This window comes from Corynebacterium sp. CCM 9204, assembly GCF_041357695.1.
Taxonomy (GTDB): domain Bacteria; phylum Actinomycetota; class Actinomycetes; order Mycobacteriales; family Mycobacteriaceae; genus Corynebacterium.
In genome coordinates this window covers 57,672-173,014 of record NZ_JAUERX010000002.1, presented here as the reverse complement: position 1 = coordinate 173,014, position 115,343 = coordinate 57,672, and the positions used below count along the sequence as shown (strand labels likewise).

Genomic DNA, 115,343 nt, shown 5'->3' with positions numbered 1-115,343 from the left:
CATTCTCATTGCGGTTGGACTTGCGCCGCAGCATCTGGTTGAGCGACCACAGTGCACCCCGGTGGATCCGGCTGAGCTGCGAGTGGTTGAGCCGTCCAGGAAGGTAGAAACGGGTGACTTTGTCGGCGTTGTCACCGAGTACCTTCGCGGCGCCGTCCCGGGAACGGGCCCATGAGCTGACACTCATACCTACAACCACCAGTGCGGTGGGGCGACTGTCGAGATCCTTGTCCCGGAGCCATTTCGCTCCGCTGATCTGGCTGGCGTAGTTCGGGGAGAACACAACGAGTGGCCCGGTCCCCGGTATCTGGTCGATGGATGGCGGGGCATCCGACAGAACTACCGGAGCGACCCCAAGGTGTTGGGCGAAGGTCCGGGCGTAGTGTTCGGTGGATCCGTAGACGGTGTCGAAGATGACGGTTGGTTCGGGCGTACTCATCGATGGGTCCTCACTGAGGGCAGGTTATTTTCCGAAGCGTCTACTCCGGAAAGCGTAGGAGCGGAGCGCCCGGAGGAAATCGATCCTGCGGAACGCGGGCCAATAGGTGTCGGTGAACCAGATCTCGGAATACGCGGCCTGCCACAACAGAAATCCGGAGAGACGTTGTTCGCCTGATGTTCGGATGACCAGATCGGGATCGGGTTGTCCTGAGGTGTAGAGGTGCTTGGAGATCGAGTCCACGCTGATCTCCCCGACGATCTGCGCCGGAGTAAGCCCTTCGTCGGATTTTTCGGCCACAAGATCCCGCACCGCGTCGACAATTTCCTGACGCCCGCCATACCCGACAGCAACGTTGACCGTGACCCCGGTGTGTTCACCGGTCTTCAGTGCCGCAGCGCGCAAGCGGTCTGCGAAACAATCGGGAAGCAGATCCAGGTGCCCGACGAGACGAACCCTGCAATTTGTTTCCGGATCAGCGAGCTCATCAACAACGTCACCTATGATGTCGAACAACAGTTGCAGTTCGTCTTCCGCACGCCCGAGGTTCTCGGTCGACAGTAGATAAACCGTGACGAGCTCGACGCCGGTCTCATCACACCAACGAATCATCTCACCGATCTTCTTCGCCCCGACACGGTGCCCATGGCTCACATCGGCAAAACCCGCTTCACGAGCCCAGCGACGGTTCCCGTCACACATGACCGCAACATGCTTCGGTCGCCGACGGCCGCGAATCTCGCGGCGCAGCCGGTTCTCATAGACCGGATACAGCAGTTGAGGTAGAAGGTTCACACTGCCAATTCTAGTCACCCGCCGCCCCCGCCTGGGGCGGCGGGTGGAGCGTGGGAACTGTCACAGTACGCTCCAGCTCCCACCGGAGTTCCGTCAGAACCAGAAGCGCCTGCTCGGACTGAGTCCAGCTTTCTCCATCTCTACATTGATCGCCTCCTGATCAAAGGGATCAATGCCGTGTGCCTCAGCGAACTCCCTTCTGCGCGCCATCTGCCGAACCCTGCGACTTAACGCCCACCCTATGTAGAGGACTATGGCGCCGAGGAGCACCAGAACGAACAGCCCCACTGGAGACGCCTTACCGAACTCCGGCCCGAGCGGTCCCGACCGTTCAGCCTGCGCGAGAATGACACCCGCAACGCCATGGATGTCCATCTACTTCTCCTCTGTCCCGATACCCGCGAACAAATCCGTTTCCGGCAAGGTGGTCCGCACCCTGGTCCGCGCCAGCTCAAATTCTTCTGTCGGCCACAGTTTACGCTGCATGGCAACGGGAGCCGCGAAGAAAATACCCGCGGGATCAATCTGGGTCGCATGCGCACGAAGCGAATCATCCCGCCGGTCAAAGTAGGCGGCGCACTGTACCTGGGTAGTCACCCGAGCCATGATATCGGCACGATCGCCGTTCCAGCGTTCGAGCATAGGCCCGAAGGGGGTGGGCTTCCCCATGGCCATAAGTTCATCATGGAACATCTGCATCCGCTGCCTGATGAAACCGTGCGCGTAATAGAGCTTCAACGGTGTGTACGGCTCACCGATTTCAGGATGGTAATCAGGATCACCGGCGGCATCCCACGCAAGCATCGATACTTCGTGGACCTTGAGGTGGTCGGGATGTGGGTAGCCGCCGTTCTCGTCATAGGTGATGATGACCTGGGGACGGAAGTCCCGGATGATCCGGACGAGCTTCTGCACAATCAGGTCATTGTCCACCAGCGCGAAACATCCTTCGGGCAACGGTGGCAGCGGATCCCCTTCGGGGAGACCGGAATCGACGTACCCGAGCCACTTGTGTCGGCACCCCAGTGCGCGAGCAGATGCGGCCATCTCATCTCTCCGGATCCTGTCCATGTTCTCCAGTACCCCGGGACGATTCATTGCCGGATTGAGGATCGAGCCACGTTCACCGCCGGTGCACGTGACCACCATCGTCTCGGCGCCTTCTGCGGCGTAGCGGGCGAGTGTGGCCGCACCCTTGCTCGCTTCGTCATCGGGATGTGCGTGGATGGCCAGCAGGCGGTGGTGGCTCACAGTGTCATCGTCCTTCTTTCGGGGCCGGTTACGGTACACCGGGCACGGCTTCCGTGCAGCGGCGACGTTTTCCCGGAACCATCCTAGACAACCCCCAACCACCCTGCACCGGCGCCCCCACGCACGTCTATCATGGCGTTTGTACACCCTTATATGGTGTATCCGGCGTCCGGTGTCCACCGCCGCCGGGCATCCGGACAGACAGGAAACCGCCACCGTGGAGACCCCTCCCCACCGTCGACCACTTCCGACCGACCGCTACGCCGTCACCGCCGACGGCAGCCGCGGTAACCTCTCCGGCCGCATCATCGCGGTAGGCGCGATTCTCTTTCTCGTAGTGGCCGTGGTGGTCACGGTTCAGTACTTCCAGAAAACTGCCGCCGCCACGGTCAACGCGACGACATCGGGGTTTGAGCGAGCTGAGGATGAGTCGACGTTACGAGTGTTCGTTGACGTCACCCGGAAGAACACCGAAGCCGACAGTTACTGCATAATCCAGGCACTGGACTACGACAAGATCGAGGTAGGCCGTCGAGAGTTCATGATTCCGGCAGGAGGCGATGCGACGGAACGCTACACCGTCGACGTCCCGACGAGAGGTCTCCCCGTCGCAGGCAAGGTGTATGGCTGTCATGAGAAGGTACCCGCATATCTGACAGAGGCGGAACCTCGCTGAACCGGCCCCCGAACGCCACCCGTGTGTTAGAATCCATCGCGAAACAGCCCTGACGACACGCGTTTGTTCCGCGCTGTTCCCCGAGCATGTGTCCCGGTTACCGGATGCACATGCCAAGGCACCACAGTCACGCCCCGTGGGCCGTGCCCTGACGTTCAGCGTCCTCCGGGTACGGGCACTCGGGGCACTGTCAGTCGGGGAACACCCCGCGTCGGACGAGCGCACCGATGACCGCATCGGCGCAGGGACAGATCGGACGGTGCGCGACAGCCACCGGTCGACCTCGACGACGAACACTGGGAAGGCACCGACACCATGGCTGACATTCAGAAGCAGTACATCACCCCGGAAACGAAGAAGAAGCTCGAGACGGAGCTCAACGCGCTCATCGCGCACCGTCCGGTGGTCGCTGCGGAGATCAACGAGCGCCGCGAAGAGGGTGACCTCAAGGAGAACGCCGGTTACGACGCAGCTCGTGAGATGCAGGTGGAGGAAGAGGCCCGCATCCAGCAGATCTCCCAGATCCTGGCCAACTCCACAACCGAGCGGGCTGCCGTGGAAGAAGGTGTGGCCCATGTAGGTTCCGTCGTACATGTCTACTACGACGGCGACGAGTCCCAGAAAGAGACGTTCCTCATCGGAACCCGTGCAGCGGCCAGTGACAACAAGGATCTCGAGACTTACTCGGAGCAGGCTCCGCTGGGTGCCGCGGTTTTGGGTGCGCGTGAAGGTGAGACCCGTGAATACACGGCCCCGAATGGCCGAGTCATCAGTGTCACCATCGTCTCCGCTGAACCGTACAACTCCGAGAAGTACGCCACTCTGCGCTCCCAGAGCTAATCCAGCCCCACATGAAAGGCCCGGAAACGATCATGACCACCCGTACCCGTACCCTCGCAGCCGTCGCTGCAGCCACCCTGGCGCTTGCAGCCTGTTCTCCCCCCCATGAGGTTCCGACCGAAGACCGCGTCGTCACCGCAACCGAGCTGTCCTCTCCCGCAAGTATCGAGAAGGACTCGGCTACCCCTTCGTCCACCACAACAAAGCACGGTGACTCGAACACGTTGAGCAGTACGACGACGTCGACTTCCGACGCATCGACGTCAACAACCACATCGGATGCTAATGCAGATGATTCCCTTCCCGGAGTCATCAACTGTGTCAGTGCGCCCACCCAGCGCCCGACCACTCTGAATTTGGCTTGCTCCGGTAACGAGGACCGTCTCGTGGACATCGTCTGGCTCACATGGGGCACCGAAGAAGCGACCGGAACCGCAACCCGGATCACGAACACCTGTGACCCGACCTGTGTCGACGGCAAGAAGCGCACAACTCCGGACGTCGACGTGGTGTTGAACCTGCCGCGCAACACCCCACAGGGAATAGCATTCACCCAGATCATCGTCGACGGGGAAACTATAGCGCCGTAAGCGATATCTCTTCACGACAAGAACCCGGACACCGCGCAGACCCACGGTGTCCGGGTTCTCTTGTTAAGTCTTGTTCAGCGAGTTTTCTATCTCCCCGGATCTATCTCAGAACCGACAAATCCCGTCATCCTTCCGCGATTACAGCAGGGATAACGGGAAATTTGTCAGGTTTTCCGCAGTTTAAGAAGTCAGCCTGTCAGCGGTTGCTGAAGTAGCTCAACAGCCGAAGAATCTCGGTGTACAGCCACACCAAGGTAACCGCGAGTCCGAGGGCGACGCCCCACGCCATGTTCGCAGGTGCGCCCGCACGAACAAGCTTGTCCGCGGAGTCGAAGTCCACGAGGAAACTGAGAGCGGCGAGCACGATGCAAACCAGGGAGAAGATGATGGCGAGGGGTCCACCGTCACGCAGCACGTTGAAGGAGGTGAACATAGACATCAGGAAGTTACCCATGGCAAGCACCATCACACCGATCATGCAGCCGATCAGGATGCGCGTAAATTTCGGGGTGACCTTCACGGCGCCTGTCTTGTAGACGTACAACATACCGAGGAAGACGCCGACGGTACCGAGCACAGCCTGACCGATGAGCGCTCCGGCATTCGCTCCACCGACGAGAACACCGGAGAGCAGCAGGGAGATACCGCCAACAAACAACCCCTCAAAGGCGGCGTACGTCAAGGTGAGGGGTGCAGAACCGTACTTCTTACCGAACGTGCAGATCAGCACGGTGATCAGACCACCGATCATGCCAACAAAGGTGAGCCCGATCGCGAGGCCGGGATTGATCATCGTCCCTATGAAGAAGTTGACCACCGCGAGCACGATGATGATACCCAGGGTGATGCCCGTCTTGGTGACGATGTCATCCACGGTGATCGGGCGCTGTGCACCGGATGCGTCGCTCTGCTGGGCGAGGTACGGATCCTGGTAGCCGGCCTGCGGGTAGCCCGTCTGGTAGGGGTTCTGCTGAGGCTGGCGCGAGCCGCCCGTCAGTGAACTGAGAACAGGGTTACTACTACGCACGTCGTCCCTGGTCCTTTCTTGTGTTCGAGATTCGTCGTGAAGGTGTACATCCCTACAACGCCTGGACCCGCCACAAAGTTCCCGGACGTGCACAACTGGCCGATGAAACCCCGCAACAGGTTACCGACCTGTCACCGGGTTTCATCGTCAACAGATCACTGAGACGCGGAACGGACGGCAATCTCCGCAAACTGTTCGTTCTGGAAGTCCCGTGGCGATATACCGTGCATTCCCTTGAATGCCCGGGAAAAAGCGGCCGTAGAACGATATCCCACTGTCCGTGAGACATCTTTGGGGCGGAGACCTGCACGGAGAAGCTGCCGCGCTTCATCCATCTTCTGCGTGAAGGTGAACACGGACGGCGCCGAAGCGGTGTCACTCCGTGTGACCACTCCGAGAGCGCTCCGGTAGTAGTCAACGACATCCTCGAGGCGGGGCGCCTCGTCGAGATCGTCGGCGGCACTCATCGGCAGGGCGATCGATCCGGCGGCGATGTCGAGCCTGGTGTTGGTGCCCGCCGGGATCGTCGCACTATCTCCGTTTCCGAGGAAGCGGCAGTACCCGGGAGTGGTCAATGTCGCGGTACCACGATAGACCCAGAGAACGACATCTGATCCCGTCGAACGGTGCCAGGTACTCGATGAAGGAATCTGCGGCGGGGTGCCCGCCGGAGCCATCCCCACGGAACCGGGCGTGTAGGCAGACGGCGTACAACCAGTGTGCCTGCGGAACGCCCTGGTCAACGAAGAAGTCGCGGCAAACCCGACGAGATTAGCCGCGACGGCCACCGAGAAGTCCCTGGCGAGGAGTTCGGCGGCAGAGGAAACCCGGTACGCGGTACGCCATTCGGAGAATGTCAGACCCGTCGAGGCGAGGAACTGACGCTGGAGAGTCCTTGCGGAAACCCTGTACTGCTCCGCAAACTCTTCGAGAGATGTCTGGTCACCGGGATTGATACGCAGACGCTGGGCTACAGCGTTGGCTTCCTCGGCTTCTGGGGCAGGAGGTGGTGCGGCCGGGTCATCGAAGAGTCGCGAGATCTCCGGAGACAAGGTCCGTGTTCCACGAAGATAACCCAGCGAACGGGAGAACTCGTAGACCATGAAATCCCCCCAGTCCACGCCCAGGTGGACCCGACGCGAAGGCCCTGAAATACCCAGATTCGGAAAGACGATGGGAATGACCAGACCATCGCCGGACACCGTAGACGGACCTGCCGCATAGCAGAGCTCACCCGCAGGTAGTTCACATTCCCAGGCTCCGACGCTGATGGTCGCGGAACCCGAGTGACACCACAAAAGGGCCGGGTGGGGGTATGAGACAACCATGTCGTACCTCAATCATCTTTAGGCGACGCTAACCTAAATGATGTTAACGGCAAAGCGATATTAGAGCACGTTCTACACAGGTGACAATCGCTGCCGTTAGTTGGCGATTGGGCCATATTGTGAGGTCACCCTATCCTTCTTTCGTATACCCCCACGCAATTATTTACCCCCATCATGGGGTACCGTGCGAAAAATCACAGTTGCAAGCACCCAGTAAAGCACTCAGACACAGAAATCACACTCCATCTCGAATCCCCCGGTCACGTCATGTGATAAAAGCTTCTGTCCGGCTATGCCCTCCGGAGGATGCTGAGGCCCACCGCACATCCCCGATCACACGGCGCACCACCGAAAACACGAAAACACAGGGGGCCACAGTTGTTCACGTCCCCGATCTGATGAATCCTTGAGCAGGCCAGAACTGCCCTCTCCACCAAGCGGAGCAACAGTCCAAACCGGGCCAGACGATACGAACCATTCCACACGTCATCCCGATACTTTGGACACCTCGACCGCTTTTCGCTGGCGATCTAGGGTGTTTTCCCTGCTCATGGTGCCCCCAGTGGGACTCGAACCCACACTGCGCGGATTTTAAGTCCGCTGCCTCTGCCAATTGGGCTATAGGGGCGTACCGGCACAGTTTAGCGTATCCGTGCAATACACCGTGGATGGTGCTGCTACTCCAGTTCGTCGGCGAGCCCGGCGATGATTCCGTCGAGGATGTCCTTCTCGGAGATAACCATGTGGTCCGCTCCGGCGGACTCGCGGGCGAGATCCATGATCCCCTGGACAACCACGGAACCACCACCGAGAACATCCGCACGCCCGGGGTGAATGACCGGATTTGTGGCCCGTTGCTCCGAAGTCTCGGAGATGAGGTGGTCGGTGAGCACCTGGAGTGCCGCGAAGCGGAGGATGGAACCGTGAATGGCGCTGGCGTCATAGTGTTCCAGGCCTAGTGCGAGTGCTGAGAGCGTCGTGAAGGTCCCCGCGCAGCCGACGAAGGTACGGGCCTGGTCGACCGGAACGATGGCACGAACCTGCTCCAGGCGCTCGGCAACATACTCACGAGCGATCTCGACCTCGGTGTCGGTGGCCGGGTTTGAACGCATGATGCGTTCGGTGACCCGGACACAGCCCATCTGGGCGGAATGACTTCCGAGGATTCCCCCGTCTATGGTTCCGACGACAAATTCCGTGGATCCACCTCCGAGGTCGATGACGCAGAAAGGGCCAATCTCAGCCGGAAGGTCAGCCACCGCACCACGGAAACTGAGGGCGGCCTCTTCTTCTCCGGTAATAACCTCGGCGACCGCGCCGAACTTGATACGCCCGAGGAGTTGGCGGGTCATCCGGAAGAAGTCCTCCCGGTTATGGGCGTCACGGGTCGCAGAGGTGGCGACCATACGGACATCAGTGACACGTTCGATCTCCATGATCTCGACGTAGCGCTCGAGAGCTGCCCGGGTACGATCGAGCGCGGCCGACGAAATCTCGCCGTTCGCGTCCACTCCTTCACCCAGCCGAACGATTTCCATCGCTCGGTGAATCTCCCGGGTCTGTCCACCGCCGACCTCACAGATGAGCAGTCGAATGGAGTTGGTGCCGCAGTCGATTGCGGCGAGCCGCGTCATTTCCGCACCTCCGCGTTGCTGAAGTCGAACTGTCCGATGTCGATACCGAGGTCAGAACAGCTCGGCCAGTCTTCCGGGATAGCTGTTCCCCTCAACCCGGCGTGTTCGGCGGCGAGTGCCACGGCCTCATCACCGAGACGGAAGTGCCCCGCACCTTCTGCGAGAGCATAGGCAATGAGGACGTGGAGGCACTTCACCCGCTCCGGCATTCCGCCACCGGAGAAGTCGGTACCGAGATCCTCAAGGGCGTTACGACGTTCAAGGTAGTGGCGGTGTGCGGCGGCATAGTCCGATGCGAGTTCGGTGTCCTCGACGAGGCGGGTAGTCATCCATTTCATGACGTGGGCAACCTCAAGCCGTGAAGCTTCGGCGGTGAGCCTGGGGTCCGTGAGATAGTACAACGTGGGGAAAGGCGTTCCGTCGGGCAGCCGCGGTGACGTCGTGACCACACCAGGCGCCCCGTCCGGGCACCTGTAGGCGATGTCGACCACACCACGCGGAGTACGACCGAGCTGCTCAGTAACGTGCGCGATATCTGCGTCGGTGACGGTCATTGGCTTGTTCTCCTTGTCATCCCGCACTGCGGGAAAGTACGGGGTCAGTCTGCTGGGGCGGGATCAGTCTGCGCATCCGGTTGCGGTTGCACGATGCTCGGTGGAATACCGTCCCCGGGTTCTTCGGTGGAGCCGGGATCTGATTCCGATCCCGGAAAGCTCACGCCGCTATCCCTATTCGCCACGGAGTTCCACAGTACGGTCCACCAGTCGGTACTGACCGGTGCCGCAGTGTCTCGCTCTCCAGAACCGGTTGTTGTACTCGCGGTGATCTCCGGATCGATGACACGGAAAGGAGTTTCGCCCCGTTCTATGACCCCGAGCCGTTTCCGGGCCTGCTCACGGACGTAGGCATCAGAGCGATACTTGTCGATCTCCTCGATGAGCATCTCACGGCGTTCACTGCGTTCAACGATAGACGCATTAAGCCGGGAGATCTCCGCACGCTGCTGAAAATAGTTGCGCACCGGTACTGCGATCATGACCAGAACGAGAATGAGCACGCCAATCAGGATTCCGACCTGCAGTGCACTGAACCGCCCACCAGCCCCCTGTGCACGTGCAGACACCACCGTGTCGGGCCGCCGCCCGGATTTCGTACGGTTGGTCACGGGTACCCGGCCCCGCCGCTTGTGTGCTTTATTCACCATGGTGTGTTGATCGTACCGTGCCAGTGGGCGGACACGCGAGAACCGGCACACAAACGGGCCCGGAGCCTCCCTTCAGGGGAGACCCGGACCCGGTGCGTCCTGATCCAGGAGGGGTGTTACTTACCGAAACGGGGGAAGGCCGCGCGTCCGGCGTAACGTGCCGCCGGGCCGAGCAGTTCCTCGATACGAAGCAACTGATTGTACTTGGCAACGCGCTCGGAGCGGGCCGGTGCTCCAGTCTTGATCTGGCCGCAGGACAGTGCCACAGCCAGATCTGCGATGGTGGTGTCCTCGGTCTCACCCGAACGGTGGCTCATCATGCAGCGGTAACCGTTACGGTGGGCCATCTCGACTGCGTCGAAGGTCTCGGTCAGGGTACCGATCTGGTTGACCTTAACCAGCAGCGCATTAGCGACGTCGTTATCGATGCCCTGCTTGAGACGCTCCGGGTTGGTGACGAAGAGGTCATCGCCGACAATCTGAACCTTATCGCCGATTTCGGCGGTCAGAGCCTTCCAACCCTCCCAGTCGTCCTCGTTCAGCGGATCCTCGATGGAGACGATCGGGTACTTGGCGACGAGATCGCCATAGACCTTGCTCATCTCCTCAGCGGTGCGCTCGCCACCCTCGAAGTGATACTTGCCGTCCTTGTAGAACTCGGAGGCCGCGACGTCAAGGGCAAGAGCAACGTCCTCGCCCGGGGTGAAGCCAGCCTTCTCGATGGCCTCGACGATGAGGTCAATGGCCTCTGCAGTGGAACCGACCGAGGGAGCGAAGCCACCCTCATCACCCAGACCGGTGGACAGGCCCTTCTCCTTGATGACGCCCTTGAGGGTGTGGTAAACCTGCGCCCCCATGCGGAGTGCCTCACTGAAGCTGGTGGCACCGATCGGAGCGATCATGAACTCCTGGCAGTCGACACCGGAGTCGGCATGTGCGCCACCGTTGACGATATTCATCATCGGCACCGGGAGGAGATGAGCATTGGGGCCGCCGACGTAGCGGAAGAGCGGCAGGCCGGCGGAGTCGGCTGCGGCGTGGGCCACTGCCATCGAGACACCAAGGATGGCGTTCGCTCCGAGTTTGGACTTGTTCGGGGTACCGTCGGCGTCGATCATGACCTGATCGATCTCACGCTGGTCGTCAGCTTCCATGCCGGCGAGTTCGTCGACGATGGTCTCGTTGACGGCTTCAACAGCCTTGAGCACACCCTTACCCAGGTAACGGTCGCCGCCGTCACGCAGTTCATGTGCCTCATGTACGCCGGTGGAAGCGCCTGACGGAACAGCCGCTTTTCCTGCGGAACCGTCGGAGAGGACGACCTCACACTCGACGGTCGGGTTACCCCGGGAATCCAGAATCTCGCGGGCGAATACGTGCATGATCTCAGCCACAATGGCCTCCTATGCTTTTGGGTGTTCATACGGTTGTCGTTTTACGTGGCGCCGCACAAGGCCCTCAACCGGAACACACCACCCGGGCAATTCCCCAGGAAACCGGAAATAACCGGGCACTTTAGGGAGACATACCCCGGAGGAATCTGATGGTCGGCGACCATGCGGAACGCTCACCGTCAATTGTTCCATGAAATGTCCGGCCGTGCTGCCGAGACGTTCAACCGGGCAGAATGTCACACCGGTGGTTGGCGTAACGCATAGGCGGCCGCGGCATCCCTTACCTTGATCAGGTAATCGTTGGAGTTGTTGTAGGAACGCACCGCCTGCGACCACCCCTCCGGAGTTCCGAGATTTCTGTCATGGGCACAAAGCAGCCCCGCCGAGGAGAGAGCCGCATCATCGATCTGCTGGGGATCAGCCACGCCGTCCCCACTCGCATCACGCCCGTAGATCCGCCACGAGGACGGGATAAACTGCATCGGCCCGACTGCCCGGTCCACTTCCGTGTCCCCGTCCAATGCACCACCGTCGGTGTCCGCAATCCTGGCCAGCCCGGGACCACCGTCAAGCGGAACACCGATGATCGGTGGATTGACCACACCGTCCTCACCGATTCTCGCGGCCCCGAAGAGCTTCCCGGAATAGGTTCCGTGACGGGTTTCGACATAACCGATTCCCGCGAGGGTGTTCCAGGAGAGATTGCAGTTCGGCCAACTGTCCTGGGCAATGAGCACCGCATTTCCGTAGGCCTGCACCGCAGCCACGGGGATGCCTGTGTCCGCGGCGAGAGGTTCAGCCCAGAAACCGAGCTTGAGCGAGGTTCGTCCGGGGGCGTTGACGTCGATCCGGGGAACAGCCTCTCCCGTCGCGGGCGGAACATTATCGGGGACAGGCTGCAGTTGACGGATCGGGCTGGGGCCGTTGAGGAAAGACAGGACCCAACCGACGAAGGCGACGACCATCACCACGGCCAGAACCGAGGTGAGGCCGGCGACGAAGGGGCGGCGGACTCCAGAACTCATAGCGGCGCATTCTACCCACCAAGGGGTCACGACACCCCAATCCGTCGTTACCCGTGCACCCGCCACCACCAAAAAACACTTTCCGTCACTTCAGTTCCACCACGTGCCAGAGTTCCCCCGGGTGCCGGGGCCTGACAGCGCAGACTGATGAAATCCGTTCTTCTCGCGGCGATGAGCAGCTCGGATCTCTCCCGCCAGCTTCCCGCACAGAGTTCAGCGGTCACCCCGGCCCGCTACCCGGAGGATGAGATCGCAGCACCACGGCGGGAGCTGGATCAGTCTTTCGGATAGGGTGGCAGCAAACCACAGAATTGCCTCAAGAGGAGCACCATGTTTAACAAACGCTTGATCACCGCTACCACAACGATCTCACTTGCCGCTGCGGGGTTCGCTGCACCTGCATCCGCCTACCAGACCGAGTTCAACGGATTCCTCCTCGGAGACACCAAGGCATCGGCGATTTCCTGCGGAGATGTCGAGAGCGTTCTCACCGACGCCGGTCTCCTGAAGAAGAAAATGACCGAGAAAGGACTGCGCAAAGCGATCGACGATGACAACACAGCACTTATCCAGCAGCTTTACGGCAGCCCGGATGCAACGGAGCCAGTAACCACGGAGCAGGCAAAGGAACTAGCTGAACGCGCCGCGAAGTGTGACCTGGTGGAAAAAGAAAGCGACGCCACCATCGGTGATGGCTTCGGTAGCTCCGAGATCACCAAGATCATCGCTGCACTGGTAAAACTCCTGGATGCCCTCAATCCCGGTAAATTCCACCTGGACAAGATCGTCGGTCTCACCACGGGAGAAAAAGCCGTTCCCGCACCAGCCTTCCCTCCGGCACTGAGCTCCTGACCCCGTTTCCCAGCGCACTCCGCTGAAGAAAACCGGCGAAAAACTGTCACCCGCCCCGGTTCTTCGCGGCCTGCCAGATCCGTTCCTGTTCCTCCGCGGACACCATTGAGGTGGTTCCGTCAAAAAGATAGGGCGCCCTGCTGCGGAGTTTCGCGGTGAACGCATCAGCGACATCGGTGAAATCGAAATCTCCCCTGCACGCCGCAATCTCCGCGTGGAAGAGCACCTGCAGCAGCACATCCGCCAGTTCACCGAGAAGGGGTACCACGGCTTCGGGATGGCCCGCCGCGTGCGCCTGTACGGCTTCCGCGAATTCTTCGGTCTCCTCCCGTAAATAGGGCAGGAGACTGACGTGGTCCTGGTTTCTCTCCCACTCCCCGATCTCAAGGGCACGGGACATCGCGATCCGGGCTGCGCCGATACCGGATGCACCGGGTCCACCAACCCGTTCACCCGCCTCGACGCGGCGGCGCACCTCCGCTGACGCTGGGTCAGTGTCCACCCACAGAGTCGCACTCCGCACCCCTGACTGCCGTACCCCCAGAGCGCCGAAGAGCTCCCGCACCGTCGCTGGAACAACCTCACCAAAGGCGACGGAATCACCGGCCATTCGGGCAGCGGTGATTGTTTCAGCGGGAATCAATGTCGGAGACCCGGGATCAAGGATGAGAACCGTCATGCCGACATGGTAACGGCGATGTTCACCCCCGGATCGAGATGATCCCTGGATTTCTGGCTCCCGCTGTATCTCGACCTGCGGTGACATCCACGGCAGGGATATCGAACATCCCACTGAGGAAGTCCGCACACCACTGGATGAGAGCCACATCACGAAGCTGCGGGTCCGTGATCTTCCGGCCTGCCTTAGGGAAACTCAACTGGATGGCTTGCGCCGCCGCCCGGTAATTTGACGCCGGATAAAGCCGCTTCAACCGGACCTGCTTCGAATCGGGAAGTTCAACCGGGTGCACCTTGATCCGGGTACCCTGAACACCGATATCGGTGATCCCCGCGGCACGACACTGGTGACGCAGTCGTGCAACCGACAGGAGACGTTCCACTTCCAGTGGAACAGGCCCGTAGCGGTCCTCCATCTCTTCCACAACGAGCTTCAGATCCTGCTCCGACTGGGACTGCGCGAGTTTCCGGTAGACCTCGAGGCGCAGCCGCTCGGAATTGATGTAGTTCTCGGGGATGTGTGCGTCGACGGGGAGATCGACCCGGATCTCCTTCGGCGTCTTGTCCGTCGCATCCAGTGGTTTACCGTCAGCGATGGCGCGGTACATCTCGACAGCTTCGCCGACGAGCCGGATGTAGAGGTCGAATCCGACGCCCGCGATGTGTCCGGACTGTTCTGCACCCAGCACATTACCGGCACCACGCATCTCCAGGTCTTTCATCGCTACAGCCATGCCGGCTCCTAGATCGTTGTTTTGCGCGATCGTCGCCAGCCGATCATAGGAGGTCTCCGTGAGCATCTGTCCTTTCGGATAGAGAAAATACGCGTAACCGCGTTCCCTGGAGCGCCCTACCCGGCCACGCAACTGGTGCAACTGACTCAACCCCATGTGGTGGGCGTTCTCCACGATGAGGGTGTTGGCGTTGGCGATGTCCAGGCCCGTTTCGACGATGGTGGTGCACACGAGCACGTCATATTCACGGTCCCAGAATCCCTGGACCGTCTGTTCGAGCTGTTCCTCCCCCATCTGTCCGTGAGCGACGACAACCCTCGCTTCGGGGATCAGTTCGCGGAGCTGCGCTGCTCTCCTCTCGATGGTCTTGACCTTGTTGTGCACGTAGAATACCTGCCCGTCGCGTAGCAGTTCCCGCCGGATCGCCGCGGCGATCTGCTTGTCTTCCTGTGCACCGACGTAGGTGAGGACCGGATGCCGGTCCTCGGGTGGCGTGAGGATCGTCGACATCTCCCGGATGCCTGCCATCGACATCTCGAGGGTTCTCGGGATCGGTGTCGCAGACATGGTGAGCACATCGACGTGAGTACGCAGTGCCTTGATGTGCTCCTTATGCTCGACACCGAAGCGCTGTTCCTCGTCCACGATGACAAGTCCGAGATTCTTCCAGTTCACACCGGTCTGAAGCAGTCGGTGGGTACCGATAACAATATCGACGGCGCCGTCAGCCAACCCCGCGAGGATCCGCTTCGAATCTGCCGTCGAGGTGAATCGGGAGAGACTCTCGATACTGACGGGGAACCCGTCGATGCGCTCGGTGAAGGTGGACAAATGCTGCTGTGCGAGCAACGTCGTGGGAACGAGGACCGCGACCTGACGCCCATCCTGGACCGCTTTGAACGCGGCACGTACCGCAACCTCGGTCTTGCCGTAGCCGACATCGCCGACAACGACCCGGTCCATGGGCACGGGTTTCTCCATGTCCTCCTTCACGGCGTCGATCGCGAGCATCTGATCCTCGGTCTCGACGTAGGGGAAGTTCTCCTCCATCTCCCGCTGCCATGGAGTGTCCGGGGCAAACGGATGCCCGGGGGAACCCTGTCGTTTCGCATACAGTTCGATGAGTTCACCGGCGATCTCCCGGACTGCGGACCGGGCTTTCTTCTTGGTGTTCTTCCAGTCCGATCCCCCCATCTTCGATAGTGCAGGTTTCTCGCCTCCGACATAGCGGGAGAGCAGGTCGAGGGCGTCCATCGGGACGTAGAGTTGGTCGCCGGGGCCGCCACGTCTCGACGGTGCATACTCAATGACGAGGTATTCCCGGCGCGATGTGCCGTCGCCGGTGGTGATCGTCCGTTCAGTCATCTCCACGAATCGGCCGATACCGTGCGACTCGTGCACGACGAGATCCCCGGGCTTCAGGGCAAGCGGATCAACTTTGTTACGACGCTTCGCGGGCCGCCGCTTGGCTCCCGCGATGTCCCCGACCCGGTTGCCAGTCAGATCTGTCTCGGTGATGACGACCAGGGGCAGCGCCGCCGCATCCTTCAGCTTCCGGACCTTCGGGAACACCAGCCCCGCGTGGCTCAGCGCCCGGTAGAGGGTGACCTCACCCGGGCTCGGTTCCCAGCCCGGCGTCGCTGCGCGAACGGGAATTCCCTTCTCCCGGAAACGCTCCGTCATACGTTTGACCGGACCGGCACCCGGTGCGATGAACACTGCGCGCCCACCGGCTCGGGTGTGTTCCAGGAGCAGAGCCATCATGGCGTCGATCTCTTTCAGATCACCACGCGGGGTCGGTCCCGCAACAAATTCGAGTGGTAGTGTCTCCGATTCCGCGGCGTCACCGAGCATCCCGGATGGTCCAAACGTCCACCACGGGGACCCCACGTTCCGTGCGGACACCACGAGGGACTCCCACGACCGGTATGATCCCGCAGATAGATCCAGGCCCTCGGCCGCGACGGGACCGGATGCCCCCATCGCGGCAGCTTCCCAGCCGGCGGCGAGGAACTCGGCATCTGTGGTGACCAGATCCTCGATTCGGGTGCGGATCTTCTCAGGGGCACAGGCAAGGATGTGTGTGCCCTCTGGCATGAGTTCCGGAAGACTGACCAGCGGGGTGTCTGTGAGCACCGGGATCAGGGCCTCCATGCCGTCTGCCGGTTCACCTTCCCCCAACGTGGTCAGTAGCTCCACCAGGGTGGCGTTGCCAGGATGACTGACCGCGAGTTTCCGTGCCCGTCCGGCAACCGTGGCGTCGACGAGCAGTTCACGACAGGGGTAGATCTCCACCGCACCGACCTCGAGTTCGGAGATGGTGCGTTGATCCGCGACGGAGAACTGGCGAACCTCGGTGATCTCGTCCCCCCAGAATTCCACGCGCACCGGGTAGCTCAGGGTAGTGGGGAAGATGTCGATGATGCCGCCCCGGGTCGCAAACTCACCTCGCCGCGCGACCATGTCGACATGCTTGTACGCCCGGCTGACCAGTTCACGGACCAGGGAACCGAAATCATAATCCCGCCCCTCTTCGAGAACCACCGGTTTACGCCCGGGAGAGGTCTGGAGTACGGGCTGGCAGAAGCCTCGTGCAGCGGTTACCACGACACGCAGCCGCCCCGCTGACAGGTCATGGAGAACCTTCGCCCGACACCCAACGGTATCGACGCCTGGGCTCAGACGCTCGTGCGGAAGTGTCTCCCAGGCCGGGAACCATGCCACCTTCTCCCCAAGCATTGCCCCGAGTTCTGCAGTGAGGTCCTCCGCCTCCCTGCCCGTCGCGGTTACTACCAGCAGCGGGGTGTGCTGTGCGAGTGTGCCGATCATCCACGACCGGACCTGATCGATTCCCGTCACGTGTAGGCGCGGATCATCAACGTGGGCGACGAGCCCTTTCAGCTTCGGATCGGTGGCGGCGACCTTGAGCAGACCGGCGAGCGCGGGTGCCGACGCGGACGTTTTCTCGGGCAAGATGGCTCCTGAAGAGTGGTGTTCCGGGGCTCTGGCCCCAATACTGATGGTGTGGTGGGCGATCCGGGTGATTACCCGGGGACGCCGCCCCCGATGTCCTCGTTGTCCACGGGACTCGCACCGTCCACCGGATCCGGCATGGAACGCAGTCTCGGTGTTCCTTCCATCCCCGCCAAACCGTTCCAGCAAAGATTGACGATGTGGGCGGCAACCTCCTCCTTGGTCGGTTCTCGGACGTCCAGCCACCATTGGGCGGTCGTCGAGACCATACCCACCAGAGCCTGACCGTACAACACCGCATAATCCGGATTCAGTCCCGACCGAGTGAAGGCGTTGGCGAGGATGTGCGCAACCTGGCCGACCGCATCATTGAGCATCGTGGAGTAGCTCCGCTCCACTCCGGGGGTCAGGTCGCGTACGAGGATCTGAAAACCGTCGGTGTGCTCCTCCACATAACTGAACAGGGCGAGCACCACCCGCTCGATCCTTTCCCGCGACCGGCCGGTGGACAATGCGCCGGTGATCAGGGCTTCCAACCGCAGCATCTCTCTATCCACTACAACCGCGTAGAGTCCCTCCTTTCCCCCGAAGTGTTCATACACCACCGGCTTGGACACCGCGGCACGTGCAGCGATCTCCTCCACGCTGGTCGCTTCGAAGCCCCGCTCGGCGAAAACCTCCCGGCCGACGCTGATCAACTGTTCGCGTCTCTGTTTGCCGGTCATGCGCTGTCTCACCATGTAGATGATCCTACCGCCCCTCCCGAGTCGAAAGACCGCCCTCCCATACGGTAGAGTTCCAACTGCTGCGGATCTTTTCCGGGCGTTTCCCCGTGGTGTAATTGGCAACACTCTGGTTTTTGGTACCAGCTTTCCAGGTTCGAGTCCTGGCGGGGAAGCTTTTTTGACTGATGAATCCCGCTCGGGAGACAGCGCAGGAAACGGGGCTGCGGGCCTCGGCGAAACATCCGCCACACGAAGTGACCGGATGAGCCCCCGCTGGTCCGGTAGCGTGGGGTGGAGAGACAGCTTCCTCCTCATGATCGGAGACAAATGACCGAGACCCCCAATGATGGTGTCGCAGTCATCATCCTCGCCGCCGGAGCCGGCACCAGGATGAAGTCCGCAACGCCGAAGATGCTTCACCGAGTCGCTGGACGCACCATGCTCGCCCACGCCCTACATGCGGCGGCGGGCCTGCGACCGGCCGACATCATCACGGTCGTCGGACATCAACGGGACAAAGTGATTCCAGCGGTGTCGGAGGAGGTGCCCGCACTCCAAGCAAGATTCGGCACCACATCCGTCGGCATCGCGCACCAGGAAGAACAGAACGGCACGGGACACGCCGTCGCCTGCGGGCTCGAAGAGCTCTCCTCCAGTTTCACCGGCACCGTCGTCGTCACCACATCCGATGTGCCGATGATCAATTCAGTGACCCTGCGCGCACTCGTCGATGAGCACAACACCAAACCTAGGGCCGCAGTCACCGTCCTCACCGCCACCGTCGACGATCCGACGGGGTACGGCAGAATCGTGCGTACCCCGGATGGTGAGGTCACCCGGATCGTCGAGCAGAAGGACGCCACCGAAGACGAGCTTGAGATCACCGAGATCAACTCCGGCGTCTACGCATTCGACGCGGAGCTGCTGCGCACCGCTGTGACCCAGTTAGACACCGACAATGCGCAGGGGGAATTCTATCTCACCGATGTCATCGGTATCGCGCGGGACAATGACCGATCCGTTCGGGGACACCGTCTCGATGATCCGTCGATCATCGCCGGTGTCAATGACCGGGTGCAGCTCGCAGCCATCAGTGCCGAATTCAACCGTCGCCTTTGTGAGGAGGCGATGCGCGACGGCGCGACCATCGTCGATCCAGCCTCTACTTTCATTGACGTAGATGTTCAGATCGGCCGCGACGTCACCATCGAACCGGGCACACAGCTACGCGGTAAGACGGTCATCGGGGATAACTGCACCATAGGACCGGACACGACTCTCACCGACATGATCGTGGGCGAGGGGGCGTCCGTCATCCGCACCCACGGATCGGATTCCATCATCGGGCCACGCGCCGCCGTCGGCCCGTTCACCTACATTCGCCCCGGGACACACCTCGGTGAAGAGGGCAAGCTCGGAGGTTTCGTCGAAACCAAGAAGGCAACCATCGGGCGTGGTTCCAAAGTTCCGCACCTCACCTATGTGGGGGACGCGACGATAGGCGAGGAATCGAACATCGGTGCCTCCAGCGTCTTCGTCAACTACGACGGCGTGAACAAATACCACACCACCATCGGCAGTCACGTCCGCACCGGCAGTGACACGATGTTCATAGCCCCCGTGACCGTCGGTGACGGGGCATACTCCGGGGCAGGTACAGTAATCAAGGATGACGTCCCACCCGGGGCATTGGCCGTCTCCGGCGGGCGGCAACGCAACATCGAAGGTTGGGTGCAGCGCCGTCGGCCCGGTACTCCGGCCGCGGACGCCGCCGCACGCGCAGCAGCGCAGCCCAGGGTCAACAATCAGGAAGGCGAAGCAGAATAGACATGTCTGCCCAGTGGATCGACAACCAGAAGAACCTCATGCTGTTCAGCGGCCGGGGCAACCCGGCGCTCGGTGAGGCGGTGGCCCGGGAGCTGGGAGTCAAGCTCACCCCAACCACAGCGCGCGACTTCGCCAACGGAGAAATTTTCGTTCGCTTCGAAGAGTCTGTCCGAGGCTGTGACGCCTTCGTTTTGCAGTCACACACCCAACCGCTGAACAAGTGGCTGATGGAACAACTCATCATGATCGACGCGCTCAAGCGTGGCTCCGCGAAGCGCATCACCGCGATCCTGCCGTTCTACCCCTACGCCCGCCAGGACAAGAAGCACCGCGGTCGCGAGCCAATCTCCGCCCGGCTCGTAGCGGACATGCTCAAAACCGCCGGGGCGGACCGCATCGTTTCCGTGGACCTGCACACGGACCAGATCCAGGGTTTCTTCGATGGCCCCGTCGACCACATGCACGCCATGCCAATCCTCACCGAGCACATCAAGAAGAACTACAGCCTGGAGAACATCTGTGTCGTGTCCCCCGATGCCGGCCGAGTGAAGGTCGCCGAGAAATGGGCGAACACACTGGGCGGCGCACCGATGGCGTTCGTGCACAAGACTCGGAGCGTCGACGTGGCCAACCAGGTGACCGCGAATCGCGTCGTCGGCGACGTCGCTGGCCGCACTTGTGTGCTGCTGGACGACATGATCGACACCGGCGGCACCATATCCGGTGCCGTCGGGGTTCTGCGTGAGGCCGGTGCCGGCGACGTCATCATCGCCACCACGCACGGTGTGTTCTCCGGTCCCGCCCGCGAACGACTGTCCCGCTGTGGTGCCCGCGAAGTCATTGCGACTGACACACTTCCCCAGAACACGGATGGCTGGGACAACCTCACGGTTCTATCCATCGCCCCACTGCTGGCGAAGACGATCCACGAGATCTTCGAGAACGGATCAGTGACCACCCTCTTCGAGGGCCAGGCCTGATACCGCGAACGCGAACAGCCCCGCGCCGCGGCACATTGTGCCCGGTTCCTGGGGCGTGGTACTGTCATGAACGTCTCGGCGAGGGCTGATCCCCAGGATCGGCCGTTATCGACGCGATGTGACGCATGAAGCGCCCCCTCCGCATGCGGAGGACGGACAGCCTGCGATGACTCGACGAGAACCCGGGTCCCGCAGGCTTTTGTTGTGTCTACCCGGGACCAGACCTCACTGTCCAACCAACGCACCAGGAGAACATCATGGCCATCAACAAGGCTACCCCGCTCGAAGCTGCACCCCGTACCGAGTTCGGCAAGGGTGCAGCGCGTCGCGCCCGCCGCGACGGTCTGATCCCCGTCGTGATCTACAGCAAGACCCTCGATGAGCCCCTGCACGTCACCGTCGACCGCCTTGACTTCACCGCGATCATCCGTAACCACGGCGTCAACGCCGTCGTCGATGTCGACATCGAGGGCGAAAAGCAGCTCGCTATCGTCAAGCACCTCGACCAGAATGTCCTGACCTTCAACATCGACCACGTCGATCTCCTCGCAATTTCCCGCGGAGAGAAGATCGAGGTCGAAGTTCCGGTTGTCCACACCGGTGAGCCCGCTCCAGGAGCCATGGTTATCCAGGACGCCGATGTCCTCGCTGTCGAGGCTCCTGTGCTCTCCATTCCGGAAGAGTTCGAGATCGACATCGAGGGGCTGGAGATCGGTACTCAGATCACTGCCGCCGACGTCAAGCTGGACGAGGGCATCACCTTGGTCTCCGATCCCGAGATGCTCATCATCAACATCGTTGAACCCGAGGAAGAGGAACTGCCGGAGCCCGGTGAAGAAGGCGAAGGCGATGCTGAAGGCGAGTCCGTCGAAGCCACCGAAGAGGGCCCGACTAACGACAGCGAGTAATTCCTCGCGCTGTGGGTGGTATCCCCCGCCCAAGGAAGACACCCGTTCCGGACCCGGCCCGCTCATGTGGTGCGGGATCCGGAACGGGTGTCTTCGATTATGGGATTCTCCGTTCGGTCAGTGCCAGGGCAGTGTGCGACAATATTCGGCGTGAATTCACCTGACGCCGCTTCACAGAACACCGCGCCCTCCCCCACCGGGCCACTGCTTGTTGTCGGGTTGGGAAACCCCGGGCCAAAGTACGCGGCCACCCGGCACAATATCGGATTTATGGTTGTTGATGAGCTTGCAGAGCGGGTGACGCCCTCTCCCGCAAACTTCAGCGTGCACAAGCGCTCGAACGCCGAGATCGCTCAGATTCGCATCGGGGAGCGATCGGTGATCCTGGCGAAACCGCGCAGCTTCATGAATCTGTCGGGAGGTCCTGTCAAGGCTCTCGCCTCATACTTCGGGGTGTGCCCGGCCAATATCGTCATCATCCACGATGAACTGGACCTCGATCCCGGCGTCGTCCGGCTCAAACTCGGCGGTGGGGAGAACGGTCACAATGGTCTGAAGTCCACCAGTAAGTCATTGGGGACCAGGGACTATGTCCGGGTCCGTATGGGCATCGGGCGTCCCCCGGGGCGCATGGATCCAGCAGACTATGTTCTGCGGCCGATTCCACAGTCCGAGTGTGCGGCTCTTGCGATCCAGTGCGCGGACGCAGCCGACGCGGTGGAACTCATCGCAATCCGTGGCCTGGGGATCGCACAAAACGAGATCCACTCACGCTGATTCCCACGCGGGGCCGAGTGGATTACTGAGGCTCCCGACTCCCGCCACCATTCCCTTGGATCGTCGCACGAGAATCAACTTCAACGTCCTCGACCTCCGGCAGCGTGGTCAGCTCCAGGATAAGGGTGTCCATCGCATCCCGTGACAGTGGTTCAGTGGACCGGACCACCATCACCAGCTCTCCGACTCCGGACTGGGTGATCTCAGTTTCACCGATTCCTGCTCTCCTCGCCGCCGCAGCGATGAGAGCTCTGCGGGCGTCCTGATCAAGGGTGTCGGCGGACTCCGGGGAGAAGTAGACGATCACGCCGTCAGCGCTGGCGGGAGCTGGATCATTCTGGGTCGGTGCATCGGTCGGGGACATCTCCGCCTGCTTGCCTGTCGTCGGGATCGCAATTTCCGGGGACTGACCTGAACTGCAGCCGGCGCTGAGCGTCAACACAATTATCGCCGCTGCGACAGTGCCGAGACGATGGGCTGTGGCGGGGCACGGGAACATGGTTGTTACCTCCAGAAGTTACCTAGCCCGTAACGGTCGAGCCAGAGGATCATCCGTAACCATTCTTCATACGTCATTGGACGGCGGTTGTCCCGGTCCGGAGTCGGGGCGGGTTCCGGGGCGGTGGCTTCCACTTCCTCGGGTTCAACCGGTTCAACCGGTTCCTCAACCTCACCGATGACGGCCTCAGCATCAATTAGCCCGGCTCCACAGCCGAGGGGGCAGGAGCGCGGCATGGGACGGGCAGTGTCCTTGATACGCTCCTTGATCTCAGCGGGGGTGAGCTCGGGCTCGGATTTACGCAGTAGCGCGGCGACACCTGAAACCAGCGGAGTGGCCATCGAGGTCCCCTCGTAGAACGCGTAGTTGGGACGCCCCGGGGACCGTTTTCCGTTGTTCAGGGTGGATAGCACACCGGCACCGTTGGACATGTCTCCACCCGGTGCGGTGATGTCGATGGTCTCACCGTAGTTGGAGTAGACCGCCAGCGCCCCCTGATCACCCGACGCGGCAACGGTGATGACGTTGTCGCAGTTCGCAGGCTGCACCCGGCTGGCGTTGATCGCATCGTTTCCGGCAGCGACAACGACGGTGGCACCGTTATCGACTGCGGTGTTGATCGCACGCTGGTACGTACGTGAGCAGCGGCCCGCTCCACCGAGGGAGAGATTGATGACGTCAGCGGGGTTGGTGTTGGCCGGAACCCCCTTGACCTCTCCTCCAGACGCCCAAATGATGGCATCAGCGATATCTGAGGTGACACCACCGCATTTGCCTAGGGCACGGACTGGGAGCAACTGTACCCCGGGGGCTGTCCCCGCGATACCGATACCGTTGTTGGTCGCGGCTCCGATCGTTCCGGCGACGTGGGTGCCGTGCCATGATGAGTCCGCTCCCTGGGGATTGCCGCATTCGCCCCGGTTGAACCAGTCCCCGTTGTCGTAGGGGTCTGCGTCGCGTCCGTCTCCGTCTCGGGATACGGATGGAGAGGAAATGAAGTCGTATCCGTCGATGACCTGATCGTCCAGATCAGGGTGCGGAAGAATGCCCGAGTCCACGACCGCGACGACAATGTCTTCCGCATCGGGAGCGTTCTTCCAGGCACCGTCAATGCGGGCACCATTGGTGCCGTGGATCGGCCACTGGCGGTCATAGTATCTGTCGTTCGGGGTGGAGAAGATTGTCATCCGTGCGTCAGGTTCGACATATTCGACCTTGTCACTGGAGCGAATCGTCTCCATGAAGTCTTCGGCCTCCGCTTCAGTGAGCTTTCGCTCGGTGGAGACCACGACGGCGCCGGTGGCGGTCTCTGCGACTTCAGATGCCCCCGTGTCGACTACTGCCTGTGTATGTCCGAATGCGCCCACCCGGGCGGTGTCGGCGATCACCTCGTCGATGTCAGTGCGTTCTCCGTCGTGGAATCCGACGATGAAGCGGTCGAAACCTTCTGCATCGGGTTCCGCTTCGATGTGCGGGGCCAATCGAGACCCTGATCGCACACTGTTGATGGACGTATCCAGACCTGCGTCTTCCGCTCCCGCAGGAGCCACGGTGACGAGGCAGGCTGAGGCGACCACTGCAGTAGTTGCCAGTGCTGTACGCGATACCCGCCTGAGGGGTGAGCTGCCGGAAGCGCGGCGTTCCACGCTTCCGGGGATCTGAAGAACACTCATACGGTGGACCTTTCTGTCAGTTCGTGGCGAGGAGTCCCACGCCACGAAGGTGTACTGGGAATACCAAACGTACTCGGAGCACCCCCACCCCAAAAGGGGCTAAACCATAGATCCCCACATCTTTTTGACCACCCCCACTGCTGCACCCGAAAGTAACCCCCAGGTCTCCGCGCCACACAGATACTATCTTAAAGTTTCCTAATTTTATTTACGCGCGGACGGTGACTACACCTGCACCGATGGTGATGCTTCAACAAAAAAGAACCGAACACCGGACACCCGTTCTCAGGATTCCCACTGTGACAGCCACCCCTCAAAGACACCGACACCACCCCCGACGATCGCATCCGATCCCCGAAAAATCACCGCTGAGATTCCGGAGAGCAATCGCTGATGAAACAGCGCAACCCCCGTTCAGCACCACTTCCCCACCCCACGACACAAAACACCGCATCATGGCACGCCAAGCCTGCCAACAACCACCGGGAAGTCCAATCAGCGGACCCGAGCCTTGGCCCAGGCTTTCTCCAACGCCAAATCATCCAGGTCGAAGGCACACGTCTTCTCCAGGCGTTTGAGCACGACAGGACACAGCTTGCACCGCCGCCGGGAGCGGCAACATTTCTTCTTTCCGCCCTTGGCGGCCTTCCGCCGCATCTTCGCCATGTCCACATTTCCGAGCGTATAACCACCGGAGCCCTCTGACACCTCAAGCACCGGCTTCCGACAGAAGATCACCCCCATAAAAAGTCATGACCTACCCCAAGGCAGGCCACGACCAACGACAGCCTAGAGTTCGTCGATCTCCCGACGGCGTGGCAGAACGATCGGGCGGGCTTGGGCAATCTCCTCCACGATCCGGATGACCTGACTGGAGTATCCAAATTCGTTGTCGTACCAGACATAGAGAACCAGGTGATTTTCCTGCGCGATGGTAGCCAGACCATCAACGATGCCCGCCTGGGTCGTTCCGACAAAGTCCGTGGAGACGACTTCCGGGGACTTGATGTACCCGATCTGCTGGCGAAGCACCGATTTCAGGGAGACATCACGGAGATAGGCGTTCACCTCATCGACGGTCGTTTCCTTGTCCAGGGTCAGGTTGAGTACCGCCATAGACACATCCGGGGTGGGGACGCGGATCGCATTGCCGGTGAGCTTTCCCCCGAGTTCCGGCAATGCCTTAGCCACCGCTTTCGCGGCCCCGGTTTCCGTGAGCACCATATTCAGCGTCGCGGCCCGGCCACGTCGTTCACCCTTGTGAAAGTTGTCGATGAGGTTCTGGTCGTTGGTGAACGAGTGGACCGTCTCCACGTGGCCGAAACGCACTCCGTAGCGATCGTTGATGACTTTGAGCACAGGCGTGATCGCGTTGGTGGTGCAGCTCGCCGCAGACAGAATCCGGTCAGAATCCTCGATGTCGAAGTGATTGATCCCGTAGACGATATTTTTCAGCTCCCCCTTCCCCGGGGCGGTCAACAGAACACGGGACACCCCCTTCGACTTCAGGTGCTGTTCCAGCCCCGCACGGTCCCGCCAACGCCCGGTATTGTCCACGACGACAGCATCGTCAATGCCGTACTCGGTGTAGTCGATGCTCGCAGGATCTGAGGAGTAAATCACCTGGATCGGCGTACCATTCGCCCAGATGACGTTCTTTTCCCGGTCAATGCTGATGGTGCCATCGAACTGACCGTGAACGGAGTCACGCCGAAGCAGAGAGGCCCGCTTTTCAAGGTCGATGTCACCGTTCCTCCGGACGACCACTGCACGGAGTCGTACACCGAGACCACGGCCCTCACGGGCGATGAGAATGCGAGCCAGGAGACGTCCGATGCGGCCGAACCCGTAGAGTACGACATCGGTCTCGGGGGTCGCTTCTGCGGTGCCGATGACCTCAGCGAGCTCCTTCTCGAGGAATCCCCTGAGATCGTCGGACCTTTCCTCCCGAAAGCGGGTGGCCAGACGTCCGATGTCGATGGACGCTGTTCCAAGGTCCATCTCAACGAGCTCCCGCACGATGGGCAGGGTCGCGGAGAGCGACATCTCCCGCTCCGTGATCCGGCGTGCGAAGCGGTGCGACTTCACGATGTCGATGGCGGTGACGTTCTCCAAGAGCCGCCCGTAGATCGAAGTAACCACATTGCGCTCCCGGTGCAATTTCCCGAGGAGCGGAACCATCTCTTCCGCCAGTGCGAGACGCTCATGGAAATTACGGTGCGTAGCAATCGAATCCGTCATGGAAATGAAGTGTCCTCTTTCGGGTCGGACCTGAACCGGATAACCGGAAAGTTGATTGTTCAGGGGGTGAAAAACCTTCGGCCAAGCAAGATAACAACACCGTGCAGACCAAAGTTGTGGATCTACCTCCTACCCTAATGCCCCCGAGAAAATAGTCACCAGCCAACCATCCCCGGGAACATGGCAACCTCACACAAAAGCCCCTCACCCACCCCTGAATACCCCCACCCCCACCACACCCCATGAATGACTCCGAAGCGCCAGACGAGGAGAACACACTGTGACCAAGGCAATCGTCTAGCAATAATCCGAGTTCACAGGCCTGGAATTCATGAAAAAGGACACCCACAACATCCCCCCGGCCGTCCGTACATGCACCCCGGGAGCAAATTAAGGAAAGATAACCAAGGTTAGACTTCCCTTCCATACAGAGTGGGCATCACCTCCGGCTAGACCCCCGATGACCACCCCCTCACGTTTTCAAGGATGTGTTCCCTGGTGAGTAATTCACTACGTCGCTTCACGCGCCTGAGCCTGGCTGCGACTGTCTCCATATCGCTCATGATCCCTCTGTCCACGGCGGCGTACGCCGGCGTGGATTCGACACTCGGTATCACCGCCCGGGACGACGTCGACTCGACCTCGACAGCAGACACCTTCGCCCTGTCCTGGGCCATCCGGGATTCCTTCGACAACTATGTCAGCGGTGCCACCAACATCATCGACGGTGCACGGCAGGACGGTGAGACCTTCCTGTGGCCCTACCGTTCCACCACAACCACCCCAGAGGGAGCCGTCAGCATTCAGTACGGCGGAACCGTCAACTACATGCTCCACTGCAGTGGCGACACTCCCGTGCGCGGAGAATGCCAACTGGATGTCACCATCGCCGATCCCCGAGTCGTCATCGACCCAAATACCGGCAAGGGAACGCTGTACGCTCTGGTCAACTACGTCCGCTACAGTGACGGCTCATGGTCTGAAGAGAAGGAGGTCCCCTTCGGGAAGTTGGACGTCTCATCCGGCCGCTACAACACTGCCAACGGCGTGACCACCTGGAAGAACATCGGCGCCGAGCTCACTAAGTCGGGACACGACGTTTTCTCCAACTTCTACGACAACAACCCCTACCTGAACTCATTGACGTTCAGTTACCCCGGCGAATCCGGATTGTCAGGTTCTTCCGGTGATTCCGATGCGGACGGCTGGTACCAGCTCGCCGACGCACGGATCATCGACACAGAGCCTCGTATGCAGATGGGAGGGGCCGTCCGGCTGCACGAGATGTCGAACGGCGATCTTCTCTACATCAATCGCCCTTACGAGGGAAGCACTGTGGCGGTCGTACCGCGTTCGCTCCAGGGGGCTGTCGCGCTACCCCGGCTGAACATGCTCAACAGCGCCGAATCCTCATTCGATCCCACGACTGACACCCTGACATGGATCGAACCTCCGACCTCCGAGGGCGACTTCACCGTGAAGTCCGCACACGTGACCCGCGAGGGTTTTGATGGAGAAAAGATCCTGTTCACGGCGAACGGGGTCCCGACCGCCCTGACACGCTCCTTCGACGGCAGTCGGACTGCCCTGATCTACCTGGAGAATCCGCCGACCGGCGCCCCCTGGAACTATCTGCGTGGCGCCACGTTCGTGGAGATCACCCCGGACGGGGAATCGGCGAGCACCCCACTCCCGGCGACCTCGGACCTCTATCCCGATGTCCTGATCGATGAGGATCACCTGTCGAACGAAACTTTCGGAAATCCCTACGGTTTCAGCGACAATGACGGTCTCCGTGCTCTCTCCGACGGAACGTACATCTACGTCAACGACTACAACCTCACCGTCACAGGCGGGGAGCGTCGTCCTGCGCTCCCCGTACACATCACCCCAGCCGCCGATAAGAAGGCAACACTGATCGAGGCGTTCGCACCAGCGAACCCCCTTGCCGCCCACGGCTACCACGGAGTCGCTACCAACGGCTCACGTATAGCGATCTACAGTGACCGCCAGAACAATAACACCTACGCGTTCCTCGACTACACCGACGGCGAGTTCACACTGCTGTATTGGGCGGACCACCCCTACGAGGCACCCGGGCCGTACAGTGCCATCTCATCGGTCGTCTTCGACGATGACAGCAACGCCATCATCGCCACCGGTCTGAACAAACTCTTCCTCGTCGACCCGAACAACGGCGAAGTCATCAAGGAATCCACACTGGCCGGAAAGACGAAGGGAACGAACAGCCACTATCCGGAGCTGATGGTGCGCAGCGGCGATGAACTGTTCATCGCCGACCGCCGCGAGGTCGACTACGTCGACTACGCCGGCGTCCAGCGCCTGACGCTCCCCGATGGAGCGGGCCAGCGCGACGAAAGCATCCAGCCGGTCCGCATGGGCAAGTCGTCTGCAACGCCGACCGCTGACACCGTCGAGCTCACCTACCCGGCAACCACGGTGAAGGCCGGCGAAGAAGTGACCCTCACTCCGGCGGTCACCGGAGAAACGCCCACGAAGGTCACGTACTCACTGAAGCAGCCCGTAGCAGGGATGTCAGTGCACCCCTCGACGGGAATCGTCACCTACGCCGCCCCGGCGAACGCACCCGCAGGTACAGTCACTGCACAGGTCGTCGCGACGTACTCCGACGCCTCCATCGACACCGCACCTGTGACCATCACCGTCACCGCCGCAGAAAAGACCCCCGAAAGCAGCTCCGTGGGATCCGTGTTCACTACACAACTCACCCACATCCTGGCACTGTTCGCCGCACTCGCGGGCGGTATCGGGTGGCTCATCCACACTGGCGTCTTTGCGCCTCTTCAGCACATGCTCGCGAACGGTTTGTTCCACTTCAACCGCTAGCACACCAACCAATGCTGCGTTGCTGACAACAGGTCGGGTCGCCATGTGGCCCGACCTGTCACGCTCATGCGATACCTGCCAACCTGCGCAGAATGTCTGCCGCCGGACCGGAACAAATGTATGAGACGCCTGTACCCACCCACGCCGCCACAAGGTCGTGGTCTCCATGTCGCGCAGCGGCGGAGCGCACCGGGCCCATCACTGCATTGACGTACGGATACACGGCAGGGGCATCAACCTGCTCCGTCATGAATCTGGTACGCACACCCCGGGCAGGTCGTCCCGAGTAGGCCCGCGTCACAGCCGTGTCGAGGTTCCTCCCCTCACATCTGACGAGATGTCCCGGTGAGCCTGCGAGGTTCCGGCCTCATCCGCCAGGAGGAAAGCACTCCCACACGACGCTGCACAGACCCCCGGCCACCGTAACGCTGCGGCGATCTCGGCCGACGTCCCCAATCCCCCGGCGACGATGAGGGGGAGATCCACCGCAGCGCTGATCTCCAGAGAAAGAATCTCCAACGGAATCCCGGAGGGGTTCTCCCCCACGGTCTGAGTCGCCCGGTGTCCCCCGGCACCGGGTCCTTGGACCACGATGGCGTCAACGCCGACGGACGCCGCCAGGAGCGCAGCAGAAGTATCAGCGACCGTCGCCCACACCTCGATTCCGTGATCGTGGAGCCGTGTGACCTCCGAGTCATTCCAGACCCCGAACGTACACGAGACAACGGTCGGCCCGTACCCTCCGATCCGTGCCGCACAGATCGCGTCCAACTTGGCGGAGAAGGCATCAGTCGGGTCCACGCTGTCGAGCTGCTTGATGAGATCTGACGGCGCGATCTCGTACCTTTCGAGAGAAGGCGCCAACCGTTCCACATAAGCGCGCACGGCATCGAGTTCCGACGGTAACGCGGTTGGCTGCGGATAAAACAGGTTTACCCCGTACACCGTACCGCGCACATCACGCATCTGACCGTCAAGCTGCGCCGCACTAAGATAACCGCCAGCAAGAAAACCGAGGGACCCAACGGCAGACGCGGCGTCGACAAGCGCAGGGGTCGACGGGCCACCCGCCATAGGTGCGACAAGGACCGGTAGCGGGAGAGTACGGATGATACTCATTGCGCCGAGAATAACGGAGGCCGGAGCATGGCGTACCCTGACGGGAGTCAACAATTCCACCCCGTCCGGCCGTTTGTCTGAAAGTTGCACCGAAACATGAGCGAGAACACCCCCCACAACGATCCGGCGACCGAGGCAACCCGCCGCCGCACCTTTGCGGTAATCGCCCACCCAGACGCCGGTAAATCCACCCTGACAGAAGCCCTGGCACTGCACGCGCACGTCATCAGCGAGGCCGGTGCCGTCCACGGCAAGGCTGGACGGAAAGCCACCGTCTCGGACTGGATGGAGATGGAGAAGGACCGGGGCATCTCCATCGCATCCTCGGCGTTGCAGTTCGAATACGCTCCCGCCGGTCACGAAGGCGAGCCGTACATGATCAACCTCGTCGACACACCCGGCCACTCCGACTTCTCCGAGGACACCTATCGGGTGCTTACTGCCGTCGACGCCGCCGTCATGCTCATCGACGGCGCCAAGGGCCTCGAACCGCAGACGTTGAAGCTGTTCCGCGTGTGCAAGGCCCGCGGCCTGCCGATCGTCACGGTGGTCAACAAATGGGACCGGCCGGGTAAGTCGCCGCTGGAACTGATGGACGAGATCGTCTCCGAGATTGGGCTTCAGCCCACTCCCCTGTTCTGGCCCGTCGGTGAGGCCGGCGACTTCCGAGGACTCGCCCGGCTGGACACCGACGGAGAGATCGAGGAGTACATCCACTTCATTCGCACCGCTGGTGGTTCCACCATCGCCCCAGAGCAGCATTTCACCCCGGACGAGGCCGCCGAGAAGGAAGATACCGCCTGGGAGACCGCCGTCGAAGAGGTCGAGCTGATGACCGCAGACGGTGCGGTCCATGAGCAGGACATGTTCCTCGACTGCACCACTTCACCCGTGATCTTCGCCTCCGCGATGCTCAACTTCGGCGTCCACCAGATCCTCGACGCACTCTGCGAGCTGGCACCAGGCCCCGCCCCCAGGCACACCGATCCGAAGGTGCTGGAGGCCGCATCCGCCGCGATCGACGAGTCCCGGGCACCGGGCGACGAGTTCTCCGGTGTGGTGTTCAAGGTGCAGGCAGGCATGGACCGCAACCACCGCGACTCCCTGGCCTTCATGCGGGTCGTCTCGGGCGAATTCTCCCGTGGTATGCAGGTCACCCACGCGCAGAGCGGCCGCAGCTTCTCCACCAAGTACGCGCTCACCGTCTTCGGCCGGACCCGTTCCACTGTCGAGGCCGCCTACCCGGGCGACATCGTCGGTCTGGTCAATGCCGGATCGCTCGCCCCTGGTGACACCATCTATGCGGGCCGAAAGGTCCAGTTCCCACCAATGCCGCAGTTCGCTCCCGAGCACTTCCGTACACTGCGGGCGAAGTCGCTCGGCAAGTACAAGCAGTTCCGCAAGGCACTCGAACAGCTCGACTCAGAAGGGGTCGTGCAGGTGCTCAAGAACGATGCTCGTGGTGACGCCGCGCCGGTCATGGCGGCCGTCGGACCGATGCAGTTCGAGGTGATGCAGGCCCGGATGCTCGCCGAATACAACGTGGAAACTGTCACCGACGCCGTGCCCTACACGGTAGCCCGGCGCACCGATGCAGAAACCGTGCCCGCCCTGGCGAAACAGCGTGGCGTCGAGGTCTTCACCCGCACCGACGGCGAACTGATCGCCCTGTTCGGAGACAAGTGGCGGCTCCAGTTCATCGAGAAGGAACACCCCGAGTTCACGCTCGAAGCGCTCGTTGCGGATTGACCCTCCGTAGGGTCGTAGACTGGAAGCATGACCGGAATCCGTGAGGCGAAGAAGGCCGCCACCCGGGCGGCACTCGCCCGGTGCAGCGCCGAACTCGCCTACGAGCGCGGTGTGGAGGGGATGACTGTCGCGGCCATCACCGAGGCTGCGGGTGTCTCACAGCGGACGTTCCACAACTACTTCGATTCCCGTGATCACGCACTTCTCTCGTTCATCGAGTCCAGTATGGAGCAAGTGGGAGTCAGATTGGCGGCCCTCGCGGTGGACAGTGATCCGCTCACCGCGGTAGAGCAACTCATCACCGAGGAAGTGGCCTCCAGTGTGGCCGGGGTCGATTCGTTCTTCGCCCTCGACAGGCTGATCCGGGCGCTGTTGTCAACGGGCCCCCCGGAGCACGGTGAACACCAGCTTGCCGTGCTCCGGGACGCGGTGGACCGGATTCTCACCGATTACCTCGGCCTAACCGAATTCGAGGACATTGTGGCGGTTCAAGCGACCCTCCACTCCGGATTTGTCGCCCTGGTCTACCACGAGGTCGAGACACGGCACGGACGCGAGGTCGATGATCCGCTCACTCTCCTTCAGCGGGCCTTCGCCGTCGTTCGTGGCAGCGTTGACGGCGTGCACTAGCCGGAGGTCATCTGACGCTGGGGACGTTGAGTTCCTCCGTCACGAGCGCGACCACCGTTGCCCCCTCGATCCCCTGGCAGCGTGCACGGGCGATCAGAACCGCCAGTTCCTCAGCCAACTGTTTCTCCGCGCCGGGGACAGGTGTGCCCGGGCACAGAACGACGCTACCGAAGCGATGACTCGTCGCGATGATTCCCTCCTCCTGGAGCAGATCATAGGCTTTCTTCACCGTCGCGGGATTGATGTCCAGAGCAGCGGCGACCGCCCTCACAGAATCCAGGTGTTCCCCGGGAACGGTCTCACCCCTGGCGATAGACCGGACGATACCGTCATGGAGCTGCATGAAAATCGGGACTCTGGAGAGCGGGTCGAGACGGATATCCATCTGGGTGAGGTCCTCCACTGATACGGAAACAACTGCACGGGTCAGGGTAATACACCAGTGAATATCGAGGCACTCCGGGACAAGCCGTTAGAGTGGAACCACCCCTTGTCGAAGGAGCACGGACACCATGTCTCATCCCACGCCCCGGTCACTCGCGGAGATCGTCACCGACGGTGCCATCGCCCGAGCCGATGCTGATGCCGCGTTCGCAGCGTTCCTGGGGAGGTGCGAGGGAGTCGAGTTCAACCGTGACGGTGAACGAATGCAGGTGCGGTTCCACCGCCAGAGCCGGAGCGACGTAGACGCCTCGGGAGCCGTCGTCGCGGAGATCCATGCCGGGGAATGGACCTGGTGCAGTGACGTCGCAACCGACGCCGCAGCCCGGTTCGGTATCTCGGAATTGACTGGCACACAACCTGCCGGTGATTCTCTCTTCGCCGCAGCCCGCACGATCCACGGTTGCAGGCCCGGCTTCCTCGCACCGATGCCCGGAGGAGAAACCGCGGTCGTGTGCCTCGATCCACCGCTGCCCCTCGGGGACACCCGCACCGCACTGATCACCGCGGCCGCCACACCGGGAATCCTCGATGATCTCCCGCGCGCATTGTCTGGATTTGCCGCGATTCGGGGTCTGGATGTCCGGGTCGAGAGTGGGATATGGTCCTTCTCCGACGGTACCTCGGTGCGGGTGCGCAACGGGCGGCTGCACGACATCATCGGTGGCTTGGACATCGATCAGATTCGGTCAGATGCAGTCCTAACCTCCTCTGAATCACAGATGTACCTGGATGCTGTTCTACCCGGCGCGGTGTCCACCGCAGACCCCCTGCGGGGCCTCATCACCCTACGTACACCGGACGGCACCGAGACGAGTGTCAAGGGGGTCGTTCTGGCAACCATCACCAACGACACCTGGACCTGGGGGTGGGCGGACCCCTACATCAGCTCCGCACCGGGTACTGCCCCATGCCATCTAATCCGGGAGTTCGGCCGCAGGCAAGGCATCCCCGTATTCATCTCGCCCACGGTCCCACTGCCCCTCGCCCGGGACCTAGATCTCGTCTCTGCGTCGAAGCCTGTACTCGGTCGGTGGTACCACACCACCGTGAACCTCAACCCGGAGACCTGGGCGATCATGATCTTCGCTGATGATTCCCTCGTGCTTCCTCCTTCGACGATCCATACAGTGTCCGCTGTCATTGACACCATCATCGATGATCGGATGCCCGATCGGATCAGTGCCCAACGAGCGGTAGAGGCTTACTCGCGGTTCCGTGGCCTGGGCCATGAAATTCAGACAGGTCCCCCGCCCTCACTGGTGTTGAACACGGTTGACGGCACAGTGAACGTGCATTTCTCAACCGATGACCGGGTGGTGCGCATCGGCATCGACTGAGCCGCTAGGCTGTTGTTTGTTCTCAGGGCGGGGTGAAAGTCCCCACCGGCGGTGACACCTTCACGGTGCAGCCCGCGAGCGCCACCACACGGATCTTTCCGGGTAGTGGGTCAGCAGATCCGGCGTGATTCCGGAGCCGACGGTCATAGTCCGGATGAGAGAGAACCTGCACGTCCGGTGTACCCGGACGTCGGTGACCCGTTTCCACGGTGATCCCGGCGTGCACCGCACCGGAGCGGTCTTTCAGCCCCGAGGATCCATGTCCACACCCCTCTTTTACACCAGGGAGAACCATGAATCCTTTCACCAATCTACTCGACGCCACGATCTCCATTGGCGGCGTCCCCATCCTCTGGCGCGAGATCATCGGCAACGCCTTCGGTCTCGCCAGCGCGTACGGCGGGATGAAACGCGTCGTCTGGGCATGGCCCATTGGCATCGTCGGTAACCTGCTCCTGTTCACCGTGTTCCTTGGCGGGGTGTTCAACACCCCTCAGGCGCTGGACCTCTACGGTCAAGCCGGTCGCCAGGTAATGTTCCTCGTCGTCTCCGTCTACGGCTGGTACCAGTGGTCCCAGGCGCGGAAGCGGGGCCTACGGGAATCTGCGGAAACCGACCCATCCAGGTCCATCGTCACCGAGCCACACGAGGACACGGCAGCGGTCCAACCCCGCTGGGCCACAGGGCGGGAGCGCCTCGGGATGGTCGTCGCCGGCGTCGTCGGCACCATCGGTTTCGCGATGGTCTTCTCGGCGCTTGGATCCTGGGGGCCGTGGGCCGATGCCTGGATCTTCACCGGTTCCGTGCTCGCGACTTACGGGATGGCCCGAGGGTGGACCGAGTTCTGGCTCATCTGGATCGGCGTCGACATCGTCGGTGTCCCCCTGCTCCTCGCCGCCGGCTACTACCCCTCCGCAGTCTTGTACATCGTGTATGGGGTATTCGTGATCTGGGGATTCACCGTCTGGATGACGGTGCACAAGCAGTCGGAGATCGCCGCTGCCCCGGACCTGAGTCCCGCAACCGCCTGACCAGTACCCGGTCAATGGAGAATGTCCGAAAACCGCAGGTGCGCGGACACTCCGCACGGTCAGGGCAGTCTTCTCATTCCTGGCTACGTGTCAGGATCGTCCGGTAGAAGTCGACATCGACATCCCGCGTGTCGGACGGGTCGAAGGTTGGATTCCTGTCTTTATCCACCAATACAGCGCGGACTCCCTCTGCGAAATCGTGTTTCCTCCGGAGCACGCTCCCCACCGCATACTCGTTCTCGAGGGCGTGCGCGATGTCCCGTACCGTGCGGTTAGCCGCGTAGAGTTCGGCCGCCGCAACGACGGAAGTGGGGCTGGATTTAGCCATCAGTTCCCGGACCCGGGCCACGAAACCGGCATTGTGGTGGGAGTTCAGCGCTCGGTCGATGTCCGCCCAGGATTCATGTCCGAAGGTAGCCCGGATGTCGGGGAGCAGGCCCTCAAGTTCCCCGGCATCCACGGAGTCGACAGAGCGTGAGTACTGTTCGAGCGCATCATCGAGGGACTCGGCGATGACAGTGTCGATAAACCGGTCAACATCCTCCGATGCGATGAGATCCGTGGCGAGACCGGACCAGAGCATGTCTGCGGGTGTCAGACGCCATCCAGTGATCCCGAGGAATGTGGCGAGCTCCGGTATCGCCTCCCCAATCTCCCCGACCATGCGCTGCATCATCCAGGTTGTGCCGACATCGGGAATGAACCCGATGGCCATCTCCGGCATCGCGGCAAACGCCCTCTCGGTGATCACCCGGTGGGAACCGTGTACTGATACTCCGAGACCACCGCCCATAGCAACGCCGTCGATGACCGCGACAACGGTCTTCGGGAACTCATCGAGTTGCCGGTTCATCTCGTACTCGGCACGGAAGAACCGATCACCCGAGTCGAAGTCCTCCGTCAGCGCTTCCTCACGGCACGTACGGACGTCTCCCCCCGCACAGAAACCACGGTCGGAGGAAGAACAGATGACGACGCGGTGCACGGAATCATCGTTACGCCACGTCTCCAGGGCGTCCGAGATGATGTCCACCATCTCATGATTGAGGGAGTTCAGGGCCTTCGGCCGATTCAGTTCGAGCACACCGGTGGTGTGTCGGACGAAAGCGTTGACGAGGTTCTGTGTGGGACGCTCTTTCATGCCTGAAGTGTCCCACACCACCCCACCACTCCGCCACGGTTTCGGATCGAGATCGCGAAACAAATGCCCGGGAATCAGCCACACAAGGGGGTATTACGCCTTCTTACGCCCCGCCTTCTTGTTCCCCGTTTTGCCCTTCCGTCCGGTTTTCTTTCCCGACGTCCTGGAACCAACCCCGGCATTCCCTTTCTCCGTGAGTTCCAACTCCGCGGCCACATCGGGAACATAGCGGAAATCGCTCCGTGGCGGACGCTCATAATCGTTCGTGGACTGGGGACGCTTCGGGATCTCGGGAAGTTCACGGTCGATTTTCTCGTAGGGGATCGTCGACAGCAGGTGGCTGATGACGTTGATCCGAGACCGTTTCTTGTCCTCGCTCTCCACCGTGTACCAGGGAGCGGACGGGATGTCGGTATGGATGAACATCTCATCTTTCGCCCGGGAGTAGTCCTCCCATCGAGTGATCGACTGCAGATCCATCGGCGAGAGCTTCCAGCGGCGCAGCGGGTCCTCGCGGCGGGAGGTGAAGCGCTTCACCTGCTCCTCATCCGAGACACTGAACCAATACTTCCGCAACATGATCCCGTCCTCGACGAGCAGTCGCTCGAAAATGGGCGCCTGATGGAGGAACCGGCGATACTCCTGCGAAGTGCAGAACCCCATCACCCGCTCCACTCCCGCGCGGTTATACCAGGACCGGTCAAAGATCACGATTTCACCAGCGGTGGGCAACCGCTCGACGTACCTCTGGAAATACCACTGCCCCTGCTCCCGGGAGCTCGGTGCAGGGAGCGCCTCAATGCGGCAGGTACGGGGATTGAGATACTGGGTGATCCGCTTGATCGCGGAACCCTTTCCGGCGGCGTCGCGTCCCTCCATGATGACGACGACCCTGGCCCCGGTCTCCACCACCCACTGCTGCATATCGACGAGCTCCGCCTGAAGCCTCTTCAGCTCCGATTCGTAGTGCTTCTTGGACAGCTTCGGCGGTTTCTTGGATTCCTTTTTACCCATGTTGACCAGCCTACCCTCGACAGGTAGGCACGGTCAGAGGTTCGATGACCCACGGGTCAAACCCATGGCACAATCATCAGTCGACGCTGAACTCAGCCATCCGATCCCACTCGGTCTTCCCTTCAATGAGGGTGTTGATGATCCTCGGGGTCTCCGCGAGAATGGTCGGGAACAGTTCACATGCCTGTTTGAAGTGCTCAGAATTCACGTGCGCCTCAGCCGCGTCATCCTTAAACCCCTCCACGAGAACGTACTCGTTCGAGTCGTCGGTGGAACGGAACCAGTCGAAGAAGAGGCAACCGTCTTCAGCACGGGTCGCTTCAGTGAACGGTGCAACCTTTTCCCGGAACGACTCGGCGTGCTCAGGCTTAACGTTGAAACGGACGTTGATCAGAATCATGGCGTCGATTCTAGCGCAGCGTCATTGTCACATCAGTGTAGTTTCCGGAGTTCTCCGGGAAACCGTTCCCACGAACTCGTATTAATCTGAAACCTGCGGACAAAGGCTCTCGCTGGAGTGAGGTCGTTCATCAAGCAGGGTGGCACGAACTGGCAGATCTAGTCGTGCGCGCGTGCTTTCGAGCGCCTGACAGAGGTCCTCACGTCCGCCCAATACAGGGAGATAGACAACAAAGTACTCGGGCACCTCATCGTCACCCCCCAGAGACCCGCACGTGGTGGAAGAGGTGTAGGTCGCCCCAAGCATGCGGCTTGTCGCCATTCCGGCATCCTCGACAGTGGCATAGTCCCCGAGAAGCAGAACCCCCGATCCGTCGCAGTCAGGCGTCGAGTATGAGATTCGGCCTTCCTCCGACGATGGGAATACCTTCTCAGAGTCCGTTGCCGACACCCGCTGTTCGATCGATCTCCCCTCATGCACATCTGAGTTCATCATGTCGGTTCCTACGAAGACACCGAACGCGGCCAGTGACAGCAGAAGCATGAGGGAGCAGAGCGAGTACAGATTCCCCGGGCAGCTTTTCCCGTTCAAATCCGAGACATGGGGGGCATCCCGGATTTCCTCGGAGCTCACCCGGGCACCACCTTTCACCGCCTCCACATTTGCTAAAACCTTTCGGCTTTTAGCCTTCTCTTATGCAGGCGTCAGTTTATCGCATCCCGGCGCTGATGCAGAGTTTCGTTACACCTCCCCCCAATACGGGGGTAACGCCGTTAGCCCTCCAGTGCTTCCCCAAGCTCCATCCACATGCTCTCCAACTCCGAGATCTCCTCTTCAAGCGCCACCTGACGGGCGTTCAGCTCAACAAGACGTGGCTGGTCAAGCAGCTCCGCAGCCTCCGCCATCTCGATCGCCAACGAAGATTGCCTGGACTGGAGCTTGCCCATCTTCCGCTCGATCGCCCGCATCTCCTTCGTCAGACGCTGCTCCTCAGCCGCCGACAATTTCCGCTCCCCGGAGTCTCCACCAGAGCTCTCCATCTGTGAATCACCCAGGTTGTTGGCTGAACCGAGATCCAATACCCCACCACCGTTCCGGGCTTCCGACCGTGCACGGCGTTCGAGATACTCCTCGATCCCACCGGGTAAGTTCGTGAGTTGCCCGTCCCCGAACAATGCCCATGTGCTGTCACAGACCCGCTCGATCAGGTAACGGTCGTGAGAGATCACGACGAGGGTTCCGGGCCAGCCATCGAGAAGTGACTCCAGCTCCTGCAAGGTGTCGATGTCAAGATCGTTGGTGGGCTCATCCAACAGAAGTACGTTCGGCTCAGCCATGAGCACACGCGTCAACTGCAGACGGCGCCGTTCCCCACCCGACAGATCACCGACAGGGGTGCGCTGGCGTTTCGCCGAGAATCCGAGCCTTTCGGCGAGCTGTGAGGCACTCAGTTCACGTTTACCTAGTTGTACGTAACTCGCCACATCCTCCACAGCGTCAAGGAGTCGCTGCCTCGGATCAAGATCATCCAGTTCCTGGCGCAACCATCCGAGCCTAACCGTCTTTCCCTCGACACGTCGACCGGCTGCCAGTTCATGTTCTCCGGCGATGGTTCGGAGCAGGGTCGTCTTCCCGGAACCATTGACTCCGACCAAGCCGATACGTTCACCGGGATTTAACCGCCAGGTGAGATCACGAACCAACTCTCTTCCATCGGGGGTTGTGATGGTGGCATCCTCGAGTTCGATGACCACACGCCCCTGACGTTTCCGGGAGAAGGCCATGAGCTCGACGGTGTCCCGGGGAGCCGGAACGTTACTAATCAACGCTTCCGCAGCCTCGATCCGGTACCGGGGTTTCGAGGTCCGGGCCGGTGCCCCCCGCCGTAGCCAGGCCAATTCCTTGCGGGCGAGATTCTGCCGCCGCTGTTCGATCGCGTCGGCTTGCCGGGTTCGCTCGGCCCTCGCAAACATCCAGTCGTTGTAGCCACCCTCGTAGGCATCGACGACGCCGTCATGCACCTCCCAAGTTCGGGTCGCCACGGTGTCAAGGAACCACCGGTCGTGGGTCACCACAACGAGAGCACATCGGCGGGCAACGAGATGGGCAGCGAGCCACTGAACGCCTTCGATATCGAGATGGTTGGTCGGCTCGTCGAGAATCAGCAGATCCAGATCCCGGACCATAGCGGCCGCGAGATTCGTGCGACGCCGTTCACCCCCGGACAACTGGCCCACGGGTGTCTCCAGGCCAAGATCGACGATTCCCAGGCCCCCGAGCACTTCCCGGACCCGTGCCTGAGAGGCCCACTCGTAGGTGTCGAGGCCGAGAGGCCGCAGTACGACGTCCGCGACGGTGTCAGTGTCAGTCAGGTTCGCACGCTGAGTGACCACGGCCATCCGAAGATCACCCATGTGCGAGACTCTGCCGGTGTCCGGAGGTTCCACACCCGCGAGAATCTCGAGCAGTGTAGTCTTTCCCCCGCCGTTGAGACCGACGACGCCGATGCGGTCACCCGTCTGGACACCGATACTCACGGATTCGAGCAACGGTTTCAGACCGAAGGTCTTGGACACATTTTCCAGGTTGATCAGATTGGCCACAGCCATTTAACCTTTCATCGTCAAACGAGTTCGGCCCCGGGAGCGGGTCCGGTGGTAGTGACCGTTCGGATGACGGCACCCCCCTGAGCCGCCAAGTCTGCTGCAACACAGCGGGCCGATTCCGGATCCGCGCACAGGAAGACACAGGTCGGCCCGGAACCTGAAACCAGGCCCGCGAGTGCGCCGGATCGCACACCAGCCGCAAGGACCGACGCCAGCTCGGGTTTCAGCATAGTCGCGGCAAGCTGAAGATCGTTGACCAGGTGCGTAGCGACCTCTGTGACGTCACCGGCTGCAAGTGCCGACCGAAGTGCATCCGGGGCAAGCACCGTTCTCGGCGCAAACCCGTCTGCGCGCAATTGATCGAGGGTGGAGAATACACGCGGCGTCGGCAGCCCCCCACGGATGAATGCAAGCACCCAATTCACCCTCGCAGTGGTGCTCACCACCTCAAGTAGTTCCCCCCTACCGGTACCGATGCGAGTACCGCCAAGCAGGGTGAACGGCACATCCGAACCAAGTTGGGTTGCGAGATCCAGCAGCCTGTCAGCGCCCGGGGTCGGAAGACCATGCTCCCGCAGGACCGCAGCGGTACCGATCAACGCTGCGGCGGCGTCCGCGGAGCCACCCGCCATCCCGCCTGCCGTCGGAATACGCTTATCGATGTGTATCCGTATTCCCGGGAGTTCGGCGGCGGGATCCAGCGTCAGCACATCCGCAAAAACAGCCTGGGCAGCGCGCCAGGCAAGATTCCTCTCATCCCCGGGCACCTCTCCGGCGTCGAGTCCACTGACACTCAGCCCACACACCCCCGACACGCCTTCCACAGATTCGACGGTGACCAGGTCATGGAGAGCAAGGGACTGGAAGACGGTGGTGAGCTCGTGGTAACCATCGGCACGTAGATCCCCGACCCCGAGGTGCAGATTGATCTTGGCGTGACCCGCTACAACGACGCGAGTCACCCGCCCACTCCCGCGAGCCGTACGAAATCAGCGACACCGAGCCTCTCACCGCGGAGCCCCGGATCGATCCCCGCCGCAATCAACGCGGCCTCAGCATCAGGACCGGAACCATAGTACCCGGACAACGCAGCGCGAAGCGTCTTTCGCCGCTGTGCGAAAGCCGCGTCGACGAGCGGGAAAACCTCACGTCGAGCTTCTGCGGTGACCGGCCAAGGTTCAGCTCCCACCGGAAAACGATCAACACGGACGAGTCCTGAGTCGATCTTCGGAGCTGGCCAGAAAACATTGGTACCTATGGCCCCGGCTCGCCGTACCGAACCATAGAAGGATGCCTTGACGCTGGGGACACCGTAGATCTTCGATCCGGGCCCCGCCGCCAACCTGTCAGCAACCTCCGACTGGACCATCACAAGCACCCGGGTAATCGACGGGAACTCAGCGAGCAGATGCAGGAGCACCGGAACAGAGACGTTGTAGGGAAGGTTCGCCACGAGCGCTGTCGGCTCGGGAGCCCCCGCTCCCGACAGGTCCACTGGGCGCACGGTGAGCGCATCCTGCAGTAGCAGGACCAGCTTGCCCGAGTGCTCAGACGACCGCTCCCAAACAGTTCTCCGAAGGCGTCCCGCCAGTCGGGGGTCGATCTCAACTGCGGTCACGGATGCAACCGTGTCGAGAAGCGCGAGAGTGAGGGAACCGAGCCCTGGCCCCACCTCGATCACATGATCGGATTCAGTCACACCTGCGGCGGCAACGATACGGCGTACCGTGTTCGGATCATGAACGAAGTTCTGCCCAAGTTTCTTCGTGGGGGTCAGTCCCAGTTCATCAGCCAGTTGCCGAATCTCCGCCGGGCCGAGGAGCGAGGAGCGGCGGGGCGGGGCGGGATCATTGTCCGGGGATATATCCATCGTATTGCTCAATCTACCGCAGCTTGAGAGCGGGACCTACCACAGACCCCTGGTGTTTCGGTGGCGTTACCGGATTCCGAGTTGCCGGGTACACGCGGGCCATGCGCCCCACCCCTGACCGGCACGAACCTTCTCGCCGATTGCGATCTGCTGTTCCCGCGTTGCCATCCATGCCTCCGGTGCATACTGACCACCACCGAATCCGAGCCAGGTTGAGGGGGTGAACTGCAGACCACCGGAGAAACCGTTTCCGGTGTTGATGGACCAGTTGCCGCCGGCTTCACACTGCGCGAGTGTGTCCCACACCGATCCGTTGGACACCGCAGGCGCAGCAGGCTTGGTCCCCCGGGCGATGGTCGCCGGAACAGCCGGGGTGACATCCTTCTCCTCGATGACGTTGTTCGCCATTTCCTTGCCGTTGACATAGCGAATCTGACGTACGATACGACGGCCACCGGGCACCCCCTCCACCGTCACGGTCTCTGTACCGACAGTCGCCTCGGGATCATCGACATAGATCGGATCGACAGTGAACGGAACAATATCCGTCACCGTGTCCGTGTGAATCCGGTCGATGACGACGTTAACCCCGTCAACCAGGCGGGTATCCGCGGCGGGACTCAGCGTATCTTCTGCCCCCAATACCACCCCCTGCGCCTCAAGCAGATCCCCGACCGTCGCGACAGCCTCGGTGACGGTCGCCATCGAGCCACCGTCATAGAGATCCACGGTCTTCGGGGTAGTCACCTCCAACGTGAAACCGGAGGTCGGCAATGCCGTGGAACGCTGTGCGCTCAACACATCATCGGAACCGATGAACCCGAGCTCATCGACCAGCGCCCCGACCGTGAGGGCCGTGGTCTCCACCATGTGCTCAACACCGTCGACACTGACGGTGACAGGCCGGACGGTACGTACGACAATGCGTGAATCCTGACCGGTCAAACGCGCGTCAAGGTCGGGTGTCACAACAGTTTCGGTCGATCTAACATCAACCCCCACCTCATCCAGGACAGCATCGACGGTGGAAGACATCGTGGCCAGTCGGATGGTTTCACCATCCACATCAACGGCGACGTCCTTCTTCGCCACCACCGCCAGCCCGCCACCAACCATGAGCGTCGCGAGCATGCCCCCCGTTGCGACCCGTAGGGGGACGGAATGAGTGCCGTTGAGACGGTTGATGCGAGACTGTCGGTGCTGTGCTGTCATGACTGTGGAGTTGAAAACCTGTCTGCCTCGGATGACCAGTGGATGCCGGACCACACTTAACAACCGGGAAAAACACGGTTGTGATCCGACACAATCACCACCAAGTTACGGTAATCAACTCGCAGTTGTCGACCCTTCAGCAAACCTTAAGCAACATGAGTCACACCAGGTAACAGATGGTTTCTCGAGCACCGCCAGCACCACGACGGTACAGACCCCGGATGTCAGCCGAGAAGGAACAAACCCAGGACACTGGCTACGACGATGAGCACGGGAAGTACCCAGTGCACGGCACGGATGCCGACAGCATGGTGCAGTGTGCGGCGTCGATAAGCCCCGAATGCCCGACCGTCGACGGCGACGGCGAGCTGCTCGCCCTGCCGCATCGACGCAGCGAGGACCGGAACAGTCGCAAGGGCAAGCACCCTCGGACGAGCGCCTGCCCGACCCCGGGCACGCAACCCGGCCATCCGGGTGACAGTCACGATGTCACGACCGATGATCCGCAAATAGCGCATACCCAGACCCAACACGTCCACCACCCGGTAACTGACGGGAACATAACGCAGCACAGTGTCGGTGAGTTCACGCCAGGTCACCAACAACAGAAGCGGAGCCCCCGCCGTTCCGGCTGCCGTTGTCCGTAACCCGCCGGTCATCCCCTGGAGCACCTTCTCCCTGGGCGGATCCCCGGGCAGCCAGTTCACCGGCGGCGAGGGTACAGCCGGTTCAGGCAGCCAGAACAGAAAACTCAGCCCCACAACAACCACGAGAACAGGCACGCATACCGTGGCCGCAAGCCCCCATCTCGGGTTGAGAAGCCAGATGGCGAAGAGAGTCACCCCCAGGACCACCGCGGGCAGCGCAGGCCCCTGCGCCAACAGGGTCACCACCATCGGAACCGTGACCGCCACGGTGGTCAGCAACGGGTGCGCCCATCGACTCCGGTCACTGCAGCGGTCCCAGGCACATACCACCGCCGTACGCTCCTCGGGGGTCAAAGGGGTGCCGTGGTCCCCGGCAGGTACTTCCCGATCAGGAACTGATCTGGATTTCACCATGGTGTCACTCCTTCCGTAGACCCGGAAACCAGGTGCATCCGGTGTGTCGCCACGGCTGCCGCAAAGTCAGGGTCATGCGTGGCGATCAACGTCACCCGTTCCGCGGCATGGGTGTTGATGGCATCAGCAAGCTGGCGGGCGCCGGTTCCGTCCTGCGAACTCGTCGGTTCATCAAGCAGCACCAGGTCCGGATCGGAGATCAGGGCGACAAGGACGGCCAGTCGTTGACGCTGACCACCGGAAAGCTGCAGCGGATGCCTGGCTCCGGCGTCAGCAAGCCCGATCATCTCCCGCCACTGTGCAAGTTCCCCAGCACCCACAGCAAGACCGGCTGCTGTCGCAGCGGAGCGAAGTTCGCCGTCGACAGTGCCATTGAGGATGAGATCACCGCTACGCTGCGGCGCCCAACCAATTCCCCCACGGATGCGTTCCGCCCGTCCAGGAGTGATGCGCCCCTCCAATCCATGGTCGACCCCGGTGAGAGCACGAATCAACGTGGTCTTTCCGGCGCCGTTCGGACCTGTCAACGCGACCACTGCGCCAAGCGGGACAGCGGTGGTGACGTCGTGGAGAAGTTGTTTTCCATGTCCGTGCACTCCGACACGGTCCAGCTCCAGGGCGGTTCTCCCGGGCCCGGTCCCCGGCGTCCGACCACACCCGGAGCCCCGGAACACCGCCGTAGTATTCTCCGCCCACGGTTCAGGCACCCGCAGCCCGAATTCACGGCACTGCTCCGCATGCTCGGCATAAACTTCCTCAGGGGTTCCATCGACCGCGATCCCCCCGTCTGGGGAGACGATGATCACCCGATCAGCCAGACCCATGTGTGCCTCGGCACGGTGGTCAACAGCGAGAACCGTCATCCCCCTCTTCTCCCGTACCCGGTGCAATACCTCAGTGAACTGTGTCGTGGCCTCGTCATCGAGCTGGCTGGTGACCTCGTCAAGCACAAGCACGGGGGTATCCAGGACCAGTGCCGCGGCGAGCACGAGGCGCTGCTGCTCTCCGCCGGAAAGGGTCCAGGGGTCCCGCAACGGATGAATGTGGGTCAGACCGACGTCATCGAGTGCCGCCAATGAACGCCGAGTGCCTTCCTCCGCGGGGACACAGAGGTGGTCGAGACCACGCCGCACCTCATCAATGACCGTTGCCGCGAACAACTGACTCTCCGGATGCTGCCATACCGCCGAAACCCGACGGCTAACTTCAGCGACCGATGCCACGGTGCCGTCCGGACCCGCGACCACAATGCCGTCGATGGTGATCGTTCCACTGGTCTCTGCCGGGAAACCGGCCCCGAGTGCACCTGCAACGGACAGAGCGATCGTCGACTTGCCGGAGCCGGTCGGACCAGACACGAGCGTGTAGCTGCCTGCCGCGAGTGTGAGACTGACGTCACTGACTGCTGGAGCCGGAGCTCCCGGATAGGTGACCGTGACGTGATCCAGTACCACCTCCGCGGCCTCCGGCCGCACCTGTACACCCGGCTCCCGGGAAGGACGCGGAACATCCACGGACCGCGCGGTGTCCAGCGCGATACCACGGAGATCAAACCCGGCGCTGACCAACTTCCGCGCGAGAAGCCAGGCCAACCAGCCATAGATGAGGCCCAGACCGATTCGCACGACTCCAGCCATGATGATCCAGATGGTGTCCAGGAGCAGAAACTCACGGTAAAAGAACATGGAGATCCAGTTCACCGCACCCACTGCCGCGCTGGCGAGCATCGCAGCGAGCAACCACCCGCTGCTGGTGTCTCGGTTCCCACGCATCGTCCACGGTGCGAGCACCGCATCTATGATCAGACCCGATATCGGGGAGAACGGATTGAACCCCACGATGCCAGCCACCACCGAGGTCACCGTCGCCACCCCAGGACGCCGGAGCAGAAGCGCCGCCGTGATCATCGGGAGCATCCAGGGGAACGGCGTCGGGAACGCCAGCCAGGGAACCGTCGCCCGGAGCATCCATCCGATCGGTCGAACAACCTGGATGATCAGCCCTGACGCGGCTCCCAGAACACAACAGACGATGAGCGCCCGGGTGGTGAGGCTGGGGAGCCGTAGTCGGTTCCACCGCAGCCTGGTGTCCGGCTCCGTCCTCCCGTTCACAGCGGCGTCAGCGGGCATCAACCCACGCACCCCTCCCGGAGAAGTCGAAATGCAGCGGCTGGGACGAGTGCGGTAGTTGCGGTAACACAGAGGGATCCTCTCGGCGGGGTCGGACAGAGAGACACGAGCGCCGGACGGAGAACGGAGCCTCAGCTCCCCCGGTGGGCTCCGGCGGAATGACCATCAGGCACACCTTATCTCAACCATCTGCTTCATCTGCGCTCCCAGCCTTTCCGGGACGCTCAGCCCGGAAGGGTCAGTCCGTAGACCCGGTCGAACGTGGAATTAACCTCATCCGCGAGTTCCCTGACCTCCACGCCACGAACCTCGGCGATACAGGCGTAGGTGTGCCCTATGAGTGCCGGTTCGTTCTTCGATCCGCGGTACGGGACCGGCGTCATGTAGGGGGCGTCGGTTTCCACGAGTAACTGTCCTGCGGGGGCGATCCGCGCCGCCTCCCGCAGGTGGTCATTCGCATTGAAGGTGACATTGCCACTGAAGGAGAGGACATAGCCGCGTGACAGTGCCTCCTCCGCCACATCCAGTGGAGAGGAGAAGCAGTGCAGCATCACCTCACGAGGAGCCGGGGAATCGGCGAGTATCCGCAGGAGATCGGCGTCAGCCTCCCGGTTGTGGATCATCAGTGTGCGGCCCGAATTTACGGCTAGGTCGATGTGCCAGCGGAGCGCCTCCTCTTGGATATCCATCGGGGCGCAGGTCTCGGAGTGGTTGATCCAGTAGGCGTCCAGACCGGTCTCCCCGATCGCGACACAGCGCGGATCACGAGCCATTTCGGCGAGTCGGGTCCGGACTGTGTCATCCATCTGATCCGCTCTCGTGGGGTGCACCGCACACGCCGCGTAGACCCGCTCGTGACTGTTGGCCGCCGCGAGTGCGGCACACGCTTCCTCCAGCCCATCCCCCACGGTGCAGAGCTTCTCGACACCAGCGTCCACGGCACGGGCAACGAGAGCACCGATCTCCTCCGGGGTGCGGGCACCACAGCTCGCGAGGTGCGTGTGGGCATCCACCATCCCCGCAATTCGGTCAGCGGGGACAGGTGTGGGGCGGGGCTTTTTGTTCTTGGCCATGTCGCTCGATTCTAACGGCCCCGGGGCAGGTTCCCACGCCCATCCAAACACCCCTACCAACATGTGTAAGCCTATGCTATTACTGAATAGCAATCACCATTATGTGAAGTAGATCAGAAGCAGCCTTTCGTGCACTATGCGAAAGATCAAAAGACCAGGTAGTCGCTCCGCGACTCTCACCACTCCAAGGAGCACCGCGTGTCATCCCGCCTCGACACCAGAGATTTCATCAACGTCGGTATCTTCACCGTCATCTACTTCGTCGTTCTCTTCCTGACCGGAATGCTCGGGATCATCAGTCCGTTGAGCATGTTCATCGGATTCACCGTGGGGCTCCTGCTCAACGGCACCGTCGTCACCCTCTACCTCGCCCGTACCCCGAAGATGGGCGCCCTGACCCTCCTGAGCCTGCTCGTCGGCATACTTCTGTTCCTCACCGGCCATCCGTGGATCGCCCCGGTCGTGAGCACCATGGCAGGCTTCGCGGGAGACGTCGCTTTCGCCCGACTACGTGGCACCTGGCGGGTACCGGTGGCCTACGCGTTTCTCTCCCTGCTGTACCTGGCCCCGTGGATGCCGATGTTCTACAACTCGGAAGCCTACTTCGCGTACATCGCCGATGAAATGGGCCAGGACTACGCCGACACCCTGGCCAGTTTCCTACAACCGTGGACCCTGCTGTTGTGGGCCGGCATTCTCTTCGTTGTCGCTTTGATCGGAGGACGGATCGGGGTGCGCATCGGACGGCGTAGTTTCGCGCGGGCTGGGCTGGCGTGAAAAATCCTGACCCGCGCACCCTCCTTCTGTTGCTGCTCACCGTCAATGCACTGGTGATGGGGAACACCGACCAACTGGTGATCGCTGTAGCGGCACTGGTCACGAGCCTGGCACTGGTGGGTGCTGGTCGACTGCGGTGGGCGGTTCTGCTTCTACTCTCGTTCATTGCTCTGACCGCCGCCGCCCATGTGGTCCCCGACCTCTGGCAGAACCCTGTGACGGCACTGATCGGAGTGCTGGCCTATTGGATCGCCAGATTTACGGTCGCGTTCGGGGTCGCGGTCTACGTCCTCGTCCAGTTACGCCCGGCAGAACTGAATGCGGCACTCCGCAGGATGCACGCACCGAACTGGCTCATCATTCCGCTGGCCGTTGTCGTCAGGTTCCTCCCTGCACTGTTCACAGAGACCCGTGCGATCAACGAAGCGATGAGCCTGCGCGGTATCCGGCCCGGAGCCTTTGGGCTACTGTTCCACCCGCTGCGCTTCGGTCTGTACGTCGTCATACCCTTGTTGTCCTCGGCAGTCCGGATCAGCGATGAACTCGCGGCCGCAGCTCTGATTCGTGGTCTGGGTGCCACGAAGCATCCCGACGGATCCACCATTCGGCCGACCACGGTCACGAGGATCGGCTTCGGTGCTGCGGATCTCATCCTCCTCATCGCCATTGCTGCTCTCGTAGCACTGAACTTCAGCGGATGGAGGTTGCCGCGATGACGGACACCGGGCTAATCACCCTCGACGAAGCAAGTTTCAGCTATGGCAGCACACGCGCCCCCGGGGCCGAGGACATATTCGGTCCCGCCCCAGACGTGACTAGAACGGAACCCGAGCACGGGGTCGCCGATATCACCATGCACTGTGCACCGGGCAGTCTCACACTGCTGTGCGGGCCCTCCGGGTCGGGTAAATCGACCGTTCTGCGCCTCATCAACGGTTTGAACCCACATTTCCACTCCGGAGATGTGACAGGAACGATCCGCGTCAGCGGGGTCGACATGCCAACCACCCCACTGGTCCAGGTCGGTCGATTGAGCGCTACCGTGTTCCAGAATCCCCGTACACAGTTCTTCACGTCGACGGTCACAACCGAACTTGCCTTCACCCGGGAGAACTTCGGGCACGACCCCGAGTTGATCCGGCGGCAGATCGACAGTGCGGCCCTCCGCTGCAGGATCGACGAACTCCTCGGGCGACGCCTGTCGACGCTCTCCGGTGGACAGCTCCAGCGGGTCGCCTGCGCCTGCGCCGTCGTCGCCGGTGTACCTGTCCTCCTGCTCGACGAGGCGACTTCGAATCTCTCTCCGCAGGCGATCGATGAACTCAGTGATCTACTCGTGGAGCTCAAGTCGGAGGGAACGACGATCATCACCGCCGAACACCGGCTCCATCACCTGCGGGAGCTCACGGACGAGGTGTACTACCTCCGCGACGGGCGCATCAAGCACCACTTCACCGGGCAGGAGTTCTTCGATCTCGATGAGGGAACACGGCGAGCTCTGGGACTCAGGTCACTCACCCGCCCGACGCCGCCCAACCCCACCGCAGATTCGGGTTCTCCCGATACCACCGACGGACTGGAGCTGCGGGACATCCGCTTCTCCTACGGGAGGACCCCCGTGCTGAACATCGACCGAATGGTTTTCCCGGCGGGTGTCATCACGGGATTGATCGGACCCAACGGAGTGGGAAAGACCACTCTCGCACGACTGATCTGCGGACTCGAAAAACCTGTACGCGGTGGCCGTATCACCTTGGCAGGCAAAACTCTCTCCGCTCGGGCCCGGGCGGCGGCCGGGTACATCGTCATGCAGGACACCGGACGCCAACTGTTCGCGGACACCGTCCTCGACGAAGTCACCCTTGGCACCCCCGGAGACCACGACGCTGCCGAACTTCTAGCGGCGCTCGGATTGGCGGACACCGCCTCCCGGCATCCCCTGTCGCTGTCCGGTGGGCAGCGGCAACGGCTGGTCATCGCCACAGCATTGGCACAGAACAAGAAAGTTTACATCTTCGACGAGCCGACGTCCGGGGTGGACCTCGCACACCTGGAGGCGATCGCCGCCAAGCTACGGGAACTCGCCGACGCCGGTGCCGTGGTCATCGTCATCACCCACGACGCCGAGCTGATCTCCGCCTGCTGCGACCGCGTCATCGAGTTGTCCGGCCACCGGGAACGATCTTCGCACACGGTCCCCGCCCAACAACCAGAGTAAGGAGAATCACCCATGACAGCACCCCAGGTGAAACAGTCCACGACCGTGCAAACGGTGGAGGACCCCAAAGCCAGGTCAGCGGCGGAGAAAGCCGCCCTGAAGGAACTGCTCGCACCCGTGTCGAAAGCCCTGCTACTCGGACGGGTATTCGGAGTACTCTCCGGGATCACCGCCATCGCCCCCTACATCGCTCTCGTCCGACTGGGCACGATATTGCTCGATGCCCGGGCAGCCGGGGTGCCCCCGGACGGTGGAGATGTCCGTTCCGTCACCGCGTGGCTCATCGGCGCGTTCCTCCTCCAGGCGATGTTCATGTTCATCGGTCTAGGAATCACACACCACGCCGATCTCAGACTCGGGGCACTCGTGCGGCGCGCCCTGATCGCCAGAGTCGCCACCGCCCCGTTAGCGTGGTTCACGGACACCAACTCCGGACGGGTCCGCAAGGCGGTACAGGATGACATCCGCACACTGCACACACTTATCGCCCACGCCCCGGTGGAGACGGCGGCCGCTGTCTCAGCGCCAACGGCGCTCATCATCTACGCGTTCGTCGTCGACTGGCGGTTGGGCCTGCTCGCCATCGCGAATCTTCCCGTTTACATACTCATCATGGCCCTGTCCATGCGGGGCATGGCAGAGAAAACCGTGGAGATGGATGTCCTGCTCGGGGACGTCTCCGCAACCGCCGTGGAATTCGCCGAGGGTATCGAGGTGGTCAAGGCGTTCGGCCAGACCGGCCGTGCGCACCGACGCTTCGCCGATGCTGCGGACCGCTTCGCGAATTTCTTCTACGACTGGTGCGGCCCACAGATGCGCACGTCTTCGCTCGCTGAGTCGATGATCAGTGTCCCGCTGCTCATGCTCGTCAACGTCACCGGTGGTGCCTTCCTCGTCCGCAGTGGCGCAGTCACCGTCCCCGATGTCCTCGCAACCACACTCATCTCCCTGGTGATCCCAGCGGCGATCACCGTCGTCGCCACCTCGAGCTGGGCCTACATGACCGCCGGGGCATCAGCGATCCGGTTGCAGGAAACCCTCGACACTCCCTCCCTCAGAGCCGGTGCCGGAGCAGAACCTGACAGCCACACGATCCGGTTCGAGGACGTGAGCTTCGCCTACGGGGATACTCTCGCGGTGGATCACGTCACTATGACCTGCCCCGAGGGAACCATCACCGCTCTCGTCGGTCCCTCCGGATCCGGAAAGTCCACCCTCGCGACGATGCTCGCCCGGTTCACCGACCCCGATTCCGGACGCATCACCCTCGGTGGCGTCGACCTCAGGAACTTCACCACCAGACAGCTCTACCAGCACGTCAGTTTCGTACTTCAGAACCCGAAGCTGCTCCGCCTGTCTGTCCGCGAGAACATCCGGCTCGCCACACCCGGGGCGACGGACGAGGAGATCTGGGCCGCCGCCGAATCCGCCCACATCGCTGATGAGATCCGTGCTCTCCCAGAGGGGCTGGACACCGTCATCGGTGGGCCCGACGGCACCACCCTGTCAGGTGGGCAGTCTCAACGTATCGCCATCGCGCGCGCACTACTCGCCGACGCCCCCGTGCTCATCCTCGATGAGGCACTGGCCGCGACTGACCCCGACGCCGAATCCGCGATCCAGCAGGCACTGAACACACTGGTCATCGGCCGCACTGTCTTGGTCATTGCGCACCGGCCCGAATCCGTGTTCGGCGCAGATCAGGTCATCAGGCTCGCCGAGGGCCGTATCACCGACACACTCACCGGCGAGCAGGTCACCGATGACGCAATCGCCACCCTCATGGGACAACCCCGAAACAGGAAGTGACCATCATGGCTGCCACACGATTCGATCCACTCCAGCTCGCCGTCCTACGCAGGCAGATGAGCCCCGAGGGAAACCGGGAATTCACCGTCCATCTCACTGTGAGTGTCGCCAGCGGAATCTTCGAGGGGCTCGCACTACTGTCACTGCTTCCCGCCGCTGCGGCGCTCGCAACCGGCGAGACCGCAGCGGGGTTGCCGTTCGGTGCTTGGCTCGGAATCCTCGCGATTCTCGCTGTCGTTACCTTCTACAGTCGCTACCGCCAGGCGGTGACGGGTTACGGTGCCGTCACCGACTACATGCGCTGTACCCACCACGCCCTCGGAGACCATCTCGCGACCCTGCCCCTCGGATGGTTCAGTTCCGCCTCAACCGGGGGACTGTCGAGGTTGGTGTCCAGCGGCTTCATGCTCGTCTCGCAGATCCTCGCGCACATGCTCCACGCCGTAGTCACCCAGGTGAGTTCACTGGTCGTCGTCACCATCGGGGTGTGGATCTGGGACTGGCGGATCGGCTTGACCCTCACCCTCACCACGCCGTTGATCTTCGCCAGCCTGGCGTTGCTGAGAAGGTACAAGAATCTCAGTGATCAGAAGGTCGCCCGCACCGACCGCGAACTGTCCGACCGGCTGGTGGAGTTCGCGATCTGCCAACCCGAGCTCCGCGCGGCAGGCCACACAGATGACTTCGGTCCCCTTGTCCTGGCGGGCGAGCACAATGACTCCGAGAGAATGCGGGACTTGAAGCTCTCCGTCGTTCTCCTCGGAATCAACGGGCTTGTTCTTCAGATGGCCGTCGTCGCGCTCATCACCGCAGCCACACTCGTCGCCACCGCTGGTTCGATGAACCCGGTCGAAACCGTGGCTTTCATCGGGTTGATACTCCGGTACAGCCAGAATCTCCAGATACTCAGCGATTCCTTCACCGCAGTGACCGTCGCTCAGGCCCCCATCGCCCGCATGGGTGCCATCCTCGACACACCCGTCTTCGAAGAGCCCACACAGCCTGCCGTTCTCGACGCCCCCGGTCGTGTCGAGCTCCGGGACGTCAGCTTCGGTTATAGCGACGGGACCCCGGTTCTCCGGAGCATCTCCTTCACCGCGGAATCCGGCACCCTCACCGCGCTCGTCGGCCCCTCCGGTTCAGGAAAGACGACCATCGCCCGCCTGATCTGCCGCTTCTACGACACGGATGAAGGATCGGTGTGTGTGGGCGGGGCGGACGTACGTGACCAGTCCACAGAACAGTTGATGAAGCAGGTGTCGATGGTATTCCAGGACGTCTATCTCTTCGACGACACACTCGAAGCCAACATCCGGATCGGCCGACCTGACGCCACGGACGAGGAGGTGCGTGAAGCCGGACGCATGGCCGGTGTCGACGCCATCGCAGACCGTCTCGGGTGGGACGCGAAAGTCGGTGAGGGAGGCCGTTCGCTGTCCGGGGGTGAACGCCAACGAGTGTCCGTCGCCCGGGCGCTGCTGAAGAAGGCACCGATCGTGCTCCTCGATGAGGCGACCGCCGCCCTCGACGCGGAGAACGAGGCCAACATCGTCGCATCCGTCGCGGAGCTGGCCAGACATTCCACCGTCATCGCGATCGCCCACAAGCTGGACACCGTCAGGGCCGCTGACCAGATCATCGTTCTGGATGACGAAGGGCGCGCCGTACAGAAGGGAACCCATGCGGAGCTCATCTCCGGGGAAGGACCCTACAGGCGTTTCTGCAGGCGTCGCGAAGCTGCGGCAGGGTGGCGTCTGACACAATCCTGATAGCCTTTGCCCCATGGAACCATGTCAGCCCCCGCGCCGGAAGACTGGCCCCAAACCTGTGTTCACTCTCGATCAGGCGGTGGACGCCGCCATCGCGCAGGGAATCGACCGTTTCACACTCACCGGTGTGGCCAAGATCCTTGGGGTTGCAGCCCCCAGCCTCTACCGGGTCGTCGACTCCCGCGATGACCTGCTCATGCATTGTTTCCGCCGCGCCACTGAAGAGCTAGATCTGCCGGATCCCACGTCGAGCTGGCAGAACCAGTTGCGCGAATACACGGACGCAATCTGGAGAATGTGCAGGGCCTACCCCGGTATCGCACAATCACTGTTAACCTTCCCCGGGTCACACTTCGCCATCCAGGACTACCTGGACGACCTGACCCGGGGACTAGTCCACGGCGGTTTTCCCGGCGGGGATGATGACATGCACTTCATCGTTGACATGCTCGGAGACAATGTGCTCGTCGCAAGTATGGTCACCCAGTCACTACGCGACGGTGACGGATTCGAGTTGGCCAGGCAGCGTCTCGGCTCCGTCCGTAGCGAGGACAGGCAGCACTTCCCGATCCGGGAAGATCTGTGGGACTACAACTGGCTGCAACGCAAAACCGAATTCGCGATCCGGGGACTTGAACTCCAATTAGGCAACTGAACCGGACCGCACCGGCTCAGTTTTTCTTCGCGGATTCCTTCATAGGTTGCAGAAGCTGGTTGACGCCATCAAGAATCTCATTGGACTGGAACGGGAACTCACGGATCGATTCTTTTGAGGAAATCCCCGAGAGCACCAGGACGGTGTACAACCCGGCCTCCATGCCCGCGACGATATCTGTGTCCATCCGGTCTCCGATCATACCGGTGTGTTCACTGTGCGCACCGATCTTGTTCAACGCCGACCGGAACATCATCGGATTGGGTTTCCCGACCACATATGGTTCCTTCCTGGTTGCCTTCGTGATCAGCGCAGTGATGGCTCCCGTCGCGGGGAGTATCCCCTCCGCACTTGGCCCTGTGGCATCTGGATTCGTCGCGATGAACCTGGCCCCCTCGTCGATGAGGCGGATCGCCTTGGTGATTGCCTCAAACGAGTAGTTTCGGGTCTCCCCCACCACCACGAAGTCGGGTTCCCTATCCGTCAACACGAATCCGGCTTCATGCAGCGCCGTGATGATACCCGCCTCACCAATCACGTACGCGGTACCACCACGGGCCTGCTCCTTCAGGAACGTCGCCGTAGCAAGAGCGGAGGTCCAGATCCGCTCCTCGGGTACATCAAGCCCCGAATCCTGGAGTCGGGCGGCCAGATCACGCGGCGTGTAGATGGAATTATTTGTGAGTACCAGGAACGGCGTTTCATCCTTCTTCCAGGTCTCGATGAGATTCTGGGCACCGGGGAGTGCCTTGTTCTCATGAACGAGGACGCCGTCCATGTCCGTGAGCCAACTGGAAATATCTGATCTAGTACGCATGACCTCCACGGTAGCCCATCTGTACAGCGTCGAGGGACGGCTCATGTTTCCACGACTACTGGTAGCGCGTGGTCCCTTCGGGGCCGACATCATTCGACACAAGTCGCGCATAGCAGTCGTTCGGACCCCACCCCTCGTTCCGGCACCACTGTAGGGCCCCGTCAGCGGTCGGGAACCCCACACCGGACAGTGTGACCCACCATTCCTTACGGTCATAGTTCCGCCAGTCACCACTCCACACCAGCCGTGACGTGGGGTACCTATCCCGGAACTTCAAGTGCGTACGGAGGATGGAGTCACAGTCGTGCCCACCCGTACCTGGTTGCATGGACGCCAACTGGGGTTGCCAGAGACCGGCGAGTTCATCGGCGACGATGGGGCGGTCACGCCGCCGGATCTCCTCCAGTGCCCCGCACGCGGTGGATGATGCCTCCTCTGGCCCTAGTCCGCTACTTCGAGCGATCTCAACCGCTGGTTCATCGTCGATTCGTGAGTCCCCGGACCACTCACCGTCATCCCGCCCTTGTTTCTCACCACGTTCACACTCGACGAGAAGGAGTCCACCGGACAGTTCAAGCGTCCCCGACACCGTACCCGGAGATGCGGCCTTATCCCCCGCGAGACTTCCCGGGGCGATCCAATAGCTGCCCTCTGGGAAGCTGAATGTCACAGTCCGTCCCCCGGGCGGAATGACGATGGGCGACGCCGACAGGTCGAACACCCCACTCGCAACGGTGATCCCGCTCTGGGTTCTCAACCGAAGAACGAAATCCCGACCATGGAGTACATCTCCCTCCGGGCAGGCGGGTTTGACAAACATGTCAGCGGAGAGGATCCCCGAGTCCAGCGACAGAACATCGGCACGCAGTTCGGGGACTCGTCCACACGCGGTGAGTGCATGTGGGTCACTGCGGGACACATCCACCGACGATCCAGTATCGGAATCCCCCGCCCCGGCGACGGTGATGTTCTCCTGCCCGGGGAGCGAAGTGACGAGATCTCCCGTCGCACGGTAGAAATTCACACCGGCCCGGTCACTCACAATGAGACCGTCTGGTGCCGTAGCGACTCCGCCACCGGCTCCAGTGACGGATAGTGTCCACACCACATCACCCGTTGCGAGGTCGACCGCCTGACCGGTGGTAGTAAACAGTCGCTGGCCGTCTGTTCCCACCGGCTCCCCGGGATCCTCAACAGGCCCGCTCCAGAGGACATCCCCGGTTGCAATGTCAATACCGATACGGCCCCCCGACGCGGTGAACACAGCGGTGTCCCCCACCACGACGAGACTACGCACACTAGAGAAGGAAGTCGCCGCCCACAGAATCAGATCGACGATGACGTCACCGTTGTCGAGGTCCACCAGATCTCCACCGGCGATGGCGATGCCCCGTGGTGTCGTGCTCACCTGCCAGGACGGTAGAATTACCGACTCGTAGTCACCGATGATTGTCCCGTTCATGGCAGTCAGCGTTCCCCCTCCGGCGGGGCCGCCGCTGGCACCGGGGGCGGGGTTCGTGCAGGGCTGGGAGAACAACGGCCCGTCCGGCCCTGGGACCGCAGAGAATGTGGCGCCCATGGTGAGGATCTCGAGGGTGTCCGGATCGAACACGAAGGTTCCCGCACTGCCGGTGTCTAGCCCAATCGAACCGTTGAATGTCGCGGAGGGCACCGGATCACCGAGGATCGGGCACATCTGGGATGTGGCGATCGTTTTGATCGACCAATCGGTACCTTTGATGTCCCTTCTGGCCAGCAGATAACCGTCACCTCCATCGGGGTAACCATGGAGGTACACCGCGCCACGGTAGACGAAACCACCCACGAGCCTCCGCATGATGCCCGTCGCCACCGGATTCCCTACGAGCTCCTCTCCGCCACCGGTGACCGCATCAATCAAACGGGCTCCCGTACCGGCGGACCTACACACAAGCTGTCCGGAATGCGCGAAATCCGGAAAACACCCCAGTTCATCGTCCCTCCACATCTCGGTACCTGTACCGGTGTCGTACGCGACTACACCATCGCCGTCGGAGTCGAGCACCGCCACGCCCCGCTCGACGTAGAGCGGAGCCCTTGCTATGGGGTTTGATCCAGGTGCTCCGGATGCTCTCATCGATAGGGAGGGGGCGTGCCATTCAGCGACGGGAGTCGTGGGAAATGTGACCCGCGACAGGTACGGGGAACTGATGGTGTGCGTATCCGTCCCGGAAATATCCCCATCCGAGTCGGCTCCTGTGCCACCGGAAAACCCCGGAACCCGGCAGGCGACGACACCGAGAAGGAACACCGCAGCGAGGGTCCGGAGAATAACATTCCACGGCTTCACACCGGCATGGGACCGACCTGAACCATGAGGATAGAACACTGCTGCCAGCTCCCGGGGTAATAGGCCGTCGCCGAGAGCGAGCCCCCAATGGACTCCGGAAACCCTAGGCTACGTGCACGAACAACTAATTACCTGAGAGTACCGGAGTCGATGTAACGGGTGACCATGGAAAGGGGGAACGTGGCGCCGGTTCAACCCCTCAGTGCACCGGAGCCCACTCAGGGCCCGTCTCGCCGAGCTCGGGATCGAGCTTGGCGACGAGCGGTTTCGGTTTGGCGAGTACAGTCCCGGGCACAACGTCGATGCGCTCCCAACGTGCCTGTTGATTGACATAATCTCCCATGATGACGGGATAACTGCGCCCCTTATCAGGAACCCCAACACCGACCGGCTCGACGGGCATGTCATCCGTAACGTCGTGAATCTCAGGCATCGCCGCCCAGATTCCGTCGCGTCCCAGAGTCTCGTGCACCTTCTGTGCCGTATGTGGAAGATACGGGGTGAGCAGTGTGTTGCAGTCACTGACCACCTGCAGGGCGGTGTGTAGCACGGTGGCCAGCCGCTCGCTCTGCGACTCATCCTTGGCCAGCTTCCAGGGTTCCTGCTCCGCAATATAGGCGTTCGCCTCTCCCACCACGTGCATCGCATGGGTGATCCCGGCCTTGAACTTCGACTGCCCGAGTGCAGCTCCCACGACATCAAAAGCATCAGCCGACAGGGTGAGAATCCGGCGGTCGGAGTCAGTCAGCTCCCCGGGTACCGGAACCTCACCGAAATTCTTGTGTGCCATCGACACCGTCCTGTTGACCAGATTGCCCCAGCCATTAGCCAGCTCATTGTTCACCCGACGGACGAACTCGTCCCAGGTGAAGTCAGTGTCGGTGTTCTCAGGGCCCGCAACTGCGATGAAGTAGCGCAACGGGTCGGGGCCGAACTCCTTCAGGAAGTCCTTCACGTAAATGACCACGCCCTTGGAGGATGAAAACTTCGATCCTGACATCGTGAGGTACTCGGAGGACACAACCTCCGTGGGGAGTTGAAGCGCACCAAACTCGCCTTCTTCTCCTCCCCTGGCACCGAGGCCCCGGTATCCGAGGAGCTCACCGGGCCAGATCTGGGAGTGGAACGTGATGTTGTCCTTGCCCATGAAGTAATAGGACAGAGCATCCGGGTCGGTCCAGAACTTCCGCCAAGCCTCCGGCTGGCCGGTACGCCAGGCCCACTCAATGGACGATGAGAGATAGCCCACAACAGCGTCGAACCAGACATACAGTTTTTTCGCGCTGTTTTCGGACCAACCCTCGATGGGAACCGGGACACCCCAATCGATATCTCGGGTCATCGCACGCGGCCGAAGATCAGCCAGCAGATTCAACGAGAACTTCAGGACGTTCGGGCGCCAATCAGTACGCCCCTTCAACCATTCTTCCAATGCTCCGGCGAGTGCTGGGAGGTCGAGGAGGAAGTGTTCAGTCTCGACAAACTCAGGGGTTTCACCGTTGATCTTGCTCACCGGATCGATGAGATCGGCCGGGTCAAGTTGATTACCGCAGGCGTCGCACTGATCTCCCCGTGCCCCTGCAGCACCACAGAGTGGACAGGTACCTTCGATGTAGCGGTCGGGCAATGTCCGCCCCGTGGACGGACTGATCGCCCCCATGGTGGTTTCCGCGATCATGTACCCGTTGTCGTGGAGTCCCCGGAACAGTTCTTGGACGACGGCATAGTGGTTACGGGTCGTAGTCCGGGTGAACAGGTCGTAGGAGAGGCCCAGACCAGCAAGATCCTCGACAATCTGACGGTTGTATCTGTCAGCGAGCTCCTGCACACTGACGCCTTCCTTCTCCGCCTGGACGAGCAGTGGAGTGCCGTGCTCATCTGTTCCTGAGATCATCAGCACATCAGAACCCGACATTCGCTGGAAACGGGCGAACACGTCGGAAGGAACGCCGAACCCCGCCACGTGTCCGATGTGGCGAGGGCCGTTGGCGTAAGGCCAGGCAACAGCAGTGAGCACAGACTTCGTCATGTCGACAAGCCTAATTTATCGACTGCTCCAGTGCCGACGCCGGGTCCCCACGCCATCACAAAACCCCGTCGGCGGATGTTCCGTCGGCGGGGCCTCGCGAGTGAAACTCGGTACTGCTACTTCTTATTTACCTTCTTCATTGCCTTAGCAACGTTTTTGATCTTGGGGCTTTTCGATGCTCTGGCTGCTCTCTTAGCCTCACGCTTCTGGTGCTCAGCATGGATCCGAGCTTCACGAGCCAGGTTCATAGCGAACTCGCGCTGCGCCTTGTGGTCCAAATAGAGCTGATCGTTACGCAGATCCTTCACGATAGCGAACATCAGCACAAAGATGACCACCAGGAACGGACTGGCCACAATGATGGTCACGTTCTGCAGATTACCCAGGACATCCGCGCCACCGCTCAGCAGAAGGGTAAGACCAATGGCCGCAGTTCCAACACCCCATCCGGCGGTGACGAAACGATTAGCCTCGAGACGACCATTCTGGCTCATCGAGCCCATTACGGTGGAGGCAGAATCCGCCGAGGTGATGAAGAAAGTGGCGAGCAGCAGCATCGCGATGAATGCCGCGATCGACCCACCGGGAAGGGTGTAGAGGAGATCGAACAACTGACGCTTCGCATCACCATCGCCATAGATGGATTCACCGATCTGTTCGAGGTGTATCCCGGTGCCACCGAAGATGCAGAACCAGAGGACGGATACAGCCGCAGGAACGGCAATAACGCCGATGACGAATTCACGAATGGTACGACCGCGGGAAATACGCGCCAGGAACATGCCGACGAAAGGACTCCAGGAAATCCACCACGCCCAGTAGAAGATTGTCCAGCCGGAGAGCCATTCGCCGGCGGTGCCATCAGCGGAATCGGCGGTTCGGGCTGCCATCTCGAAGAATGCGAGCATATAGTTGCCCACCGCAGTCGGGACCATGTTCAGGATGTGGACCGTCGGACCTAGGATGAAGACGAACAGGGCGAGGCAACCCGCCAGAACCATGTTGACGTTTGAAATGTACTGGATACCCTTGCCCACACCGGACATCGCGGAGATAACGAAAGCCAGGGTCAACACGAGCACAATCATGAGGATCGTGGAGTCGGAGGCATCCGGAATCAGGCCGGTCTTGTCCAGCCCTGCGGAGATCTGGACGGCACCAATACCGAGTGATGCAGCCGTACCGAAAACTGTCGCGATAATGGCGAGAATATCGATGATTTTACCTGGTACACCTTCGGCACCCTTGACCCCGATCAGCGGGGTGAAAGCTGAACTGAGCAATTGCTTGCGCCCGACGCGGAAGGTCGAGTAGGCGATACCCAGTCCCACGATGGCGTAGACGGACCACGGGTGCAGAGTCCAGTGGAAGAGGGTTGTGGCGAAAGCGGTACCAACCTCCCGTTCACTATGCCCGGGAACACCGGAGCGGTAGTGCCCAAGGGGCTCTGCAGTTCCGTAGAACATCAGACCGATGCCCATACCCGCCGCGAACATCATCGCAATCCAGCTCGTCGTGGAGAACTCCGGGGCCTCATTGTCCCGCCCAAGCTTGATCTGGCCGAACTTGGTGAAGGCGATGAACACGATGAATGCTACGAACACTGTTCCGAACAGTGCGAAAGCCCAGCCAAAGTTATTCACCACGACCGCGAGCGTTTCCGAGGCGAAGTCGGAGAACCCCAGGGGACTGATGAGCCCCCATGCGACAACCGCAATGACGATCGCCATCGCGGGGAGGATTACGGGCCAGCAAAGTCTGTGGAACTCCGCATCGGCTTCAGAGACAATGGCGTCAGTGTCATCGTCATGGTGGAGCGGAGCCGGAGATTCCAGCATCGACGCCAGGGTCTGCGTCGCGGAACGGGGCTCGGGTTCAGTCAGACCGTCCTTCGGTCCGCGCTGATGGGTATGGTGCGCGTCTTGTTCATTCGGGTCAGAGTTGGTCATGCTTCCAACATGGTGCCAAACCGGTGATTAATCAAATGACCAGCATTTTTTATCGCGAACTTAAGGAATTTATAGCGCACTTACGCCCTTAGCGAACCCCCCATTGTCGCTGACCAGAGTAGCTTCCAACCGGTTTTGATAACAACTGTGCAACATTTTAGTCACGGATTCGAATAGCACCGTCGTAGATCTGCTTCTTGGAGACGCCATGCGCTGCGGCAAGATCCGCGCACACAGCCTTCAGACGCTCCCCGCCAGATGCCCGCCGAGCAGCCTCCACCACGAGATCAGCAACATCCCGAGTGTCAGGTCGTGCACCTTCAATAACCACGGATATTTCCCCCCTAACGCCCCCTTCTGCCCATTCCGCAAGGTCAGCGAGTCGCCCTCTCCTGACCTCTTCATATGTTTTGGTCAGTTCCCGGCACACCGCCGCACGGCGGTCACCACCGAGTACATCCGCAGCATCCGCCAGCGTCTGGGCCAACCGGTGCGGAGACTCAAAGAAACACACCGCCCGACGTTCGTTCCGTAGTTCCTCCAGCCAGGAAACCCGCGCCCCATGTTTCCGTGGTGCGAACCCATCGAAACAGAACCTACCAACGGGGAGCCCAGACAACGCAAGGGCCGTGGGCACAGCCGACGGCCCCGGGAAACAGGTCACCGATATACCGACTTCATGCGCCCTGTCAATGAGCAGAAAACCGGGGTCCGAAACGCTCGGCATCCCTGCGTCACTGACAATCACGACGGTGCCTGTACGGGCGAACTCAAGTAACTGCTCTACTCGCCCCGCCTCGTTGTGGTCGAAGTTGGAGATGATTTTTCCCCGCGGCCTGACACCGAGCGCGGCGGCAAGCATCAGAGTTCTTCGGGTATCCTCAGCCGCAATCACATCCGCAAACTCGAGGGCCGCCGCGAGACGCGGGGAAGCGTCCGAGACATTGCCCAACGGGGTTGCGGCGACGATCACGCCCACCGGTAACTGACGAGATTCGGACTGCATGGGGCCAGTGTCCCACATCCCACCCGCAGTACCCCACACGACAGCCCCGGACACCATGAAATGAGAGAGCAAGTAGCCAACCATCCCACACCCGCACCCGGGCCAATACACTTGGACGGGTGATCGCAGACATGCCCCCTACTCCCGCGACAAATCAGTCCTTGATGCAACCGGAGACCACCCCGGAACAACGTTTTCAGCCCCCTCCACCTATCGGTCCCCTGTCCCATCCCTGGACCCGCACGGATACCTGTGTGTTCCTGGTCATCGGCGCCCTCGCGGCGATCACCCGTTTCTTCAGGCTCCCCTTCGCCACGGGGAACGGAACCCCTGTCTTCGACGAGAAACACTACGTCCCCCAGGCATGGGAGATGGTCCGATCAGCAACAGATCCACTCACCGGTGGCATCGAAGCCAACCCCGGTTTCGGACTCGTCGTACACCCACCTCTGGCGAAACAGCTAATCGCCTATGGCGAGATGCTCTTCGGATACACACCTACAGGCTGGCGTCTCAGCACTGCGGTGTTTGGTGTCGGGACAATACTTCTCATCATGGCACTCACCCGTCGACTCACCGGTTCACCGTCCGCGACAGCCGTCGCCGGTCTCCTGGCGCTCGTCGAGGGTGTTCTCCTGATCTCTTCTCGATTCGGCATGCTGGATATCTTCCAGGCATTCTTTATCACAGCCGCCGCCTATTGCATCGCCAGGGATTTCACGCAGGTCCGGGATAGATACCACCGCGCCTGGAGCGAGGGGAAGCTGATACCGGGAGGATCCGTGTTCGGCCCCTCCGTCGGCTACCGGTGGTGGAGGTTCGGCTGTGGACTCATGCTCGGACTGGCGCTCTCGATCAAATGGTCGGGTTTGTACTACATCGCCTTTTTCGGCATTCTCACCGTCTGCCTGGACATCTGGTTACGGCACCACTATCGCATAGCCAAACCGTTCACGGGCATGCTCGTCCGCGACGCATTCCCTGCCTTCGCTTCTCTCGTCTTGCTCCCCGTCCTTGTCTACGCGTGGAGCTGGCGTGCCTGGTTCGCCTCAGAAACCGGTGTATACCGGCACTCTGCCACCAATGGGGACATCAACCCGGATTCTCTGCTGTCCAGACTCCCCGACGCGCTCGCAGGCTGGGTCTATTACCATCAGCAGGTCCTCCAGTTCCATGCTTCGTTAACCAGTTCGAGCGGACACAGCCATCCTTGGGACTCGAAACCCTGGTCCTGGTTGGCCGCGACCCGGCCGATCCTCTACTACTCATCGACCGGGTTGCCCTGCGGTGAGGACACCTGTCGACGGATGATCATGCTCTTCGGCAACCCCGCCGTCTGGTGGTTGACCGTTCCCGTCGTCCTTTGGGGGCTGTGGTGTCTGATCATCCGCAGCGACCTTCGCTTCGCGGTACCGGTGACAGGATTCATCGCGAGCTGGCTCCCGTGGATCATCACCTACGATCGCCAGATGTACTTCTTCTACGCCACCGCGATGGTGCCCTTCACCATTGTCCTTCTGGCGATCACGCTGGTTCAGATTTCTCGCACCGGGGGGCACATCAGTTCCCGAGTTCCCCAGGCGAGGATTCTCCCGAAGCTCACCTGGGGCGGGTTCGGGGTAATCGTCTACCTAGCTCTCACCGTGGCACTGTTCTTCTACTTCCTACCAATCCTCTACGGCTTCCGCATCACCGACGAGCAATTTGAATCAATGATGTGGCTGCGCAGTTGGAAATAACAGGACACATACCCGGGAACCTCACACGTCGAAACGGTAGATCTCCTCGCCCTCGCGGGTGATCCGCACCTCCGTGACGGGATCCGTGGACAGAGCGACCCGGAGGCGCTCACCGTCTCTGCCCACACAATCAAACGTGTACGCGGTATTCGCCAGGTCCACCGTCTCCACCCGGGCGTGAACCAACCACGGGTGGTTACGTCGCACAGAGATCAGATCATGGTGGATCCGACGCAACCACTCGCCCTGTTCCCCCAGTTCAGCGGGTGATCCCGGGAAGGCTGGGCGAACCTCGTCATCACCACCGACACGTTCGTACTTCTCCCCTTCCATCCCGAACTCATCCCCGTAGTAGACAGCCGGAACACCACCAACCGTGAAGAGGACCGCAGCAGCGACAGCCGCCTTCTGCGGGCCGATCTTCGTGGCGACACGAGTCACATCATGGTTGCCGACGAACGTGTAGGGAGTGAACGTCCCCAGCAACTCATTGTGGCGGCGCAGGCACCACTCAAGCTCGAAGAAATTGTCGTCCTTCAGGGAGCTCCACGTCGCCTTCCACAACTCATAGGCGGTGACGGAGTCCACCCCTGAGCGTTCGACGTAGTCCGCGTAATCACCGTGAATCATCTCCCCGTAGATATACGCCTCCGGGAATTCCTCACGCACACGTGGAAGGACGGACCTCCAGAATTCCGGGGGTACCGCGTACGCGGCATCCAGACGCCACCCTGCGACACCCCGACGCAACCAGTGAAGCATCACCTCGGCGACCAGATCCGCCACGCGCGGATCATCATGGTTGAACTCCACGAGCCCATCATGCCCCTCGAATGTCTCCGGACGCGCCGTCTCACCGTCAAAGGAGATCCGGAACATTCCCGCGTACTCCCCCTCCGGCCCCTCGGACAGCGCCCGCCGAACCAGAGGATGGTCACTGCTGACATGATTGAACACACCGTCGAGAAGAACCTTCACCCCACGTTCAGACGCAGCATCGATAAAACCGTCGAAGTCCCCGTCGTCACCAAGCCTGGGGTCAATTCGGTGAAAATCGAGGGTGTCATATCCGTGCGACGTCGAATCGAAGACCGGGCCGAGTTGAACCACATTGAATCCCAGACCGACCGCATAATCCAGCCAGTTGACCAAGGCAGGCAATCGATGCGTGAGTTCACGCTCCCCCGGGCCCGAGGGACGCACCGGGGCCGCGGTGAAACCCAGCGGATAGACGTGCCAGATGATGGCGTGATCGGCGAAGCTCATGCGAATTCAACTCCTGGAGATCGGTTCAGGTCGACGGGCATCACGGAAGAACGTCGACCCTGTCACCCCAAGTCTGCCACGGCCATCCGCCCGGCACACAGCCAGCAGGACACCCCTAATCAGGTTGTGCAGTGGCCGCACGCCACGCCCGCCCCATCGCCACCAGACCGAAACCAGACAACCACGTCCACAACAGAACCAGAGCGGAGACCAGCAGCAGCACCAGCCCGAAAATATCCGACGTACTGGCGTACCCGAGCACCACATCCCTGGCAGCAAAACCGAAACTAAACGCCCAGAGCGCCCCGTACACGGGTAGCATCCCCGAAACGCTCTGCGGCCTCCATGCCGCGAAGAACAGACCGAAGGCAAGCGAGAGCCGCACCGCCGCGGCATCGACGAGCAGACCCGCCACCACCGTCGCATCCGTCAACGGATCCACCGGCACCGCAGCCACTGACGCGGACGAACTCAACAACACGATCGCCCAAACCACATATGCCACACCAAGAAGCACCAGGATCAGCCTCGACACGACCAACCCGAATTCCCGAGCCGCGGCCCGTCGCCGCATCTCGGGTTCAATCCCCGCCAAAATGGACGCCGACAGATCAGGAGGAACCATCGGATCTGAGCCAGTTGCCGCAGCCAATTTCAAATGTCGATTCAGCGCCGCCGCAGAATTCAGAAACGCCCGGCATTCCCCACACGCAGCCACGTGGGCATCCACGACCTCGTCATCGATCCCGGCTGATTCCCCATCCAACCGCGAAGACAACGCCCGCTGAATCTCCACACAGTCGATCATTTACCCAGAACCCCGTCGATGCTCGCGCGCCCCGGCCCGAACACGACCACCATGAGAAGCGCAACGATAAGCACGACAACATACTCATAGCCACCGTCGGCGACGAACATCTCCGACCCGAGATGCACAAAGTAGAAGGCACACGCCATCAGAAGCGCCAGACCACCGGCAGCGAGCGTCGCCAGTAATCCCACAACCAGCATGCCCCCACCCGCCAGCTCCGCGACCGCAGCGATCCACGCCGAAATCTTAGGCTGTGGCACCCCAGCCGCGCTGAACCGCCCGGTGGTCTCGGTGATGCCCGTCAAATAAACCTTGTCCCAGCCATGGATGATGAACACCAGCCCGAGGACCAACCGAAACACCAGTAACATGCCGTCCCTGACAACCGGTTTATCCATGAGGACAGACTACCCGGTGGCATCCCCACCGATGTGACACTCCCCGCACACGCGCGGCGCGTGGCCTAGAACTCGTCGAGAACGGTTCCCCGGACCTCGAACCACCTCAAGGTATCCGCGATCCCCTCATCAAGGGAATACTCAGCCACCCAGCCCAGTTCATCCTTCGCCCGACTGGACCGGGTGAATGCACCCGCGACGTCGCCCGGGCGCGGCGGACCGGTCACAATCTCTAGCTTCTCACCGGAGACCCGGGAGAAGGCGTCGGCCAGCTCGAACACGGTGGTTCCGTCGCCGGTACCCAGGTTGATCACCCGGTAGGAGCTCTCAGCATCCGTGCCCGGGACCACGTCATCGAAGCGCTCCACAGCCCGACAGTGCGCCTGAGCGAGGTCCCAGACGTGGATGTAGTCACGGATACCGGACCCGTCCCGGGTGGGCCACTCGACACCGGTCACGGTGAACGGCTTACCCGCGTTCTTCGCCTCGATCATCTTGCCCATGGCGTGCGACGGGAACTCCAACTGGAGCCCGGTACGCATCTTCGGGTCGGCCCCAATCGGGTTGAAGTAGCGCAGGGACAGAACCTTCAGGTCCGTGCCGTGCGCGATGTCCCGCAGCATGCCCTCGACGTGGGCTTTCGTGCGTGCATAGGGGCTCGTCGGTGAGATGTCGCAGTCCTCGTCCACCGCGAAGTCCCCCCGAACCGCGTAGATCGACGCCGACGACGAGAAGATGATCCGCTGACAGCCATTGGCGAGCAACGCATCAACGAGTTCGAGTGTGCCCTCGACGTTGTTGCGGTAGTACCTGATCGGCTCCGCAACGGACTCGGGAACGACGATCGACGCCGCACAGTGGATCGTTACCGCGATATCCGGATGTTCGGTGAAGATCCGGTCCACCACGGACCGATCCGCGATATCCCCCTCGTACACGGTGCGATCCGTGACGAACTCCCGCCGACCGGTGGAGAAGTTGTCCAGCACGATGACGTTGTGGCCGAGCTCCATCAACGCGGAGCCGACCGTCGATCCGATGAAGCCTGCACCGCCGGTGATGAGAATGTCCATGTGGGTTCCTTGCCTGGGTTCGTCCGTCGCGCGACCGGAGTGATCGCCGCCGCCCTCTGTCGACGGGTAACGGAACGGTCTCGTTTCCACCGAACCTATCACTGCCAGGCTTGCATCAGTCGGGGCATCGCCGGGAAACCGGACGATTCACCGACCCCGCAGCTCCCCCTTCCTGCTCCCTGGCGATGGCGCGAGACATCCCGTTACCCTGAACATCAACGGGAATACCCTTACCCCCGACCGTCCGACAACGCGAAGGAACCGCTGACAGATGCTCGAACTACCACCGATCACCTGGCAAGCGGCACTGCTCGGACTCACCGTGGCACTGTGCGGCTATGTATTCTCCCGAGTCATGAACTGGGCGACCTCCCGATTCCTGCACTGGCGGGGCCGCAGCGACTCCTCCCGCCGGGTGTTCGCAGGCCTGGTCCAGGCAGCAGTGATCGTCATCTCCCTCGGCGCGGCCCTCACCATCGTCTTCCCCAGCGTCAAACCCGTCGATATCCTCGGCGGAATCGGACTCTTCTCCCTGGCGATCGGTATCGCCTTCCAGACGGTGCTGGGCAACATGTTCGCCGGAATGGTCATCCTCGCCCGTGACCGATTCCGCGTCGGCGACCAGATATCGCTGAAGGATCACGCGGGAACAGTAGTGGAGATGCAGTTGTCCCACACCGCGATCCGCACCTTCGACGGCCGATTGGTCCTCATCCCAAACTCCGCACTGCACTCCGAGATCGTCACCGTGCAGACGGGCTTCGAGTACGTCCGCTCCACCGTCGCCTTCAATCTCACCCTCGGCACCGATCTCACCGCAGCCCGAGAGGTCGCGCTGAATGCCATCCGCGAACTGCCCAGCGTGCTCTCCGATCCACCTGCCCAGGCGCTGTTCTCACAGGTAGACAGCACCGGAACAATACAACTGGACCTGAGATTCTGGACCAGCGCCCGACAACTCGACACCAAAGAAGCCCAAGACGCGGTGATCGAGCATGTCCTGGGCTCCTTCGCCGAGAACGGAATCACCATCGGGACACCGCCGTTGGTCGTACAGCTCACGGAGATACCGGGTTCGTACGATACGGGAGTAGCGGGAACACATGATCGCCTCTAGGCGGAGACATCTGGGCACAATACGATCGACGCCGCCTGCACAAGCCGATCATTGTCCCCATTCCGGAGCTGCTACCAGACCAGAGGAGTACATCGGACCCTATATCGGGTAACTGCAAAGATCCGACCGAAATCTCGGAATTGAACCAGCAACTTAAACGAGTTACAGAAAATCAATATCGAACGCCAAAGATAATTTCACCGACATCGGATGAATCATTCCAGAACTCAGTACATCCCATTAAAGAATGCCAGCCAAGGCCCCTCAAGGCGCTGAACAATAGCCTCGCTTCACTAGCCCCATCATTTGAAAACTAAGATGGCCAATTAACGGGCCCACGCAAAAAGCACCAAAATACCGGTTTACGACTCCAGAAAAACTAGTTAACAAACCATACAAATCCGCACAATTTAAACATGCAGAGAGTAGTTTCATCTACGACTCGAAATACACCTTATTCTTTACCAGATTCCTGAACAAATGCCCCCTTTTCGGAAGAGCCAGCCTCATAGCCAACACTGAATCTTAATACTTCCTCAACCCCTGACCTAGAGCCTCCCATATCCTTCCATTCAATTTTAACCACTTCAGACCGAACCATTGCCCGCATACCATACAACAGGAAAACAACAACTATAATCGAGGCCACCGTGAAAGCATTTCGAAACTCAAAACCATCAAACAATGAGGATACTGAATATGTGAATATACATAGCCAGAAGAGAACAACTGAAAGACTAAGCAAATGGTTAATTTTTGACACCAAATAGGGGTACGCTCGTAAGGGGTCAAGACACTTTCTTTTATTTGGCAGTTTTCTAACAGAGTGGATTGGAATTTCCGAAATCACCTCAAGCACAGTGACATGGTATTCCCAATTTTCCTGCCAATACTTACTCCCCAAACTTGACCAGTACCAGCCTACTGCAAATAGAACTCCGAGCAATGAAAACAGAACCTCGAGAACATCAGACCCGTCGCTTCCCCATTTGAGACCAGCGAAAATTGCAACCATGAAACCCCAGTAGTAAGTTGCCCTTCTCCAATAGAGTTCTATCTCAAAATTCCTTGTTTCGTGAGCGATTTTTAACAGATTTTTCAAACGATCATCCCGATTAACATCAATCTCACCTGTCTCCATACCCATGCATTTGATCGATCGCTCAGGCCAAGGATCTTTGTAATTCAGGAAAAAATCTTTGTACGCTTCTATTCCTTCAAGTTTTGTGATTCTATTTTTATCACTCATCAACCCCACATCCTTTCCACATGATTCACTTGACTCTAAAATGAATACTAGAAACAGTTTAATCAGCATCGACTGCTATAAATACATTTTACCCACATGATATAATGCAAAAACAACCTAATAACTGACGCTATTCAACCAGCAATTCCCGACCACACTCTATCTGAACTACACATTCTCCATAATAGATATGGACATAAAGAAACCCTATAGTAGTTGAGTGGCGGCAGTATTGCATAAAGTGTCGTCCACCAAATTTATGACGGGTGAAGTTTTCATCGAACAGTCGTCACGACATCCAACTTCCTATACTGCTTCATTTTCGACCGAACGTCCACAAATAACATCATACCCAGCCCTGTCAATACTGCTATCACGATCTTGCCACAGATAACATTGCCAGATACCCTCGGTGATACGTAACGAGAATGTTATTTTGTAGGTAAAATACTCTGATTGAAGATCCAACTGATCCCACCTGATGATGATGGGAGAAGTGGCCTCATCAGGACCGTTTCGACGACATCAGACAGGCCTGGGTAAACGTCGCCAGATTAGGTCGCGTTGCACGAGGATAAAACAGCTACCGCGGATACCAAAATAAGACAATGAGATCCAGCGCTACGCCTAGTCCACCTCTTCTATGCGAAGCTGTCAGGTGCTGAGCAAGCTTAGGCGTCGACGGCTACCTCTGACGATCAAAATATCCGGATGTTCGAACTCTCCGCACCACCGGCTTCCCTGCGACGATGACGCAAAACGGGAGAATCGACGTCCATTCTGATGATCCGGAGCGTAGCTGCATGTTCATACCCGGACAAGGCCATCCCACGCCGACAAGGTAGTCGTTGAACGAACTATGGGTCGGATCGGTTGGACGGAACAGTGATACTGAAAGTTCAGGAGATCGATGCAGGCAAGCACAAAACGCGTCCGTCACTCCGTTAAAAACGGACTGGGCGATTCAACAAATCAGTGGGGCGCCAAACCGGTTATGCCTCACCAACACTTCCGAACAAACGACCCCTGCAGACATTTTTACGTCTCTGTACGGTCAACAACCTCGGTTCAACACAGTCATCGGCGACTCATCTGGTTCCGGGATGTAAGCCAGGTTTGTGGTCATGTCTGCGGGCAATGGCGAGGAAAAATCAGTTAGGTTTCAACTACACTTTCGCGGTTCGCCAGGCCTAGCTCATCTCCAAGCTATGAAGTAAAAGAACGTGATCATCCCCACCGGGTCATCGGATAGGTCGGACAGATTGCGCAACAGATGACTCCCAGCGATAAAATCTTTTGAGCTGGTGCAAAACAATGGAATCGGCCGTCCCTCCCCTCCTTCCCACCGGTGGGCTACTCGAGGCCGGTTGCACAGTCATGATCGCAGCTTAACGCGAACTACCTACTATCACTATCGATGGCAGGATAGACTTGGGCGGTCGGCACCTGGGAACATTCGAGACGATCATCAAACAAGTAGTCGCCAGACTGTGCATAGCAACTGGCATCTGCCCGTGCAGTAGATCCGTGTTCCATAACGCGAGACCACCAACACGTCTCCAGACGAGCCGTTAAAGACCTCATAGGGCGTCACGACGGTGGTTTTCCGAAAGTCACGATCCACGGACATGCGCCATACCGCGGCATCCCTCGCGGTGTCCTCCGGGGCCAATGTGAAGGCGTTCAGCGGATGCTCGGGCACGCGAAGGCCTCGATGCCCCTGGACCGCTACGCGGATCTGTTCGACGACGATCTAGACCTCGTTGCGGTGTCGATGTCCAAGTTGATCCGGGACTCCGGGCACTGACCGAATCGTGAAGCGTACGGAGAGCGTACGCGCATGAAAGAAGCGGCACCTTCCGTTGTCTGGAAAGTGCCGCTTACCTTGTGTTTCTTGTGGTGGAGCTAAGGGGAATCGAACCCCTGACCTCCTCGATGCGAACGAGGCGCGCTACCAACTGCGCTATAGCCCCTTGCAGTGCGTCCTCATGGACTGACTAGGGAACCGGGGTCTGGATCAACCGGACCACGCGGTACTGGTGGACATGTTACGCCCACTGGCCCGATGACACAATTTGGCTTCGATGCACCGGAATCGGCGCCTGTGAGCTCGCCCAACCGATGTCGCCCGGTTAGCTGATCAACCCGCCCTGCGTGGGTGGTAGGCCGCTATATCGATGACGGTGTTCTCGTCCGTTCCGGTGCCCGCATAGCCTTCGTGAAGTTCAAGCTCATGGAAGTCGGGGCTCTCGTCGTCGATCTCCAGGACGATGGCGCCGGGGCGCCGGAGGCGTGCGGGGACTCCGAGTTCGGCGTCGGCGGCGTTCCGTACGCCGAGGCGTGCGCGGCGGATCTGGCGGATGCGGCGGGCGCGGAGCTCCTGTTCCGCCATGACCTGGGTGCGCAGCGCGTAAAGGTACATGCCGAGCAGTAGCCCCACTGCCGCTGGAACGAGCCACGACAGCCCACCGAACAGGAAACCGATCCCCAGCCCGGCGAGCAGGAGCACCGCGAGGATGATCAGGATGCGTTGACGCCGGTGGAACCGGGCTGCGGCGTAGGCGTCGTGGGTCTCGGGGTCGAATCCGCCGCGTCCACGTCTACGGGCGGCGAAGGCGATGTCTTCGTCGGTGAGTTCCGGGGTGTCGTCCTCATTCTCGGTGGGTTCCGTTCCCTGGGGTTCGTGGGTGTAGTCGTAGGCTTCACCGATGTCATCCGCAGGGCTGTAGTCTCCGGCAGGGTGCAGGAGGTCTGCCGGGTCAGTGTAAGCATCATCGTGGTGGAAGACTTCTTCGTCGTCGTAGTCGAGGTCTGCGGCCGGGATGACCACTGTGTCGGAACCGTCGGTCTTTCGGGGCAGCACCGTGAGTTCGGTGATGACCTCGCCTTCCAGGATCTCGATCGTCTCTTGTTCCGATGGATGCATCCGGGGGCGCATGCGACTACGGATGTCCGCCACTGCGGCCCTGCGTCGTGCGCTGGTGGCGGCCCGGGGCTGCTGGTCAACATTTTCGGTGTCGTGTTGCCCGCCATCAGAGTCGTCCGCATCACGGTTGAACAGTGCGGAGATGTAACCCCGGACACGGTCCCATGTGGATTCACCGTCTTTGGTTCTCTTGACGGTCTCGGGGCTCGGTTGAGGGGTGTCGTCGGTCGTTTCCTCAATGTCTGCGTCAACGACTTCCCCGGCTCCTTCTGGGGAACGGGGATCCTCAAGTAATTCATAGTCGGAAGCGACATCCGGGTGATCTGTGGCAGTCGGCTCCACACCGTGACTGCGGGTATCAATAGGCCCTAGCCGGGGGCGCCGTCGCGGTACCGGGTGTGTGCCGTCCCCGGAGAACACGATGCGGGTGTCTTCGAGTCCTTCACCCGCGTGCCGGATCGGTCGCCGGTTACGCAGAACGAGCGGAAGGAGTACAAACAGCCAGACCACGACGGTCAGACTGATGACGAATGTTCCGAACATGAGCGTACGCCCACCTTCCACTTGGGTACGACGGAATAGCGGGACAGAATGACCTGCCACTTCTTCCATACACTAACCGGGCTTCCGGAAAGGACAGTGTAGGCACGCCGCGAGCGGATATCCGGAGCTTCTCACCGGTCAGGTCGTAGCCCTGATTATCCTCCCGTGTCGGGTGAGACGTTCTACACACGGTTCGAGGAACTCCCCTTCGGTGAGCGCAACGAGATGGTGGTCCCGCCAGTCCCCGTCGATGTGGAGGCACCGGGCAAGGTAGCCTTCCTCCCGGAATCCATTGTTCGACAGTACTTTTCCGGATGCGGGATTAGACGGTAGATAGGTTGCCGTCACCCTATGGACGCCGACCCTGTTGAAGGCGTGGTCCGTACCGAGGGCCACTGCTGCCGTCGCGACGCCCCGACCCGAATAGCGACTTGACACCCAGTATCCGATCCAGCAATCGGACACGACGCCGTGCTGGATGTTTCCCAGTGTGAGCTGCCCGGCGAAACGTCCGTCGCATTCGATGACCATCGGTACCAGTACACCTTTCGCCGCCATGTCGCGGAGAGTGAGAAGGAGGCGCCACCACGCGGAGTTGTCGTGTTCCCGTTCCCAGGGACCATCGGCGGTGGGCTCGACAGGGCGAAGAATGTCGACATCCTCGATCCGCATAGCTGACCAGTCTCCCGCATCACGCCGGAGGAGGGGGCGTAGCCGAACCCGGGTTCCGTCTGGAAGCGCGACGCGTTCCGTGACCTCGGGCCAGCCGGGATGTTCGGGATGCGGGGTGCGGCGGGCACGGCGTTCCGCGCGTCCAAGGGCACGTCCGAGTGGATCTATCACAACCGAAGCCTATCTGGCTGACCGGGTCACTGGTTCTGGGAGAGGAAGAGAACATCTACGACGTCACCGGGGCGGATGGCGGTGACCGTCTCCGGGATTCGGATCATCGCGTTCGCTGCTCCCATTCCGGCGAGCAGATGCGCCGGTGCGCCACCCGCACCGGCAAGTCCCTCGACGAGATAGTCCCCGGTCTCGGCGTCACGCATGAGCTGGGCACGAATGAGTCCACGCCGCCCTTCGCGTGAAGATATCCGATTCAGTACCCGAGCTTTGACCACCCGGCGGTTCGGGTTTCGTTTACCCAACGAAAGCCGTACGACAGGTCGAATGAATGTCTCGAAGATGACGAGCGCGGACACCGGGTTCGAGGGCAGCAGGAACACCGGTATCCCTTCGTCACCGAGGAGGCCGAATCCCTGGACTGAACCCGGATGCATCGCAACCCGGGTGGTGTCGATGTCACCGATCTCGCACAGAACCTTCCGGATGTTCTCGGAGCCAGCACCACCGACGGCACCGGAGATGACGATGATCTCGCTTCGGAGCATCTGCCCCTCAATGATCTCACGCAATCGACGGGGTTCACCCGCGGCAATGCCCACCCGGTGGACGTCAGCACCTGCCTCTCTGCCTGCCGCCGCCAACGCATAAGAATTGACGTCGTAGACCTGTCCCCGACCCGGCTCGCGATCGATATCGACGAGTTCAGCCCCCGCAGAGATGACGGACATCCGGGGGCGGGGATACACCAGTACCTTCGAACGCCCGACTGCCGCGAGAAGACCGATCTGTGCGGGACCGAGAACACTCCCCGGGGACACAGCGACATCACCTTCGCGGATGTCATCACCGATCTTCCGGACGAATTCACCTGAACGCACAGGACGTTCCGCGGTCATTCTCTTGTGTCCGCGATCCGACCATGCCAGCGGGAGAACGGCATCGGCCAGTGTGGGCAATGGTGCCCCCGTGTGTACGCGGACCGCTTGTCGGGGTTGGAGCCTGAGCGGTTGTTGGGAGCCTGCCGGAACTTCTCCCACGACAGGTAGGGAAGGCGCGTTACCGACCGCTTGGGGACGGGTGGGGTCGATCGCTGTGGGGTTCTCAGGGGTTCCGATTCCGCGTTCCCCACCGATGTCCACGGCACGGACGGCATATCCGTCGATTGCGGCTTGGGTGAAACCGGGGAGTGGGCGGGTGGCCTGGACTTCCTCCGCACACATCAGACCCAGCGCCTCGGAGATGGCGATGCGAACTGGCTCCGGGGTAACCGCTGCACGGGTCACCAGGGACAACTGCTGTTCGACGGAACGCACTCGCTTCGTCTCCTTCCCGACGGACGCGGGTTCGATCACCGCGTCATTCCGCCGTAATTGTAATGCGGCGGGGTTTTCTCCATGACGTCATCCACCGGTGGGCGGGACGGACGGTGGCACGTACCCTCCCGCTGTCCACGTGCCACTTGTCGGTGGTTACTCCGAGTCGAGGAGTTCGGCCACCCATCGACGCAGGGAAGGACCATACTCCGGGTGGTGGATACCGTAGTCCACGCAAGCGCGGATGTAACCGCCTGGGTTACCCAGATCGTGTCGGCGTCCCTCATGGATGACGATGTGGACGGGATGCCCCTCGGTGATCAGTAGTTCGATCGCATCGGTGAGCTGTAGTTCCCCACCTTTACCGGGCTCGATCCTTCGGAGGGCGTCGAAGATCGCCCTGTCCAGTAGGTATCTGCCGGTGGCTACGAAAGTTGAGGGCGCTTCCTCCTGCATCGGCTTCTCCACCATGCCGAGGACCCGCTTCACGTCGTGGGATCCACCATCGATTTCCTCGATGTCGAACACCCCGTAGTTGCTCACTTGGTCGGGCTCCACCTGGAAGGCGCAGAGTACGCTGCCACCGCGTTCAGCGCGGACCTCGGCCATGCGCTCCATCACGCCTGTGGGAAGAACCAGATCGTCGGGAAGCATCACCGCGACCACATCCTCGTCCCCGTCCAGGACATCCTCAGCAAGCCCGACAGCATGACCGAGTCCCAGTGGTTCGCACTGCTCAACGGGGACGGCACGGATCAATGACGGCGCCCGGCGCACCTTCGCCAGATGTTCCTCCTTACCGCGTTCTTCAAGAGCCTTCTCCAGGTCGGGATGCTCCCGGAAGTGTGCGAGCACCCCCTTCTTGTTCGGGGCGGTGATCACTGCAAGCCGCGTGGCCCCCAGTTCCGCCGCTTCCTCGGCGATCAGTTCGATACCGGGGGTATCAACAACCGGGAGCAGTTCTTTGGGAACGGTCTTGGTCGCTGGCAGGAAACGGGTGCCAAGTCCCGCTGCGGGAACGACGACCGTCTTCACCGCATGTTTGTGCAATTTCGTCGGCTTGCTCATACCTTGAGCCTACCGGCACCGCGCGGCGAACCAGGCAACGCGGAGCCGGTGAGTACCTCATTCGGAGATTAAAGTGGATGGACATGGAGAACACGATTAACCGGCTCCCGGAAAGTCCACCCGGACAGGTCGGCGAGTCGAAGAATCAGCTAAGGAGCAGGCTACTTGCTGCCCGGAAGTCACTGCGGCCCGACAACCGCAGGTCGTTCAACGAACGGCTCACCGCCGAAGCCGCGCGACTGGTACGGCTGAATCAGCCGGATTCCGTCGCCGCTTATTCCCCGATGCCCGACGAGCCCGGTGGAGACCTTCTCGTCCAGGGATTGTTGTCGGTGACATCCGAGCTCTGGCTCCCGGTCAGCGGATCCGGTGGACACCTGGACTGGGGCAGGTGCTCATCGGTCAAGGAGCTGCGACGCGGACGTTTCGGGATCACCGAGCCCACCGGTCCGCGGTCGGGATCAGTCCCGGGAAACACCGTTCTCATCTTTTGCCCGGCACTGGCCTGCGCCCGGAACGGGATACGCCTCGGTAGAGGAGCGGGCTACTACGACCGCGCACTCGCGGACCTCGACCACACCCGATGCACCGTGATCGCAGTACTCCACCCCTGGGAATTGCTCGACACGATCCCTTCGGAGTCGCATGATGTTCCGGTGGATGGTGTCCTCACCCCCGAGGGGGTTCGATTCTGTTCGCCAACCCGGGATCACGGGGAACCCGGACGGTAGCCAGATGGTCTGACGGGTATGAGATTCCCTGTCAGATCCGGTCTGCATTCATCGTCAACCGAATCCGCCTCCGTGCTCCGAACCACCATCATGGCGATCAAAACCCCGGGGTGGCGGCGCCACCGCACGGTACGTCAGGTGATGGCGCTGGTCCTCGTTCTCCTGGCAGCCCTCACCGCATTGTCCTCCCTGCGGAGCACCGACCCCTGGGGAGTCGTGATCTCGCGCCCCGTGACAGCCGGCACGGAACTCGGCCGGGATGATCTGGAGCGGCGGAGGATCCCCGCGAGTTTACTTCCCCCCGGCGGACTCACCGAGATTGAGGCTGGTGTAGGGCGAATCATCGTGGTGTCCGCCGATCCCGGGCAGATCCTCACGGAGACACTACTCGTGGGCCCTGAGCTGACTGCACGAATGATCGACGGTCTAGATACCGATCCACGCCGGGGAACACCGACACTCGTCCCCCTGAGACTCTCCGATTCATCGGTGATTCCGTTTCTCGGACACGGTGACACAGTGACGGTTCTGGTTGCCGAAGACACAACGCCCCCCGACACCGGGGTGAGACGGGGTTTCCGGGTCATTGCAGAGGGGGCACGCGTCGTGCTCGCAGGAGATCCAACAGGCAAACGTGCCAAAGATCCGGCTACGGTGCTGCTCGCACTGCCAGAGGAGGATGCACGGATGGTTGCCTCTGCCGCATTGACCGCCCCAGTTGCCGTGGTACTGACGGGAGCGCGGGCCGGATGAGAGTGAAAGGAGGTCACCGGGGCTAGAGTGTTGTCGTTGCCTTCGATACCTCTACGTAGATGGTGACATAACTCATATATTTCCCCGATCGAGGAGCCTAGAACTCTCATGCTGAACGGTTTCAAGAATTTCATCCTGCGCGGGAACGTCGTCGATCTCGCGGTCGCCGTCGTCATCGGTTCCGCATTTACCGCGATTGTCACCTCATTCTCGGACCATCTCATCAATCCGTTGCTGGCGGTCTTCGGTGGGACCGACTACGCGGGCTTCGGCTTCCACCTCCGCCCGGGTAACCCCGCGACGTTCATCGACATCGGAGCTATCATCACCGCGGCAATCAACTTCCTCATCATCGCGGCCGTGATTTATTTCGTACTCGTTGCCCCGATGAACAGGATCAAAGAGCTCCAAGCCGCGCGTTCCAACAAGGAAGAAGAAGAGACCCCCGCCCCCGTGGAAGTCGAACTGCTCACGGAGATCCGTGATCTGCTCAAAGAGCAGCGCCGAAACTCTACAGATGAAAGCCCACGTTAACCCCAGTGCGGCGGACGTTGACTCCGCCAGTAGGCTTCGTCGAAACCCCCGTCCGCTGACACATCGGATCTGCCGTGTTCAGGGATGCCCGTGATTCGACGAGTGACCGCCGCACGGTCGACGGAACGGTCGATATTCAGTGCAGTGGAACGTCGAACCACTCTACGTCGCGGTGATTGCGAGGGAGCCACCTTATCTAGTCCACCGACCACGCCTGGAGCTGATCGATGACGTGGTGCACCAAGGGACCAAGTGTGGCCATACCGTCACGGATGGCCGCGCGTGAGGCAGCAAGGTTCACGATCACGGTTGACCCCGAGACGCCGGCTATACCGCGAGAAGTACCTGCGTCGATGGCGCCGCACGCAAGACCAGATGCACGCAGCGCCTGCGCCACACCGGGAAGAATCTGATCGAGGACAGCCCTCGTGGCATCCGGAGCCTTGTCCCTGGGACCAACACCTGTGCCACCCACGGTGATAACCAGATCGGCTCCACCGACGACGGCTGTCTCTATCGCCTTCCGGATGTCATTCTTCGTGGAGGTCACCTTCACCACGGCATCGACCGTGAAGTGATCCTCCTGCAACAACTCCGTGACTAACCTGTCCGTGTCGTCCCGGTCGTCGGCAGTCCTGTCCGTTACCAGAACCACGAGTGCCCGCCGGGGAGCGGGAAGCGGCCGGTTTCCTTCAGACGCCTTAAGAAATTCCGGGTCCGGCTCACCAAAATCATCGAGAGCGGAGTTGTCGGGAGCCAGGTTGTTGTCCATGTTCTAGGAGTGTACTTTCTCGAAGCCAACGACGTCTATTGATCATTTCTTTCCGGGGTTGCTGCCTTGCCGGATCAGTTTCCGGTCAAGGTGACTTCAACGTCACGGCTCGTTCCATTCTCCGGATCCGCAACCTTCAGAGTGACGGTCTCCCCGAATTCATGGGACCGGATCGTAGCGATCAGCGCGTCATTACTATCGATAATCCTGTCATTGACCTTGATCACAATTTCTCCCGGACGGAGACCGGCTGACTCCGCAGGTCCCCCGGGAGTCGTCGACTCAATGAGAGCACCCCGGTAACGCGACTGTGATGCGAGAAGGACCCCCAGGAGTGGATGGGTAACTTCTCCAGTGTCGATGAGCTGCTGGGCGATGCGACGCGCCTGGTTGACGGGAATCGCGAATCCAAGACCGATGGATCCCGCCTCCGCACCGCTGGCGGTCGAAGCGATGACAGAGTTCATTCCCACCAACTGTCCCTCCATATTCACCAGCGGGCCGCCCGAATTCCCGGGATTGATCGCGGCATCGGTCTGGATCGCATCGATGAGTGAGGATTCGCCACGATCACCACCAGCACGCACCGGACGGTTCAGTGCAGAGACTATGCCGGTGGTCACCGTGGCGCTGAGCCCGAGGGGTGATCCTATAGCAATTACCTGCTCACCGACCGCGAGATCATCCGAGTTCCCGAAGCTCATCACCGGCAGGTCAGTGGCATCCCGAAGCTTGATGACGGCAATGTCGGTCTGCGCGTCAGCAGCGACGATGTCCGCCGGAAAAGACCTACCGTCGTTCAGAGTCACCCTAATCTCTGAGGGCTCTCCAACCCCGGTCACGACATGATTGTTGGTCAAGATCATTCCGTCGGCGGAGATAATCGATCCCGAGCCCTCACCAGCTTTACGCGGCCCGGTGACGTCAATGGAGACCACCGCTGGAAGTACTCTGGCGGCGACCTCTTCCACACTTCCGGCGGCAGGCAGACTGGTTCGCCGTGCGGCCGGTTCATTGAGCGCGTTCACCTTCGGCGCTTCGGGAATCATCGCCTGATTGTTCTGGCTGACCACGACCCCGGTGATCGTCCCGGTGAGGATCGCTGTCGTCAGCATGAGCGCCGTGACCGGAATGACCCCGAGGCCACGGCTCTTCCTGGAGCGGTGCCTGCGAAACTGCCGGGGAGCGGGGGTGGTGCGTCCAATTTCAGCGTGACCAGCATAAGGCTGACCCTCGCACGAATCGGACGGCCGCGAATACGGAGAGGTGTCTCCTACGGCCGACTGCCGGTCGATGCCGCCCCATCGCTGTGATCCTGGGGACGCTCCAGTGGACTTCACGTCAGTTCGATCATCCGGGTAGCCGTCTACATCATCTGTCACGGGTTTTCCACCAAAACTCTCGTCATCGTTCATAGATCTGATTATCGTCCTTGTTTCTGTACCCCACCTGTGAACCCCCTGCATGTCCCATGCGTCTCCGGTCAGACACCGCGGTCTCCCTCGACGCTTGCAACACCGGGAAGCGTCACCCGCATCATCGCACCTCCATCGTCAGACTCTTCAGCAACGATGGTTCCCGCATGCCTCGCGATAACCTGGGCGACAATCGCGAGCCCAAGTCCGGAACCCGGCATACTACGGGCCGCGATGGACCGGTAGAACCTCTCGAAGACCTTCTGGCGGTCCTCTACCGGGATACCGGGGCCGGAATCCGAGAACCGGATCTCCATGACACCGTCCCGGATCTGTTCCATGTCAATCCGTACCTCTCCCCCTTCCGGCGACCATTTCGCGGCATTATCCATGAGGTTGAGCGTCGCTCTACCCAGTGCGAACGGATCGCCGTAGAGGAACCACGGTGTTGAACGGAACGTGAAGGTTACATCAGGACGGCGGCGTCGAACCCGCTCCAGTGAGGTTTCCATGCATTCGACAAGATCGACGCACTCGACAATCTGCTGCGGCCCATCCTCACGTGCAAGATCAACCAGATCGCCGATCAAGGTCGACAGTTCCTCGATCTGCGCAATAACGTCCCGTTCAAGGTCCCGACGGTCCTGCTGACTGATCGAGGCCCCACCCTGCCGGTCCACCATCATCAGAAGTTCGATGTTGGTGCGCAGACTCGTCAACGGAGTCTTGAGCTCATGCCCGGCATCCGCCACCAGCTCCGCCTGCCGACGTCTCGATGCCGACAGCGCGGCCAGCATACCGTTGAAACTCCGGGTGAGCTGCGCCAGTTCATCATTACCGACCACAGTGATGGGGCGCAGGTCGTCGGTGCGCGCGACGTAGTCGACGGCCTGCCGGAGGCGACTCACCGGCCGTAAACCGGTGGTGGCCACCACCATGCCCGCCGCAATGGCGATGAGCACACCTATCCCCCCTATGAGGAGGAGAACGAGTCCGAGTGAGGAGATCAGTTGATGGGTCCCACGCATGTCCTGGGCCAGGATTACGGTCGCACCGATCTTGTTGCGCGCAGCGAGAATTCGTTCCTCGCCACTACTTCGTACGGACATCTCTCGGGTGCCCTGAAGTACGTACACCTCACCCAGAATCGGAATATTGTCGCCGATCGGCTTCACCGATCCAGGCGGATAGTAGGCGACCCTGATGTCGGGGTTGTATGTTTTGAAAGTGGCAACCTCAACATCAGGGTTGTAGACAAAAGCCGGGTCGAAACTGTTCTGCAGCAGCGATGAGGCCTTTTCCTCCAGCTCTTCATCGACATGTTGGGTCAGCGAGGTGGACACCGTCCAATAGGCGACGAGGGTCATCACGCCGACGGCCACCGCAACCATGAGCGCGGTGACCATCGAGAGTTGCCAACGAAGCGGTGCACGCCGTGACCAGCCGACGTGTGTGTGCTCGAGGGGGTCCGGATAGCTGTCCCCCACTGCCGCCGGGCCGGAATCCGGCGTCGGCGTGCGAAGAATCACGGAGCTGTCTCCCGCAGAACGTAACCGACACCTCGGACCGTGTGGATCAGCCTCGGCTCGCCGTCAGCCTCGGTTTTACGCCGCAGATATCCAATGTAGACCTCAAGTGCATTGCCCGACGTCGGGAAGTCGTATCCCCAGACCTCCTCCAGAATGGATGCGCGTGACAGAACTCGCCGGGGATTGCTCATGAGAAGCTCGAGAAGCGCGAACTCGGTCCGGGTCAAACTGATCGGGCGCTCACCTCTCGTCACATCACGAGTATCGGGGTCCAACCGAAGATCCAGGAACTCGAGTTCCTGAGAACCCGTGCTGTTGACGGCGTCTGCAGCAGCTCGGCGCAGCAACGAGCGCACCCGTGCAAGAAGTTCCTCGAGAGCGAAGGGCTTGGGGAGATAGTCATCCGCTCCGGCATCGAGACCCGCTACCCGGTCGGAGACACCGTCACGGGCGGTCAGCACGAGGATGGGACGGTCATCGCCGGTGGAGCGAAGGCTCCTGCAGACCTCGAGACCGTCGACTTTCGGCATCATCACATCAAGAATCACGAGATCGGGCTGTTCCTTGGTGATCAGGTCAAGCGCAGCTTCCCCATCTTCCGCAAGTACGACATCGTAACCGTTGAAGGAAAGCGAACGCCGTAGCGATTCACGAACCGCCTGTTCATCATCTACAACCAGAATCTTCATGTCTCCCATTGTGCCTTGAACGGATGTGGTTTCGCTGAACATCTCCTGCGCAGCAGATGTGACTGGCCGTGACATGCGGAAATAGAACTGAATGAGGCCCGAAACCTCCGTGGATCACGTTTTCGACCGCTTCTCGGGCCACGCCTGCTCTAGAACCCACACCTACGACACAACGAAAGCCGCCCCTGCACCGTGGAGGCACAGGGGCGGCTTTCATTATTACTCGATCAGCCGGAGCCGATGGACCGTCAGATCAGAACTGCTCGACCTCGACCAGCCCCATCTGCGCAGCCTTGACCAGGCGGCGCGGGATCAGGTGCTCACGGCCGTCAATCTTGACCTCCTGGAGGGCGACATTGTCGGCCTTCCACTGAGAACGACGGTGGTGCGTGTTCGCACGGGACATACGACGCTTCGGAACTGCCATTTTCTATTCCCTCCTCTAAGCCTTTTTAGTGCGCCGGGCACGGGACCCGTAGCGACGCTGGAACTTCTCGACACGACCGGCGGTATCCATGACACGCTGGGCACCGGTCCAGAACGGGTGCGACTCGCTGGTGACGTCGACGACGATGAGCGGGTACTCGTTGCCGTCCTCCCACTCAACGGTGCGCTGGCTCTTTGCGGTGGAACGGGTCAGGAACTTGTGACCCGTGCCCGCATCCTGGAAGACCACCGGGTGGTAGTCGGGGTGGATATCCTTCTTCATTCTCATCCCTTTAAGATCACGTACGTGTGCTGATCGGCGTACTGGCGCGCTGGAAGCGCGGTATGCAGCCGCTAACAGATACTGGTACTAACGGTGCCCGCAGGCCTGCCACGCCACCTCGACGAGCGACGTCATCCGAATGAACCGGCGCCGCACCCGTCCACGCTGGTGATACCCCAACAGTCAGACCACAAAGGCCGATCTCGGGGCATACCTGGACGTAGCCGTGTATGCATCGGTGAATCCTACAACGTAGAACGCCGAAGACCGAAATCCTGGACCGGCAATGGCGCACCATTCCGGAAAACCGGGCAGGTGAATCACTGCCGTACGTCAACCCTCCAAACGATCCCCGCGGGAATCAGGTGGATCAAACGACGGATTCAATTCGACCCGCCTATTCTAGTCGTGAAGTGCACCAAAAAGCAATAGAGTCAATTTACTCCGTCGTCATCCCAAGCGCCGAAGATCCGCCGCCGTCGAGGTTGAATACCCTTGACCGTAGATGGAAGCCAAGCAGACCCCGCCCGATCCCACCGCCGAGAAACGGAGAAGGCGGGCGAAGAATGGGTGGCACACCGGTAAAATTAGGCAAAAACGGGCCTTCCCGGTATGGTTGTCCCTTGCTGTTGTCGAAATATTCGTTATCGCCCGCACAACTGTCATGGCCGCGCCCCGATACCCCCCTGTTAACCCAGGTCAATAACTCGGAGCGGCTGCGGTCAGCGTTGTAGACGGGCGGCTAGGAGAAAGAAACCCATGTCGGCTATTTGCCAGGTCACGGGACGCAAGCCAGGTTTCGGCAAGTCCGTCTCGCACTCGCACCGACGCACCAACCGCCGTTGGAATCCCAACGTGCAGCGTCGCAAGTACTACCTGCCCTCTGAGGGCCGGACCATCACGCTCAACGTGTCCACCAAGGGCATCAAGGTCATTGACCGCGACGGCATCGAGGTCGTCGTTGCCCGTATCCGAGCTCGCGGAGAGAAGGTCTAGAAGATGGCACGTAATGACATCCGTCCAATCATCAAGCTGAAGTCCACCGCGGGCACCGGCTACACCTATGTGACGCGCAAGAACAAGCGCAACAACCCCGATCGCATCACGCTGAAGAAGTTCGATCCGATCGTCCGCAAGCACGTCGAATTCCGCGAGGAGCGATAATTCATGGCCAAGAAGTCGAAGATCGCCAAGAACGAGCAGCGCAAGGAAATCGTCGCCCGCTTCGCGGAGCGTCGCAACGAGCTCAAGGCCATCATCAAGAACCCGAACTCCTCTGACGAGGAGCGCATGGATGCACAGTACGAGCTGAATCGCCAGCCGCGCGACGCTTCCCCGGTTCGTGTCCGTAACCGTGACGCCTCTGACGGTCGCCCCCGCGGTTATCTCCGCAAGTTCGGTCTGTCCCGTGTCCGCGTCCGCGAAATGGCTCACCGCGGTGAGCTTCCGGGCGTCCGTAAGTCAAGCTGGTAAGGGAGTAGCGATATGAAGCGCACCAACATGAAAAAGGCGCGGATGGAGCAATCCCGCCGCCCGAAGAAGAACCCTCTCAAGGCCGCGAAGATCGATCGCGTCGACTACAAAGACGTGGACACTCTTCGACTGTTCATCTCCGACCGCCACAAGATCCGTTCACGCCGGGTCACTGGTCTGACACCGCAGCAGCAGCGTCAGGTCGCCACCGCGGTCAAGAATGCCCGTGAAATGGCTCTCCTGCCGTTCACGAGCCGCTAGGCAAGATTTCATCCGGGTCCTCCTTTTGGGCCCCTCCGCAGCCGCCTTCTCGGGCGACTATGCGATGACAGCGAACTTTCGCCGCTGACATTCGTGACACGGCCAAAGTAACGTCGACACTGCGTTGACGTGAACAACCGGCCCGCAACAACCACCCCTTCCCCGGGTAGTGGCGCTTGCGGGCCGGTTTTCGTGTGTCTGCTTCCGGTTTCCGATTCCTTCTTGGAAACCCACCCGCTACTGGTAGATTGAGCCGGAAGATTACGCTCCCCATCACCTGCTCCCGGAGGCCGCTGCAGTGCTGCATGATTCCCTCAACGACCTAGCCGAACAGGCGCCCTTGTGCACCACGGCAGCCACGGTTCGTGGTGTCCTCACCGAATCCCACGACTTACTGCGGAACGCTCTCGATCATGGTGTCGATGTGGTGGAGGTCACTAACTGGTACACCCAACTCGTGATCGATGTCCTCCACAGCCCCGGTGTCGTTTCACTCACCGGTGGTGCTGAGGTCATCGTCACCGGCCCATACGGTCGGGGATCCGGAACTCCGACCGCAGAGCTCCATTGGCTGACTGTGTTGCCCTCTAACGACGTTCCCGAGCCTGATCCCACAGTGAACCTAGGGCGACTCGTCTCTGATGCAGGACTCCTTCGTGGGGTGTGCCCCGGGGAGCTTACCCCCATGTCCCGTTTGACCTGGTCCAAACGCATCGACACCGCGGTGGCTACCTGTGACGGGGAACTTCTCGGATGGTTCGCCGACGCAGGTGGGTGGTTCACCGACGCCGTGCTCGAACGACTGAAGGACCCCACTCCCCTACTCGTAGAGGCTGTCGCACACCGTCCACCCGCAGTTCGGTCGAGGGATGGTCTGCCACGTAAGGATGTCCCCATAGATGTCCAAGAGCAGTTGCTCACCCCACTCGGCCAGCTTGTCCGGTGGGCGGGTATCGCCGCTGGGTGCCGGGAGACTCGTGTCATCGAGCGTATTGGTGTAGCCCGCGGATCGGGCGTTCTCCTGGCGACAGAGGCCGATTATCTCCTGGAGGTTTGGGAAGCGGGTCTCGAATTGACGCTTGCCCGCTGGCACGAGCGCGTCCAGGATGAACCAACAACCCTTGAGATGCTGCCGCAACTACAGCGTTCGACGTTCGGGGCTGCGTGTCGCATGCTCGCGGACGTAACCCGGTCCGCTGCGGAACGTCATGGAGTGGATATGTGGAAATGCGGTACGGGGGCATGAGTCGGGGACACCGGTGCGGATATGTGTACTCTCCGCGGGCTAGACTCTGGGGGTCCGTGAACGAGAAGGAAAGGCGGGTGAGCTAGATGGCTGGCGCCGTGGGACGTCCACGTAAGAACAGCCCCCGCCGTCGGGGTAGCACCGCCCGTGAGGAGATCCTCGACGCGGCGGCAGAGCTGTTCACGACACAGGGATTTGCAACCACCTCGACGCATCAGATTGCGGATGCCGTGGGGATCAGGCAGGCATCCCTGTACTATCATTTTCCGTCTAAGACCGAAATTTTCCTGACTCTTCTCCAGTCCACCGTGGAACCGTCGTTGGCCCTCGCGGAGCGTCTCGATTCCTCTGACGCCGGTCCAGCGCAGAAGCTCTGGGCGTTGGTTGCCACCGAAGCCCGATTGCTTTTGTCGACGCGATGGAATGTAGGTCGTCTTTACCAGCTTCCGATCGCATCATCGGAGGAATTCACCGAGTTCCATGCCCAGCACCGGGAGTTGAAGGAGATCTTCCGTTCGATGGCCGCTGAGCTCATCGGTCGTGGTGACCAGCGAATTGAACTGCCGTTCTATCTAGCCCAGTCGGCGACCGAGATGCGGAGCAACGACGGTATTGTCCCATTCCCACTGTCGACGGAGACACTTCCGTCGACAGCCGTGATGCTTGCGGACGCCGCGCTCACCGTCCTCGGAGGTACCGCCCCGGAGGACCGGAGTGCCCGCACTCTGGAACTGCTCGCCGACGATTGAGTGGCGACAGGTCCGTGGCCCGATTCATCCGGCTCGGGAGACCAGACGTCGGGCTTGTGCGATCAGAGGCGCATCAATCATCTCGCCGTTAATCTTGAATGCGCCGGGATGCTGAGCTGCCTCCTTTACGATCAATCGGGCACGGGCGAGCTGACCTGGTTCAGGCGCGTATGCACGACGGATGACGTCGACTTGACGGGGATGAATGCAGGCGGTGGCTGCGAAACCGGATCGGGCTGCATCGGTAGCCTCCTCGTAGAGTCCACGATCGTCGTGGAAGTCCGCGTGTACCGCGTCCACAACGAATTTTCCGACGGCTGCGGCGTGCAGGTGCATTAATGAACGACTCAGACGCAAAGCATCCCGGTAGTGCCCCGGACGGTCCGCGGGAGCGCCCTCATCCGGTTGGAAACGTGAATGGGTTCCACCGAGGTAGGCGCAAAGATCCTCGGCCCCCCAGTACAGTCCTACAACATCCGGGTCAGCGGCGAGCTCCCCAAGATTGAGGACAGCCTGCGGAGTTTCGATGAGCGCTATGACGTTGAGTCCCCTGACGGCGTCCGGGACGTGGTCGATAATTTTCGGGACGATCACTGTCCGGTACGGACTACCACGTACGGCGCTGACATCATCCACGAATCCCGGGTCACTCGGGCCGCATACCCGGACGATCGTGCGTTCGGAGTCCAGACCCGACTCGGCGATGTTTCTGCGACCGTCCTCCCGGGAACACGAACCCGCCCCATCTTCAAGGTCGAGGATGACCATGTCGGCGCTCTCGGCGGCTCTGACGAACCGTTCAGGGCGATTCGCCGGAGCGAAGAGAAGCGCTGGGCCTACGATAACGGGGTGCCTGCCGTCGTGGTCGTTGGATCCGGTCATGGTCGTTCCTCTCGCACGGGATACCCGGACCGGGGTGAGCCGGGCCGAAAGCCGCTCGCACAGGCTATGGGGACTTCTCTCCGGCCATTATGCCGGAGTCACCGTGTGTCGGGCGCCGGAATTGGGGGATCAGTGAGCGAAATGCCGGGCTCCGGTGAGGTACATGGTAACTCCTGCACGGGTCGCGGCCTCGATGACCTCAGCATCGCGGATCGACCCCCCGGGCTGAACCACGGCAGTGACGCCTGCTTCAGCAAGCACCTCGAAGCCATCGGCGAAGGGGAAGAAGGCATCCGATGCAGCGACTGCTCCCCTGGCCCGGTCCTCTCCCGCCCGCTGGACCGCGAGCCGAGCGGAATCAACACGGTTGACCTGGCCCATACCGACACCGACGGTCGCACCGTCAGCAGCGAGCAAGATGGCGTTGGACTTCACGGCACGTACGCCGCGCCACGCGAACACGAGATCGGCGAGTGTCGCTTCATCTGCCGCTTCACCCGCTGCGAGCGTCCAGTTTGCGGAATCATCCCCTTCGGCATGAACCAGATCACGTTCCTGGACGAGGACACCGCCTGAGATCTGGCGCTGCTCGAATCCCCCCCGAACAGGTTCCTCCGCGACGAGGATACGGATGTTCTTCTTTCGCGAAAGCACCTCCACAGCCCCCTCCTCATACGAAGGCGCAATAATAACCTCGGTGAAAATCTCGGCGACCTGCTCTGCCATCTCTACGCTGATCTCGCGGTTCGCGGCGATCACGCCACCGAACGCGGAGACCGGGTCACAGGCGTGCGCCGCACGGTGGGCTGCGGCGATCGAGTCGTCCGAGACCGCGATTCCGCAGGGATTCGCGTGCTTGATGATCGCGACGCAAGGCCGCTCGTGGTCCCACGCTGCCCGCCAGGCAGCATCAGAATCAGTGTAGTTGTTGTAGCTCATTTCTTTGCCGTGGAGCTGCTTCGCCTGCGCCAGCCCACTACCATCGACATCCTTGTACAACGCCGCGGCCTGATGTGGGTTCTCACCGTAGCGGAGCGTGGCGGAACGGACGTGAGTCGACCCGATCCAGGAAGGGAAGTTCTCTCCGGGTTCGGTCTGACCGGTGAGCCACCCGGCAACAGCAACGTCATAGTCTGCGGTATGCCGGAATGCCGCTGCAGCGAGCTTCCTGCGTTCCTCGCGGGTGAATCCACCTTCGGCGACTGCGCGGGCGACATCTCCGTAGCGGGCAGGATCGACGACGACGGCGACGGAAGGATGGTTCTTGGCGGCTGCCCGGACCATCGACGGTCCCCCGATGTCGATCTGCTCGACGCACGCGTCGAAGTCGGCACCGGAGGCCACGGTCTCGGTGAACGGGTAGAGGTTGACCACCACGAGTTCGAAGGGGGAAACACCGAGCTCACTCAACTGATTGAGATGCTCCGGTCGACGGGTATCAGCGAGAATACCGGCGTGCACCCTGGGGTGGAGTGTCTTGACCCGACCATCCAGACACTCAGGAAATTCTGTAAGTTCCTCCACCCTGGTGACTGGTATCCCGGCATCCGCGATCCGGGATGCGGTCGATCCGGTGGAGACGATCTCGACGCCCGCAGTGTCGAGTGCCCGTGCCAGTTCCTCCAGACCTGACTTGTCGTAGACGCTGATGAGTGCGCGGGTGATTGCCTTGCGATCGTCGCTCATGGCTGTTGTGGGGGCCTTTCATGGTGGTTCAGGGTTTGTCGTTGCTGTCCAGCGTAGGTGCCGGGTTAACTCACGGTGTGGCGGAGGGGGTGCCAGAAGGGGGCTGGACCCCACGAACGTCCGTGGGGTCCACCGCATCGAGTAGTTCGACGATCAGTCGGCGTTCCACAGACTTGATGCGCTCGTGGAGGGACTCGACGTTGTCGCCGGGCAGAACGTGAACGGCTTCCTGCGCGAGGATAGGACCCGTGTCGACCCCTTCATCGACGAGGTGAACCGTGCACCCGGTGAGCTTCACCCCGTGTGCGAGAGCATCCGGTACGGCGTGTGCCCCGGGAAAGGAGGGTAGGAGTGCTGGATGGGTGTTGATTACCCGCTCCGGGAAGTCCGCGAGAAAGCAGTGCCCGAGAATCTTCATGAATCCGGCCGAAACCACGAGGTCCGGGCACATACCCGCTACGGCCTGCCTGAGTTCTTCGTCCCAGTCCGTCCGTGGACGGCCCCGGTCAAACGGAACCACCCGGACGGGGGTTCCTGTGGCGTTCGCACGCTCTACGGCCCCGCAGGGCCCGTCGGTGACGACACCGACAACGCAGTAGCGTGTGCCGGCTGCGTCGAGGATCGCCTGCAGCAGGGTTCCCGTCCCGGAGGCGAGCACCACCACTCTGGTCAGTTGTCTGTCTACGGTCACCGCGACAATGTTAGTACCCGGGGGCGGAAGACAGCGTATACCCACTGCTTTTTCGGCGTCTTCCCGGATACACCGACCACTCAGGATGTCGGTGTGTCGTCATCATCGCTGACGTCATCTGGCGTTGAAGACTCCTCCACCTGTGACTCATCTTCATCCCGGGGGGAATCTTCCGAGACTTCTTCCCCTGCCGCGACAAGATCCTCGACATCGGCGGATTCCGGGGACTCTGTGGCCCTCCACTGTTCGGCGTCACCATCATCGGGATTGATCGTTCCAGATTGCCCGGAGGTCGAGTCCTCGCTCTTTCGCGGTTCCACCGCTACCTCATCCTCGGGTGTACCGGGGCTCCCGGCTCGACGGTCAAGCAAACCTGTCACTGCAAGTACTACCAACCCGACTGCGGCAAACTCGATGGATACCAGGACAGCAGTGAAGATCAGCATCACTCCACTCGCCCCGTAGACGCCGACGACCCCCCCAGACATCCATCCGACGATGAGGGTGAAGAAACCCGCCCACAGACCGGCGACAGCCATCTCCGGCCAGGTCCTCAACTTCGCGCCACAGTACCTGCTGGCGATGACTCCGGCCAGAACCAGCGGAATGATAATGAGCAGGAGCGCCCACCCATCCATCCCGGACGGAAAGGCCGCGAGGATCGGTAGCGGCGGCAGCGGGACGACGTTCGCACCATAGAGGGACACCGAGGCATCCCCGAGGTGGAACTCGGATCCGACGAGGACTCCTGCTCCGGCCACAGCGGCATCAGGCAGGTAAAGGAGACTAACGACGAGTAACCCAAAGGTTGCGGATGTACGTCCGAAGGTGGCGAACAGGTCATTCAGAACGTGAAGGTGCGCGAAGGCACAGACCAGAACGAGAAGAAGCCCTGCGGCGGCTAAAGCGAGCAGGAACCGAATCGCGGGCACTACGGGATCGGTCACCAGTGGTGGAACACCGAACTTCCTGGCGAGGGCATGCCACAGCTTCGGCCCCATCCCGATCGCGAGTGCACTCAGGTGCAGTACTAGGACCCTCCCGAGAACTGGGATGAGTGGCGGAACCTCGACGGGAAGAACGGGACGGGCGTCAACGAGCATCACCACAGCCGTTGCCGTGAGGAGCATCGGGACGATGATCACACAGCCGGTGAGCACGGCAAGATCGGCGACAGACATCCGGTGCCGGACCGCCGCCCGAACCCGGTGCGCAACCAACCAGATCACCCCGAGTGCGGGCAGCATCGGAAGCTGGGAGAGGATCACCGAGTCCGAGGCCACCGGAGCAAGGTTCACCGCCAACCAAAGTTGCGCCACGGTAGCTGCTAGCGGCACAAAACCGGAGTTCGTGAGTATCAAGGCGCACAGCGCGAGGAGAACCACGACAGCGACGATCACCACATTGGGGATTACGGCCACGGGCAGGAATACCCGTAGACGCTGCCGGAGCCCCTTCCGGTTCCGCACGCCAGCCGGAGCCACTGGCGTGCTCCGAGACTTGGTGGGGGATGCGTTTCTCCGGGGTCGACTCCGAGGCGCGGAAGGTCTGTTCGGCCGAGGATTTTGACGTGTCTTTCTGCTCACCGCTCCAACTGTGCCATCCCGACCGTCTCCCGGGGCGTTGACACGGCCGGGTTAGCATCCAGACTCTATGCACTGCACAGGGGAGATCTGCGAAAAAAGATCTGGGGGCTGTGTCGATGTCCGAAATCTCGGAACCATAATCTGCGGCGATCAGCCACACGAATGCACGTGAACGTGTACTGTTACTACGTGCGGAAGATTCACCTTCCGACACAACATGTCTGACATGTAACCCCAGGCCATACCCCCCACACCCGGGGGTGACCAGCCTCACAGACAATAGGCTCGAAAGACTTGCCAGGTTTGTAACAAACCGTTATCGTTGTGAAGCGTTAGGTAACGGGACGGTCACATCCCCAATGGATGTGGCGTTGAACAAGACGGAAGAAGGCTCAATGCACAAGCAGGCTCAGCGGAAGACCGCAGGCGCGCATCGCAAGCAGTCCGTCTCATCCAACGCCAAGAGCCGAATCGCCCTGGTAGCCGTCGCAACCGGAGCTGTCTCCACTGCAGGTGCAGGTGGTGCAGCCGCCGCCCATGCGACCCATCCGGCTGCGGCATCTGAAGCACACAGTGAATCCCCCGATTACACACTGGTCGCCGATTCCGTAGGCCCGATCCTCGGAAGTTCTGAAGCACCTCAGATTCTCAACATCGCGGAGTTCAAGCCGATCGACAACTTGGCTGAGCAGCTCAACAAGGCCATCCAGTACAACGCTGAGCGTATCGCCGCGGATCTCGCGGCTCGAGCCCCGAAGAGTTCTGTTCCGGCACACGGCACACTGACCTCCACTTTCGGCCCCCGCTGGGGAACCGTTCACGCTGGTGTGGATATCGCCAACGCTCTCGGTACCCCCATCATGGCTGTGGAGGACGGGACCGTGATCGATGCCGGACCAGCATCCGGCTTCGGACAATGGGTTCGCATTCAACATGCTGACGGAACGGTCACCGTATACGGGCACATGGAAACCATCGATGTTTCCGTGGGCCAACAGGTTTCTGCTGGACAGCGGATCGCGGGCATGGGATCACGTGGTTTCTCCACCGGTGTTCACGTCCACTTCGAGGTTCACCCCAACGGTGGTGCAGCGATCGATCCCCTCCCCTGGCTCGCTGAGCGCGGTATCTTCCTCTAAAACGGAGATAGTTCGTCGACCTTTTTCTCTTCAGGCACGTCACGAATATTTCGTTGACGTGCCTTTTCGTTCCCCCTCACTCTTTTCGTCAGACTCGTCGCAGTGCAGAAAGCCGCCGGACTTGGAGGACACCATTTCCCTCATCTGTCCGACGTTCTCCCGCATGGAAACACCGAGATGTCAGAGTTTCTCCATCGGCAGACCTGCCATGAGCATGAGCCGTACAGTGCCGGAAGATCCGAAATCGATCGTCGCGGAATCGTAAGCCCCGACTGGCGCAATCTCCGTTACCGTTCCCAGACCGTACTTATCGTGATTGACCCGGTCTCCCACCGTGAGCTTGAGTACCGGTCGCCCGGCGCCCGATGACCGAAGGCGCGAGGAACTGCGCCCATCTCCGGCAGCAGCGCCTGGACGCCCGTTATGGGAACGGTATCCGCTGCCCCGAGTACTGCCCCAGACACCATTTCCTGCGCTGCCTTCGGGTTCTTCACGGCGCCAGTCGACGAGTTCTGTAGGGATCTCTGCGAGGAACCGCGACGGAGGATTCGTCATGGGGTTACCCCATGAACTGCGTAACACTGCACGCGTCAGGTAAAGGCGCCTACGGGCACGCGTGATCCCCACATAGGCGAGACGTCGTTCCTCCGCAAGCTCCCGGGGGTCACCGAGAGAACGCAGGTGCGGAAACTGGCCGTCTTCCCATCCAGTGACGAACACGACCGGAAATTCGAGTCCTTTCGCGGTATGCAGAGTCATGAGGGTGACGACACCCTGGTCGTCATCGGGGATCTGATCGGCGTCCGCCACGAGTGAGACCCGTTCAAGAAACGCCTGCAGGCTACCCGGCTCAGGTTCACCGGTTTCCGTCTCATAGCTGCCGCCGTCCATCTCTGCGTAAGCGATCCGCATCGCGGCATCACTGGAGAACTCCCGTGCCACGGCAGTGAGTTCCTTCAGGTTGTCCAGCCGAGTCGCATCTTGCGGATCACTCGACTTCTCCAGTTCCGCGATATAGCCGGTGCGGGTGCAGACCTCAGTGATGAGCTCCCCCAGATCCGGCATCCGGGTCTCGGCGTTGACCGATTTCGTCCCGACCTCCCGGAGTTCGTTCAACAGGTTCACGAAGCCTGCCACGGCGTTCCGCCCACGCACTCCAAGCATGTCGACCTCACCCGCCGCGGCGTCGAGAAGCGCACGGTGGAAGCTGATGCGGTTGGTGTCGGCGTGCAGTGCGACAAACGCCTGTGCCCGGTCACCGATACCACGGCGAGGAGTGTTGATGATCCTGCGCAGACTCACCGTGTCGTCGGGATTGTCCAGCACCTTGAGGTAGGCGATGATGTCCCGGATCTCCTTGCGTTCGTAAAACCGTGTTCCACCGACGACACGGTAGGGCACACCGGAACGGATGAACACCTCTTCCAGTGCACGGGAGGCGTTGTTCGTTCGATACATCACCGCGATATCGGAGTAGTTCAGGCCCCGATCAATGAGGGCATCGATCTCCGAAGCGATGAACCGGGCCTCATCGTGCTCATTGTCGGCGACATACCCGACGATGGGTTCCCCTTCTCCGAGTGCCGTCCACAGTTTCTTCTCCCGCCTTCCCGCGTTCCGGGCGATGACGGCATTCGCGGCGGAGAGGATTGTCTGTGTCGAACGGTAGTTCTGCTCGAGAAGGATTGTCCGGGCCTCCGGATAGTCCCGCTCAAATTCCTCGATATTCCGGATCGTGGCCCCACGGAAGGCGTAGATGGACTGGTCCGCGTCACCGACGACGCACAGTTCACTCGGCGGAACCGAATGAGGCCGTTCCGCTTCCACCCGCCCGACAAGCTCGGAGACCAAGCGATACTGAGCATGGTTGGTGTCCTGGTACTCATCGATGAGCACGTGACGGAAGCGCCGACGGTAGTACTCGGCGACCTCCGGATGACTTGCGAGAAGCCCCACGACTTCACCGATGAGATCATCAAAATCAACGGCATTGGAGCGACGCAGCCGCGCCTGATACTCGGCATACACCTCTGCAACGGTCATACCGAAGCGATCAGCCGACTGTGACGCCTCTGCCGCGGCATCCGCAGGATCGACGAGTTCGTTCTTCAGACTGGAGATGGCGTTGGCCAGGGCGCGCGGGGCGAATTTTTTGGCGTCCAGACTCATGTCCTTCGCGATCATTCCGAGGAGCCTGCGAGAATCATCCGAATCGTAGATGCTGAAGTTGGTGTTGAGTCCGTCCACCAACGCCGCCTGCTGACGCAGGATACGCACACAGGTGGAATGGAACGTGGACACCCACATCCGCTCCGCGGAAGGCCCGACCAGTGCCCGGACACGCTCACGCATCTCGGTCGCAGCCTTGTTGGTGAAGGTGATGGCGAGGATCTGCCCCGGGTGCACCCCCCGATGGGCTAGGAGGTAGGCGATGCGTCGTGTGAGCACCGCGGTCTTCCCCGACCCTGCCCCCGCCACGATCAGTAACGGCGCCCCGACGTGCTCGACGGCGGCGCGCTGCTGATCGTTGAGACCTTCAACGAGATCCGTCGGTGAGCCGAAGGCATCGGCACCACTTCGACCGGAATGATGCCCCGGATCATCGCTGCCGGAGGCCGGTACCCCGGCACCGGAGTGAAACGGGGATAAGGACTGGGTTCCATCGGACTGGGTGCTCATAATTCCTCCAACTTACAGTCCGTACCGGACATCCCCGGAGACACCTCCACGACCGCCCTCCCGGACTCTCTCAGCGGCGGTGAAAAAGAACCCTTCCGGGAACCACGTGGCAGAATACGCACCATGAACACTGATGCCGAACGTTTCGAGATCCGCAGCCCCTCCGGGACCGACGACCCGCTCTCCGATGCCGAGATCCAGCGCTACCGGCAGGAAATCGACAGACTCGACAGCGAGATTATCGCGGCGGTGAAACGCCGCCGCGAAATCTCCCAGGCAATCGGCAAGACCAGGATGGGTTCAGGCGGAACCAGACTCGTGCACCGCCGCGAGGTCGCCATCATCAACCAGTTCCGCGATGAGATCGGTGAAGAAGGGCCCGCCCTCGCGGGAATTCTCCTGCGGATGGGGCGCGGAAAACTCGGCTGATCCCCTCCAGAACCAATCCGGAGGGGATCATGTCCCTTCCGTGGCGAGCTGGGGATCCTCATCCTCTCCACCACGTGCCCGGCGATGCAGGAAGTCGAGCTGCTCACGCCACGACGTAAAGTCACGGTCCCCGTCTCCGGAGCGGAAACGAAGTTCCGCGACTCGTTCGAGTCGCACATATTCGCGGAGAACATGTTCGATCAGTGAACCGACCTCGGCGTTATGTCGCCGTGCACACTCTCGGAGCTCATCCAGAAGCTCCGTATCGAGACGTACCTGGTTCTCACGTCCTTCACTCATATCCCTCACTCTTCCGGCCCCACACACCGCTGTCAATGCTTGCCCTGTCCGATACCGCGACGGGGGAAGTACCCGGGAATGCACACCCGCCCGCCAAGATCACACATAAATGCATAAATGCAGTTCTGTGAATACTATCTCATCATTAGACGAGGTGGAGCCCACCCGTCATGAACATAAACCGTGAACAAGCCGTGCATTCCCATATTTACCATTGAGCATACGACAATAGCTTCGACACAATAAGTCAAACATGCACATGAGACAGCACCAACATGCCCGATCCAAGAATCACAGGATCGCCGCAACCAAACACACCGCATCGAAGGTGATATCAAACTGATACATTTCGGAGACGTCGCTGGTTATGGTGTTTTTATTCGACAAAAACAGCACGTCAGACACCCTTAGTGAACGACATTAACCCAACTTTATGTGCAAAACCTCAGCTACAGTGGCGAACGTGACCGAACTTCAGAGCCTGATTTTTAAGCATTAATATGCCATCCACAGATCTGAAGAATATTCACGCACCTCACGTTCAGTAGCCACTACCCAAGGAGTACATCCAGTATGGACAAGACCTTTATTGATGCAGTTCTCAACGCCACCGCGTTCGACAGCACCGGCGAAAAGGTCGGAAGCGTCAGCCAGATGTTCGTGGACGATCAGACCAAAGAGCCCACCTTCGTGGCCGTCAACACCGGCCTGTTCGGGATGAGCAGCTCATTGGTTCCGCTCGAGGGTGCACGTCTGAACGGTGAAGAACTACACCTCGCCCACACCAAGGACGCCATCAGCGATGCCCCGAACATCGACGATTCCGACGAAGGACTCACCCCCGAACAGGAGAACACCCTGTTTCGCCACTACGGTCTGACATCCGGCGCCACCACGGGCGAAAGCGCCGACGCCGATAATCATCGTGCCGCGGCTGCCGAGGCCCGCACCGCCACCACCGATGTCGACGAACACATCGTCCGCTCCGAAGAGCAGCTCAACGTGCGCAAGCACTCCGAGGAAGCAGGTCGAGTCCGTCTGCGCAAGTACGTCGTCACCGACACCGAGAACATTGAAGTTCCCGTGTCCCGTGAAGAGGTGCGCATCGAGCGTGAGCCCATCTCCGCAGAGGAAGCCGCACGCCTCGGTGATTCCCGGATCAACGAGCAGGAAGCCGAGCTCATCCTCCACCAGGAGCGCGTCACCGTCGACAAGGACGTCGTCCCGGTGGAGAAGATCTCCCTGAACAAGGAGACCGTGACCGACACCCACGTCGTGTCCGAGGAAGTCCGCGAAGAACGCATCGACGTCGACACCGACGGTGATGTCGAGAAGCGCCACCAGTAGGATCCCCTCGACCTACTGTCTCTAATGGGAACGTAGCGGTCCAGAACCGATGATCCCCACCACCTCACCAGGAGGTGGTGGGGATCATCGTCTGCCGCGCATATCAGTTGGGCAGGGAAATCAGTTTCGTCTCCAGAAACTCATCGATCCCCTCGAAACCGCCCTCACGTCCCAGCCCCGACTGTTTGACCCCTCCGAAGGGGGCGGCCGGATCTGAGAGTGCCCCCTTGTTGACGGCAACCATTCCTGCCTGGATCTTCTCCGCTGCATTCAGCGCACGGGCGAGATTCTCCGAGAACACGTAAGCCGCCAGACCGAAGGGTGTGTCGTTGGCCAGCCGGATAGCTTCCTCATCCGAGTCGAAGGAAATCACTGAGACAACGGGACCGAATATTTCCGCCGAACGGATCTCCGCGGATTCCGGGGCGTCGGTGAGCACGGTCGGCGGATAAAAACTCCCTCCCTCGGGCACATCGTGGAGCACGGAGCGATCTCCACCGAGAAGCACATTCGCACCCTTTGCTTTGGCGTCCTCGACGAGGCAGGTCACCGTCTCCACCTGGTCATCCCCGGACAACGGTCCGACCGTGGTCTCCGGATCGGTTCCGCGGCCCACGGTGAATCCCCTCATCTTCTCGACGACGCCGGCGACAAAATCATCCTTCACCGCAGAATGAACGAGGAACCGGTTCGCGGCGATGCAGACCTGTCCCGCACCACGCATCTTCGCCGTTGCCACGGCCTCGACAGCCGTGTCCAAGTCGGCATCATCGAACACCACATAGGGGGCATTCCCGCCGAGTTCCAGAGAAACCCGCATCGTGTTTTCCGCGGCCTTCGCCGCCAGCATCTGCCCCACGTCCGTGGAACCGGTAAACGTCAGTTTGCGCAGGCGCGGATCCTCCAGAAGCGCAGACACATTGGACGCCTTCGCCGTGGGTAACACTGAGACAACCCCATCCGGGACACCGGCCTCCGACAACAGCTTCGCCAGGTACAGCATCGTCAATGGGGTCTTCGAAGCAGGCTTGATGATCATCGTGCACCCGGCTGCCAGAGCCGGTCCCAGCTTCCTGGTTCCCATCGCGAGCGGAAAGTTCCATGGCGTGACCGCGAGGCTCGGTCCTACAGGCTGCCGGGTGACCAGTATTCGCGCGTTCCCGGACGGACTGTGCCGGTAGTCCCCCGTGATCCTCACAGCTTCCTCCGCAAACCAACGGAAAAATTCCGCGCCGTAGGCTACTTCACCACGAGAATCAGGCAGAGCACGGCCGAGTTCAGCGGACTGGAGGTACGCGAGCTCCTCGGTGTGGTCCAGTACGAGCCTGTTGGCTCGGTAGAGGATCTCGGAACGCTCCCGGGCAGGTGTCGCAGCCCAGTCATCCTGGACGGCGACCGCCGAGTCCAATGCCCGGCGCGCATCATCCTTCGACGCGGAAGCCACCGTCGCCAGAGTGGAACCGTCGGATGGGTTAGTCACATCGAAAGTCCCGCCATCGGAGGAATCAACGAATGCTCCGTCGATGAATAGTCTCCTGGGAGCTTGAGCGATGAGGTTTTCTATGTTCATTCCGGAATCAGACATGCCCCCACTATGCCCGTTTTTCCACTATTGCGTAGTAGCTTTTCCCCGACTCGGGGTTCCTGGCGAACGGTTTCCAAACCCCCTGTTGCGGGTATTGCATTCCCACCCGAAATCCGGCGGCGTCCCGCTCGAGAACAGTACTGCCTCACCAGCCCGATAACGACTAACGTGGGGGTGTAAAGACGACACCGGGACCGGCCCACGGGCACACCCCGTCACTGAGAGTGGACGGGGTGCCCGACACCGACCCCGGCGACCGACATCCCTGTAAGGAGACGTCCATGGCCAACGACATCACCACCACCCCCCAATGGAAGGCACTCGCCGAACACTACCGGAACTTCGCCGGCACCAACCTCCGGAACCTGTTCGCCGAGAATCCCGAGCGGGCCGAGACATACACCATCGACGCCGCCGGACTGCACGTCGACCTGTCGAAGAACCTCGTCTCCGACGAGACCATCGACCTTCTGGTGGAACTCGCCGATGCAGCCGACCTCAAGGGGCGCACGGAGGCGATGTTCACCGGTGAGCACATCAACAACACCGAGGACCGCGCGGTGCTCCACACGGCTCTGCGCATGCCCGTCGAGGATGATCTCATCGTCGACGATCAGGACGTCGCCGCTGACGTCCACGAGGTACTCGGACGAATGCGGGATTTCTGTCACGCACTGCGTTCCGGTGAATGGCTCGGGCATACCGGCCACACCATAAAGACCGTCGTCAACATCGGCATCGGCGGTTCCGATCTCGGCCCCGCCATGGCTGTCAAGGCGCTACGCACCTACGCCACCGCAGGTATCAGCGCGCGGTTCGTCTCCAACGTCGATCCCGCCGACATGAGCGCCACCCTTGAAGATCTCGACCCCGGCTCCACCCTGTTCATTGTGGCCTCCAAGACCTTCACCACCCAGGAAACCCTCGCCAACGCACACGCCGCGAAGCGTTGGCTCCTCGATGCCTTCGACGGTGACGAGTCGGCCGTCGCCAAGCACTTCGTCGCCGTATCCACCAACGCGGAGAAGGTCGCCGAATTCGGCATCGACACGAACAACATGTTCGGTTTCTGGGATTGGGTCGGAGGCCGCTACTCCGTCGATTCCGCCATCGGATTGTCCCTCATGGCGGTCATCGGCCCGATGGACTTCATGCGCTTCCTCGAGGGGTTCCATGACATGGACGTACACTTCCGCACCGCACCGGTCCGGGAGAACATCCCCGCACTCATGGGCCTATTCGGTGTCTGGTACGGCGACTTCCACCGGGCGAGCACGCACGCCGTCTTGCCCTACGCGGAGGACATGTCCCGATTCCCGGCATATCTACAGCAACTGACGATGGAGTCCAACGGCAAATCCGTCCGCATCGACGGAGCAACCGTGAACTGCCCCACCGGTGAGATCTACTGGGGCGAACCCGGAACCAACGGACAACACGCCTTCTACCAGCTCATGCACCAGGGCACCCGCATCGTACCTGCGGACTTCATCGGTTTCGCCCACCCGAAGCAGGATCTTCCGACCGCAGACGGCACGGGCAGCATGCACGACCTGCTGATGAGCAACTTCTTCGCCCAGACCAAGGTTCTGGCCTTCGGCAAGAACAAAGAGGAGATCGCGGCGGAGGGAGTTCCGGACCATCTGATCACCCACAAAGTTATGCCCGGTAACCGCCCCTCCACGACGATCCTCGCCGAGGAACTGACCCCCTACATCCTCGGTTCCCTCATTGCCCTCTACGAGCACATCACCTTCACCCAGGGCGTGATCTGGGGCATCAACAGCTTCGACCAGTGGGGCGTCGAGCTGGGGAAGAAGCAGGCCGGTGACCTGCTTCCCGCTGTCACCGGTGCCGAAAAATCGGAATCCGGTGACTCCTCCACAGACTCACTAATCGACTGGTACCGCTCGAAGAAGTAGCGGCAATGCACCGATGGACCCCTAACGACGACTGACGACGACGCCCCTCCAGGAATACTGCCGGAGGGGGCGTCATCTCGTCTGCGCCGAGGTGAGAATCCAGGGCACAGCTCACTTCACATGCCCCCGTCGGTTCCACTGATCTCCCGCCAGCCTGAACGAAGTCACAGTGATACCCAGAAACTCACCTTCCGTCGAATACCTGGTTGCGGTATCCGACGGGAGAAGAGCCAAGTCTCCGTATCCCCTCGGAGAACGCGAAAATAGCTGCGACCCGAAGGCACTTCGCGACGATCGATGTGAACTACGAGATGGGAATTCCGGGCAAATCGATCCTGTGAGTGTGGACCTCACACGAAGAGTTGTTCGGTTCGAGGTCAAAGATCTGCTCAAATTCCATGTGCCGGAAGCTCCCGAAGGGCTGCCCGCAGCGCGTAGCTGCGGAGCATCCACAGGAATGCCGCCAATACACGATAAATATCAACACCGTACAGCGACCTTGAACCAGACGATGATCACGGGTATGTCCAGTCACCCGTAGCCAGATCCGGCGATGTGACTCATGGAAAACTGGCAGGATACATCAATTCCTTTTACAAGAGAAGGTAGTCCGTCTGACTACTGCTTCACCATCTTCGGTCCAGTTTCCACGGCTATAGAACTGCACAGAATCAACCACAGACTGTACAGAAAAAACTTAGAAAAGTGCCGGTAGTGCGGGGAACAATCCTGCAAGCCATGCGAATAAACCGCCGATGGCAGCTATAACCGCAATCACGGCAACCACAACCGTCAGCCGTTTTTCAACGCCAGAGTTCTGGTGAGGCTCGGGGTCACTAGGTGCAGTCGGTGTCGTGGTACTGGTAGGGGTGGTACTGGTAGGAGTGGACTCTCCCGACCCTTCATTCTCTCCAGGTCCGAGATCCGGCATTCCTGGATTGTAGCTGTTTTCATTTCCCGCGTAGTCTGGAATCTCCCCCGGGTCGATTCTTCCATCCTTCCATTTACGGCAGGCCTCGACTCGAGCATCTTGCGTCTCCCAGTCAGAAATTCTCGCTTCCCGGTACTGCTCGAAATTCATCTCCGATAATTGTTTGAAAGATGCTTCGATACTGGGCCTCAGTTTTTGGAATGCAGCTTCCTTCAACTTCATCATTCCGGGCGAGTCCCCGAGTTCATATAGATCTTCATAGGGGGATGTCCTATTGAAAGATTCTAATGAACTGAAGTCAGTCTCAGAAACTGACTCTTTGAGATAATCAAAGTGCTCTCGATCCGATTCTTCAGACTTGACAGGATTAGGAAATGGGCGAGGAAGCTTGACGCGGGTATTGAGCTCATAAGAAAAATCTGAGCTCCTTCCTTCCAGACTGAATGCCATAAAAACCGCATCTTTGAGATCGAAGCCCTGGGAAGTGATCCTTTTCGCCAGCCCCTCGGGTATATCCTCCTCCGTGATATACAGCCTCTCCGAAGGATCGGATGGCGATAGTGCCAGCAGATCATCAACGAAATCCAGGCCTCTCATTTCCCTATTCAGCCTTTGACCGAAGGTGAGGGCGGGGTCATTGAAACGGTCAGAAATTACGCTACCGTCTCCAAAATCCCCGTCGGTGTGAATATAGCAGAACTTCGCGTCATAGAAACGATTGTGTTCGGTTGTCACCCTGACATAGGCGCCTGCAGTTCCAGTCAAAGTTAATGTAGTGATGGCTGCGGTAGCCACAGAAATAAAGATACCTTTTCACACCTGAAACGATCCTATCTAGTCGAAAGTAACATCCGGTTGAAATTAAACGTAGCAGAGGTACGCAATCCGAGCAACCCATTAAAAGTATTGGCCCTAGCCAAGAAGGTTGTTCAAAATAGTCACACCTTTCAAGAACATATGAGCATGGTAGAATGGGGCCCGTTTTCTCTATCCCATCGAGAGCTCGAATAATCATTTTTCACCCTTTTCAGACCTGGGTAAATACGCGACAAATGTTTCAACTACCCTGTCCCAAGAACAGGAAAATCAACCATCAAACCACTTAAGGGAAACCCTATAGAAATACCCCCACCTCATATACCATAGAGACCGTTGTTTTGGTACATGCTGAAGTAAACCCCCAAAAATTGTAAGCATCTCCAGCATTCAAAAAGGGGACCGAAAAGATGTGGATCGAGAAATGGAAACTGGCATTCGAATACAAGGGCGAGATAGAAGCCTCCAAAAATATCAGAGACACGGGACATTCTTCCGAAGTCGAGATTGCTAGAGGAAAATCAAAATCTGCACCCCCCTGCACGCAACCTATCATCCATTGTCACACCTAATTTTGATTCGCCATATGTTCCCAAACAGACAAAGTTGCACATGTACTTTCAACCAAAGGGACAGCTCCACCAAAATAAATTGTGGTCAGGGGAATCACACAAATGCCACACCCACGACACGCTCCAGACACGACGACCGCGACGTTGTACCCGGTAGGCCGGCACCGCCATCACGATGCCGAAGGAGACGGTGAATAATGCGCCGAAAAACGTCGGGACATCCATACTCGCATCGAGGTACCCATCCGCGATTAGGAAGACGTCGTAGCAGAAATGAAATATGATCAACGGCCACAGTCGTCCAAGTTCCAGCGCGATGAATGCGAATGCGGTGCCCGACACGAAGGTGTTCGCGAGCTGGATGAGCACCTGGCTGAAGAGCCGGCCACCGAGCACGTTGACCAGATGGAAGATCGAGCAGGAGAAGTTCGATGCCCTCACCGCACGGAAGGGTGACCAGGGCTCGAGAAAGAGCGGCATGAGACTGCCTCGGAACATCACTTCATCGGACCCCACCAGCAGGGTCGCGAAAAATAGCGGCGCCCACCGCGAGGCCCTCCCGTCGAGGTTGGCGATGGCGGTGAAGAGCACACCCATCACGACCATATTCACCACCATGACGGCGAAGCCGACAAGAACCCACCGGCTGGCTCCGACGGCACATATCGACGCAGCATCGTAAGAAACCGTCGGCGGTACACGATGAGCACCAGCACCGTCATGACGATCTCGAACCAGACGATCGTCACGGGCATGTCCGGTTACTCGTAGCTCGATCCGACGACATGATGCATAACGAACATGTCCAGTGCCATGAATGCCGGGTACAGGGCGAAGGTGGAAGCCAGGCTCTGCTTCTTCATGATGGTCAGTCTTCGCTCCGGAGTCGTGGGAGGCCGCCAGAAAGTATGTCCGGCACCGTCACCGAGCTGATGCACCGGACGGGTCACATAACGACCTTCGGACCACGCCGCCCGGGGAGATCCCCAAGCGACATGGCCCGAAGATTGACCGTCAGCGTACAGCGTGTGCTGCAGCACTACAGGTGTTCCGGGCTCACACCTCTTTCTCCTCTGCCAGTATTCGTCGTCAGGACTGCGGGAACACTCCGTCCGCACCGAGACGCACGCTCGGATCGAGGATCAGGTTGATCTCCGCCTCATGTCCGCCCTTCTCCGGAAGTCGGCGTCCGACGGGTACCTCGTAGAGCGGTGCCCGGCCGATCATGCCGGCCTCCAGCCTGCGGACACCGGCCTGCAGGCGGGTGCTTGCGCGCTGGCGCCACTCGTCCACGTCATAGCCGGCATTGGCAAGCGCTTTCTCGAAGCAGGTCGGGTGCGCGAGTACCACGACGGCGGAGACGTGCCCGAAGCCGAGTGAAGTGAGCACCCCGGCCTTCACTCCCCCGACCCCGAGGTCGAGTGGCTGGCGCAGCCACACCAAGTTCGTGGCCTTTGGAGCGATCGCGGGGTCGACGCAGTCGAGGGCCGCGTTGGCGGGCAGCTTACCGGTCGCCAGGATGTGGGTCAGTCCACCGATCTGGAAGAGCGCCGCACCACCCTTTGCGTGACCGGTGAGTGTCTTCTGGGAGACCACGAACATGGGGTTGTCCGTGCCTCGGCCGAGAGCCGCCCACAACTGGGAGTGCAGTTCGGACTCGTTGGGATCGTTGGCGTTGGTGGAGGTGTCATGCTTGGACACCACGCGCACATCGTCCGGCGTGAGGCCGATGCCCTGGAGGTTGCGGGCCAGGGTGGAACGTTCCCCGCCCCGGGCGGCGCCGAGCGCACCGAGCCCGGGTGCCGGGATCGAGGTGTGCGCACCGTCGGCGTAGCTCTGTGCGTGGGCGACGACGGCAAGCACGGGCAGGCCGAGCTTCGCCGCAACGTCACCGCGCGCGATGATGACGGTACCGCCGCCCTCGGCCTCGACGAAGCCGCCGCGGCGACGGTCGTTGGCGCGGGAGTAGAAGCGCTCGTCGATGCCCTTGTCGGCCATCGCCTGGGAACGGGCGGTGGCGTTCATGTCGCCGAAGCCGGTGAGCGATTCGACGCTGATGTCGTCGATACCGCCGGTGACGACGACCTCCGCCTTGCCGACGCGAATCTTGTCCACGCCCTCCTCCAGGGAGACGGCTGCGGTGGCGCAGGCAGCGACGGGGTGGATCATGGCACCATACCCACCGACCCATGACTGCATAACGTGGGCTGCGACGACGTTGGGCAGGGCCTCCTGCAGGATGTCGCTGGGCCGGTCCTCGCCGAGGAAGCGGGAGACGAACACCTTGTGCAGGGATTCCATGCCGCCGATGCCGGTGCCCTGGGTGCAGGCGACGTCACCGGGATGCACGGCGGTGAGCAGTTCGGCCGGGGTGAACCCGCTGGTGAGGAACGCGTCAACGGCGGTGACGAGGTTCCAGCAGGCGATCCGGTCGAGGCCGTCGATCATGGAGGCGGGGATACCCCAGTGGGCGGGGTCGAAGCCGGTGGGCATCTGGCCGCCGACGGTGCGGGTGAGGCACGCCCGGCGCGGGATCGAGGCACGTGCGCCCTTCGACTTGTGTACCGTCCATTCGCCGTCGTCGTTGACGGAGATTCGGGTGGTGGCGGGATCGGCGTCGAGGTAGTCGCGGGCCTCGGATTCACTTGCGACGGTGAATTCGATGTCGCGGTCGAGGTAGACGGTCGCGAGGTCGACAGAACCCTGATCGACGAGGGTGAAGTCATCGACGAAGGTACGGATACCGGAGCGCGCGACCACTTCGTCGCGGAAGCGGTCGTAGATATCCTCTTCGGCGACGGCCGCACCGGAATCGTCGTACCAGCCGGGGGTGGGGTCCTCGGCCCAGGTGATGAGTCCCATCATCCACGCGAGTTCCATGACACCGGCGGCGGTCAGATCGACGCTGCCGTCACGGTGGATCCCGTACTCGGCTTCGGTGCGGGTACGGCCCGAACCCCAGGAGGAGACTTCCCCGACGCCGACGATGACGATGAGGTCCTCGAGGTCGGTGGTCACCTCGCCGATGTCGACCGGCTGCGGCTGGGCGCGGCGGGCCGGGGTGGGCAGGGCACGGATCGTGGCGACCGTGTCCGCCCCGTCATCGGCGCCGGCTGCGGCGGCGGCGAGAGCATCGCGGTCGATGCTGCGGGCGAGTTCGGGCAGGGATACCTCGGCGTCGGCGAGACCGCCGGTGAGATCGATGTCGAGCGGTGCGCGGGTGGCGCGCTCGCGGGCGTCGGAGGTCGCGAGTGCAAGCAGGTCGCCGGTGATCTCGTCGGGCGTGTAGACGTGGATACCGGCCTTCTCCGCGGCGGGCACGAGGAGGTCATTGCCGCCCATGAGATTGGTTCCGGAGACCCAACCGATGCGTGCCTGCGCGAGACTGATGTACTCGGGCCAGCCGGTTTCAGACTGCCACTTGGCGAGGATCGCGTCGAAGGCGGCCTTGACCTCACCGTATGCTCCGTCACCGCCGAAGGTGCCCCGGTTCGGGGAACCGGGCAGCACGACGTGGGCGCGGGTGCCGACGGAGCCGGTCGCCGCGAGTCGGGCGAGCCCGGCGATGGTGCGTTCGACGGACCAGAGCAGCAGTCGGGCCTGATTCTCGGCGGCGCCTCCGGCATCGGCGAGCGATCCGGAGACCCTGGGGGCGGCGAACGGGAATGCGAGCGTCGGGATGAGCGCGGGTTTGGTCACGGTGACCTTCTCGCCGACGGTGACCTTCTCCTCGGTGCCGATCCAGTCGATCAGGGAATCGACGTCACGGAAGGAGGACATGTTGGCGGGAACCAGCCAGAGCCGGGCACCGGCGGTGGCGTGCTCGGCGTAGAGGCTACGCGCGTATTCCTTACGATCCTGGGAAGCGCGGGATGCGGTCATGATGACCGTTGCGCCGCGCTCCAGGAGACCGGCGACGATGGAACCGGCGATGGAACCGGGAGCGGCACCGGTGACCAGTGCAACCTCCCCGTCGAATTCCGGCGTGGAATCCCCGGTGGCTGCCTCGGCGATGCGGGTGAGCAGGTCACGTCGTGACGCATCATCGGTGTGCTCCGCCCACCAGCGGGCCTGACCGGCGACGGTCTTCCCGGTTCCTGTGAAGCGGGCGAGGATTCCCGCGCTGTCGGCGGTGTCGACGGCTGCGGCACCCACCGCGATGCGGGCGAGCTCCTCGCGGGCAACGGCCCAGCGGTCGTCGAAGAGCACCGCGCGGGTCGCGTCGAAGGCGGGGGTGACGAGTTTCAGCCACTGCGGGCCGAGTTCCGCTTCCACCGCTTCGAGCAGAGAGCCGTCCGCCGTCTCGGCGTCAGGTGCCTCCGGCTGCGGGGTGAGTCCGAGCTTGTCGAGGATCGCACGGGCGGTCTCTGCGAGAACACCCTCGGGCCCGGTGACGGTATCGGCGTACGCGTCGAGCGCCGCGGAGTCGACCACTCCGCCGCCGCCGGATGCGGAACCACCTCCGAGAGAGACCTCCACGCCGTTGGCTGCGGCGACTGCGCGGACGGCAGCGTCGATGAGCGTGTCGAAGTCGGCTGCAGAGGTCGGCTGGGAGCCGGGCAGGGTTCCCAGTTCACCGCCCCGCACCGATTCCTCGGTACGGGTTCCCAGAACGAGTTCGACCTCGACGGGGGCAACCCAGGTGGCGGGGAGGCTCCAGGTTCCGGTAACCCGGTCGCCGATGCGGGATGCCTTGGAACCGGCCTGCGCCGCGAGGGTGCGCAGTCGGGCACCGGTCAGTTCGGAGAGCACCGGACCGAAGGGCGTGTAACCGGGGGCCGCGGTGGTGACGCGGGATTTCAGCGTCGTGACATCGGCTTCAGCGGCACCGTCGATGGTGGGGACGCCGAGTTCGGCGGCCATGTCCATCAGGAGCTGGTTCCGGCGGGAGGACACCCCGTTGGTAAGGGTTTCGGTGGTGTCGGTTCCGGTGATCTGCTCGGGGCGGAGCTTGTTCTGCGCGGCGAACAGCGTGATGATGGCGTCGGCGGCGGTGAAGGTCAGCTCCGGTGCGGGACCAGCCGCCGGTTGGCCTCCCGCCGGTGCGGGGCTCGCCGCAACGGCCGCGACTTCAGCGGTGGCCGGTACAGTGTCCGGGGTAGCGGCTTCGGTACCGGGGGCCACGCCCGCGGGTTCATCCGTACCGGCGTCAACCTCGTCATCATCGGCGGTATCGGTCGCGGGAGCGTCCTGCTGATCAGTCAGGTAGACCGTCGGCTCGTCACGCTCCAGGTTGTACACCGAGGTGTTCGCGGTGGCAAACTGCGGCAGTTCAAGGGTGCGGGCCAGGAGATTCGCCAGTGTCGGGGAGGACGCCAGTCCCACTTCGACGACACGCTCAACGCCGTTCTTTCCGAGGAGCAGGGCCTGGGTCTCGATCCATCGGACCGGGGAGGCGAACTGCCAGGACAGAAGCTCGATGAGCAGTAGTCGGGCGAGCGCCTTCGGATCGGTGCCAGCGAGTCCCTCGAATGCGCCGTCCTGTCCGAGCAGTTCCCGGAGCGGTTCTGCGGGAACGACCTCCAGGATGGACTCCGCGAAGTCGCGGGTCAGTTCGAAGGGACGCGCCACGAGGTTCGGGATGTAGCGGCCCACGAGCGCGTCAATGTCGAGATCGGTGGGGAGCAGGGCGTCGAGTTTCTCCGCGAATGCGGCGACACCGGGGCGGAGTACCGAGGAATGGAAGGGTACGTCGATACCGGGAATCGGGATGAACGCCCGGCGTCCACCCGCGGCCTCGGCACGGGCGGAGGAGTCCGCCTCCAGTGCCTTCAGTCCCGCGAGGGTTCCGGCCACGGCGTACTGCTGGCCGGCGACGTTGAAGTTCACGATCTCCAGGAACTCACCCGAGGCATCAGCGATGGAACGCACGTAGTCGACGACCGCGTCATCGTCCACGCCGAACTGGTTGGGGCGCAGCGCACCGAGACCATAGTTGGAACGGCCCCGCTCGTCGCGGGGGACGAGGGAGTGCATGGCGGAACCGCGGGAGAAGACGATGTCGATGACACCCTCGAGCTCGAAGATCCCGGCGGTCGATGCCAGCGAGGTGTACTCGCCGAGGGAATGCCCGGCGTACATAGAACCGGGAACGAGCAGACCTTCGTGACGCAGCCGCTCGGTCTGTCCGTACGCCACGACAGCGAGAGCAACCTGGGTAAACTGTGTGAGATAGAGCACACCCTTGGGGTGTCGGTAGACGGTCTCCCCCACCTTCAACTCGACGGGATTGTCGTCAACGACCTGGATGATGGAGAACCCGAGTGCAGCGCGGGTGTGCTCGTCGGCCCGCTGCCACACGGCACGGGACGCGGCAGAGGCGGCACGGTCCGCGCTAGCCATTCCCTTGGCCTGGATGCCTTGGCCGGGATAGACGTAGGCGGTGGTCGGGGCGTCGAGAAGAGCCTGACCACGAGAGACCACCACACCATCAATGCGGCAGGTCACCTCCAGTGCTGGGTTCGGGCCGCTGCGTCCAACCCGCTCGACAGTGATTTCCACGACATCGTCGAGTTGCACCATGCCATACATCGAGTACGTCCAACCAATCAGGCGCGCGGGACGAGAACCCGGCTCGGTGGCAGTAGCGAGATGTTGGGCGGTGGCCGAGAGCCACATCCCGTGCACGAGCGGTGCATCGAGGCCGACGAGACGGGCCGCGTTGGTGGAGGTATGGATCGGGTTGTAGTCGCCGGAAACCACGGCGAACGGAGTCATATCCCCTGGTGCAGTCACCGTAGCGCGGCGGACGAAGCTGCGCGGAGTGTCTGTGATCGCCACTTCGACCCCACCGAAGTCCGGGGCCGCCGGTGCAGGATCGGTGGTGGTCACACGCCCGCGGATGGCGAAGCGCTCGATCATCGTCGCGATGACGGTCTCGCCGTGACGGAGAACGAGGTCGACGGTGACGATACGGCCGGATGCGGACTCATCGAAGGGACGGGTGCGTGCCTCGACGTGGATGTTCCGGTCGGTACCGTCACGAAGCTCGGACAATGGTACCCGGAGATCCACGCAGTGATCGAGGTGCACCGCGTTGAGCAGCCCCTCGATGACGGGGTATCCGTCAGAGAGCTTGCCGGAGCCGAGGGCGGTGTAGATCGCGGGCCAGCAGGGACCGACGAGGGCGTCCGCGGTACCGGGCGCGGTACGGACACCGGTGAGCGCTGCACCGGTGACCGCGGTATGCGCGGTGAACAGATGCGCGGGCAGTGTGAAGGAGTCCCGGACGACACCGAATGCCGAACCCTCATCCTCATGAACTCGGGGAAGATCGGTGATGTCGTCACCGGCCGCGGAGGTTGAACCGACACCGGCGACACCGGCGAGCAGAGCATAGACGCTGTCGGGGAGGTGCTCCCGGGAGACCACGGGGACCGCACCGGTGGCGCATGAGTCACCGAGCAGCACAGGGATGTCGACGTATTCGATGACGAAGGGGTGCTCGCCCTCGAGCCCGTCCCAGTAGGAGTCGCAGAGGATGCGGATCGTCCAGGGGTCACCGTCGGTGTCCGGTTCAATCAGTTCGAAAGCATCGGAGTCGAGGACGTGAGCGGGATTGTCGATGAGGTGACCGTGCCACACGATGTGCGGGGCCGCCAATAGAAAATCGCGTGCGGTCTCGGCGGATGCCAGCCGGGAGAACACCTCGTGCACGGGAGCGTCCTGCTCACGCAGGTTTTCCACACAGGCGGCCTCAAAGCGGCCGAGGAGTTCGGCGACGGGCTCGTCGACACGGTCGATGCCCGCGACGGAAACCGGTCCCGGGATGCAGCGGACCTTGTCGGCGTCGTAGCGCGGGTCCTGCGCCTGCCACAGAGTGTCGAGACCCCACCAGCGGGCGATGTCGGCATCGATGGCCGGTACCCACGGCATCGGCTTGTGGTGCTTGCGGTTGAGTCCGATGAACCAGGCTGCGTCGCGGGCACCGACGATGGTGTCCGTGGCCTCCGGGTAGCGGGCCAGGAGCTTCTCGACGGCTGCGGGACCGTCGGTGATGGAGTCCAGGTCCGGGAAGAGGGTGGGGATGTCACCGTGGTCGGTGGGTGCGAGGCGGGCTTCGATGCGGTGCACGAGATCGAGGAACCGATCAGACCAGGTCGGATCGGTCCACGGCCAGGCCAACTCCACGAAACGGTGCAGCCACTGCGCGTAGGTCATGTCGGAGACGTCACCGAAGTACGGCTTCGCTGTGGCGTCGAGTGCCTCGATGATCTCATCACGGCGGGCCGCGACAGCCTCGTCGGAGGAGGTGTCAAGGGAACTCAGAAGCCGGGAGCAGCGGGCGGATGAGTTGTCCACCTCATACATGTCTGCGTGGAGGTGGGACAATCCCGAGGTGACCCCACCGCGGGATTGTCCACGGCCGACCCAGCCGCCGGCGTCATCCGGATCGACGCCGGGGGTGTCCACCAGAAGTTGCTTGACCTGGGGCGAAGTGATGGCCTCTTTGGTGGTCATCGCGGCGGTACCGACGAGAACACCATCGACGGGCATCGCGGGCATTCCGTGTTTGGTCGCCCAGGATCCGGTGATCCACTGGGCCGCCTTATCCGGGGTTCCGATCCCGCCACCGACGAGGACAGCGACGTTGTCGTGGGAACGGATTTCGGCGTAGGTGGCAAGTAACAGATCGTCGAGGTTCACCCACGAGTGGTGACCACCGGCGTGACCGTCCTCGATCTGCATGATGACCGGGCTGTCAGGATTCGCTCGTGCGATATCCAGGCAGGCACGGATCTGCTCGACGGTACCGGGTTTGAAGCAGATGTAGGGGAAACCATCGGCGTTGAGGGTGGTGATGAGCTCGGTCGCTTCCTCCACCTCGGGGATACCCGCAGAGATGGTCACGCCGTTCAGGGCCACGCCCGTGGCCCTGGCTCGGGAGACGATGCGCTGGGCACCGAACTGGAGGTTCCACATGTAGCGGTCGAAGAACATGGAGTTGAACTGCGCCGACCGGCCCGGTTCAAGCTTCTCGACGAGGCCGTCACGGTTGCTGGCGAAGACCTCCTCCGAGTACTGGCCGCCACCGGCCATCTCCGCCCAGAAACCGGCGTTCGCGGCGGCTGCGACGATGCCGGGATCGACGGTGGTGGGCGTCATACCGGCGAGAATGACCGGCGAGTTACCGGTCAGCGTCGTGAACTTCGTCTCGACACTCATTGATCCGTCACTCAACCGGAGCAGCTTCGGCGCGAAACGGGAAAAATCACTGACCTGAGGGAGTTCTGTACCCGGAGTCGCCAACTGATCGCGGGCGGCGACAGTGGAAGCATCGACAACCGCGATGCCACGTCCCTGCAGCAGCGGACGGGTCATCCGGTCGAGCGCCCCACCCGGATCAACGACCAGCAGGTGGGAGCAGTGGTCCAGGCACTCGGAGAGTTCCGTGGCCCAGTCATGGTGCTCCACCAGAATCCCCCGGGCGAGATCGCCCGCCTCGATATCACCCAG

At 61.2% G+C, this 115,343-nt stretch carries 99 protein-coding genes, 3 tRNA genes, 1 pseudogene and 1 riboswitch (2 of these 104 cut by a window edge); of the genes and pseudogenes, 37 read left to right on the top strand and 66 right to left on the bottom strand.

Translation table 11 applies throughout. From position 1 onward, the window contains the following. The 4 genes from QWU43_RS04950 to mca form a co-directional block, all read right to left on the bottom strand. Nucleotides 1-439, bottom strand: the 5' portion of a protein-coding gene (locus QWU43_RS04950; RefSeq protein ID WP_370917284.1) for a flavodoxin domain-containing protein. 98 nt of this gene lie to the left of the window's left edge; only the first 439 of its 537 coding nucleotides appear in the window; its start codon is at nucleotides 437-439; its stop codon lies off the left edge, out of view. Nucleotides 440-463: 24 nt separating this feature from the next. Then, on the bottom strand, nucleotides 464-1,234 hold the full coding sequence (locus QWU43_RS04945) for an isoprenyl transferase (protein ID WP_370915217.1): 771 nt from the start codon (nucleotides 1,232-1,234) through the stop codon (nucleotides 464-466). 93 nt (nucleotides 1,235-1,327) lie between these two features. Continuing rightward, a complete protein-coding gene (locus tag QWU43_RS04940; protein ID WP_370915218.1) occupies nucleotides 1,328-1,609 on the bottom strand; it encodes a hypothetical protein in 282 nt (93 codons plus the stop codon). Then, entirely contained in the window at nucleotides 1,610-2,485 is an 876-nt protein-coding gene (gene mca, locus QWU43_RS04935) for a mycothiol conjugate amidase Mca (RefSeq protein WP_370915219.1), read from the bottom strand. A 172-nt stretch (nucleotides 2,486-2,657) separates the two neighbouring features. Here mca and QWU43_RS04930 point away from each other — a divergent pair, with 172 nt between their 5' ends. The 3 genes from QWU43_RS04930 (at nucleotide 2,658) to QWU43_RS04920 (ending at nucleotide 4,591) form a co-directional block, all read left to right on the top strand. After that, nucleotides 2,658-3,161 (top strand): DUF4307 domain-containing protein, encoded by a 504-nt coding sequence (locus QWU43_RS04930; RefSeq protein ID WP_370917283.1) that lies wholly within the window; start codon nucleotides 2,658-2,660, stop codon nucleotides 3,159-3,161. A 315-nt stretch (nucleotides 3,162-3,476) separates the two neighbouring features. After that, on the top strand, nucleotides 3,477-4,001 hold the full coding sequence (gene greA / locus QWU43_RS04925; protein ID WP_370915221.1) for a transcription elongation factor GreA: 525 nt from the start codon (nucleotides 3,477-3,479) through the stop codon (nucleotides 3,999-4,001). Nucleotides 4,002-4,033: 32 nt separating this feature from the next. Then, nucleotides 4,034-4,591 (top strand): hypothetical protein, encoded by a 558-nt coding sequence (locus tag QWU43_RS04920; protein WP_370917282.1) that lies wholly within the window; start codon nucleotides 4,034-4,036, stop codon nucleotides 4,589-4,591. Nucleotides 4,592-4,787: 196 nt separating this feature from the next. Here the strand turns inward: QWU43_RS04920 and QWU43_RS04915 are convergent, their stop codons facing one another. The 8 genes from QWU43_RS04915 to QWU43_RS04880 form a co-directional block, all read right to left on the bottom strand. After that, a complete protein-coding gene (locus tag QWU43_RS04915) occupies nucleotides 4,788-5,618 on the bottom strand; it encodes a Bax inhibitor-1/YccA family protein (protein WP_370915223.1) in 831 nt (276 codons plus the stop codon). Nucleotides 5,619-5,773: 155 nt separating this feature from the next. After that, entirely contained in the window at nucleotides 5,774-6,946 is a 1,173-nt protein-coding gene (locus QWU43_RS04910) for a helix-turn-helix domain-containing protein (RefSeq protein ID WP_370915224.1), read from the bottom strand. 551 nt (nucleotides 6,947-7,497) lie between these two features. Then, nucleotides 7,498-7,574, bottom strand: a tRNA-Leu gene (locus tag QWU43_RS04905). Between the two features lie 49 nt (nucleotides 7,575-7,623). Continuing rightward, entirely contained in the window at nucleotides 7,624-8,580 is a 957-nt protein-coding gene (locus QWU43_RS04900) for an exopolyphosphatase (RefSeq protein WP_370917281.1), read from the bottom strand. After that, nucleotides 8,577-9,134, bottom strand: coding sequence for a DUF501 domain-containing protein (locus QWU43_RS04895; RefSeq protein ID WP_370915226.1), 558 nt, complete (start codon nucleotides 9,132-9,134; stop codon nucleotides 8,577-8,579). Before QWU43_RS04895 ends, QWU43_RS04900 begins: the two co-directional genes overlap by 4 nt. A gap of 44 nt (nucleotides 9,135-9,178) precedes the next feature. Next, nucleotides 9,179-9,784 (bottom strand): septum formation initiator family protein, encoded by a 606-nt coding sequence (locus tag QWU43_RS04890; RefSeq protein WP_370917280.1) that lies wholly within the window; start codon nucleotides 9,782-9,784, stop codon nucleotides 9,179-9,181. Between the two features lie 116 nt (nucleotides 9,785-9,900). Next, a complete protein-coding gene (gene eno, locus QWU43_RS04885) occupies nucleotides 9,901-11,178 on the bottom strand; it encodes a phosphopyruvate hydratase (protein WP_370917279.1) in 1,278 nt (425 codons plus the stop codon). A 236-nt stretch (nucleotides 11,179-11,414) separates the two neighbouring features. Beyond that, entirely contained in the window at nucleotides 11,415-12,203 is a 789-nt protein-coding gene (locus QWU43_RS04880) for a lytic transglycosylase domain-containing protein (protein WP_370915229.1), read from the bottom strand. 147 nt (nucleotides 12,204-12,350) lie between these two features. Between QWU43_RS04880 and QWU43_RS04875 the strand changes: the two genes are divergently transcribed. Together QWU43_RS04875 and QWU43_RS04870 are read left to right on the top strand one after the other, a co-directional pair. Beyond that, entirely contained in the window at nucleotides 12,351-12,494 is a 144-nt protein-coding gene (locus QWU43_RS04875; RefSeq protein WP_370917278.1) for a hypothetical protein, read from the top strand. 39 nt (nucleotides 12,495-12,533) lie between these two features. Continuing rightward, complete coding sequence (locus QWU43_RS04870) at nucleotides 12,534-13,055, top strand: hypothetical protein (RefSeq protein WP_370917277.1); 522 nt, start codon at nucleotides 12,534-12,536, stop codon at nucleotides 13,053-13,055. A 46-nt stretch (nucleotides 13,056-13,101) separates the two neighbouring features. Here the strand turns inward: QWU43_RS04870 and QWU43_RS04865 are convergent, their stop codons facing one another. From QWU43_RS04865 to QWU43_RS04855, 3 genes are all read right to left on the bottom strand, one after another. Next, nucleotides 13,102-13,734, bottom strand: a complete 633-nt coding sequence (locus QWU43_RS04865; RefSeq protein WP_370917276.1) for a MazG nucleotide pyrophosphohydrolase domain-containing protein — start codon at nucleotides 13,732-13,734, stop codon at nucleotides 13,102-13,104. A gap of 22 nt (nucleotides 13,735-13,756) precedes the next feature. Next, on the bottom strand, nucleotides 13,757-17,440 hold the full coding sequence (gene mfd, locus QWU43_RS04860) for a transcription-repair coupling factor (RefSeq protein WP_370917275.1): 3,684 nt from the start codon (nucleotides 17,438-17,440) through the stop codon (nucleotides 13,757-13,759). Between the two features lie 71 nt (nucleotides 17,441-17,511). Next, the gene (locus tag QWU43_RS04855) at nucleotides 17,512-18,180 is read right to left on the bottom strand and encodes a TetR family transcriptional regulator (protein WP_370915234.1); all 669 of its coding nucleotides are present in this window, start codon (nucleotides 18,178-18,180) and stop codon (nucleotides 17,512-17,514) included. Between the two features lie 86 nt (nucleotides 18,181-18,266). Between QWU43_RS04855 and QWU43_RS04850 the strand changes: the two genes are divergently transcribed. The 5 genes from QWU43_RS04850 (at nucleotide 18,267) to pth (ending at nucleotide 22,657) form a co-directional block, all read left to right on the top strand. Further along, nucleotides 18,267-18,338, top strand: a tRNA-Gln gene (locus QWU43_RS04850). A gap of 154 nt (nucleotides 18,339-18,492) precedes the next feature. Further along, nucleotides 18,493-19,992 (top strand): bifunctional UDP-N-acetylglucosamine diphosphorylase/glucosamine-1-phosphate N-acetyltransferase GlmU, encoded by a 1,500-nt coding sequence (gene glmU, locus QWU43_RS04845; protein WP_370917274.1) that lies wholly within the window; start codon nucleotides 18,493-18,495, stop codon nucleotides 19,990-19,992. A gap of 2 nt (nucleotides 19,993-19,994) precedes the next feature. Next, nucleotides 19,995-20,972: a ribose-phosphate diphosphokinase gene (locus QWU43_RS04840; RefSeq protein WP_200251108.1), complete on the top strand. Its 978-nt coding sequence runs from the start codon at nucleotides 19,995-19,997 to the stop codon at nucleotides 20,970-20,972. 257 nt (nucleotides 20,973-21,229) lie between these two features. Then, nucleotides 21,230-21,880, top strand: a complete 651-nt coding sequence (locus QWU43_RS04835) for a 50S ribosomal protein L25/general stress protein Ctc (protein WP_370915236.1) — start codon at nucleotides 21,230-21,232, stop codon at nucleotides 21,878-21,880. A gap of 150 nt (nucleotides 21,881-22,030) precedes the next feature. After that, entirely contained in the window at nucleotides 22,031-22,657 is a 627-nt protein-coding gene (pth, locus tag QWU43_RS04830) for an aminoacyl-tRNA hydrolase (RefSeq protein ID WP_370915237.1), read from the top strand. A gap of 22 nt (nucleotides 22,658-22,679) precedes the next feature. Here pth and QWU43_RS04825 read toward each other — a convergent pair whose 3' ends face one another. The 4 genes from QWU43_RS04825 to QWU43_RS04810 form a co-directional block, all read right to left on the bottom strand. Further along, nucleotides 22,680-23,156, bottom strand: a complete 477-nt coding sequence (locus QWU43_RS04825; RefSeq protein ID WP_370917273.1) for a hypothetical protein — start codon at nucleotides 23,154-23,156, stop codon at nucleotides 22,680-22,682. Between the two features lie 5 nt (nucleotides 23,157-23,161). Then, the gene (locus tag QWU43_RS04820) at nucleotides 23,162-24,829 is read right to left on the bottom strand and encodes a S8 family peptidase (protein ID WP_370917272.1); all 1,668 of its coding nucleotides are present in this window, start codon (nucleotides 24,827-24,829) and stop codon (nucleotides 23,162-23,164) included. Between the two features lie 495 nt (nucleotides 24,830-25,324). Next, on the bottom strand, nucleotides 25,325-25,501 hold the full coding sequence (locus QWU43_RS04815; protein ID WP_370915373.1) for a hypothetical protein: 177 nt from the start codon (nucleotides 25,499-25,501) through the stop codon (nucleotides 25,325-25,327). 117 nt (nucleotides 25,502-25,618) lie between these two features. Then, nucleotides 25,619-27,070, bottom strand: coding sequence for a glyceraldehyde-3-phosphate dehydrogenase (locus QWU43_RS04810; RefSeq protein ID WP_370915240.1), 1,452 nt, complete (start codon nucleotides 27,068-27,070; stop codon nucleotides 25,619-25,621). Between the two features lie 498 nt (nucleotides 27,071-27,568). On the opposite strand from QWU43_RS04810, the gene QWU43_RS04805 reads away from it, so the two are divergent. Next, nucleotides 27,569-29,938, top strand: a complete 2,370-nt coding sequence (locus QWU43_RS04805) for an HtaA domain-containing protein (protein ID WP_370917271.1) — start codon at nucleotides 27,569-27,571, stop codon at nucleotides 29,936-29,938. 64 nt (nucleotides 29,939-30,002) lie between these two features. On the opposite strand, the gene QWU43_RS04800 is transcribed toward QWU43_RS04805, so the two are convergent. After that, nucleotides 30,003-30,188, bottom strand: a complete 186-nt coding sequence (locus tag QWU43_RS04800; protein WP_370917412.1) for a hypothetical protein — start codon at nucleotides 30,186-30,188, stop codon at nucleotides 30,003-30,005. Nucleotides 30,189-30,235: 47 nt separating this feature from the next. Further along, nucleotides 30,236-31,057: a nitronate monooxygenase gene (locus QWU43_RS04795; protein ID WP_370915243.1), complete on the bottom strand. Its 822-nt coding sequence runs from the start codon at nucleotides 31,055-31,057 to the stop codon at nucleotides 30,236-30,238. 96 nt (nucleotides 31,058-31,153) lie between these two features. On the opposite strand from QWU43_RS04795, the gene QWU43_RS04790 reads away from it, so the two are divergent. Beyond that, on the top strand, nucleotides 31,154-32,806 hold the full coding sequence (locus tag QWU43_RS04790; protein ID WP_370915244.1) for a peptide chain release factor 3: 1,653 nt from the start codon (nucleotides 31,154-31,156) through the stop codon (nucleotides 32,804-32,806). Between the two features lie 27 nt (nucleotides 32,807-32,833). After that, a complete protein-coding gene (locus tag QWU43_RS04785) occupies nucleotides 32,834-33,436 on the top strand; it encodes a TetR/AcrR family transcriptional regulator (protein WP_370917270.1) in 603 nt (200 codons plus the stop codon). Nucleotides 33,437-33,443: 7 nt separating this feature from the next. Here the strand turns inward: QWU43_RS04785 and QWU43_RS04780 are convergent, their stop codons facing one another. Continuing rightward, nucleotides 33,444-33,821 carry a GntR family transcriptional regulator gene (locus tag QWU43_RS04780; protein ID WP_370917269.1) on the bottom strand — a complete coding sequence of 126 codons (378 nt, stop codon included), beginning with the start codon at nucleotides 33,819-33,821 and terminating at the stop codon, nucleotides 33,444-33,446. A gap of 127 nt (nucleotides 33,822-33,948) precedes the next feature. Here QWU43_RS04780 and QWU43_RS04775 point away from each other — a divergent pair, with 127 nt between their 5' ends. Continuing rightward, a complete protein-coding gene (locus QWU43_RS04775; RefSeq protein WP_370917268.1) occupies nucleotides 33,949-35,217 on the top strand; it encodes a DUF6882 domain-containing protein in 1,269 nt (422 codons plus the stop codon). Nucleotides 35,218-35,231: 14 nt separating this feature from the next. After that, a riboswitch (FMN riboswitch) is annotated at nucleotides 35,232-35,387 on the top strand. Nucleotides 35,388-35,510: 123 nt separating this feature from the next. Further along, nucleotides 35,511-36,248: a nicotinamide riboside transporter PnuC gene (locus tag QWU43_RS04770; protein ID WP_370915248.1), complete on the top strand. Its 738-nt coding sequence runs from the start codon at nucleotides 35,511-35,513 to the stop codon at nucleotides 36,246-36,248. A gap of 73 nt (nucleotides 36,249-36,321) precedes the next feature. On the opposite strand, the gene QWU43_RS04765 is transcribed toward QWU43_RS04770, so the two are convergent. The 11 genes from QWU43_RS04765 to QWU43_RS04715 form a co-directional block, all read right to left on the bottom strand. Next, complete coding sequence (locus tag QWU43_RS04765; protein WP_370917267.1) at nucleotides 36,322-37,389, bottom strand: enoyl-CoA hydratase/isomerase family protein; 1,068 nt, start codon at nucleotides 37,387-37,389, stop codon at nucleotides 36,322-36,324. 93 nt (nucleotides 37,390-37,482) lie between these two features. Then, on the bottom strand, nucleotides 37,483-38,403 hold the full coding sequence (gene ppk2, locus QWU43_RS04760; RefSeq protein WP_370915250.1) for a polyphosphate kinase 2: 921 nt from the start codon (nucleotides 38,401-38,403) through the stop codon (nucleotides 37,483-37,485). 76 nt (nucleotides 38,404-38,479) lie between these two features. Then, the gene (locus QWU43_RS04755; protein WP_370915251.1) at nucleotides 38,480-38,803 is read right to left on the bottom strand and encodes a putative quinol monooxygenase; all 324 of its coding nucleotides are present in this window, start codon (nucleotides 38,801-38,803) and stop codon (nucleotides 38,480-38,482) included. A gap of 81 nt (nucleotides 38,804-38,884) precedes the next feature. Next, nucleotides 38,885-39,436: a hypothetical protein gene (locus QWU43_RS04750; protein ID WP_370917266.1), complete on the bottom strand. Its 552-nt coding sequence runs from the start codon at nucleotides 39,434-39,436 to the stop codon at nucleotides 38,885-38,887. 140 nt (nucleotides 39,437-39,576) lie between these two features. After that, a complete protein-coding gene (locus tag QWU43_RS04745; RefSeq protein ID WP_370915253.1) occupies nucleotides 39,577-41,406 on the bottom strand; it encodes an ABC-F family ATP-binding cassette domain-containing protein in 1,830 nt (609 codons plus the stop codon). A gap of 20 nt (nucleotides 41,407-41,426) precedes the next feature. Beyond that, nucleotides 41,427-42,371, bottom strand: coding sequence for a 4-(cytidine 5'-diphospho)-2-C-methyl-D-erythritol kinase (locus tag QWU43_RS04740; protein WP_370915254.1), 945 nt, complete (start codon nucleotides 42,369-42,371; stop codon nucleotides 41,427-41,429). After that, complete coding sequence (gene rsmA, locus QWU43_RS04735; protein WP_370917265.1) at nucleotides 42,368-43,279, bottom strand: 16S rRNA (adenine(1518)-N(6)/adenine(1519)-N(6))-dimethyltransferase RsmA; 912 nt, start codon at nucleotides 43,277-43,279, stop codon at nucleotides 42,368-42,370. The genes QWU43_RS04740 and rsmA overlap by 4 nt, the downstream gene beginning before the upstream one ends. Nucleotides 43,280-43,345: 66 nt before the next feature. Next, nucleotides 43,346-44,491, bottom strand: coding sequence for a transglycosylase family protein (locus QWU43_RS04730; RefSeq protein ID WP_370917264.1), 1,146 nt, complete (start codon nucleotides 44,489-44,491; stop codon nucleotides 43,346-43,348). A gap of 224 nt (nucleotides 44,492-44,715) precedes the next feature. Then, entirely contained in the window at nucleotides 44,716-45,552 is an 837-nt protein-coding gene (locus QWU43_RS04725) for an energy-coupling factor transporter transmembrane component T (protein WP_370915258.1), read from the bottom strand. Next, complete coding sequence (locus QWU43_RS04720; protein ID WP_370917263.1) at nucleotides 45,546-47,681, bottom strand: ECF transporter S component; 2,136 nt, start codon at nucleotides 47,679-47,681, stop codon at nucleotides 45,546-45,548. The genes QWU43_RS04725 and QWU43_RS04720 overlap by 7 nt, the downstream gene beginning before the upstream one ends. A 224-nt stretch (nucleotides 47,682-47,905) precedes the next feature. Beyond that, entirely contained in the window at nucleotides 47,906-48,754 is an 849-nt protein-coding gene (locus tag QWU43_RS04715) for a TatD family hydrolase (protein WP_370915260.1), read from the bottom strand. A gap of 198 nt (nucleotides 48,755-48,952) precedes the next feature. Between QWU43_RS04715 and QWU43_RS04710 the strand changes: the two genes are divergently transcribed. Genes QWU43_RS04710 through QWU43_RS04685 form a run of 6 tightly spaced genes read left to right on the top strand, consistent with a single transcriptional unit; the run spans nucleotide 48,953 to nucleotide 55,982 of the window. After that, complete coding sequence (locus QWU43_RS04710; protein ID WP_370915261.1) at nucleotides 48,953-49,531, top strand: MptD family putative ECF transporter S component; 579 nt, start codon at nucleotides 48,953-48,955, stop codon at nucleotides 49,529-49,531. Continuing rightward, nucleotides 49,528-50,247 (top strand): energy-coupling factor transporter transmembrane component T, encoded by a 720-nt coding sequence (locus tag QWU43_RS04705; protein ID WP_370917262.1) that lies wholly within the window; start codon nucleotides 49,528-49,530, stop codon nucleotides 50,245-50,247. The genes QWU43_RS04710 and QWU43_RS04705 overlap by 4 nt, the downstream gene beginning before the upstream one ends. Next, the gene (locus QWU43_RS04700; RefSeq protein WP_370917261.1) at nucleotides 50,244-51,749 is read left to right on the top strand and encodes an ABC transporter ATP-binding protein; all 1,506 of its coding nucleotides are present in this window, start codon (nucleotides 50,244-50,246) and stop codon (nucleotides 51,747-51,749) included. The genes QWU43_RS04705 and QWU43_RS04700 overlap by 4 nt, the downstream gene beginning before the upstream one ends. Nucleotides 51,750-51,761: 12 nt before the next feature. Then, nucleotides 51,762-53,558 (top strand): ABC transporter ATP-binding protein, encoded by a 1,797-nt coding sequence (locus QWU43_RS04695; protein ID WP_370915264.1) that lies wholly within the window; start codon nucleotides 51,762-51,764, stop codon nucleotides 53,556-53,558. A 5-nt stretch (nucleotides 53,559-53,563) separates the two neighbouring features. Beyond that, entirely contained in the window at nucleotides 53,564-55,327 is a 1,764-nt protein-coding gene (locus QWU43_RS04690; RefSeq protein WP_370915265.1) for an ABC transporter ATP-binding protein, read from the top strand. Between the two features lie 13 nt (nucleotides 55,328-55,340). Further along, nucleotides 55,341-55,982 (top strand): TetR/AcrR family transcriptional regulator, encoded by a 642-nt coding sequence (locus QWU43_RS04685; protein ID WP_370915266.1) that lies wholly within the window; start codon nucleotides 55,341-55,343, stop codon nucleotides 55,980-55,982. 16 nt (nucleotides 55,983-55,998) lie between these two features. Here the strand turns inward: QWU43_RS04685 and QWU43_RS04680 are convergent, their stop codons facing one another. The 5 genes from QWU43_RS04680 to rsmI form a co-directional block, all read right to left on the bottom strand. Beyond that, entirely contained in the window at nucleotides 55,999-56,799 is an 801-nt protein-coding gene (locus QWU43_RS04680; protein ID WP_370915369.1) for an HAD-IIA family hydrolase, read from the bottom strand. A 55-nt stretch (nucleotides 56,800-56,854) separates the two neighbouring features. Beyond that, a complete protein-coding gene (locus QWU43_RS04675; protein WP_370917260.1) occupies nucleotides 56,855-59,128 on the bottom strand; it encodes a hypothetical protein in 2,274 nt (757 codons plus the stop codon). Between the two features lie 199 nt (nucleotides 59,129-59,327). After that, a complete protein-coding gene (metG, locus tag QWU43_RS04670) occupies nucleotides 59,328-61,157 on the bottom strand; it encodes a methionine--tRNA ligase (protein WP_370915268.1) in 1,830 nt (609 codons plus the stop codon). Between the two features lie 116 nt (nucleotides 61,158-61,273). Further along, nucleotides 61,274-63,106 carry a BCCT family transporter gene (locus QWU43_RS04665; RefSeq protein ID WP_370915269.1) on the bottom strand — a complete coding sequence of 611 codons (1,833 nt, stop codon included), beginning with the start codon at nucleotides 63,104-63,106 and terminating at the stop codon, nucleotides 61,274-61,276. Nucleotides 63,107-63,263: 157 nt separating this feature from the next. Then, nucleotides 63,264-64,112, bottom strand: a complete 849-nt coding sequence (gene rsmI / locus QWU43_RS04660) for a 16S rRNA (cytidine(1402)-2'-O)-methyltransferase (RefSeq protein WP_370915270.1) — start codon at nucleotides 64,110-64,112, stop codon at nucleotides 63,264-63,266. Between the two features lie 131 nt (nucleotides 64,113-64,243). On the opposite strand from rsmI, the gene QWU43_RS04655 reads away from it, so the two are divergent. After that, on the top strand, nucleotides 64,244-65,851 hold the full coding sequence (locus QWU43_RS04655; protein WP_370917411.1) for a dolichyl-phosphate-mannose--protein mannosyltransferase: 1,608 nt from the start codon (nucleotides 64,244-64,246) through the stop codon (nucleotides 65,849-65,851). 21 nt (nucleotides 65,852-65,872) lie between these two features. Here the strand turns inward: QWU43_RS04655 and QWU43_RS04650 are convergent, their stop codons facing one another. From QWU43_RS04650 to galE, 4 genes are all read right to left on the bottom strand, one after another. Further along, nucleotides 65,873-67,117, bottom strand: a complete 1,245-nt coding sequence (locus QWU43_RS04650; RefSeq protein ID WP_370917259.1) for an alpha-amylase family protein — start codon at nucleotides 67,115-67,117, stop codon at nucleotides 65,873-65,875. A 115-nt stretch (nucleotides 67,118-67,232) separates the two neighbouring features. After that, nucleotides 67,233-67,925, bottom strand: coding sequence for a zf-HC2 domain-containing protein (locus QWU43_RS04645; RefSeq protein WP_370915273.1), 693 nt, complete (start codon nucleotides 67,923-67,925; stop codon nucleotides 67,233-67,235). After that, on the bottom strand, nucleotides 67,922-68,326 hold the full coding sequence (locus tag QWU43_RS04640; protein ID WP_370915274.1) for a DoxX family protein: 405 nt from the start codon (nucleotides 68,324-68,326) through the stop codon (nucleotides 67,922-67,924). Before QWU43_RS04640 ends, QWU43_RS04645 begins: the two co-directional genes overlap by 4 nt. 65 nt (nucleotides 68,327-68,391) lie before the next feature. Beyond that, nucleotides 68,392-69,399: a UDP-glucose 4-epimerase GalE gene (gene galE / locus QWU43_RS04635; protein WP_370917258.1), complete on the bottom strand. Its 1,008-nt coding sequence runs from the start codon at nucleotides 69,397-69,399 to the stop codon at nucleotides 68,392-68,394. Between the two features lie 271 nt (nucleotides 69,400-69,670). Here galE and QWU43_RS04630 point away from each other — a divergent pair, with 271 nt between their 5' ends. Beyond that, nucleotides 69,671-70,516: a mechanosensitive ion channel family protein gene (locus QWU43_RS04630; protein WP_370917257.1), complete on the top strand. Its 846-nt coding sequence runs from the start codon at nucleotides 69,671-69,673 to the stop codon at nucleotides 70,514-70,516. A 454-nt stretch (nucleotides 70,517-70,970) separates the two neighbouring features. Here the strand turns inward: QWU43_RS04630 and QWU43_RS04625 are convergent, their stop codons facing one another. Further along, on the bottom strand, nucleotides 70,971-71,765 hold the full coding sequence (locus tag QWU43_RS04625) for a hypothetical protein (RefSeq protein ID WP_370917256.1): 795 nt from the start codon (nucleotides 71,763-71,765) through the stop codon (nucleotides 70,971-70,973). Nucleotides 71,766-73,365: 1,600 nt separating this feature from the next. Here QWU43_RS04625 and QWU43_RS04620 point away from each other — a divergent pair. Next, a pseudogene (locus QWU43_RS04620) lies at nucleotides 73,366-73,572 on the top strand (tyrosine-type recombinase/integrase); the annotation flags it as partial. Between the two features lie 90 nt (nucleotides 73,573-73,662). Here the strand turns inward: QWU43_RS04620 and QWU43_RS04615 are convergent. The 5 genes from QWU43_RS04615 to QWU43_RS04595 form a co-directional block, all read right to left on the bottom strand. Further along, nucleotides 73,663-73,738, bottom strand: a tRNA-Ala gene (locus QWU43_RS04615). Nucleotides 73,739-73,905: 167 nt separating this feature from the next. Further along, the gene (gene glpR / locus QWU43_RS04610; RefSeq protein ID WP_370917255.1) at nucleotides 73,906-75,234 is read right to left on the bottom strand and encodes a gephyrin-like molybdotransferase receptor GlpR; all 1,329 of its coding nucleotides are present in this window, start codon (nucleotides 75,232-75,234) and stop codon (nucleotides 73,906-73,908) included. Nucleotides 75,235-75,372: 138 nt separating this feature from the next. Further along, nucleotides 75,373-76,077, bottom strand: a complete 705-nt coding sequence (locus QWU43_RS04605) for a GNAT family N-acetyltransferase (protein WP_370915279.1) — start codon at nucleotides 76,075-76,077, stop codon at nucleotides 75,373-75,375. 26 nt (nucleotides 76,078-76,103) lie between these two features. Beyond that, nucleotides 76,104-77,393: a gephyrin-like molybdotransferase Glp gene (gene glp, locus QWU43_RS04600; RefSeq protein WP_370915280.1), complete on the bottom strand. Its 1,290-nt coding sequence runs from the start codon at nucleotides 77,391-77,393 to the stop codon at nucleotides 76,104-76,106. A gap of 156 nt (nucleotides 77,394-77,549) precedes the next feature. Further along, nucleotides 77,550-78,461: a UTP--glucose-1-phosphate uridylyltransferase gene (locus QWU43_RS04595; RefSeq protein ID WP_370915281.1), complete on the bottom strand. Its 912-nt coding sequence runs from the start codon at nucleotides 78,459-78,461 to the stop codon at nucleotides 77,550-77,552. Nucleotides 78,462-78,544: 83 nt separating this feature from the next. Here QWU43_RS04595 and QWU43_RS04590 point away from each other — a divergent pair, with 83 nt between their 5' ends. From QWU43_RS04590 to mscL, 3 genes are all read left to right on the top strand, one after another. Next, a complete protein-coding gene (locus QWU43_RS04590; protein ID WP_370917254.1) occupies nucleotides 78,545-79,192 on the top strand; it encodes a 5-formyltetrahydrofolate cyclo-ligase in 648 nt (215 codons plus the stop codon). Nucleotides 79,193-79,210: 18 nt separating this feature from the next. Further along, the gene (locus tag QWU43_RS04585) at nucleotides 79,211-79,945 is read left to right on the top strand and encodes an SAF domain-containing protein (RefSeq protein ID WP_370917253.1); all 735 of its coding nucleotides are present in this window, start codon (nucleotides 79,211-79,213) and stop codon (nucleotides 79,943-79,945) included. Nucleotides 79,946-80,053: 108 nt separating this feature from the next. After that, on the top strand, nucleotides 80,054-80,479 hold the full coding sequence (gene mscL, locus QWU43_RS04580; RefSeq protein ID WP_370917252.1) for a large conductance mechanosensitive channel protein MscL: 426 nt from the start codon (nucleotides 80,054-80,056) through the stop codon (nucleotides 80,477-80,479). On the opposite strand, the gene QWU43_RS04575 is transcribed toward mscL, so the two are convergent. The 7 genes from QWU43_RS04575 to QWU43_RS04545 all read right to left on the bottom strand — a co-directional run bounded on the left by QWU43_RS04575 (nucleotide 80,476) and on the right by QWU43_RS04545 (nucleotide 85,593). Next, the gene (locus tag QWU43_RS04575) at nucleotides 80,476-80,670 is read right to left on the bottom strand and encodes a hypothetical protein (RefSeq protein ID WP_370917251.1); all 195 of its coding nucleotides are present in this window, start codon (nucleotides 80,668-80,670) and stop codon (nucleotides 80,476-80,478) included. The two genes, mscL and QWU43_RS04575, sit on opposite strands and share 4 nt — an antisense overlap. A 5-nt stretch (nucleotides 80,671-80,675) precedes the next feature. Further along, on the bottom strand, nucleotides 80,676-81,251 hold the full coding sequence (locus tag QWU43_RS04570) for a molybdenum cofactor biosynthesis protein B (RefSeq protein ID WP_370915285.1): 576 nt from the start codon (nucleotides 81,249-81,251) through the stop codon (nucleotides 80,676-80,678). A 74-nt stretch (nucleotides 81,252-81,325) separates the two neighbouring features. Continuing rightward, the gene (locus QWU43_RS04565; RefSeq protein WP_370917250.1) at nucleotides 81,326-82,633 is read right to left on the bottom strand and encodes a S1C family serine protease; all 1,308 of its coding nucleotides are present in this window, start codon (nucleotides 82,631-82,633) and stop codon (nucleotides 81,326-81,328) included. A gap of 101 nt (nucleotides 82,634-82,734) precedes the next feature. Further along, a complete protein-coding gene (locus QWU43_RS04560; protein WP_370917249.1) occupies nucleotides 82,735-84,195 on the bottom strand; it encodes an ATP-binding protein in 1,461 nt (486 codons plus the stop codon). Continuing rightward, a complete protein-coding gene (locus QWU43_RS04555) occupies nucleotides 84,192-84,884 on the bottom strand; it encodes a response regulator transcription factor (protein WP_370915288.1) in 693 nt (230 codons plus the stop codon). The genes QWU43_RS04560 and QWU43_RS04555 overlap by 4 nt, the downstream gene beginning before the upstream one ends. A gap of 253 nt (nucleotides 84,885-85,137) precedes the next feature. Next, entirely contained in the window at nucleotides 85,138-85,311 is a 174-nt protein-coding gene (gene rpmF / locus QWU43_RS04550) for a 50S ribosomal protein L32 (protein WP_370915289.1), read from the bottom strand. Between the two features lie 15 nt (nucleotides 85,312-85,326). Further along, a complete protein-coding gene (locus tag QWU43_RS04545; RefSeq protein ID WP_370915290.1) occupies nucleotides 85,327-85,593 on the bottom strand; it encodes a type B 50S ribosomal protein L31 in 267 nt (88 codons plus the stop codon). A 759-nt stretch (nucleotides 85,594-86,352) separates the two neighbouring features. Between QWU43_RS04545 and rpmB the strand changes: the two genes are divergently transcribed. The 6 genes from rpmB to QWU43_RS04515 all read left to right on the top strand — a co-directional run bounded on the left by rpmB (nucleotide 86,353) and on the right by QWU43_RS04515 (nucleotide 89,322). Further along, entirely contained in the window at nucleotides 86,353-86,589 is a 237-nt protein-coding gene (gene rpmB / locus QWU43_RS04540; protein WP_198735422.1) for a 50S ribosomal protein L28, read from the top strand. Nucleotides 86,590-86,592: 3 nt separating this feature from the next. Continuing rightward, nucleotides 86,593-86,757, top strand: coding sequence for a 50S ribosomal protein L33 (gene rpmG / locus QWU43_RS04535; protein ID WP_010187624.1), 165 nt, complete (start codon nucleotides 86,593-86,595; stop codon nucleotides 86,755-86,757). 3 nt (nucleotides 86,758-86,760) lie between these two features. Beyond that, the gene (gene rpsN / locus QWU43_RS04530; RefSeq protein WP_370915291.1) at nucleotides 86,761-87,066 is read left to right on the top strand and encodes a 30S ribosomal protein S14; all 306 of its coding nucleotides are present in this window, start codon (nucleotides 86,761-86,763) and stop codon (nucleotides 87,064-87,066) included. Nucleotides 87,067-87,078: 12 nt separating this feature from the next. Next, the gene (gene rpsR, locus QWU43_RS04525) at nucleotides 87,079-87,327 is read left to right on the top strand and encodes a 30S ribosomal protein S18 (RefSeq protein ID WP_370915292.1); all 249 of its coding nucleotides are present in this window, start codon (nucleotides 87,079-87,081) and stop codon (nucleotides 87,325-87,327) included. Nucleotides 87,328-87,625: 298 nt separating this feature from the next. Continuing rightward, nucleotides 87,626-88,573: a putative nucleotidyltransferase substrate binding domain-containing protein gene (locus QWU43_RS04520; protein ID WP_370917248.1), complete on the top strand. Its 948-nt coding sequence runs from the start codon at nucleotides 87,626-87,628 to the stop codon at nucleotides 88,571-88,573. An 86-nt stretch (nucleotides 88,574-88,659) separates the two neighbouring features. Then, entirely contained in the window at nucleotides 88,660-89,322 is a 663-nt protein-coding gene (locus tag QWU43_RS04515) for a TetR/AcrR family transcriptional regulator (protein WP_370915294.1), read from the top strand. 24 nt (nucleotides 89,323-89,346) lie between these two features. Here the strand turns inward: QWU43_RS04515 and QWU43_RS04510 are convergent, their stop codons facing one another. From QWU43_RS04510 to QWU43_RS04495, 4 genes are all read right to left on the bottom strand, one after another. Continuing rightward, a complete protein-coding gene (locus QWU43_RS04510) occupies nucleotides 89,347-90,204 on the bottom strand; it encodes a CoA ester lyase (protein WP_370917247.1) in 858 nt (285 codons plus the stop codon). A 129-nt stretch (nucleotides 90,205-90,333) separates the two neighbouring features. Next, the gene (gene purH / locus QWU43_RS04505; protein ID WP_370915296.1) at nucleotides 90,334-91,890 is read right to left on the bottom strand and encodes a bifunctional phosphoribosylaminoimidazolecarboxamide formyltransferase/IMP cyclohydrolase; all 1,557 of its coding nucleotides are present in this window, start codon (nucleotides 91,888-91,890) and stop codon (nucleotides 90,334-90,336) included. A 70-nt stretch (nucleotides 91,891-91,960) separates the two neighbouring features. Continuing rightward, nucleotides 91,961-92,581 carry a phosphoribosylglycinamide formyltransferase gene (purN, locus tag QWU43_RS04500; protein ID WP_370917246.1) on the bottom strand — a complete coding sequence of 207 codons (621 nt, stop codon included), beginning with the start codon at nucleotides 92,579-92,581 and terminating at the stop codon, nucleotides 91,961-91,963. Nucleotides 92,582-92,661: 80 nt separating this feature from the next. Continuing rightward, on the bottom strand, nucleotides 92,662-94,065 hold the full coding sequence (locus tag QWU43_RS04495) for a DUF6350 family protein (RefSeq protein WP_370917245.1): 1,404 nt from the start codon (nucleotides 94,063-94,065) through the stop codon (nucleotides 92,662-92,664). Between the two features lie 497 nt (nucleotides 94,066-94,562). On the opposite strand from QWU43_RS04495, the gene QWU43_RS04490 reads away from it, so the two are divergent. Further along, nucleotides 94,563-95,306, top strand: coding sequence for a M23 family metallopeptidase (locus QWU43_RS04490; protein ID WP_370915370.1), 744 nt, complete (start codon nucleotides 94,563-94,565; stop codon nucleotides 95,304-95,306). A 180-nt stretch (nucleotides 95,307-95,486) separates the two neighbouring features. On the opposite strand, the gene QWU43_RS04485 is transcribed toward QWU43_RS04490, so the two are convergent. Then, nucleotides 95,487-97,985 carry a UvrD-helicase domain-containing protein gene (locus QWU43_RS04485; protein WP_370917244.1) on the bottom strand — a complete coding sequence of 833 codons (2,499 nt, stop codon included), beginning with the start codon at nucleotides 97,983-97,985 and terminating at the stop codon, nucleotides 95,487-95,489. A 123-nt stretch (nucleotides 97,986-98,108) separates the two neighbouring features. Here QWU43_RS04485 and QWU43_RS04480 point away from each other — a divergent pair, with 123 nt between their 5' ends. Further along, nucleotides 98,109-98,414, top strand: coding sequence for a chorismate mutase (locus QWU43_RS04480; protein WP_370915300.1), 306 nt, complete (start codon nucleotides 98,109-98,111; stop codon nucleotides 98,412-98,414). A gap of 27 nt (nucleotides 98,415-98,441) precedes the next feature. On the opposite strand, the gene QWU43_RS04475 is transcribed toward QWU43_RS04480, so the two are convergent. After that, on the bottom strand, nucleotides 98,442-98,714 hold the full coding sequence (locus tag QWU43_RS04475; RefSeq protein WP_370915301.1) for a hypothetical protein: 273 nt from the start codon (nucleotides 98,712-98,714) through the stop codon (nucleotides 98,442-98,444). Nucleotides 98,715-99,287: 573 nt separating this feature from the next. On the opposite strand from QWU43_RS04475, the gene QWU43_RS04470 reads away from it, so the two are divergent. Beyond that, on the top strand, nucleotides 99,288-100,061 hold the full coding sequence (locus QWU43_RS04470; protein WP_370915303.1) for a YsnF/AvaK domain-containing protein: 774 nt from the start codon (nucleotides 99,288-99,290) through the stop codon (nucleotides 100,059-100,061). A 103-nt stretch (nucleotides 100,062-100,164) separates the two neighbouring features. On the opposite strand, the gene QWU43_RS04465 is transcribed toward QWU43_RS04470, so the two are convergent. Continuing rightward, nucleotides 100,165-101,646 carry an NAD-dependent succinate-semialdehyde dehydrogenase gene (locus QWU43_RS04465; RefSeq protein ID WP_370915304.1) on the bottom strand — a complete coding sequence of 494 codons (1,482 nt, stop codon included), beginning with the start codon at nucleotides 101,644-101,646 and terminating at the stop codon, nucleotides 100,165-100,167. Between the two features lie 281 nt (nucleotides 101,647-101,927). Here QWU43_RS04465 and pgi point away from each other — a divergent pair, with 281 nt between their 5' ends. Then, entirely contained in the window at nucleotides 101,928-103,568 is a 1,641-nt protein-coding gene (gene pgi, locus QWU43_RS04460; RefSeq protein WP_370917243.1) for a glucose-6-phosphate isomerase, read from the top strand. A gap of 697 nt (nucleotides 103,569-104,265) precedes the next feature. Here the strand turns inward: pgi and QWU43_RS04455 are convergent. The 4 genes from QWU43_RS04455 to QWU43_RS04440 form a co-directional block, all read right to left on the bottom strand. Then, nucleotides 104,266-105,294: a hypothetical protein gene (locus QWU43_RS04455; protein WP_370917242.1), complete on the bottom strand. Its 1,029-nt coding sequence runs from the start codon at nucleotides 105,292-105,294 to the stop codon at nucleotides 104,266-104,268. A 641-nt stretch (nucleotides 105,295-105,935) separates the two neighbouring features. Further along, entirely contained in the window at nucleotides 105,936-106,505 is a 570-nt protein-coding gene (locus QWU43_RS04450; protein ID WP_370917241.1) for a type II CAAX prenyl endopeptidase Rce1 family protein, read from the bottom strand. Beyond that, nucleotides 106,496-106,642, bottom strand: a complete 147-nt coding sequence (locus QWU43_RS04445; RefSeq protein ID WP_370917240.1) for a hypothetical protein — start codon at nucleotides 106,640-106,642, stop codon at nucleotides 106,496-106,498. The genes QWU43_RS04450 and QWU43_RS04445 overlap by 10 nt, the downstream gene beginning before the upstream one ends. Nucleotides 106,643-106,976: 334 nt before the next feature. Then, on the bottom strand, nucleotides 106,977-115,343 hold the 3' portion of the coding sequence (locus QWU43_RS04440) for a fatty acid synthase subunit beta domain-containing protein (protein ID WP_370917239.1). It continues 1,011 nt past the right edge of the window; 8,367 of the gene's 9,378 nt are visible here — the last part of the coding sequence; the start codon falls outside the window, past its right edge; it ends in the stop codon at nucleotides 106,977-106,979.

Bases quoted from the DNA above. Each gene is read 5' to 3' on its own strand.
- QWU43_RS04650 (WP_370917259.1), bottom strand. From the start codon at position 67,117: ATGAGCTTCGCCGATCACGCCATCATCTGGCACGTCTATCCGCTGGGT.
- QWU43_RS04640 (WP_370915274.1), bottom strand. From the start codon at position 68,326: ATGGATAAACCGGTTGTCAGGGACGGCATGTTACTGGTGTTTCGGTTG.
- QWU43_RS04855 (WP_370915234.1), bottom strand. From the start codon at position 18,180: ATGGTGAGACAGCGCATGACCGGCAAACAGAGACGCGAACAGTTGATC.
- QWU43_RS04910 (WP_370915224.1), bottom strand. From the start codon at position 6,946: ATGGTTGTCTCATACCCCCACCCGGCCCTTTTGTGGTGTCACTCGGGT.
- rsmI (WP_370915270.1), bottom strand. From the start codon at position 64,112: ATGCAGTCCGAATCTCGTCAGTTACCGGTGGGCGTGATCGTCGCCGCA.
- QWU43_RS04570 (WP_370915285.1), bottom strand. From the start codon at position 81,251: ATGGACAACAACCTGGCTCCCGACAACTCCGCTCTCGATGATTTTGGT.
- QWU43_RS04590 (WP_370917254.1), top strand. From the start codon at position 78,545: ATGGAGAACACGATTAACCGGCTCCCGGAAAGTCCACCCGGACAGGTC.
- QWU43_RS04775 (WP_370917268.1), top strand. From the start codon at position 33,949: ATGTCTCATCCCACGCCCCGGTCACTCGCGGAGATCGTCACCGACGGT.
- QWU43_RS04770 (WP_370915248.1), top strand. From the start codon at position 35,511: ATGAATCCTTTCACCAATCTACTCGACGCCACGATCTCCATTGGCGGC.
- mscL (WP_370917252.1), top strand. From the start codon at position 80,054: ATGCTGAACGGTTTCAAGAATTTCATCCTGCGCGGGAACGTCGTCGAT.
- QWU43_RS04865 (WP_370917276.1), bottom strand. From the start codon at position 13,734: ATGACGGTTCTCATCCTTGATCCCGGGTCTCCGACATTGATTCCCGCT.
- QWU43_RS04870 (WP_370917277.1), top strand. From the start codon at position 12,534: ATGTTTAACAAACGCTTGATCACCGCTACCACAACGATCTCACTTGCC.
- QWU43_RS04545 (WP_370915290.1), bottom strand. From the start codon at position 85,593: ATGAAGAAGGATATCCACCCCGACTACCACCCGGTGGTCTTCCAGGAT.
- QWU43_RS04820 (WP_370917272.1), bottom strand. From the start codon at position 24,829: ATGAGTGTTCTTCAGATCCCCGGAAGCGTGGAACGCCGCGCTTCCGGC.
- QWU43_RS04465 (WP_370915304.1), bottom strand. From the start codon at position 101,646: ATGTCTGATTCCGGAATGAACATAGAAAACCTCATCGCTCAAGCTCCC.
- QWU43_RS04475 (WP_370915301.1), bottom strand. From the start codon at position 98,714: ATGAGTGAAGGACGTGAGAACCAGGTACGTCTCGATACGGAGCTTCTG.
- QWU43_RS04920 (WP_370917282.1), top strand. From the start codon at position 4,034: ATGACCACCCGTACCCGTACCCTCGCAGCCGTCGCTGCAGCCACCCTG.
- QWU43_RS04800 (WP_370917412.1), bottom strand. From the start codon at position 30,188: ATGACGGAGCAGGTTGATGCCCCTGCCGTGTATCCGTACGTCAATGCA.
- QWU43_RS04900 (WP_370917281.1), bottom strand. From the start codon at position 8,580: ATGACGCGGCTCGCCGCAATCGACTGCGGCACCAACTCCATTCGACTG.
- QWU43_RS04515 (WP_370915294.1), top strand. From the start codon at position 88,660: ATGGCTGGCGCCGTGGGACGTCCACGTAAGAACAGCCCCCGCCGTCGG.
- rpmB (WP_198735422.1), top strand. From the start codon at position 86,353: ATGTCGGCTATTTGCCAGGTCACGGGACGCAAGCCAGGTTTCGGCAAG.
- QWU43_RS04730 (WP_370917264.1), bottom strand. From the start codon at position 44,491: ATGACAGCACAGCACCGACAGTCTCGCATCAACCGTCTCAACGGCACT.
- rpsN (WP_370915291.1), top strand. From the start codon at position 86,761: ATGGCCAAGAAGTCGAAGATCGCCAAGAACGAGCAGCGCAAGGAAATC.
- glpR (WP_370917255.1), bottom strand. From the start codon at position 75,234: ATGTTCGGAACATTCGTCATCAGTCTGACCGTCGTGGTCTGGCTGTTT.
- QWU43_RS04785 (WP_370917270.1), top strand. From the start codon at position 32,834: ATGACCGGAATCCGTGAGGCGAAGAAGGCCGCCACCCGGGCGGCACTC.
- QWU43_RS04625 (WP_370917256.1), bottom strand. From the start codon at position 71,765: ATGAGTGATAAAAATAGAATCACAAAACTTGAAGGAATAGAAGCGTAC.
- QWU43_RS04790 (WP_370915244.1), top strand. From the start codon at position 31,154: ATGAGCGAGAACACCCCCCACAACGATCCGGCGACCGAGGCAACCCGC.
- QWU43_RS04480 (WP_370915300.1), top strand. From the start codon at position 98,109: ATGAACACTGATGCCGAACGTTTCGAGATCCGCAGCCCCTCCGGGACC.
- QWU43_RS04725 (WP_370915258.1), bottom strand. From the start codon at position 45,552: ATGGTGAAATCCAGATCAGTTCCTGATCGGGAAGTACCTGCCGGGGAC.
- QWU43_RS04825 (WP_370917273.1), bottom strand. From the start codon at position 23,156: ATGTTCCCGTGCCCCGCCACAGCCCATCGTCTCGGCACTGTCGCAGCG.
- QWU43_RS04895 (WP_370915226.1), bottom strand. From the start codon at position 9,134: ATGACCGTCACCGACGCAGATATCGCGCACGTTACTGAGCAGCTCGGT.
- QWU43_RS04485 (WP_370917244.1), bottom strand. From the start codon at position 97,985: ATGAGCACCCAGTCCGATGGAACCCAGTCCTTATCCCCGTTTCACTCC.
- QWU43_RS04555 (WP_370915288.1), bottom strand. From the start codon at position 84,884: ATGAAGATTCTGGTTGTAGATGATGAACAGGCGGTTCGTGAATCGCTA.
- QWU43_RS04690 (WP_370915265.1), top strand. From the start codon at position 53,564: ATGGCTGCCACACGATTCGATCCACTCCAGCTCGCCGTCCTACGCAGG.
- pgi (WP_370917243.1), top strand. From the start codon at position 101,928: ATGGCCAACGACATCACCACCACCCCCCAATGGAAGGCACTCGCCGAA.
- QWU43_RS04655 (WP_370917411.1), top strand. From the start codon at position 64,244: ATGCCCCCTACTCCCGCGACAAATCAGTCCTTGATGCAACCGGAGACC.
- ppk2 (WP_370915250.1), bottom strand. From the start codon at position 38,403: ATGGGTAAAAAGGAATCCAAGAAACCGCCGAAGCTGTCCAAGAAGCAC.
- QWU43_RS04715 (WP_370915260.1), bottom strand. From the start codon at position 48,754: ATGGCCAAGAACAAAAAGCCCCGCCCCACACCTGTCCCCGCTGACCGA.
- QWU43_RS04890 (WP_370917280.1), bottom strand. From the start codon at position 9,784: ATGGTGAATAAAGCACACAAGCGGCGGGGCCGGGTACCCGTGACCAAC.
- purH (WP_370915296.1), bottom strand. From the start codon at position 91,890: ATGAGCGACGATCGCAAGGCAATCACCCGCGCACTCATCAGCGTCTAC.
- QWU43_RS04875 (WP_370917278.1), top strand. From the start codon at position 12,351: ATGAAATCCGTTCTTCTCGCGGCGATGAGCAGCTCGGATCTCTCCCGC.
- QWU43_RS04720 (WP_370917263.1), bottom strand. From the start codon at position 47,681: ATGCCCGCTGACGCCGCTGTGAACGGGAGGACGGAGCCGGACACCAGG.
- rpsR (WP_370915292.1), top strand. From the start codon at position 87,079: ATGAAGCGCACCAACATGAAAAAGGCGCGGATGGAGCAATCCCGCCGC.
- QWU43_RS04765 (WP_370917267.1), bottom strand. From the start codon at position 37,389: ATGAAAGAGCGTCCCACACAGAACCTCGTCAACGCTTTCGTCCGACAC.
- rpmG (WP_010187624.1), top strand. From the start codon at position 86,593: ATGGCACGTAATGACATCCGTCCAATCATCAAGCTGAAGTCCACCGCG.
- QWU43_RS04630 (WP_370917257.1), top strand. From the start codon at position 69,671: ATGCTCGAACTACCACCGATCACCTGGCAAGCGGCACTGCTCGGACTC.
- QWU43_RS04450 (WP_370917241.1), bottom strand. From the start codon at position 106,505: ATGGTGGTGAATATGGTCGTGATGGGTGTGCTCTTCACCGCCATCGCC.
- QWU43_RS04470 (WP_370915303.1), top strand. From the start codon at position 99,288: ATGGACAAGACCTTTATTGATGCAGTTCTCAACGCCACCGCGTTCGAC.
- QWU43_RS04940 (WP_370915218.1), bottom strand. From the start codon at position 1,609: ATGGACATCCATGGCGTTGCGGGTGTCATTCTCGCGCAGGCTGAACGG.
- QWU43_RS04835 (WP_370915236.1), top strand. From the start codon at position 21,230: ATGGCCATCAACAAGGCTACCCCGCTCGAAGCTGCACCCCGTACCGAG.
- QWU43_RS04880 (WP_370915229.1), bottom strand. From the start codon at position 12,203: ATGAGTTCTGGAGTCCGCCGCCCCTTCGTCGCCGGCCTCACCTCGGTT.
- QWU43_RS04595 (WP_370915281.1), bottom strand. From the start codon at position 78,461: ATGAGCAAGCCGACGAAATTGCACAAACATGCGGTGAAGACGGTCGTC.
- QWU43_RS04665 (WP_370915269.1), bottom strand. From the start codon at position 63,106: ATGACCAACTCTGACCCGAATGAACAAGACGCGCACCATACCCATCAG.
- QWU43_RS04585 (WP_370917253.1), top strand. From the start codon at position 79,211: ATGAGATTCCCTGTCAGATCCGGTCTGCATTCATCGTCAACCGAATCC.
- QWU43_RS04645 (WP_370915273.1), bottom strand. From the start codon at position 67,925: ATGATCGACTGTGTGGAGATTCAGCGGGCGTTGTCTTCGCGGTTGGAT.
- QWU43_RS04680 (WP_370915369.1), bottom strand. From the start codon at position 56,799: ATGCGTACTAGATCAGATATTTCCAGTTGGCTCACGGACATGGACGGC.
- QWU43_RS04795 (WP_370915243.1), bottom strand. From the start codon at position 31,057: ATGAGTATCATCCGTACTCTCCCGCTACCGGTCCTTGTCGCACCTATG.
- greA (WP_370915221.1), top strand. From the start codon at position 3,477: ATGGCTGACATTCAGAAGCAGTACATCACCCCGGAAACGAAGAAGAAG.
- QWU43_RS04780 (WP_370917269.1), bottom strand. From the start codon at position 33,821: ATGGATATCCGTCTCGACCCGCTCTCCAGAGTCCCGATTTTCATGCAG.
- QWU43_RS04695 (WP_370915264.1), top strand. From the start codon at position 51,762: ATGACAGCACCCCAGGTGAAACAGTCCACGACCGTGCAAACGGTGGAG.
- QWU43_RS04685 (WP_370915266.1), top strand. From the start codon at position 55,341: ATGGAACCATGTCAGCCCCCGCGCCGGAAGACTGGCCCCAAACCTGTG.
- rsmA (WP_370917265.1), bottom strand. From the start codon at position 43,279: ATGGATATATCCCCGGACAATGATCCCGCCCCGCCCCGCCGCTCCTCG.
- QWU43_RS04810 (WP_370915240.1), bottom strand. From the start codon at position 27,070: ATGACGGATTCGATTGCTACGCACCGTAATTTCCATGAGCGTCTCGCA.
- glmU (WP_370917274.1), top strand. From the start codon at position 18,493: ATGACCGAGACCCCCAATGATGGTGTCGCAGTCATCATCCTCGCCGCC.
- QWU43_RS04700 (WP_370917261.1), top strand. From the start codon at position 50,244: ATGACGGACACCGGGCTAATCACCCTCGACGAAGCAAGTTTCAGCTAT.
- QWU43_RS04755 (WP_370915251.1), bottom strand. From the start codon at position 38,803: ATGATTCTGATCAACGTCCGTTTCAACGTTAAGCCTGAGCACGCCGAG.
- QWU43_RS04510 (WP_370917247.1), bottom strand. From the start codon at position 90,204: ATGACCGGATCCAACGACCACGACGGCAGGCACCCCGTTATCGTAGGC.
- rpmF (WP_370915289.1), bottom strand. From the start codon at position 85,311: ATGGCAGTTCCGAAGCGTCGTATGTCCCGTGCGAACACGCACCACCGT.
- galE (WP_370917258.1), bottom strand. From the start codon at position 69,399: ATGGACATTCTCATCACCGGCGGTGCAGGCTTCATCGGATCGACGGTC.
- QWU43_RS04840 (WP_200251108.1), top strand. From the start codon at position 19,995: ATGTCTGCCCAGTGGATCGACAACCAGAAGAACCTCATGCTGTTCAGC.
- QWU43_RS04445 (WP_370917240.1), bottom strand. From the start codon at position 106,642: ATGCCCGTGACGATCGTCTGGTTCGAGATCGTCATGACGGTGCTGGTG.
- metG (WP_370915268.1), bottom strand. From the start codon at position 61,157: ATGACGAAGTCTGTGCTCACTGCTGTTGCCTGGCCTTACGCCAACGGC.
- QWU43_RS04490 (WP_370915370.1), top strand. From the start codon at position 94,563: ATGCACAAGCAGGCTCAGCGGAAGACCGCAGGCGCGCATCGCAAGCAG.